A 115,343-nucleotide genomic window follows, 5' to 3' on the forward strand; every position below is an offset into this window, starting at 1 on the left:
GACAACGAAGCCCGTCTCTGGAGTCACAATTTCTTTACACCCCATGATGTCTGTCGTGATTACGGGTGTGCCTACTGCCATTGCTTCCTTAAGGACGAGGGGGCCCGTATCTACATTACCCGTAGAGGCCATACAAAACGGCGCGACTAAGCAATCATAATTTGGCAGAGACTTTTTCACCCAATCGTGAGATTTTGCACCACAAAAGTTTACTCTATCGGATAAATCAAGCCGTTGTGCTTGATGCTTCAGCTCGGCTTCCAACTCTCCGGTACCAACAATATCAAGGAAAATGTTGAGCTTTTCGGCTACCGGAGCCATCGCTTCCAACAAGTGTTGAACACCTTTCTGCTCCACTAGGCGGCCTAAAAAGACAAGTGAGATTTCAGGGCGAGGCAATTTAGGCGAATACGTAAACTGCTCGGTTTTCACTCCACAGTGTAACAGTTTGATATTTTTGCCCGCCATGTCTTTAAAATCATCCAGCATGTCACGACAAACAGCGACTGCGAAGTCACAGGCGGCAAGTTTCTCTCCGACGTCGAAAGGAGACTCATAAACATCGTGTCCATGTGCAACAAAAGAGCTACTTATTCCGAGAAGCTTTGCTGCAACAATGGCGTGTGCCGTGGTGTGCTGGCAAAAGTGAGCGTGAACGTGCTCAACATCAAGTTCTGCGAGTTGAGTTGCTAATTTGGCGCCATAAACGAGCAACGAACGCTTAGGAAGTGAGCTCTGATTACGAACAAACTTCACCGCCGCTAGCAAATTTTTGTACTTAAACTGGACCAGTGCAGACAAACAGAAATTTTCACCGATTTTAATAACATCATAATCAAAAGTTGATTGCGTTTGTTCCAGTTCAAATGCAAACACGCAGACGGGGTGCCCACATGCTCTAATCGAATCTACTTCTGTTTGAATAAAAGTCTCACTCAACACCGGGTATGTAGGCGCAATGAACGCGGTTTTTTTCATTCTTCCGTCCCAAAAGCTAACTATGTCTTTTGTTCTAAGCAAGATACGCACCAAAGGCTTAAAGCTTGTTAAGCAACCATTTATCGCTTAGATAACGCTCTATTCGCATTTCGATAATCAATTTGCCTAATCTGACACTTGTTAGCCAACTGAAAACAATCAATTTGCGACAAATAGTCATAAATACATGTTTTAAAACAATATCGGTCTTGGCATGTATAGTGCTACTTGTCGTATACCGCTGCAGATAAGAGAGCTAAGGATATGGCTAAAATCTCGATCATCATTCCAACCTATAACTGCGTTGAGTACTTACCTAAAGCAGTTGAAAGTGTGTTCTCTCAAACACACCAGGACATTGAAGTTATTGTTGTCGATGACAATAGTACTGACAACACCTCAAGTTACCTTAACAGCATCAGTGATTCTCGAATGCAGATAATTACAACGTCAGGTCTTGGTGCTTCGGGTGCAAGAAACTTGGGAATTAACAGAGCTAGCGGAGACTATATTGCTTTTCTTGATGCTGACGACTATTGGATGCCTAATAAGTTAGAAAGGCAGCTCCACTTTCATCAATGCCACCCTGAGCTTGCAGGTACCTTTACTAACTACCAACACGTTACCGAACAGTACGAAGAGATAATTGATTGCTTTGGTTATTGGAATCAGTTTCAGTCTGACAGTCGTCAATATATCGTGATGAACGATGCCTTGGAGTTTGTCCTTCAAAATAACGTGATTGGTACTTCAACGGTAATGATTAAGGCTGAGATTTTTCGAGACATCGCACCCTTCGATTCTAATTTAGAATATGGAGAAGACCTCGATTTGTGGCTACGCATTTGCGAGCAACACCCATTCGGTGCGGTGAACTCTATTGAAGCAGGCTATGTCATGAGACAAGGTTCAACTACTCAAACAGACGATAATCGGTTGCGCAACTTAAAATCTTTAGAAGCTATCTTGCACAGGTACACATCTGCTCACCTTTATTGGAACATTTCCTCATCTGCTTTAAGAAGTTCAAAAGCACGCATTCTTGAAGGATACGCCGACTACCACCGTTGTCTTAACCAACCTTTATCGGCGATCTTACTTGGCCTACGCTCACTATCCTTGGCTCCAGAAAAACGACGTTTACGCAGTCTACTTGGAGACTGCAAAAGCATTATCCTTCTACCAAGTAGATCGGCATCATGAACTCACTAAAGCAATCCGCTTATTATGCTATCGGCATCTTGATGATGAAAGGGGTATCCCTCGTCATGATTCCCTATATCACGCATAAGTTGTCGCTCGCCGAGTATGGTTCACTTGAAGCTTTAGTGTTACTCGCTGATATCGGCACTATCCTATTCAGTTTTGGCATAGTCGATGCGATGTATCGATATATTGGTACCGCAAAAGGTACAGAGAAGCAGCAGCTTATTTCAAACTGCTTTACCTTAAGTATCATCGTTTGTGTCATTGGCGGTAGCCTCATTGGAATATCCCTCCCCTGGTTGATTCACGCTTTGCCTGTTACCTTCGAAAGCTACCAAATTGTGTTACTGCTCATTCCAACCATGATCGATGGTGCAATATCCATCCCGTTAACATTAATGCGTATGAATGCCATGGCGAAACGCTTCTGCATTCTTAATGTCATAAAAGCGCTTGTTCAAGCGATGATGACCTTTGTTCTTCTCGAAGCAGGGTTTGGTATCGATGGTGTATTAATATCAGCAGCCTGTTCTAGCTTGCTTTTGCTAATGTGCTTGCTCAAGTATCAATGGAGTCAAATGGAGAGTTTTGGTTATTTGGGCTCTTCTCGTCTTATTTTGAGTTTTGGTTTGCCTGTGCTCGTAGGAAGCGCATCAGTCTATATGATTAATGGACTTGATCGTTGGTTCCTTGCGAGTTTTGTTGGTGTGGAACAACTCGCTATCTATGCGGTCAGTGCTAAATTCGCACTAATACTTGGACTTGCTCTCCAACCCTACGCACTGTGGTGGTTTCCAAATCGAGTAGCGATACTAAACGGTGTTAATGGTAAACAAGAGTGTGCTGATAAGGCGGTTCTGGGGGTTAACATTGCAATCTTGCTTGCTACTATAATGATTCTAACCGCACCAAGCTTCGTTACTTTGATACTACCAACCACCTATCAATCCGCAAGCACACTTGTTGTTGCACTTCTTGTCATAGGAGTAATTAAAAACGCCGGAGATTATTTAAATTTGGGCTGTTACAGTGGTAATTCCAGTAAGGCACAAATGTGGATTCAAGGCATCTGTGCCACTATCGCGGTTATTGGGTATTTTGTGTTGGTACCTATTTGGGGATTACTGGGGGTTATTGCAGTGCTTACTATCGCTTATACAGCTCGACTTATTATGCTCTACAAGGCAAGTCAGTTTCTTGAGTTTCTACCTTATTGCCACATGGCTTTGCTCTCTGCCCTTACGATCTCAGCATTGGCAATTTCAACTCACTGGCTATTAACCGAGTCGATGAGTGCAGCTTTTCAATTCGCAGCAGGTATTATTTTCAGCATTCTCACTGTGGCTGGTTTTGCAAAGTTTTCAATAATCCCATTACCTCTCGACGTGCTTCGCAAGTTTAAATTGATTAGGCACTCAACTATTTAGAAAGCAGCAAAAGAAAAGCCAACAAGGTCAAACCTTATTGGCTTCTATATTAGAGATCGCGTTTTATTTATGGCGCTCTTTCAGCTTATTAACCACATCATTCATCGATAGGCCTTGGTCCTGAAGTAGCACCATTAGGTGATAAATTAAGTCAGCTGATTCGCATACTAGCTCCGCCTTGTCACCCGACGTTGCCGCAAGCGCGACTTCAACGCCCTCTTCGCCCACTTTCTGCGAAATACGTTTGGTACCACGGGCATAGAGGCTCGCGGTATAAGAAGATTGCGGATCCGCATCTTTTCGAGCGGCAAGCAATTGCTCAAGCTGATGAAGCCACACCATTTGAGACTCTTCTTGTGGGTCACCATCAAAACACGTAGTCGTACCTGTGTGACACGTTGGTCCAATTGGGTCAACCTTCACGAGTACCGTGTCGTTGTCACAATCTAGAGCGATATTACGAAGTTGGAGTACGTTGCCTGACGTTTCTCCTTTCGTCCACAATCGGGATTTCGTGCGAGAGAAAAAGGTCACTTGCTCAGTTTCCAAGGTCTTTTCCAACGCTTCAGGATTCATATATCCCATCATTAGAACTTGGCTAGACTGAAAGTCCTGAATAATAGCAGGTACAAGACCATCTACTTTTTCCCAGTCGATACGCTCGGTGAGCGCTACTGCTGCTTCACTCATAGTCTGATCTCCACACCTTGTTGTTTTAGATATTGCTTAAGCTCACCGATATTGATGATCTGCTTGTGGAATACGGAAGCGGCCAACGCACCATCAACATTGGTTTTGTTGTACGCCTCTGCAAAGTGCTCCATCGCACCCGCACCGCCAGAAGCAATGAGAGGTACCTTACACACTTCGCGAACCATATTAAGCTGCTCGATGTCATAGCCATTTCGCACCCCATCTTGGTTCATCATATTAAGTACGATTTCCCCTGCACCACGCTTTTGCACTTCTTGAACCCAATCGCGGGTTTCCCATTTAGTGGCTTTAGTACGTGATTCGTCACCGGTGAATTGATACACCTGATACTTACCCGTTTCTTTATCAAAGTAGGAGTCGATACCGACGACAATACACTGAACACCAAATTTGTCGGCAAGCTCGGTAATCAATTCAGGGTTAGCCAAAGCTGGAGAGTTGATTGATACTTTATCAGCACCAAATTCTAAGATACGTGCCGCATCTTCAGCAGACTTAATACCACCAGCGACACAGAATGGAATATCAATCACTTCTGCCACTCGCGCTACCCAGCTTTTATCCACTACACGGCCATCGCTTGAGGCAGTGATATCATAAAAGACTAACTCATCTGCACCTTCTTCTGCATAACGTGCGGCTAACGGAACGATATCACCAATAATCTCGTGGTTTCGAAACTGAACGCCTTTCACCACTTGACCGTCACGGACATCCAAACAAGGAATTATTCGCTTTGCCAACATTGGAATGCCTCCTCTGCGGTAAATTTACCATCTAATAACGCTCGGCCAACAATCACGCCCGATACGCCCGTGCCTTTTAGTGCTTCAATATCGGCAAGGCTACCGATACCACCTGAAGACTGAAACTGCACTTGTGGGTACTGCTTGCACAGGTCTACATAGAGTTCGACATTACTACCTGCTAATGTGCCGTCACGTGAAATATCAGTGCACAGCACATGCTTTAAGCCCACTGTTAGATAATCATTAATTAACGCTTCAATGGTGACGCCAGAGTCTTCTTGCCAACCTGAGATGGCGACTTTGCGTGTACCGGTTTCATCGATGTTAATATCGAGTGCTAGCACAATTTTCTCTGCGCCATATTTTTCCATCCACCCTTTAACCAACTCTGGTTGCTTAACCGCTGTCGAACCAACGACAACACGTTGAGCACCAGCCTCAAGCAGATCAACTACATCTTGCTCAGTACGCACACCACCACCAATCTGGATGTTTGCTGGTGTTCCTGCTAGTAGTTTGGCAATTAAATCAAGCTGGCGCGCTGATGTGTCTTTCGCGCCAGTCAGATCGACAAGGTGTAGCCAATTTGCTCCGGCTTGATGGTAGAGGTTGAACTGCTCAATCGGATCGACCTTATATTCAGTAACCTGACCATAATCGCCTTGATATAGACGAACCACTTGTCCTTCAATTAAATCTAATGCTGGAATAATCACAATCATTTCCTTCAAAGCCTCACGACCGTGTGAAGCCGATAAATTCTATCGATAACTTCTTGTTAGTCAGGAATTACACTAACTCTAGGAAGTTTTGAATCAGTTTTGAGCCTGCTTTGGACGAGCGCTCTGGGTGAAACTGTACGCCGTAGTAGTTGCCACTTTGTATCGCAGCACTAAACGGTTTGCCATACTCGCATTCAGCAATGGTGTAGTCGCCAACGGGCATCCCAAAACTGTGCACGAAATAGAAGTATTCACCCTCTTCAATCCCTTGAAACAGCGGATTGCCAGCCACAGCCTTCACGGTATTCCACCCCATATGAGGAAGAGGTAAGTCTCCTGTTTCAAGACGTTTTACTTCACCTTCACAAAGGCCCAAACATTCAACAAGCTCGTCCGCCTTTTGGCCTTTCTCTTGTGAAAGCTTACCCAACAGCTGCATACCCAAGCAAATACCAAGTACTGGTTTCTCAACCTGCTTGACCAGTTCGATAAGATCGCGCTCTTGAAGGTTTTTCATCGCTTCACTTGCCGTACCTACACCTGGCAGAAACAGCTTGTCAGCACCCAGAACCACTTGAGGCTCCTTAGAAATAACAACATCGTAGCCAAGACGCTGAATAGCAAACTTTACTGACGAGACGTTAGCACAACCGGTATCAATAATGACTACATTCTGTTTGCTGCTGGCCATTACAAGACTCCCTTACTACTTGGTAACTCGTTACCCTCTACCTTAATGGCTTGACGCAGTGTACGGCCGAAGGCCTTAAACAAACTCTCAATGATGTGATGATCATTATCGCCAGAAGAAGATAAGTGAAGTGTACATGCGAGCGTGTCAGTCAAAGATCGGAAGAAGTGAACGACCATTTCTGTAGACAAGTCCCCCACCTGCTCACGAGAGAACTTGGCATCAAATTTAAGATATGGGCGACCAGATAGATCTAAGGCACATTGCGCCAAGCACTCATCCATTGGCAAGCTAAAGCCAAATCGACCGATACCGCGCTTATCACCCAGCGCTTCTTTCAAAGCTTGCCCAAGAGCCAAAGCGGTATCTTCAATAGTGTGGTGGTCATCAATGTGCAGATCGCCATCCACAATGCACTTCATCTGGAAACCGCCATGAGTGGCAATTTGATCAAGCATGTGGTCGAAAAAGCCCATGCCAGTTGAGATTTCATTACCACCCGCTTCATCAAGGTTTACAAATACCTTGATATCCGTTTCTTTGGTAGTACGAATTACTTCCGCTGTACGTGCTTTTACCGTTAAGTCTTTTAAGATTCTTGGCCAACCCATGGTCTCCGGATTGTACTGAATTCCACGAATCGCCATATTTTCAGCTAGCTGAAGATCAGTTTGTCGGTCACCAATCACAGCAGAGGTTTTGAAATCCACTTTGCCACTTTGAAGATACTCTTTAACCAAACCAAGTTTTGGTTTACGGCATGAACAGTTGTCTTCATCAAAGTGCGGGCAAATTAAAACATCATCAAATTTAACGCCTTGAGACTCAAAGATTTCCATCATCATATTATGAGGAGCGTCAAAGTCTTCCTGAGGATAGCTAGCAGTACCTAAACCGTCTTGGTTAGTCACCATCACAAGGCGGTACCCTGCGTCTTGCAGAGCCAATAAACTTGGAATAACAAACGGCTCGAGTTTGAGTTTATCCAAACGGTCAACTTGAAAATCCACTGGAGGCTCAACAATTAACGTACCATCACGGTCTATAAATAATATTTTCTGTTGGTTGCTCACTTTATAAATCCTTTTCTTGATGGCTAGCTTATGCCGCTGTTTGTTCTAGTTGATTGCGAATAAATGACAATGTCTTCTCACATTCGTCACGATTACCAACACTGATTCTTACGCAGTTTTCAATCGGTGAATTTCTAAGAATAATTCCCGTATTCCACGCTGCTTTAAATAGCTCATCGCCATTAGCAAATTCAACGAGTAGATAATTACCCCAACCTTCATATACGGTAACACCTGGTAAGGTCGATAAACCTGCTTGTAGGTAGGCACGATTGGCATTGAGATCCAGCACCTGGAACTTAGCGCGCGCTAACCCTTGTTCCGATAAGGCTTGCACCGCGATTTCCGCGACAGGGATTGGTACCGGATATGGTGCAATCACTTTAAGCAGTACGTTGATTAGCTCTTCATTGGCAAGTGTAAATCCGCAACGAAGACCAGCCAAAGCGAAGGCTTTTGATAATGTACGTAAGATGGCTAAGTTCGGATATTGGGCCAACAAATCAACGGTTGACGCTTCCGGACAAAAGTCGATATACGCTTCATCCATGACAACAATAGCTTTATCTTTGGTCATCTCCAATAAAGCGATAATGTCTTCACGCTTAACCAAGTTACCCGTTGGGTTGTTTGGGCTACAAACGAACAGTACTTTGACGCCATCTAAATTGGCTTCGATTTCCGGCAGATTGAGTTGCCAATCAGAAGTCAAGGGTACCGTTTTACGGTTAACACCAATGGTTTCAGCACTGATAGCGTACATGCCATAGGTCGGCGGACAGAATAAGATGCTATCTTCACCCGGCTCACAAAAAGCACGAATAAGTAATTCAATGCCTTCGTCAGCACCACGAGAAGTCAGTGTTTGTTCTGGTTTGACACCAGCATATGCCGCATAGGCTTCGATTAGCGCTTTAGGCTGACATTCGCTGTAGCGATTAAGACGTGCAAAGTCTGTTTTATATTCATTATTAAATGGTGATTCATTAGCATTGAGCCAAATATCACCGCTACCGCCAATACGTCGTGCTGACATATATGGCGTTAGCTGTTGAACTTGTTTACGAGCGAGCTTTTCCATTAGTTACTCTCCTGCGCAAGCTTCTCGACACGAATGGTCACGGCACGTTTGTGCGCATCCAGCCCTTCTGCCTCGGCCATAGTGACGACCGTCGGAGCCAGATTTTGTAACCCATCGGCAGTTAATTCTTGTACCGTCATTCGCTTCGAAAAGTCAGCTAAGCCCAAGCTTGAATAAGTACGAGTGTAGCCATAAGTCGGCAGTACGTGGTTAGTACCTGAAGCGTAATCGCCCGCAGACTCTGGTGACCAATCGCCCAAGAAGATAGAGCCTGCGTTATCAAGTAGCGGTAACAGTTCACGTGGTGCTTTAGTCTGAACAATCAAGTGCTCAGGGCCATAGTAGTTTGAAATAGACACACACTGAGTGATCGACTCAGCGATAATAATGAGACTTGAGCCTAATGCTTGCTGCGCGATATCAGCACGCGACAGTTGCTTAAGCTGTTTATTCACCGCCTCTGTTACTTGGTCTGCAATCACTGGAGATGGAGTGACAAGCACTACTTGAGAGTCTGGGCCATGTTCAGCTTGGCTTAGTAGATCGGCCGCGACAAAGTCAGCATCCGCTGTTTCGTCGGCAATAACCAACACTTCAGATGGCCCAGCAGGCATATCGATCGATGCTCCACGGAAATCATTACTCACTTGACGCTTGGCTTCGGTAACATAGGCATTGCCCGGACCGAAGATCTTATCTACTTTTGAAACGCTCTCTGTGCCATACGCCATCGCCGCTACGGCTTGACCACCACCAACGTTATATACTTCATCGATTTTACATAGCTTGGCAACATAAAGGATTTCATCCGCAATAGGCGGTGGGGAACATAATACCACCTTACGACAACCAGCAATCTGAGCTGGAACCCCTAGCATAAGCACAGTTGATGGTAATGGTGCGCTACCGCCCGGAATATACAGTCCAACCGTATTTATAGGACGAGTCACTTGTTCACAGACAACGCCTGGTTGAGTTTCTACTCGCAGTAGTTCCGGACGCTGAGCTTTGTGAAACTTAGCGATATTAGAATACGCTTGCTCCAGCGCTTGTTTCATTGTTTCAGAGAGACGCGATGATGCAGCTTCAATCTCTTCGTTAGAGACTCGAATTGAGTCAGGTCGAACTCGATCAAACTTTTCTGTAAGATCTAGCAGCGCTTTATCACCTTCGCTACGTACTTGCTCGATAACCGCCGATACCGCAGAAGTAATATTTGCGCCTTCAGTAATCGCAGGACGCTCAAGAATAGACTCTTGTTGCGACTGACTTAATGATTGCCAAACTACAGTTCTCATAGCCTTACCCCATCATTTTCTCAATCGGAAGCACAAGAATAGAACTCGCTCCAAGTTCTTTCAGCTGTTCCATAGTTTCCCAGAACAAGTTCTCTGTACTAACTAGGTGAACCGCCACACGCTCTTTATCCGAAGATAGAGGTAATACTGTCGGATCTTCTGCACCCGGTAAAAGCGCTTTGATTTGCTCAAGTTTTGCGACTGGTGCGTGCAGCATAATGTATTTAGACTCTTTCGCTTGCTGAACGCCTTGCATACGAGTTAGTAGCTTCTCTATAAGTGCCTCTTTATCGGCATCAAACTCGCCTTTGCGCTGAATCAGCGTTGCTTTAGAACGGAAGATAACTTCTGCTTCTTTTAATCCGTTGGCTTCCAATGTCGCCCCTGTAGAAACAAGGTCGGCAATAGCGTCCGCTAAACCAGCTCGCGGCGCGACCTCGACCGACCCTGTAAGCATACAAGTACTGAAGTCTACACCTTGCTCATCCATATAAGCTTTCAGTAATTGTGGGTAAGTGGTCGCTATTCGTTTGCCTGCTAGATCTTGCGGGCCGTTGTACGTTTCATCTTTGTCGATGGCGATAGATAGACGACAACCACCGAAATCAAGACGGCGAAGCGTTACGAACTCATTTGGTTCACCAAGTGCTTTGCGGTCTAAGCGAACTTCTTCTAGCTCATTCTCACCAATAAAGCCAAGATCGACGACACCATCCATGATCAAACCAGGGATATCGTCATCACGTACCAACAGTAGATCGATTGGCATATTTAACGAGTGAACAACAAGACGCTCACCCATTACGTTGAACTTAACTCCGCATTTTTTTAGTAGGTCTTGGCTTTCTCTGCTAAGACGACCTTTCTTTTGTATTGCGATTCTTAGGCGTTGTGTTTGCATTGCTGTATCCCTGTACAAGATATTGATTTTAAATTATAAAACGAAAAAACCCTCGGGAGCTTTGGTCTCCCGAGGGTTTAATTCTTTAAATCTTAAATCGAACCTCCGAGAGTTTTACCTATCTCTCGGGTATGCGTTCATCTCCCGAAAGATTAAGCTGGGTGATGATGGTGATGATGAATGTTCATATCAAAATTTAGCATACTTATGTTTAGGTCCTTTGTGTCTGTACCTTCACACTAACGAAGCTCATTATGATTTTCAACCACTATTTTACAGATCAGCGAATTTTTTTTCGTACTCGCCAACAAGTATGATTTGTTATTACGAATAACGGCAAAAGTAGGCCAAAAGACATAAAAAAAGGAGCCTTGGTAGGCTCCTTGATATTAAAGCAATTTATTTACGCATTCGCTTCTTTAGCCATTCTTGCTTTAGATAGAGCAGAAAGAATGAAACAGACAAGTATAAACGTCACTGTTGCAGCACCGAATGACAGTGCTACCGACGTTGTCATACCCAATGTAATAAAGCCGATACAAGAAACAAATGCCACTGACAATGCATATGGCAACTGCGTAGACACGTGGTCAATATGGTTGCAGCGTGCACCTGTCGATGACAAGATGGTCGTATCTGAGATTGGTGAACAGTGATCACCAAATACTGAACCCGCTAATACCGCACCAAGCATTGGAAGCATCATTGCGATATCCGTTGCACCCGCCATATCACCTGCGATTGGTAACATAATTCCGAATGTACCCCATGATGTACCGGTCGAAAATGCCATAAGACCAGAAAGCATGAACAGAATAACTGGTAGCCAATGGACATCAATATTACCTTGTACAGTTGACGATAGGTAAGCGCCTGTTTTCATGTCGCCAATGACAGAACCGATAGACCATGCAAAGAACAGAATCAAGATTGCGCCGAACATCGACTTAGCACCAATCCACATGGTTGTTGCAATATCAGCCGCAGAAAGCTTCTGTTTCACGACGGTATAGACCGCTGTTAATAAACCAGCAGAACCACCGTAAATTAAAGAAGTACCAACATCCGTATTCTCAAATGCACCAAGAACATTAAATGCAACGCCATCTGCCGCCAGAGCTTGACCACCAGTAAAGATCATCGCTGCTACCATCGCTCCTATAAGGACAACAATAGGTAGAATCAGATCTGAAACTGAACCAAAGTCGCTTTCTTTAATATCCAACTCTTCATTCAGTTCATGAGCTTCAGCAGAATCGTTCTCTTTATCTTTGTCAAAACCAAGACCTTGTTTTGCACGAAGCTCATGCTTACGCATTGGGCCGACATCTAATTGGAACCAAGCAACAGCGAACACCATTAATAGTGCAAATACTGCGTAAAAGTTCATTGGAATTAGGCGAACATACGCGCCAATCGCTGAGTATTCAGTAATACCATGTGAGATAAGAATACCGCTGACGATAGTCATAATGTATGCACCCCAGCTCGAAGCTGGCATAAGCACACACATAGGAGCAGCCGTTGAATCTAGAATATAAGCAAGCTTAGCGCGCGATACGTAAAAGCGGTCAGTAACAGGACGAGAAATCGCGCCAACTGCTAAGCTATTGAAGTAATCATCAACAAAAATGAACACACCAAGGAATGCAGCAAGAAGCTTTGAGCCACGTTTACTTTTCACGCGTGCTTGTGCCCATTCAGCAAACGCCTTGGTACCACCTGACAACGTTAATAACGCCGTCATCATACCGAGTAGCAATAGGAAGCCAACGATACTCATGTTCCAGGTGTTTAGACCACCATCTTCAATAACAACGCCAGAGACTGTGTCATAGACATAGCCTGCAGCATTCATTACCGAGTAATCGTTGAGTAGAAAAGCGCCTAATACAATACCTACACCTAGGGAAAGCAAAACGCGACGTGTGATAATCGCCAAACTCAAAGCTACGATCGGCGGTAGCAGTGATAATGGTGACGAAGCAAAATCGATTAAATTCATGATCTTCAAAAACCAGTTTTAATTATGGTTAGAGATCTACTGCAGACATGCGTATCTATAAGTTCATACGCAAACGTTGAACTAAGCGAAAGGGAAGTGAACACTTCTCCCAACCCTACAGTAGCGCTCCATAGTTTAACAATATAATAGACTATGGCAGTGTTGTTCGTTTCGGATACAACCCCAGCGAGAGTGCTTGATATTCAACTCTCACTTCGGCGACAGCGCCTTTTTTTGTCGTTCATTGGCATCACCCCAACGACAAGGACTTTTCGCAGTCGCGCCTCTACATCAAAAGAAAAATCATTCACTACTATGCGTTAGCATGTTGAAAGAATGTTCTTACTTTTGCATTAGGTGGACGTCATTGTACTTACCAAAGCATCAATTGCAACATGAATGTTGCTATCACCTTGTAAACAGTGTTGCGGTTTAGTTATAACGCAGGGTTCAAATCACCCATTAACTACTCAGAGATAAACATTTTTTGAACGACCATCACTGACAACTTAGTTTTATAGAAGTTCATTTATATCGAACTCAATCAATTTCGTAATACTTACAAATAAACTATATGTCTAACTAACCACACTTAGTACAATATGCAACAAAATCCACTCAAAGTCCGACTTTTGTGTAGTTCATACTAAGGTTTAGTAATTATTAATGTTCTAATTTCACCTGCTATATACACCACTATGTATTTCTATCGTCGTCTATTATCAGGTTTTTGTAAGAATTATTATATTTCTTCTCTTATCCACTAAGAAAATATTGTCAATTCAATATTTGCTGTTTATTATTAATCCGAACCAAATAATAATCTCATGGGAACTGTCATGTCTGAATTAACCAAAACTCTACTAAATATTCGTAGCCTACGTGCATTTGCTCGTGAGCTAACTTTAGAACAACTAGAAGAAGCACTAGAAAAACTGACGACTGTTGTTGGTGAAAGACAAGAAGCGGAAGCAGAAGAAAGAGCAGCGAAAGAAGCACGCGAAGCTAAATTAAGCGAGTACGCTCAAATGATTGCTCAAGACGGTATTGACGTTGAAGATCTTATCGCTGCGCTATCCGGTGAATCTAAAGGTAAAGCGAAGAGTAAACGTGCTCCTCGTCCAGCAAAATACAAATATGTAGACGCTAGTGGCGCTGAAAAGACTTGGACTGGTCAAGGTCGTACGCCTTCTGCAATCCAAACTGCTCTAGATGCAGGTAAATCTCTAGAAGAATTCGAAATCTAATATCTTTAAGTAATATTAGATTTATAAAAAAAGCGCCTTTCGGCGCTTTTTTATTATCGTTCCCAATATGCCTCTTCAAGGCTATCTTCTTTCTCTGGCAGACCGCGAGAAAGACGTGGAGAATGTTGAACCAGCACTTCATAGCTTGCTCGATTTGAGTATTTACATACTTGTGAGAAAGAAGAGTAAGTAAGGTATGGGTGTTGGTGCTTACTTGAGTTTGGCACATTTTCTTTATGGTATTTATTCGCTGCCATATCGTGCAGTAATGCAGATAAAGCTGCGTCTCCCGCACCATTGGTATTCTTGATTTTTTCTGGCCCACCCATATAAGGAGCAATATGTGAATAAACTTTTGTAGGATTTTCACATGCAGATTTTATAGCAGGTCGGCTAAATTCATATCGGTTAAATTCAGCAATACACCCTGGTAATAATGGCAACGAAGTTTCTCTTTTGGCAGCATCCTCTGTATAACCAGCCATAAATAAACCGATTGGTCCAGCAGTACATAAAACAAGATCAACCCAATCAAGTGCTTTATCCGCAGCAGCCAATGGATCTTTTTCACCTGTTAATGCTTCAGCTTCATCCTCATTCATAGCGACAACCGAAACATGCTGTTTCAAAAAGTCTTGCCAATATTCCGGATCATCTTGAATAACGAAGCGAGTTCCCAATGTTAATACCACAGGTACGTCGTATTTCTTCGCATATTCTATTGCCTGCATGGTTGCTTCCGGCATTGGGTCGCCATCTTTGCAACGAACTAAATAGGCTGTTAATACCAACGCTGAGGCTTTCTTAAAAATTTTCTCAGGAATACTCTCAGCACGAAGTTGATTCATTTGACCTTCGCTAATTGCAAAAGTTCGCTCGCCGTCTTCAGTAATTAACGTAAAGCAACGTCCAATGGCACCATCAACGCCTTGTAAATAGTTTAAGTCCATACGGCTAGAAGTATTACATAGATATCGATAGCCATAACTACCGATTCGGATATCAGCACTCATTACACCTAACAATACCGATTTGTCATCTGCCAACACGGAAAAGTTATGTAATGTATTCCCTATTGTGCCCCCAGCAAATTCATTGGTAATAAGCTCTTGCTCTTTCAATTCGTTATACAGATTTTCAGCTGCTTGGTCATCAATAACCAAAGAGTGCCCTTTGCTCAGTCCAAATTTCTCAATAACACTACTATCCACGCGCGCTTCTATATCAACTAGTGTTTGGTCAATACCGATAATATGGGTTCTCGACATTTTTTTGCTAGTTTGAGATTGGCTGACTAATGGGTCACGAGCGTGAACCGGAAAGTAATGCTTCGATTTTCTTTGGCCGGGGAATTTCATAAGGATATCTTCGTAACAGGAATGTAAGGGCGACAATTCTAACTCTGTATAGTTTACCTCGGCAACATAGGCAACCTTAGCAAACGTTTACGCTACAATTTTTTTTATCACTGACCTTGTTTTTCACTCTATTTGTACAAACATTCATGCTCTTAGAAAGTGTGATTTAGTTCGCGGATCTGTATTGCGCCTTCGGTTTCTGCTAGAATCTGCGTCCAATTGATATAGGTGGTATTTTAACATGTCTGATAACAGCCAAAAGAAAGTGATTGTCGGTATGTCCGGCGGTGTAGACTCCTCTGTTTCTGCCTACCTTCTGAAACAGCAAGGCTACCAAGTAGAAGGCCTGTTCATGAAGAACTGGGAAGAAGATGATAATGAGGAATATTGTACTGCAGCGGAAGATTTAGCCGACGCACAAGCGGTCTGTGATAAGTTAGGTATCCACCTACATACGATCAACTTTGCAGCAGAATACTGGGATAATGTATTCGAGTATTTCTTAGCAGAATACAAAGCAGGTCGTACACCAAACCCAGATATTCTTTGTAACAAAGAAATCAAATTCAAGGCATTTTTAGAATTTGCAGACGAAGTTCTCGATGCGGACTATATTGCTATGGGTCACTACGTTAGCCGTACCTTCCCTGAAAACGGTGAAAAGCCGCAAATGCTTCGCGGTTTAGACAGCAACAAAGACCAGAGTTACTTCCTTTATACATTAAGTCACGACCAGGTGGCTCGTAGCTTGTTCCCTGTAGGTGAGTTAGAAAAACCAGAAGTGCGTCGCATTGCTGAAGAGCAAGGCTTAATTACCGCGAAGAAAAAGGACTCGACAGGTATTTGTTTTATTGGTGAGCGCAAATTTACAGACTTCTTGTCTCGCTATTTGCCAGCACAACCGGGTAAAATTGAAACACCGGAAGGTAAAGTCATTGGTGAACACCAAGGTCTGATGTACCACACATTGGGTCAACGTAAAGGGTTACATATTGGGGGCCAAAAAGGTGGCGGCGGTAATGAAGATCCATGGTATGTTGCTGAAAAAGATCTTGAACGTAATGTATTGATTGCGGTTCAAGGTGCTGATCATCCATTACTTAAATCAAACGGACTGCGTGCATCTCAACTTCATTGGGTGAGTCGCGAAGCGATTAAAGAACCAATGCAATGCACAGTGAAAACGCGCTACCGTCAACAAGATATCCCTTGTACGATTATCCCAATTGACGATGACAACATTAAGGTTATCTTTGATGAACCACAAGTAGCTGTCACTCCGGGACAGTCTGCTGTCTTCTATAGCGACAATGTTTGCTTGGGCGGCGGCATCATCGAAGAGCGTATCTAACATTTATTCGTTTATTATCTTAGGAGAGCTACGTGGCTAATACACTTTATGACCGTACAATAGCATTTGCAGGAATTTGCCAAGCCGTTGCCCTTGTTCAACGAGTTGCTAAAGACGGTTACTGTGATTCAGACGCGTTCGAAAGTTCTATCAAAGCTATTACCAATATGAACCCATCCAGTACGTTAGATGTATTTGGTGTTGAATCCGACCTTAAAGTTGGACTCGAGTGTTTGGTAAAAGGCATTGATAGCACACCAAGCGGAAGTGAGATTACTCGTTACATCATCAGCTTAATGGCACTAGAGCGCAAACTAAATGGGCGTAATGATGCCATGTCTCAACTTGGTGACAGATTACAAATGGTCAGTCGTCAACTTGAGCACTATGAGCTTCTTGACGAGCAGATGATCAGTAATTTAGCTAGCGTGTATTTAGATGTCATTAGTCCGATTGGTCCTAGAATTCAAGTCACAGGCACTCCGGCAGTACTTCAACAAACCGGCACCCAGCAAAAGGTGCGCGCGCTTCTATTGTCAGGTATCCGCAGCGCAGTGCTTTGGCGACAGGTAGGTGGCAAACGACGCCACCTCGTGTTTGGTCGTAAGAAAATGATCGAACAAGCTCAGATTCTACTCGCTAGAATGTAATCATCGACTCGCGACCTTGTCGCGAGTTATTTTTTCCTACCAAAATAAATTTAGCGCAAACGTTTGCGCAATATTCGTGACAAATGCCGCAGTTATTGGTATAAAGCTCACGAAATTTAGAAACCCAATTCAGGAGAACATCATGGAACTGTCAGCATTGACTGCTGTTTCACCAGTAGACGGCCGTTACGGTAGTAAGACAACTGCACTTCGCAGCATCTTTAGTGAGTTTGGCCTACTAAAGTACCGCTCTATCGTTGAAATTCGTTGGTTGCAAAAACTAGCAGCAACGGATGCGATCAAAGAAGTTCCAGCATTCAGTGTCGAAGCTAACCAGTTTCTTGATGAGCTAGCCGCTAACTTTAGCGAAGAAGATGCGGCGCGTATTAAAGAGATCGAGCGTACTACTAACCACGATGTAAAAGCGGTTGAGTACTTCCTAAAAGAGAAAGTCGCTGGCGTTCCTGAACTGCACGCAGTAAACGAGTTCATCCACTTTGCATGTACTTCTGAAGATATCAACAACACGTCTCATGCTCTTATGCTTAAAGAAGCACGCGATACTGTGGTTCTTCCTGAGATCCGCAATATCATCGATGCGATCAGCAAACTAGCTGAAGAGTACCGTGACATTCCTTTGCTTTCACGTACCCATGGCCAACCTGCCTCACCTACTACTATGGGTAAAGAGATGGCAAACGTTGCTTACCGTATGGAGCGCCAATACAAGCAAATCGAAGCTGTAGAGATCCTAGGTAAGATTAATGGTGCGGTTGGTAACTACAACGCTCACCTATCTGCTTACCCAGAGCTAGACTGGCACAAGTTCAGCGAAGAGTTCATCACTGAGTCTCTTGGCGTAACTTGGAACCCATACACAACTCAGATCGAACCGCACGACTACATCGCCGAGCTATTCGATGCGATTGCACGTTTCAACACGATTCTAATCGACTTTGACCGTGACGTATGGGGTTACATCGCTCTAGGTCACTTCAAGCAAAAAACTATCGCTGGTGAAATCGGTTCTTCAACGATGCCACACAAAGTTAACCCAATCGACTTTGAAAACTCAGAAGGTAACCTAGGTTTAGCAAATGCTGTATTTGCTCATCTAGCACAAAAACTACCTATCTCTCGCTGGCAGCGTGACCTAACAGATTCAACGGTTCTTCGTAACCTAGGTGTTGGCTGTGGCTACGCTATCATTGCTTACACTTCAACGCTTAAGGGTATCAGCAAACTAGAAGTGAACCGTGAAGCGCTTCTTGCTGAGCTAGACAAAAACTGGGAAGTACTTGCAGAGCCAGTACAAACCGTTATGCGTCGTTACGGTATCGAAAAGCCTTATGAGAAACTAAAAGAGTTAACTCGTGGTAAACGTGTAGATGGCGAAGCAATGCGCAGCTTCATCGATGGCTTGGAATTGCCAGAAGAAGAGAAAGCACGCTTGAAGTTAATGACGCCAGCTAACTACATCGGTCAAGCAATCGAGCTCACCGATAAGCTGTAATTATTAATCAGTACATAAACTCAAAAAGGCTGCTTATTTTGCAGCCTTTTTTGTGGATATCATCAACGATAAATGTTCTAGATCACCTCCTACTGTTTTTGGAAAAACAGTGTGATCTTTCCTACTTCGATACCAAACTTTCGGATGCTCGTTAGGTTAAAAACGTGTTTATCATCTTGTCGATACAACCAATCATCGAAAGCCACAGTATAGGTTGAGCCATCAACCTTGAGTTCGAAGTCGTACTGCCATTGTAAAGCGTTACCCTCTTCCTTGCCGATTGCCGCGCCAATGATATCGTCGGCCACCCCACGATAAGAACCATCTTGGAGCTTCTCAATGGTCCAAATCCTTTGGTCAATTTCCCCGTCATCAAAAACGAAGTCTTCAACCAGGACAAGCTTGTTGTCCTGAACTGTGCCGACAATAGTGACGTCAAAACGTCGGTTCTGTTTATTGGTATAGTCTTGAACCATTCCCCAAGCTTTTGTCTCTCCTTCAAAGTACCCGAACAAGTCAAATCTAGGTTCACTGTTTTTATAATCTGACAGGTCTGCACTACATGCACCTAACATGAGTACAAGAGGCAGTATAAGCCAACGAAATAACGTCATCTATTCATCCCTATAAGTTGGGCTCTAAGTTTCGGATACTGGCTATTTGGAGCTAGCCAAATACCAAGGAAGCCATCGTTCAACGACTCATCATCAATAGACCCTACGAGCTGCAGCGGCTTCTGATTCGTAAGATAATAGAACTTGCCCGATGTCCCATCACTGACATAAATGAGCTGCTGTCCATCTGATACACTCGGAAAAATATCGTATAACTTGGCAATCCATTGATTTCTTGTCACTTTATCGACACCCATTTTTTGCCATTGGTCAAGAGTCGCATCCAAAAGTTGTTGTCGACTGATGTCTCTTTGATACTGAATTCTTAATGCTATGGGATGGGGAGAAACGTCTTCTGACACTTCGTAAATGCCTTGAGGTGCAAGCAATTGGGAACGATAAACGTCAAAGAACAACCAACTGAGTTGCGCCTCCCCAACGACTTGCCACTGGCCCCACGCTTGATAACTGACGGGGGAATCTTTGGAGGCGACTGCGTTATGAGAACTCAGTAACAAGCTCAGTAAGGTCGCCAAAATTATCCTATGTCTCATGAGTCCACTTTCTCTCGTTTGGTCTTGGATATCGCACGATTAAGTAAACGATTAAGACCCATTCAATAAAAAGGATTCCGAGAGTGACCAACATCGAGTACTGCGTAGTTACAGCTCCAAGCTTAAAACCCGCCAAGTAACTAATCGCTCCACCGAATCCACCAATTATTGATACGAGGAGAATTGGGTAAGACGTCAAAAAAGTTTTCAAATAAAACGCATACCAAGAAAAAATTAACCAAAGCGCCATAAGCCATACCGGCAAAACATGAGTGTCGAACACAAGTAGACTAGCGAACATGTTCAGACTATCAATAACTAGGCCAGCGACAACCAACAGCGACAGTTGCAATAAACGAAGGTTTAGCATTCGATACGAAACCAAAATGGTCACAATACTCAATGTCAACGCTAGCCACTGAAACCTTGTTTGACCAATGACTGACAGTAACCAGATCACCTGAAACCAACTACTGATAATGAGAAGTTTCCACCCTGGTGACATATTGTGACCTCCATTATTTAGCATCAAACGTTTTATTAACGACCACGCTGGAAGGTAATATGAACGGTACTGATACTTTTCGCCCTAAACCCGCCTTCGCAATAACAAAAATAGTAGCGCCACATACGAATAAATCGCTCGTCGTAGCCTAAGGTTCTGACTCTCTCTAAAGATGCTTCAAACCTTAGACGCCAATCCACCAATGTCTTCGCGTAATCCAAACCAATATCAAACAGATCTCTCACGATGAGATCCGTGTGTTTAGTACTGTTAGTGGTAAGCGCTGTGATGGAAGGCAAGAAGCCCCCAGGGAAAATGTACTTCTGTATAAAATCGACATTATCGGCATAGTAATCGTATCGCTGGTCAGCAATAGTAATAGCCTGAATCGCCATCAAACCTTGAGGTTTTAATAAAGACTGGCACTTTTGCAGATAGGAAACTAAGTATTGCTTACCAACTGCTTCAATCATTTCGATGGAAACAAGCTTATCGAATTCTCCCTCAAGTAAGCGATAGTCTTGCTTCAAAAGAGTAATCTTATCTTCGAGTCCTGCTTTTTCGACCTGCTGTTTTGCGTAATCAAACTGCTCATCCGAAATAGTGGTTGTGGTAACGTGACATCCATAATTTTTGGCCATATAAATCGCCATACCGCCCCAACCTGTACCTATTTCTATTACATGATCTTCCGGTACTAACTGCAATTGTTGACAAAGCCGCTCCATTTTATTGAGTTGGGCTTGCTCTAGCGTATCTGTCGGGCTTACATAAATGCCCGAAGAGTAGAGCATTCTCTCATCGAGAAATGTCTCATATAGACTGTTACCCAAGTCATAATGAGCTTGAATATTCTCTTTTGACTTAGTAACCGTATTGCGGTTCACCCAGTGTCCAAGTTTATACATCACTTTCGTGAGCAGACTTGATTGATCTTCAATAGAGTCAAGAGCGGCTAGGTTGACCGCCATCAACTCCATTAACGCGGATAAATCAGGACTATCCCACCAATCATCCATGTACGCTTCACCCGCTGCGATACTGCCTCCTTGAATTAGTCGACGGTAAAACTCTGGGTGTTTCACTTCGATAATCGCTGTCGGTTCCCCTTCTTTGGGTTTACCAAAGCGTTCACCAACATGTTTGCCGACGCTTCCTTCTTCTTGAAAGCTCTCTATGATGGTTAAACAACCAATCTCAAGTTTGTATAAACATTTGAATGCAATACTTTTCGCGGTTTTTTGTAAACCAGTTAGGGCTCTAGGTGCCTCTATTGAGGTCGTATTTAACATGTTGAATTCTCCCTAATTCTTTGAGTTCGTATGCTGCGAAAATTCGTCAGAAGGTGCAGAATGAGCCGAAGCCTTCTTGGGTTTAGAGTGGTCATAGATGGGTGTTCCTTTAAGCCATAACTTTAAGGCGTGCCAATATATCCCCACCACGACTTTCACCGTCATAATTGGTGTTGTGACCAATTGTCGGATTAAATTCTTCGAGGTAAATGCACGCCCTTTCATTGACAAAGTGGCATCAAATACTTTTTCTGACTTGTGACACGCTAAGTACACAAACAAGCGCTGCCCTAACGGCTTCAGACGCCACTGATACTGCTGATCTAAAGGATTAAACGGAGAGACGTGGAATGCCTTGTCATGGCGCCAATTTTGATGATTTACACCTTTGTCTGCCTCTATAGCGTAATAATGTCTTTCATTCCAAGGGGTGTTACTTACTTCTGCCAACAGATAACGCCAGTTATTCTCTTCATCATATAGGTAATAGAAGTTGACCGGACTGAAATACAGACCAAGGTATCTCAGATGGCAAACCGCAACCACTCTACCCTCGATTCTTTCACCAGTGAGCTCCTCAACTTTACCTTGCACCGCTAACTTCAAATCGCCTTCACCTAGATAGTCTTCTCGGCAAAATCGAGCCCAGTGCCACCAACGTTCCCCAAAACCCCAAACTTTTTGCTTTAAAGAGTCAAGCTCATCTAAATCGATAGCAGGCATGAATAATGGATAATCTAAATGGTGTTTGGTAGGCGTATAGCGACGATGCGCTACGTGCCCAACCATAAGTTGGCTGTTGGAAACCATCACGCAGCTCCTCGTACAGAAGCGGAGGCATTGTTAACACTGGCTAAAATACCTTCAACAACATCCAACGCACTCTTCACTCCATCTTCATGGAATCCGTTATACCAATAGGCTCCGCAGAACCACGTGTTATTTTGTCCCCACAGTTTTTCTCTATGTTGCTGTGCTTCAATACTTTGGGTCGTGAACACCGGATGACTATAGTTAAAGGTTCTGAGTATTTTGGAGCGGTCAATCACGTTAGATGAATTGAGCGACACGCAAAATGTCGTATCAGATTCAATATGCTGAAGAATATTCATGTCATAGGTCAATGTCGGCAATCGAGATTGTTCATCTTCCGAGCCATCTAACGCATAGTTCCACGACGCCCATGCTGACTTTCTCACTGGAAGTAGACTTTCATCGCAATGCAACACTACCTCATTTAATTGATACTCCATAGCACCAAGAATTGATAGCTCAGATTGAGTCGGCTCAGCAAGCATCTTTAATGCTTGGTCGCTATGACAGGCAAAAATCACTCTGTCAAAACGCTCTGAGTTGCCATTAGACATCACCGTAACTCCAGCAGAATCTCGAGACACTGAGGTGACAGGAGAGTTCAACCGGATCTTATCGGCAAAGCCCTGCGTAAGCGGACCGATATAGCTGCGTGATCCACCTTCAATCACATACCACTGCGGTCTATTAACAACATCAAGCAAACCATGATTTAGGAAGAAGCGCAGAAAGAATCCAAGCGGGAATGCTCTCATATCGGCTAGAGTCGAAGACCAAATTGCTGCGCCCATTGGTAGGATGTAGTTTTGAGTGAAATAGTCAGAGAAGCGATGATGACTTAAAAAGTCGCCTAGCGTTTGAGTTGCTAGCAGGGATTTGTCTGACTCCGCAGACGATTTAGCAAGCTTATTGAACCTTAAAATTTCAAAGATAAAGCGGTAAAAGGTTGGATTGAGTAGGTTGCGTTTTTGAGCGAACAAGGTTGATAACGTATGACCGTTGTACTCTAAGCCCGTGGCTGCGTTCTTTACACTAAAACTCATTTGTGTAGGAACACCCTTTACTCCAACCTCTTTCATCATTCTCATGAAATTGGGATAAGTTCTATCGTTATAAACGATAAATCCAGTATCGATGGCATAGGACTTTCCCTCTACCTCAACGTCCACTGTGGCGGTATGACCACCGATATAATCATTGGCTTCAAACAGGGTTACATCGTGATGCTTATGTAAATAGTAACCACACGTTAAGCCTGAAATTCCTGTACCGATAATTGCTATTTTCATAGAAAGAAAGTCCTTTATCTATCACGATTGATTTAGCAAGCGTGTTACTAATTTAGTTTGTAAGCCATAAGGCATGATACCGACGAGGCGAAGAATCCATGTGAAGCGCTTGGGGAAATAGATGTAAGCTGCCCGTTTATCTATTCCCGTTTGAATCGCGTTTGAAGCTTCTTCTACCGATACCATCATCGGCATATCAAAATCGTTTTTATCCGTAAGTGGGGTTTTCACAAATCCAGGGAAAACACAGCTGATGGCAACCCCTTTTTTTTTCCAATCGAGCTGTAGAGTGCGCACTAAATAGGTGATAGCGGCTTTCGAAGCACCGTAAGCTTCAGCACGAGGCAGAGCCAACTCACCCGCTATTGAACTGACGACCACAACATGATGTTCCGATGACAATCTTGTCTGCATTTGTTCTAGTACATTCACGGTCCCCATCACATTGACTGTCATCACTCGCTCTATCAACGCTGCGTCAATCACCCCTTCATCGATGTATTCGCAGTCACCAGCATTGACTATCCACAGCGTTGGAACTAGTTCAATCTTGCTAAATGCCTGTGCTACCGCTTCCCTATCGGTTACGTCAAACGAAAGTGGAACGATGTTCTCTCTGCCCGCTTGTAACGAATGAAGTTTCGCCTCTGAACGTCCGCAGGCGTAGACAAGAAAACCTTTTTCAGCATAATCATTAGCCAACTGCCATCCTATGCCAGATGACGCACCGGTAATGAAGACGGATTGATGCGAGTGCGTCATTACTTACCCAACCTCTGTTTAATATTCTTAATAACAAAACCGAGTAGAGGAATGTTCTCGTAAAGCATTTCCCCTAAGTCGAAGTAATCTCGATGAAAGATGACTCGATCTCCGCTGAAACGAATGTGACTAACCCCATTTACTTTTACAGCTTCTCCCCCATTAAGCTTGGGATGCTGTAACTGCATGGTCCAAGTCAGAAAACCTGAATCTTCTACCTGTTGATGATGACGAATGTCAAAATCACATTTGATGACGTTGGTATACAAAGAGTCAAAATAAGCGGACAGTTGATCCCACCCCTCTAAGCGATGAGCAGAGTCCTCAAACACCACATCCTTGTGATAAATCTGTTCAAGAAGATGCAGGTTGTTCTTGTTTAGCTTCTGATACACCTCGCTAACCATTTCTATATTCATAACAACCCTTAATTCGTTTTTTCAAAAGTCTCTAAAGTACAAGCTAGTACAGCCTGAAAGTTATACAAGATCTGGAAAGTACAACTTTTTGTATAAGTGTTACGGTGGGGAGGTTTGAAAGGATCAAAAAAAAAGCTTGGAAATTTTTCCAAGCTTTTTAACAAGTTCTAAGAATTAGTATTACTGATTTCTTAACGCATCAATACGCTTTTCTAGTGGCGGGTGACTCATTAGAAGTTCGGTCATGGATCGCTTACCGTTGATGCCGAATGCCATCATGGAACCTTCAAGATGAGACTCCTGGCTCATTTTCAATCTTTCCAGTGCTGCAATCATCTTTTGCTTGCCAACAAGACTTGCCGCCCCCGCATCCGCATGAAACTCACGATGGCGGCTATACCACATAGTGATAAAGCTCGCTAGGAAGCCAAACACCAGTTCAAGCACCATAGAAACACCGAAGTACACCATCATGTTAGTGCCGCCTTCGCCCTCATCGCTGTTATTGTTTGACGCAACAATATTTGCAATAAAGCGAGACAGGAAGATAACGAACGTATTCACGACACCTTGCATTAGCGTCATAGTAACCATGTCGCCATTCGCGATATGACTAACTTCGTGGGCAAGTACCGCTTCTGCTTCGTCTCGTGTCATATTGTGTAGTAGGCCGCTAGATACAGCCACCAACGAGTCATCTCTCTTTGCACCCGTCGCAAATGCGTTTATATCTGGAGAATCATAAATCGCAACGGTTGGCATACCGATGCCCGCCTGCTGAGATTGTCGACCAACGGTTTCTAGTAACCAATGCTCTGTTTCATTACGAGGGCTTTCGATCACCATTCCACCAACTGAACGTAGCGCCATTTTCTTTGACATCATCAAAGAGATGAATGAACCGCCAAATCCAAATACTGCCGCCATGACTAATAAACCCGACAAACTGCCTGGTTGCATGCCAGTAACTGCATAGACAATGTTAAGAACAACACTTAACACTAGAACCACAGCAAGGTTAGTTGCTAGGAAGAGTAATACTCGCTTCATTCACATTTCTCCAAATTAAGAAGCTTGATTATGACGAAAATGCCATTTTGCTTATAGTTTTAGTCAAAGTTCTACGGCCCAAGTTTGAGATCCGTGTGGCATTTTTCGATTTCACTATATACATATAGTCTTAGATTTAAAAATCAAGGTTAAGCTTTAAATTGAAACAAACAGTTAATATCTTGATTACTTCATAAACTATAAGCCCATGAAATAACAGAAAAGCACATCAACTACCGATGATTGCAATTATACGCATATAAAATATGGAGCTAAGATTTCATTGTGATTGATGAAAAGGTCTTAGACTTTGGTCGTATTGTGAGTGATAAGTGTGCGAGTTAAAGTCCAGTGAGATTGAACACTCCATGTAGAAAAGGAAAATACCATGGTAGAGAACAACAACTTTCAGATGGCAATTGATTTGCTTTGCTGCCACCTCGGTATCAGCGAAGACGAAGCTCGTGAGCAACTAGGTATTCAAGACACTACTGAGCTAGACATTCATCTTATGGAAACTCAGTCTGCACTTATGGGCCTATCGGAAGATAAGTAACTTCCTACATGTTATCCAATTAAAAAGGGCTGTCATAATGACAGCCCTTTGCATTTATATGCTTTCGAGTACATCTAACTTGATATATTTGCCTAAGTCTCGCTTCTTACAGCCAGGAACGTAAGGCACCTCCCCTAACTTGGGTGCATCAATTTTGTTTTCTAGCATCTCTATAATTTCAGCGTAATGCTCCACACCAGGGTTTACGCGGTTAGCTACCCATCCGACTAATTCAAGACCATCCGCTTTAATCGCTTCAGCAGTAAGCATAGCGTGGCTCAAACAGCCCAATTTAATACCTACGACCAAGACAACTGGCAACTTTTCTTGTTGAACCCAAGTCGACAGACAATCGTCTTTCGAAACTGGTACGCGCCAACCACCAGCGCCTTCAACTAACACAAAGTCACTGTTTTCTTTATGCTGGTGTAAGGTTGTAGAGAGCTTGTCGTAACTAATTACTTCATCATCGGCTATCGCAGCAATATGCGGCGACGCAGGTAACGAAAGCGCATAAGGATTGACTAAGTCGTAGTCGATATCTTGATTCGCAGCCGCTTGAAGATGTAACGCATCTGAATTTCTCAGACCGTGTTCTGTAATTTCGCATCCTGCTGCGACAGGCTTATACCCTATCGTTGATTTTCCTTGTGCACTTACAGCACTTAATATCGCTTTTGATACAACGGTTTTCCCAACTTCAGTATCCGTACCGGCAATAAATAGTGCTTTCATCATAATGCAACTGACCCCAAACAAATTTGATAACTAGCAGGTAGCAACCCATCTTGGTTTGCGTATTTTTGATATTCCATTTCAAGTGCCTTGAGAGCCTGTTTACCAGTAAACCCTTTTGAGCGACCTTCTACGTGATTGGCTCCTATGCCTTTCAAGTCCTTCATCAAACCAAGTGCGGTGCGATACCACATAACCATTTCCGGCAAGTCTAGTTGATGGTCACGACATCCAGATTGCGCTAACGCAATTTTTACCTGATTCAACGTCGTAAAGTCGTTTACATGTTGATATGCATCAATTTTACCCCATGACCTCTTGAGTTCTTTAAGAGAGCCATCGACAAGAGATGAGAAGAATACAGCGCCTCCAGTTTTGGTCACGCGTTTCATCTCTCGCAGTGGTATCGACAAATCCGCACACCACTGTAATGCCAAACTGGAGACTACATAGTCAAATTCAGCTGACGTAAAAGGTAGCTGCTCAGCGTCTGCCAATTGATAAGTCACATTTTCGATACCACAACGACGTTGAGCCTCTGCTAGCATCTCAGCAGAGAGATCAGCGCAGACCACGTTAGCGCTTCTGCGCAGTAACTGCTGCGCGCAGTATCCCGTTCCACAGCCAAGATCGAGCACTCGGCATCCAGATAAGTCATTGGGCAGTTTGTCCAGCAAACGGTCCGCCACTTTTCGTTGCAGTTCAGCATGCTGGTCATAATGCTCCGCAGCGCGTCCAAACGCTGCGGAAATTGCATCTTTATTTGGTAATGGAGTATGCAAATGAGCTAACACTTCGGTCATTTATCCTTCCTCCGAAAAACGTGTCAAATGGGTGGCAAGCATTAGCACATCTTGTTGCTGATGCGACGCAGAGAGAGTAATACGCAACCTTGCACTTTCTCTGGGTACCGTTGGAGGACGAATAGCCGTGGTCCACACACCTTTTTCTTTTAAAGAAGAACAAAGCGCTAAAGCGCGAGCTGAGTCACCGACAACCCAAGGCTTAATTGGCGTAGAGGTGGAAACATATTCCGGGCAATCGCTTAACAGCTCCTCAAACATGGTAGACAATTCCATCCATTTTTCTCTGCGCCAATGTTGCGTTTGAATCATTGACAGAGCCTTTAACAGAGCACGGGCATGAGCTGCTGAAAATGCCGTTGAATAAATGTAGTGACGAGCAAATTGGGTTAGATATTGGCCCATTTCTTCTGAGCAAAGTATTGCAGCACCATTAAGACCAAACGCTTTGCCAAACGTCACGACTAATATCTCTGGCTTGAGCTCACTGATCCCACAGGCTCCCAATCCATTGTCGCCAATGACCCCAATGCCATGAGCATCGTCGACCATAGACAACATACCGCGCGTTTGGCAAATTCCGACAAACGCTTCGATATCGGATAGATCGCCATCCATACTAAACACACTTTCGGTGACCGCGAGTGTTGAACGCTCGGCTCTAGCCAATGACTCCAGATGGGCAAGATCGTTATGACGAAAGCGCTTCATATCTGCGCCACAAAGCATACCCGCTTCCATCAGTGAGGCATGATTGAGTCTATCTTGAAGTAACAAATCCCCCTTAGTTAATAGCGTGAGCAGCAGCGCTTGATTGGCAGCATAACCTGACGAAAAAAACAGTGCAGTATCAAAACCCAACCATTCAGTAAGCGCAGATTTCAATGACTCATGCTGTGTGGAATAACCCGTCACTAAAGGAGAGGCTCCACTACCCACTCCAAGCTCTGAGATGGCTTGCTGATAGCTGTCTTTTAACTCAGAACTTGACGCTAGACCTAAGTAGTCATTGGAAGAGAAGTTAAGGAATGACTGACCGTCTTTATGAAAAACAGATTGATTCCCTGACTCCAATGTTTGGACAGAGCGAAGCAAGTTGCTCCGCTCCCTTTCCATTAGAGCATCCGAGATGCGCTGGTTAAACGCTCGCGTCATAGAACAAATCGTCTTTTGTTGGACGCGCAGCAACACGCTCTACTACTCTATCTAGTAACTCGCTTTCTTGGATTTCATCTGGCTTTTGCGATGTCTCTTCGCGATTAATACCCAACTTCTTAAACAATTGAAGATCGGTATCTTCATCTGGATTAGGGGTCGTCAGCAACTTACAACCATAGAACACTGAATTTGCTCCGGCCATGAAACACAGGGCCTGCATTTGCTCATTCATGTTTTCTCGCCCAGCAGACAAGCGCACTGCTGACTTTGGCATCATAATACGGGCAATCGCAATTAGACGGATGAAGTCGAACGGTTCTACATCATCCACTTCTTCTAACGGCGTGCCTTTTACTTTGACCAACATATTGATAGGCACGCTTTCTGGTTGCACTGGTAAGTTGGCTAACTCCATCAGCAGACCGGCGCGGTCATTAGCACTCTCACCCATACCAATAATGCCACCTGAGCAAATCTTCATACCAGCATCACGAACATGGCTAAGAGTGTCTAAGCGGTCTTGGTAAGTTCTTGTGGTAATGATGTTGCCGTAAAATTCAGGTGAGGTATCAAGGTTGTGGTTATAGTAGTCAAGCCCAGCCTCAGCTAAGTGACTTGCTTGCTCTGGCGTTAGCATGCCTAAGGTCATACAGGTTTCTAAACCCATATCTTTTACGCCTTTAATCATATCTGTTAGCAAAGGCATATCGCGCTCTTTGGGGTTTTTCCATGCAGCCCCCATACAGAATCGCGTTGAGCCTGCATTTTTCGCTTTTTTAGCAGCATCTAGTACACGCTCCACTTCCATCAAGCGTTCAGATTCTACGTCTGTTTTATAACGTGCACTTTGGGGACAGTATTTACAGTCCTCTGGGCACGCACCGGTTTTAATCGACAGCAAAGTGCTAACTTGGACGTGATTTGTTTGTTGAAACTGCCTGTGCACCAATTGCGCCTCAAACAGCAGATCCATAAAGGGTTTGTTCATCAACGCTTGCACTTCGGCATGGGTCCAATCGTGTCGTACTTCCACTGGTTTATCCTTTGCTCACTTATAATTAGTCTTGGCTAGTGTACTGACAAGCGGTACACTGTCAACACCGACCACATCAACAAGTTTACACTTGGTTAATTTTCAATCAGAGCTTATTTCATGGATTTAGAGTTTGATAAACAGCATATCTGGCACCCTTACACTTCTACCCTTAACCCTTTAACTTGTTACCCCGTCATCTCTGCTAATGACGTACTTCTTAAACTAGAAAATGGCCTTGAACTCGTAGATGGCATGTCTTCTTGGTGGTCTGCGATACATGGGTATAACCACCCAAAGCTCAATCAAGCGTTGATTCAACAAAGTGAAAAGATGGCTCACGTCATGTTTGGTGGCATTACTCACCAACCGGCAATCGACGTCAGCAAACGGTTGTTAGCACTGGCACCTGATAATCTGGAACACATTTTCTTAGCTGACTCTGGTTCGGTCTCTGTTGAAGTAAGTCTAAAGATGGCTCTGCAATATTGGCATGCAAAGGGAGAGAGCCGACCTAAGTTCCTGACGTTAAGTCACGGTTATCATGGTGACACCTTTGCGGCTATGTCGGTAACCGATCCCAACAACTCGATGCACAGTTTGTATAAAGGGTTTCTTCCGGAGCATATTTTTGCGAAATCGCCAACGATCGGTTTTGACGAAGAGTGGGAAGAGGCTGATATTGCCGACTTTAAAGCAAAGATTGACCTACACCACCGCGAGATCGCTGCAGTAATCCTTGAACCTATTGTCCAAGGCGCTGGTGGGATGCGAATTTACCACCCCAAATTTCTTTCCCGAGTGCGTGAGCTTTGCGACCAATACGGTATTTTGCTGATTTTGGATGAAATCGCTACGGGCTTTGGAAGAACAGGAAAACTGTTTGCTTGCGAGCACGCTAATGTCCAGCCAGACATTATGTGCGTTGGCAAAGCATTAACTGGCGGCTATATGACTTTGTCCGCTACACTCACGTCGAAGCATGTCGCTGATACTGTATGTGGCGGGGAAGCTGGCTGTTTTATGCACGGGCCTACTTTTATGGGGAACCCTTTAGCTTGCGCTGTTGCTTCAGCCAGCTTAGAACTCATTGCCGAGAACCACTGGCAGCAACAAGTCAGCAGTATCGAAGCACTGTTTGCTGAGCAGCTCCCTTCCTTAACTCGCCACCAACAAGTTGAGAACGTGCGTTGGCTTGGCGCAATTGGTGTGGTTGAAACCAAACACCCCGTAAATATGGAAGTGATTCAGAAGCATTTCGTCGAACAAGGGGTTTGGATTCGACCTTTCGGCAAGTTGATCTATATGATGCCACCTTACATAAGCCAGCCGGAACATATTGACGCCTTAGTTAAAGCGATTGATTTAGCGTTGGAAAATGAAGCTTGCTTCGTTGAATCAAGCGCAGGATAACGTGTACTGAAAAGCGGTTTGACGCTTGGTTTCAAACCGCTTTGTATATCGATGATAATTAACGTAGTTGGCTATCTTTACTCGCCCGACGATTAAACAACGCCTGACGTTGAGTTAAGTGCTCTAGCGATTGCTGACATTGAATACAAAATCTCACACCCTTTATCGCTATGCGTCTCGCTTCAGGAATTAACTCCCCACACTCATCACAATAAAGCGCACTTTCTCCGCGACTCGTCGCGCTTCTTACCCGTGAAATCTCATCGTCAATGGTATTTTGAATCTGTTGGCTGACACTATCGTCATTTGCCCACCTTACGGCCATATGCCCTCCTCAGTTAGGTCGAGAAATGAATACTTACCGTGGTAAGGCGGACATTATAACTATTGGGGTTAGGTTAATAATCAGTCGAAATTAGGAAAGACTATTACATTGTTGTAATAGTTAAATCAGACGTCGCATACCTACACAAGGGGAAAGTTGACTTCTAGATATAAAAAAGCCCAGCAATGCTGGGCTTAATAATTAGTAGGTTATCATTAACCGATATGTGTTGCGCCACTCATGTACTTTTGAAGTACAGCTGGAATCGCGATACGACCATCTGCTTCTTGGTTGTTCTCTAGAATAGCAACCATAGTACGGCCAACCGCTAGGCCAGAACCGTTTAGAGTGTGCACCAGCTCAGGCTTCTTTTCACCTTTACGGCGGAAGCGAGCTTGCATGCGACGAGCTTGGAAGTCCCACATGTTTGAGCAAGAAGAGATCTCACGATACGTCTCTTGCGCAGGAACCCAAACTTCAAGATCGTAAGTTTTACGAGCACCAAAGCCCATATCACCAGTACAAAGTACCACTTTACGGTATGGAAGTTCTAGCAACTGAAGTACTTTCTCAGCATGACCTGTTAGCTCTTCAAGCGCGTTCATTGAATCTTCTGGCTTCGTGATTTGTACCAATTCAACTTTATCGAACTGGTGCATACGAATAAGACCACGAGTGTCACGACCATAAGAACCCGCTTCAGAGCGGAAACAAGGCGTGTGCGCCGTCATCTTAAGTGGCAAGTCCGCCTCTTCAGAAATAGTGTCACGAACTAAGTTCGTCACTGGCACTTCTGCTGTTGGAATAAGAGACAGTTTACGTGGCTCTTCATCGCTCGCTTTTTCAGTTAGTGGCTCAGTGTGGAAAAGATCTTTACCAAACTTAGGTAACTGACCAGTACCAAACAGGCTGTCCGCATTCACTAGATAAGGAACATACATTTCTGTATAGCCGTGTTCTTCCGTGTGAAGATCCAGCATAAACTGAGCGATTGCACGGTGAAGGCGAGCGAATTGGCCTTTCATAACGATAAAGCGTGCACCAGTAATCTTCGTTGCGCTAGCAAAGTCTAGACCATCACCCATCTCACCAAGATCAACGTGATCCTTAACTTCAAAGTCGTAAGACTTAGGCTCACCCCAACGTGAGATTTCTACGTTGTCGTTTTCATCTTTACCTTGAGGAACGTCGTCCGCTGGCAAGTTAGGAACAGACAGTGTGATGTCTTCAAGTTGAGCCATTACCGCAGTGAGCTCTTCTTTCTTCGCTTCAAGATCGCTACCTAGTGTACCGATCTGCTTTTTGATCTCTTCAGCGCCTTCTTTGTCGCCTGCAGCCATTTTCTGGCCGATCTGCTTGGAAATGGAGTTACGCGTGGATTGTAAATTCTCAACTTCTACTTGAATGGACTTACGTTGTTCTTCAAGTTTACGGATAGTCTCTACGTCTAGCTTGAAGCCGCGACGTGCTAATTTTTCAGCTGTTTCATCCAGCTCTGTACGAAGTAATTTAGAATCCAGCATTGCCAATCCTATGCTTTTTAGTTGTGAATACCTCTACAACTGATTACTTTCCAACCAGTTGTAGATATTGATTTGTTAACCGGATAAAGATAACTAAAAGCCACTACTTTTCATAGCGCTTTTGTGGGCTTTTTGCGTCTAAATCCGCCAGATAATCTAACTTTTCGCCAATTTTGGTTTCGAGACCACGATTTGTTGGCTGATAATAGCGAGTTCCTTCCATTTCGGGCGGAAGATATCGTTCACCAGCCGCATACGCACCCGGCTCGTCGTGAGCGTACCGATACTCTGCTCCATACCCCATATCTTTCATCAGTGAAGTCGGTGCATTTCTAAGATGATGCGGGACTTCATATTCTGGTAGGTTATGGGCGTCAGTTAAAGCCTGCTTCCACGCGGTATACACGGCGTTACTTTTTGGAGCGCATGCCAAATAGACAATCGCTTGAGCGATGGCCCTCTCACCCTCTGCGGGTCCGACACGAGTGAAACAGTCCCATGCAGAAAGTGCAACTTGCATCGCTCTAGGATCAGCGTTGCCTACATCCTCTGACGCAATGGCTAATAGTCGGCGTGCGATATAGAGAGGGTCACAACCCGCCGCTATCATGCGCGCAGACCAATATAGCGCTGCATCTGGATTTGACCCCCTAATGGACTTATGTACCGCAGAAATCAAGTCGTACCAGATATCGCCTTTATTATCGAAGCGATTGACTTTCTCGCCTGCGACTTCCGCTAATAGAGCTAACGTAATGTCCTTCTCACCCTGTGCATTATCTTCGGCCATATCGTAGAGCAGCTCTAGGTAGTTCAGCGACATACGCGCATCGCCATTAACCAGCTCCGCTAAACGCTCCAGAACGTTGTCATGGAAATTTGCCGCGATAGTTCCCAAGCCTCGCTTTTCATCATCTCTTGCTTGCTCCAGTACCAATAAAATATCGGCTTTGTCCAAAGACGTCAGCTTGTAGACTCGAGCTCGAGACAATAGTGCATTGTTAAGCTCAAATGACGGGTTTTCGGTAGTCGCACCAATAAAGGTTACTGTGCCATCTTCAATATGAGGTAGAAACGCATCTTGCTGGCTTTTATTAAAACGATGGACCTCGTCCACAAACAGAATCGTTCGTTTACCAGCCAGCTTGTTCTCACGAGCTCTTTCGATAGCCGCACGGATATCTTTAACACCTGACGTCACTGCCGAGACTCTTTCTACCTCTGCATCCGCATAATTTGCAGCCACTTCAGCAAGCGTCGTTTTACCTGTACCTGGTGGGCCCCAGAGAATCATTGAGTGCAATTGACCCGCTTCAAGCGCACGTCGAAGCGGTTTTCCCACACCCAGAATGTGCTGCTGACCAATATATTGCTCAACATTTTCTGGGCGCATTCTAGCAGCAAGGGGACGAAAATCTTCGTCCCCTGAAAAGTCAAAACTGAAATTACTCACGCAATCTCCTAGTTCCTTTGGTCGTCCACTTCGACGCCATTAGGAATCACAAAGGTAAATCGATCGGCAGAAGGTTTGCCTACCTTAATGTTGTCAAACGCAAAGGTCCCTTTCTGACCATCTTGCTCAATAACATTAAAGCCATGCACAATACCTTTACTATCGATATTAATCTGGAACTGCCCTTGTGTTGAATCAACAGCAGTAGGAATCAGAGTAAATACATCGCCCTTTTGATTGACGTTGTAATTGTCCCAGTCACTGGCACGATTACGAGTCAATAATACAAACGGGGTTTGCTCGGTCGCTTGCTCTTGATTGTAAATACTGACTTGCTCAATGAATGGGCTGTAGTACCACAAGTTGTTGCCATCTGATACCAAGACATTTTCATCAGGCATGGTTGTCACCCAGCGGAACATGCTAGGACGTGATATTTCAACATTGCCCTCGCCTTCCATCACGACCTCACCTTCAGGGCTAGTGACTTTTTGAGTGAAGGTAGCACTAAATCCGTCGTTTAACTGTAGTCTGTCGCTTAGCTCCTGCTGAGGCGTCGCAGTTGCTAGAGCAGAAAAACCTAGCGTGGAAAAGCTCAAAGCGGCGAGCGTTAACCATTTCTTCATGTAGTCTCCTCAGAGCTTATCAATCATCATTAATCTTTAGGTGGCGGCGGTGCGAGTACCTCGCGATTACCATTATGGCCTGGCGCACTAACAATACCTTGCGCCTCAAGTTGCTCTACGATGCGAGCGGCACGGTTGTAGCCAATCTTAAATCGTCTTTGTACGCCTGATACCGAGCCTCGACGAGACTGAACAACGTGCTCGACTACTTGGTCGAACAGCGGATCCATCTCTTCATCACCTTCCATTTTTTCACCTGGAAGTAGAGTTTCTGGTGATTGTTCACCGCTGGTAATCTCTTCAATGTAGTTAGGTTTACCACGAGCTTTCCAGTTATTCACCACCGCATGCACATCATCATCTGATGCAAATGCGCCGTGAACACGCGTGGTATGACTTGAACCAGGAGGCAAATACAACATGTCACCCATACCTAATAGCGATTCCGCGCCACCTTGATCGAGAATGGTTCGTGAGTCTGTTTTTGTCGATACAGTAAAGGCCACACGTGTTGGGATGTTCGCCTTAATAAGACCAGTGATAACATCAACAGAAGGTCGCTGCGTCGCAAGAATAAGGTGTACACCTGCCGCACGTGCTTTTTGCGCCAAACGAGCAATCAATTCTTCAACCTTCTTGCCAACTACCATCATCAAGTCAGCAAATTCATCGACGATAACGACGATGTAAGGCAGTTTCTCGAGTAATGGCGGCTCAGGGTCCATACTGTCCCCAGCTTGCCACAGTGGATCATGAATTGGATGTCCAGCTTCAGCAGCCATCTTAAGTTTGTCATTAAAACCTTTAATGTTACGCACACCTAATGCCGACATTAACTTGTAGCGACGCTCCATTTCTCCTACACACCAACGTAGTGCATTGGAGGCGTCTTTCATATCCGTTACAACTTCAGATAACAGATGAGGGATACCCTCATAGACCGATAGCTCAAGCATTTTCGGATCGATCATAATAAAGCGAACGTCTTCTGGTGTCGCTTTATATAGCATACTCAGAATCATAACATTCACACCAACCGACTTACCCGAACCGGTTGTACCTGCCACCAGCACGTGAGGCATCTTCGATAAGTCTGCAACGACGGCATCACCTGCGATATCTTGACCAAGCACGACTGTGGTAGGAGATTTCGCTTCAATGAACGCTTGACTGCCCACTACGTCAGAGAAGAAGACAGTTTGACGAGACATGTTCGGCAGCTCTAGTCCAACATATGGTTTACCAGGGATAACCTCAACCACACGAACTGCCATTGCTGACAGTGAACGCGCTAAGTCCATCGACAGACCTGAAATACGACTCACTTTAACGCCCGGAGCAAGATCAAGCTCAAAACGGGTGATCACTGGACCAGGGAAGATATCCACCACTTCAGCTTTTATCTTGTAGTCAGCCAATTTCGATTCAACCAAACGAGCGATGTTTTCTAATGCCTCGCGGTCGATGAAATTCTCACGCTTCTCTGGATGGTAAAGAAGTTCCAAGGTCGGCATTGGCTCTACTGGCTTAGGAAGATTCTGCTCTTGCTGTACTAAGAACGGATTCATCTTAGCCACTTGTGCTTTTTGAGCGTCTGCGACTAAGTTCTGGAACGCAGCGGAATCTGGGTCAACGACTTCAGGTTCAGGCTCATTACTTTCTTGAGGCACTGAAGCGTGCGACGTTTCCTCTTGCTCGAGCGCATCAATATCGAATGTAGGCTCTACATGGGTACGAGACGGTTCAACTTCAAGTTCCTCAAAATTCCCCAACTCGCTACTTGCTTTAGGCACCGGCTCTGATGGAGTAATGTTAGTCGCCTCATCAACAAGATTTGTGTCCACCGATATAGCTTGCGTTGTCGGCTCACTCTCTTCCCATGGCATGGTATCGATATTGACACTCTCAGTCGCAGTTTCAGCCTGAGCGGAGGTAGACGATAGCGCTGCTGCTCCAATGGCCGTAGAGGTTAGTGGTATAGAGGCATCCAATTCCGGCTCATCATTATCTTGTGCAGCAAAGTCATCACTAGAGCGCGCCGCCATCTCGAGTTCTTCGATGGTAGCGCCCAATTGACGAGTTCGTTCAACCTGAGGTTCGTTGCTGGTCTCAGAATGAACCGATGGCTGCTCTTGTACTGGGGCGTCAAATACAGGCGTGACCGGCTCAATAGTCGGTGCTGCATGATGATATTCTGGCTCTGGTTCAACTTCAGACTCAGGGATTGTCATCGTCGGCTCAACACGCTGTGTATCCGTGTCTAGCTGTTGCCAATCCGAAGAGAACAGTGGGTCGAACTCTTCTTCTTTGTTTGATGCAGGTTGAGCCGCGACAGTGTTAACTGGTTCTGGTACATGGATGTTGTATTGTTTCTTCGCAACCGGCGCCGTATCTACATTATCGGTTTCAGACTCATTCGCTTTTGCTGAGAAGTGTGGCATATCGTCAGCCGGTTCTTCTCGCTCAGGCTGCGATAAAACAGGCTCATACACTTCTTCCTTGGTACCACGAGCTTTATTGACGACGTTGGAAGACATAGACAGCACAGAATCGCCAATCCATTCGACAATACTCAGCCATGAGACACCGGTTAGCAGCGTAAACCCAGCACCCCATAGAAATAATAGAACAATGGTTGTGCCAAGTACGTTAAGCGTAGGTAGAGAGAGGCTCGTCAGAACATCACCAATTACGCCGCCCGATGAAAAATACCAGATATCATCGAAGTTGATATCTGCAAGACCGCAACTGGTTAAGATGAGTATCACCAGACCGAGGATACGCGTTCCCCAGATCATCAAGTCAATTTCATCGTCTTCATCGCGATTGCGGAAAAAGACCCAGGCACTAAAAGCCACAATGAATGGTATTGGGTATGCCAAAGAACCAAAGACAAAAAATAAGGTATCCGCCAACCACGCTCCGACAATCCCCCCTGCATTTTGAATGTCTCCTCCCCATGAGGTCTGTGACCATGAAGGATCGGCAGGGTTAAAGGTGAATAGCGCTACAGCGAGTAGAATGGACGTAAGCACAGCCAAGATAAAGCAACACTCTCTCAGCCGTTGAAATCCATTTAGGCGAAGCGCCTCTTGCTCTTCGCTCGTCTTGATAATCGTTTCGACTCTTTTTTTGTCCTGTTTGAACATAACCAACATCTAATTATTGAAAACAGCCCGAGCGGCAAAAGCCGCTCGGTGTATTCATTGATTTAACCACATCAAGGATTAAAACCCAATTTAGGTAGAGAATAAAGCATGGATTTTCATTACTTTAGTCAGCTTCCTGTAAGACTTACTGTAACTACAGTTTAGCGGGTTTTAATCACAAGTTGGTTGGTTTGCTTCACTTCTTCCATTACAACGTAGGTACGAGTGTCATTAACGCCCGGTAGACGAAGTAAGGTATCCCCAAGAAGCTTACGATAAGCACCCATATCCGACACCCTTGTTTTCAAAAGATAGTCGAAATCACCAGAAACTAGGTGACACTCTTGAATGTCATCCAGCTTTTGTACCGCAGTATTGAACTGCTCGAACACATCCGGTGCACCACGGTTCAATGTAATCTCAACGAAAACAAGTAGTGACGCATCTAAATATTGAGGGTTAAGAAGAGCAGTATAGCCCGTAATATATCCCTGTCTCTCAAGTCGACGTACGCGCTCTAAACATGGAGTAGGAGAAAGCCCCACTCGTTTAGAGAGTTCGACGTTTGAGATTCGACCATCTTTCTGCAACTCATTTAGAATGTTGCGGTCAATTCGGTCTAGTTCCTTGGACGGCTTCTTATAGTTGTCTGCCATTTTTTATTCCACCTTGTTACTTCCTTGCAAAAAAATATACTACAACTCTGTAATATTCAGTATCAAATTTTGTTTATTAGCTTCTATACTAGTACGTAATTCGACAATAACACCCTACAAACAGTTAATACAACCACAATATAATGAGGAGTCAGGATGATAATTGGCGTACCTAAGGAAATTAAAAACCACGAATACCGTGTTGGTATGGTTCCAGCAAGCGTTCGAGAACTAATCTCAAACGGCCACGATGTTTACGTTGAAACTAACGCTGGCGTTGGTATCGGTTTTTCAGACGATGATTACATCGCTGTAGGCGCATCCATTCTTCCTACCGCTGCTGACGTTTTCGCGAAAGCAGAGATGATTGTAAAGGTCAAAGAACCTCAAGCTGTCGAGCGTGCTATGTTACGCGAAGGACAAATATTATTCACTTATCTTCACCTAGCACCAGATTTTCCACAAACTGAAGAGCTAATCAAGAGCAAAGCTGTCTGCATTGCTTATGAGACTGTAACAGATAATATGGGTCGCTTGCCACTATTAGCACCAATGTCTGAAGTCGCTGGGCGAATGTCTATACAGGCTGGTGCACAAACACTCGAAAAGTCCAATGGTGGACGTGGTCTACTCCTAGGTGGCGTACCTGGTGTAGAACCAGCGAAGGTCGTCGTCGTTGGCGGTGGCGTAGTGGGTTCTAACGCTGCTCGCATGGCTGTTGGTATGCGTGCAGACGTCACAATCCTCGACCGCAATATTGATACATTACGCGTTTTGGACGAAGAATTCCAGGGTCGCGCAAAAGTCGTTTATTCTACTGAAGATGCTTTAGAGAAGCATGTTCTAGAAGCTGATCTTGTCATTGGCGCTGTTTTAGTACCTGGTGCTGCTGCACCTAAGCTAGTCACCAAAGAACATATCGCTAAGATGAAGCCTGGTGCGGCAGTCGTTGACGTTGCTATCGACCAAGGTGGTTGTTTCGAGACATCGCACGCAACCACTCATGCGGACCCAACTTACATTGTTGATGATGTGGTTCACTACTGTGTCGCAAACATGCCTGGCGCAGTTGCACGCACATCAACCTTCGCACTGAATAACGCAACTCTGCCTTACATCATCAAATTGGCGAACAAAGGCTATCAACAAGCGCTGACTGAAGACAAAGGCTTCCTAGATGGCTTGAACGTTATTCACGGTAAAGTGACTTGTAAAGAAGTAGCAGAGAGCTTCGATCTAGAATACGTAGAACCAGCAACTGCTATTGCGATGTTTAACTAATCGCAAATCTACTTTGAACGTTATGTTCTAAACCTCTAAAAGTTAAAAACGGGCGTCATGCCCGTTTTTTAATGCGCTCTCTTCGCGTGAATCAGAATATTTCTTGGCGTCACACTGGACTCACAAAATGTACTGAGCCCCACATTATACCCCTGCTCTTGTAAATATATGGCTTTGTCCAAAGCTAGCCACACTTCCAATGGTCGCCTGAAAACGCCTTGTACTACGCTTAATGCTTCCATTTGCCAATATCGTCGGTGGCCCATTTGTTCAAAATGGCCAAAATCAACATCAGGTAGGTCGAGTTGCTTATTACGAGCCGCCCATTCGCACAATGCTTTAAAACCACTCGATAGCTGCGATTTTTTTATGCTCGGTATAGGTAAGTAGCCTTCACTTAACTTATGACTCTGGCATAAAGCATCAAAGCCTAAACGAAACACCATCTCTTGTTCACGATGACGACGAACACGCTCTCCTCCTGTCACAGTTTCTTGAAGTGGGATTCGCAACTCATGTTTACTTAGTGACAGTTGTGCGGCCTTCCCCTCTTTGGACAATGGCGAGTAATTCTCTCCTTGGATAAGGTGATAACAACACGGTGATATAGTCAGTGCGGATAAATGATGCTCTACGGCGTGTTTAATAAGAGTAACATGTAGATCGCCACATGCATGAAGCGCAACAGCATGTTGAGTTGGCTTAAAGACCAATTTAGATTGCGGAGAAAAAGCATCGCCTTGAACAAACCGCATGGGTAACGCGCGTTTATCGGCTTCTTCCTGCCCAGCTTTGCAAAGTGCTGATTGAAACTCAAAGCTTGTAACGGACTGCTTCGACTCCGAAGCCAATAACCGCCCTAAAAATCCTTTCCCTGAGCACCACTCTAGCCATTCATTGCCAGCATGGTCATTCAAACACGCCGTTGTCATCTGTTTTATTTGTTCTAGTTTACGGCCAGGAATCCCGGCATCGAGACCTCTTGGCAACACAAACTCCTCCGCCGAATGCATTGAGCGAAGTTCAATTGCGATATGAGCAGTTCGAACATCGGAAATATGCGGTTCTAACGCTTCAATGGCGCACTCAGTCGATGATTTGAGTTTCAGTATCTCTTGCGGGGACAGTGTTTGGAGCCATTCAAACAATTGAGGCGCTGACTCTCGCCATAATACTTGTTCAGAGATCACTTGATGAAAAGGATCATGACGCCAATAGTTTTGATGACGAAGAAGAAATGAAGTGATGTCTGCAAACGACTGATGCATTTGCGTCCCCCTATTCCCGGTGCAATGCGTTAATCGCACCGATTGTAGGAGGAAGTCTTCAACAACGAAAGGAGTTTATGCTATCGAACGGGTAAGTCGATATCTTTAAACATCTCTTCAATCTCCACATTGGACTTAAGAGAGATGGCTTGTTCAACAACTGGGCGAGTCAAATGAGGAGCAAAACGCTCCATGAAATCATACATATACGAACGCAGGAACGTGCCTTTTCTAAAGCCAATACTGGTAGTACTAGCACCAAATATATGGCTTGCATCAATGGCGACAAGATCGGTGTCTTGCGATTCATCCATGGCCATACTAGCAATAACACCTACACCAATCCCCATTCTTACATACGTTTTAATGACATCAGCATCAGTTGCAGTAAAGACTACTTTAGGCGTCAATCCAACCTTGTTAAAAGCAGTATCAAGCTCTGAACGACCCGTAAAGCCAAATACATATGTTACCAATGAATACGCAGCTAAATCTTCAATGGTGATCTGTTGTTTCAGTGCCAAAGGATGGTCTTTTGGTACCACGATAGAGCGATTCCAGTGGTAGCAAGGCAACATGATGGCGTCCTGATAAAGATGCAATGCTTCTGTCGCGATAGCAAAGTTAGCGGTGCCTTTGGCAATCGCCTCTGACATTTGTGACGGTGTACCTTGGTGCATGTGCAGAGACACTTTAGGATAACGAGCCGTAAATCCTTTAATGACTTCAGGAAGCGCATAACGAGCTTGCGTATGGGTAGTCGAGATATTAAGCGTTCCCATTTCAGGGTGAGTATGCTCACCGGCAACCGCTTTAATACTCTCAACTCGAGAAAGGATTTCTTGAGAGATACGAATGATGTCTTCACCAGCCGTAGTGACTTGCGTAAGATGTTTGCCGCTGCGCTCAAAAATCTGAATACCCAACTCGTCTTCTAGTAAGCGAACCTGCTTACTAATACCCGGTTGAGAGGTATAAAGACTCTCTGCCGTGGCAGACACATTCAGGTTATGGTTCACTACTTCGACAATGTATTTTAACTGCTGTAACTTCATCGGTTTCTCATCATCCCTGTTGATATTGCATTGAGCCCATCACAACTCAAAACAAGCATATAATTATTAGTTATAACGAATTACTAGAAAGATTAACAGTTTTTTTGACTACAAAATGCTCATTTGCATTTTTGCTGGATGAAAAGCTATCGAATTCCTTGCTTTATGACCGAATCGACAACTTAGCAGTGTTGATGCTTTTGTCTTTGGTGTATCCTGTTTATCGAATTGTAGGGAAACTCATTGTAGATACAAAACGTTATGAATATTGGTTTAATCATCGCACTGGTTGCACTGTTGCTTGTCCTGATCCTTGGGTACAACATCATGCTGCAGTACAAATTAAAGGCGGAAGCGACACGACGTCAAGAATCCGCTCGCTACGTAGCCTTAATTGATGCTACTGAAGAACTGATAAGCGGTGCTAGTTACCTCCCTTACAGCAAAGAATTGATGCTTTGCCTTCATAATCGCATTCTCGATGCTCTAATGAACATGTATGAGCTCGATCCTAAGAATAAACACCTTGCCCAAAGAGTTGAGTCTGCCAAAGGTCAAGTTCAGCAGATTCAAGACAGTTATGAAGGTAACGACGCTACATCGTTTAAAGTGCCAACGAGCGATAAGCAAGCCATTATCATGCTTAAACTGGTTAAGCGCCTACGAGACACTGTTCGCACTGAACACAATAAAGGCCGGATGGATACCCAGTCGTATATGGTTGAGAATGCTCGACTCGAAACCATTCAGATTCGAATCAATATCGAAAATGTGGTTAAACGCGCTCACGAATCTATCGCAAAAGGTCAACCAGGTACCGCCGCTCAACTGCTTAAAAAAGGCATTGATGCGCTAAGCACAAAAAATGACAACTACTCGATGCAAGCCAAAGAGAAGCTGTCTGAAATGCTAGAGCAACTTCAAAATAGCCGACAAGCTAAAGCCGAAGAAAAACAACAACAAACCAACAGGGAACGTGATGACGACATCAACGCACTGTTTGGTGAAAAGAAAAAATGGTAATCTTTACCGGTTCAAAAAAGGTCGCTTTGGCGGCCTTTTTCAATTAGCTCAACGAAAAATATTATGATTACTTCATCTCAAATAGACGCGATTCTTTCTCCGATTAATCAGTTTCTACAATGTTCAACGCCTAACGAGTGGGTTGAAGAAGCAAAAAAGCCCGACAACCTACCTACCATACTTATCGATCACTTACTGTGTGAGTTGAAAGCTGGTCAGTCAGCAATGTTCCTGATTCGCAAATACGCGGTAGATAAACAAAGCGCCGCTGTGTTGTTTGATTGGTTTAAGCCTTATGAAGAGTTTGCATATCGCCGTATTGGTAATATGGAAACACTGCGTGGTAAGAGCAATATTTCTAAGTCCATTATCGCCAAGTCCGACTCACCTTATAGCCAAGACTTAATTGATAAAATGGTGCTACTGATTAAGGAAGAGCTGCATCACTTTTATCAGGTATTAGAAATCATGGAACAGCGTGGTATCGCTTATGAACCAATACCCGCAAGCAGATATGCGAAAGGATTACTGTCAAAAATGGCAACTTATGAGCCTAATACCCTAGTAGATAAGCTCATTATTGGTGCCTATATCGAAGCTCGATCGTGCGAACGTTTTGCTAAGTTGGCACCTCACATGGATGACGATATCGCAAAATTCTACATATCACTATTGCGTTCGGAAGCACGCCACTACCAAGACTATTTAACGTTGGCAGAGCAGGTAGCCGGCGAGGATATCAGTAAACGAGTAGCTTACTTTGGTAAGATCGAGGCGGAGCTAATTTCATCTCCGGATAATGACTTTAAGTTCCATAGCGGAATACCAGCTTAAGTCTATTTAGCAAGCAACATAAAAAAGAGCCAACATCTTATCGATATTGGCTCTTTTCTTTTTAATGGCTTAGCAATTTGGTTTAACGCAAAGACGCATTTATGTCTGCTAGAACCTGAGCTGGGTTTTCTGCTTGAGTAATTGGGCGACCAATCACAAGATAATCAGAGCCCGCCTGAATCGCCATATCTGGTGTCATGATACGTTTTTGGTCACCAACTGCAGCACCTGCTGGACGAATACCTGGAGTAACGAGTTTAAACTCTTTGCCAAGTTGTGCTTTTAGCATGCTAGACTCTTGAGCAGAACAAACCACCCCATCCAAACCAGCATCTTTGGTTAAGTTAGCCAAACGAAGAACGTGCTCCTGAGGCTCAACATTAATACCGATACCCGCGAGATCTGACTGCTCCATACTCGTCAGTACAGTCACACCAATAAGCAGCGGTCGGTCTTTACCATAAGGTTCTAGAATCTCACGAGATGCCGCCATCATACGCTCACCACCGCCAGCATGGACGTTCACCATCCAAACGCCCAACTCTGCTGCAGCTCGTACTGCTTTCGAGCAAGTATTAGGAATGTCATGAAACTTAAGATCTAGAAATACAGAGAAGCCTCGTTTATGAAGCTCTCGAACGAACTCAGGACCAAATAGTGTGAACATCTCTTTGCCCACTTTTAGTCGGCAAGAGCTTGGGTCAATTCTATCGACAAAAGCTAATGCATCGGCTTGGTTATCATAGTCCAGTGCAACAATCACTTTTTGGTCAATCATTTTCGCTCCTCGTTGAAAGTTGAGTTTTACTCAAAAAAAGCAGCACATAAGTGCTGCATTAAAAATTCTGTGTCGGAGGCTACTCGCCATCCAGTCCTCGTATAGGCTTGATCGTACCCCATCCTTTACATGAAGGACAATGCCAATATAACGAATGCGTTGAAAAGCCACATTTACGGCATCGATAGTGCGGCTTAGTTTTTAGTTGCTCACCCACCAGTGATTGCAAAGTCGTTAAGCTCTCCTTCGCTCGGCCCTCTTCCGCATTCGCAAGATGATAGTCCATCAGGCGGTAGAAACCTTTCATGGTTGGGCTACGAACCAGCTGCCGAGTAAGCAACGCCTGTGCGGCCTCCGTTCCTTCGTGGTTTGCAACTAGCTGCGCTAACATCAACTCAGCAGAAACACCGGCACCTTTTTCAATACTGGCTCTCAGAAATTCAACCAAACCCTGTTCTTGCCCTAAGTGGTGATAACACTCAGCCAAGGTAGGGAGAACTTCACTGATAAAGTCTTTATCTTGTTCTAGCACTGACTCAAGGTAAGACACGGTTTTAGCGTAATCTTCATCTTCCAGATAAAGTTTACCTAATGAAATGCTGGCACGAGCACACCTAGGGTCAACGGCAAGGGCCTTTTTAAAGTTTTGGATCGCCTTATTAGTATTACCATCGGCTTTTTCGATCATAGCCAACTCACACCAAAAATGAGCGATGCTGTTCTTCACTCGCTTCTTGCCCATCTTTTGTAATGCTGTGGCGTACTCAATCGCTTTATGCCACTCACTGGTTTGCTGATAGATTGCCAGTAATTGCGTTAGAGCAGCTTCACGATGTTCAGGTTCATCAACCAATTGAACGAAGATCTTTTCTGCACGATCAAGAAAACCTGACACCATATAGTCTTTGGCAAGCTGTTGTAGAGCGAGGTTTTTCTGATCGATGGTTAACCCAGAACGGGAGATAAGGTTTTGGTGAATTCGAATGGCTCGGTCTACTTCGCCGCGTGAACGAAATAAGTTACCTAAAGCTAGGTGAGTATCAATAGTCTCATTATCGACTTGTAGCAGTTCGATAAAGTGATCAACCGCTTTATCCGATTGATCAGATAGCAATAGGTTAAGGCCCGTCATATATTGACGAGATATTTGATGCGATTGCTCCTGTCGATCATGCTTCACGCTGCGCTGACCCATGTACCAACCATAGGCTGCAGCTATCGGAAGAAGCAGGAATAATAGCTCAAGCATTTAGTAAATAGACCCTAACCCTTTGTGTTTGATTAGCTATTTGAGCTAACCACTTCTTTAGATTCTGATGGTTTTTGTTTCGCTAACTGTTTCTTTAACTTGCGTACCGTCAATTGAGACTTGAGGTGTAAGCTGCCAAAAATAACCCAAGAGATAACAAAACCTACGACAAACACACTACCCAGCAAGGTCGATAGATGGAAATCACCTTGGGCCAGCAAATAGTTAAAAGTCACCACTTCTTGGTTCTGTGAGCCAAGAGCTAAGGTCACTAAAAAAAGTACTATCAGTAAAACTATTTTTATAATCTTCATGCGTTTTTACCACAGTTATTGGATAGCTACGATTATGCAGGAAATTGGATTCACACACCATGCCCTCTAACAATAATCTTGTTAATCGTGGCTAAAATTAGAGTATATAGACTATTCTGTATGCACCTTTGGTGATAATTAAACGACTATGCGCACTCGACCACAAAACAAAACGGCACACTAATAAGTATGCCGTTTTATCGATTAACGAGTATTTATAGACTGTCGTTCACGCGCTCACGTAACTCTTTACCTGGTTTGAAGTGTGGTACGTATTTACCATCAAGTTCCACTTTATCACCAGTTTTAGGGTTGCGACCTACACGAGGTTCACGGTAGTGAAGAGAAAAGCTACCAAAACCGCGGATTTCAATACGGTCACCGCTCTCTAACGTATTGGCCATATGTTCTAGAATATCTTTTACCGCATCTTCAATTTCCTTTGCGGACAAATGAGTTTGCTCCGCGCAGAGTCTTTCTATCAGTTCAGACTTAGTCATAGGTAGGTACCCTCGTTACTCTTTATCTTTAGTATCTTTATATTCAGTGAATAGTGGTCTATTTGTCATTTTACAACAACAGTGCACTAACTGCCTGTATAAATTGATAATAGTCTATATTTTGAAAAGATAAAAACAAAAAAAAGGAGCCTTACGGCTCCTTTTTCACTAATGGCGTAAATTATTCGCCTTTAGCAGCTTTGAATGCATCAGCCATAGCATTACCGAACGCGCCTTCTTCTTGCTTGTTCAGTGAAGCCATTGCTTCTTGCTCTTCAGCTTCATCTTTAGCTTTAACAGATAGGTTGATTACGCGGTTCTTACGGTCAACACCTGTGAACTTCGCTTCAACGCTGTCGCCAACGCTTAGGATTAGAGACGCATCTTCAACGCGGTCACGTGATACTTCAGAAGCACGGATGTAGCCTTCTACACCTTCTTCTAGTTCGATAGTAGCACCTTTAGCGTCAACTGCAGTAACAGTACCGTTTACTAGAGTACCTTTCTTAGTGTCTGCAACGTAAGCATTGAATGGGTCATTTTCCATTTGCTTAACGCCTAGAGAGATACGCTCACGCTCAGCGTCTACTGCTAGAACAACTGCAGAGATCTCGTCACCTTTCTTGTACTCACGAACTGCTTCTTCACCAGCAACATTCCAAGAAATGTCAGATAGGTGAACTAGACCGTCGATGCCGCCTTCTAGACCGATGAAGATACCAAAGTCAGTGATAGACTTGATCTTACCAGTAACTTTGTCGCCCTTAGCTTGCATTTCAGCGAATGACTGCCATGGGTTAGCTTTACACTGTTTCAGACCTAGAGAGATACGACGACGTTCTTCGTCGATATCAAGAACCATAACCTCAACTTCGTCGCCAACATTAACAACTTTAGATGGGTGAATGTTCTTGTTAGTCCAATCCATTTCTGAAACGTGTACTAGACCTTCAACGCCTTCTTCGATTTCAACGAAGCAGCCGTAGTCAGTTAGGTTAGTAACACGACCAGTTAGCTTGTGACCTTCTGGGTAACGCTTAGCGATTGCTACCCATGGATCTTCGCCTAGCTGCTTAAGACCTAGTGATACGCGAGTACGCTCACGGTCGAACTTAAGAACTTTAACTAGGATCTCGTCACCAACGTTAACGATCTCAGATGGGTGCTTAACACGCTTCCACGCCATATCAGTGATGTGTAGAAGACCGTCAACACCGCCAAGGTCAACGAATGCACCGTAGTCAGTAAGGTTCTTAACGATACCTTTAACTTCAGTACCTTCTTGTAGAGTCTCAAGAAGTTCGTCACGCTCAACGCTGTTTTCAGATTCGATAACAGCACGACGAGAAACAACAACGTTGTTACGCTTCTGGTCTAGCTTGATAACTTTGAACTCTAGCTCTTTGTTTTCTAGGTGAGCAGTGTCACGGATTGGACGCACGTCAACAAGAGAACCAGGAAGGAAAGCACGGATACCGTTTAGTTCAACAGTGAAACCGCCTTTAACTTTACCGTTGATGATACCAACAACAGTTTCAGCTTCTTCGTAAGCTTTCTCAAGAACGATCCAAGCTTCGTGACGCTTCGCTTTCTCACGAGAAAGTTGAGTTTCACCGAAACCGTCTTCAACAGCGTCTAGAGCTACGTCTACTTCAGCACCAACTTCAACTTCAAGTTCGCCAGCAGCGTTCTTGAACTGTTCAGCAGGGATAGCAGACTCAGACTTAAGGCCAGCGTCAACAAGAACGAAACCGTTCTCGATAGCTACTACAGTACCTTTAACGATACTACCTTGTTGGAATTCTGTTTCGTTTAGAAACTCTTCAAAGAGTTGAGCAAAAGATTCAGTCATTATTTAATCTTCAATAAGTAAACGTCCATGGGCATCCTACCGCATGGGGTTGATAATTTAGTCGGTCATCATCCTTGCGACCAACGGCTCAAAGCTCACCAAGTCTATGCCTAATAGAGGCTACTTCGTGAGTTTAGATTCGATATATTGTAGCGCTTTTTCCAACACTTGCTCGATGTTTAGCGAAGTAGAATCTAGCACTAGAGCGTCATCTGCAGGACGAAGAGGTGCAACCGCACGGTTACGATCTCGATAGTCTCGTTCTTCGATCTCGCTCAAAAGGTCGTCAAATCTAACATCTAAACCCTTTAGTTGCAACTGCTTAAAACGCCTTTGCGCTCTTTCTTCTGCACTTGCATCTAGAAAGATTTTTACTGGTGCTTCAGGGAAAACAACAGTTCCCATATCACGACCATCGGCCACCAAACCAGGCTCGACATTAAATGCTCTCTGACGACGTAGCAGAGCTTCTCTTACGCGAGGCAGCGCTGCGATTTTTGATGCCGCATTGCCAGTTTCTTCTTTACGAAGTTCACCTGACACATCTTCACCTTCAAGGATCACTTTAACCAGTTCTCCTTCAGCGACAAACTGCACATCTAGGTGCATCGCCAATGGGACTAGCGCGTCTTCAGACTCAAGATCCACGCCATGATGAATTGCAGCTAACGCTAAAACGCGGTAAATCGCCCCAGAATCCAGTAAGTGATAGCCTAATTTCTCAGCTAGCAACATACACAGTGTGCCTTTGCCAGCACCACTTGGTCCATCCACAGTAATCACTGGTGTGTTTGAGGACATGTTTTACTCCACGTTGTTTTTTCATAAGCTCGACTTTGAAGGTCCAACTCATTTTTGTTCTTAATTTTACGGCGCAGAATTATATACCCAATAGCCTCAAGATGCCATTTTCTTTACCTTCAAACATAAAAAAGCGCCAACAAATAACCTTGTTGGCGCTCTATTCATTAAATGTATTTATACTATTGGTTTTTGGCCGCGGCTAATCAGTTTTAGTAGCACGTTATCGGCAGCCTCGCCCGCTACACCTGCCAGTTTATCGGTGATCTTCTTCTTTTGAACATAGTGGATAGACAACACGGTTTTGTCCTTACACGCTTCGATAACAATATCATCCGATGCTTTAATTTCATCCACCAGCCCTAGCTCTTTGGCTTGAGTACCAAACCAGTGCTCACCCGTCGCAACTTTATCCAAGTCGAGAGCCGGACGATGTTCGCGAATAAAGTCTTTAAACAGACCGTGCGTTTCTTCTAGTTCTTGTTTGAACTTGTCACGAGCTTTATCCGTGTTTTCGCCAAACATTGTCAGCGTGCGCTTGTACTCACCCGCTGTAAGCTGTTCAAATTCGATATCATTTTTCTTCAATAACTTATTGAAGTTCGGCAATTGTGCAATCACGCCAATAGAACCAACAACAGCAAATGGCGCTGAGACAATCTTGTCAGCAATACACGCCATCATATAACCACCACTTGCTGCCACCTTGTCTACAGCGATAGTCAAAGGTAATTTCGCCGCTTTAATACGGTCAAGCTGTGAAGATGCCAAACCATACGCATGAACCATACCGCCACCGGATTCAAGGCGTACTAGTACTTCGTCGCCATCACGCGCTACAGCCAGAATCGCGCTCACTTCTTCACGTAGCGATGCCACTTCTTTCGCATCAATGCTGCCATTAAAGTCGAGAACAAATAGGTGTGGTTCGCGTTTGCTATCAAGCTCACCATCTTTTGACGCTTTTTTAATCTCTTTCTCGCGCTGCTTGGTTTTCTCTTTTTCCGCTTTCTTTTCTGCTTTATCACGAGCTTTGATGAACGCGTCATCGTGTAAGTGGTGTTCTAATTGCTCTACTGTTTGTTTACGTTGTTCAGTTAAGTTAGTGATTTCAAGTTCGCCTTTTGCGCCACCAGAGCGTCCACCAACTGACTTAGCAATAACCAACAACGCGACAATCGCTACGACAACAGTCACGATCTTGGCTAAAAATAATCCGTAGTCTAATAAAAATTCCAATGTGTTAATCCCCTGTACGACGAATTAGTGTATTGTAACCATCTTGTCACGATTACCAAGAATTATTCAAAACTAAGGAAGTGTTCAGTGGAATATTCAACCGCTCCTGAGGCGCTAAAAGGTAAAGTTATTCTAGTCACAGGCGCTGGTGCCGGCATTGGTCGCCAAGCTGCTTTGAGTTATGCCGAACATGGCGCAACAGTCATTTTATTGGGTCGTAATGTTAAGAATTTAGAGTACCTCTACGACGAAATTGAGAATGCAGGCTACCCACAACCCGCTATCATCCCGTTAGATCTAAAGGGTGCAACTAAGCAGAATTACATCGATATGGCGGAAACGATTGAAGGACAATTTGGAAAACTCGATGGCATTCTCCACAACGCCAGCGTCTTGGGCACATTAAGCCCTTTCGATCAAATTGACGAAGAGACCTTCGACGACGTGATGAAAATTAACGTCAAGTCTGAGTTTCTGATGACGCAAGCCTTGCTGCCTGCACTGAAAAAAGCAGAGGCAGGACGAGTAATCTTCACTTCCTCTACCGTTGGCCATTCAGGTCGTGCTTTCTGGGGCACTTATGCGATTTCTAAGTTTGCAACAGAAGGCATGATGCAAATTTTAGCGGATGAACTTAGTGATACTGAAATTCGAGTCAATGCAATCAATCCTGGTGCTACACGTACTCGTATGCGTGAAAAAGCGTATCCAGGAGAAGACGCCAATACGCTCAAAACACCGAAAGATATTATGCCATTGTATCTACACCTGATGGACCCTAGTGTCACCGACGTTAATGGTCAGTGCATTGACGCTCAGCCAAAGCGAGTGGTTAGCTAATATTTTTCCATGAATCCGTCATTCTCAGTAGATCTAAGAATGACGGGTATTCACCATTTGCATCAACGACTCACATTATGATGCTCTGACAGAAACTCCCCTGCCATTGCAAAACCGTGCTCATAATCTTCCATTATTTGGTCTTTCTGGCTCAGCAACCCTTTTGACGATAATTCATGTTTCGGTTGAATGTGCCATAGGTTTACATCCTCCGGTGGTGATAACAGAAACTGCTCCACTTCCGCATGATTAGCATAGTGAGACACCAACATATCCAAATGACTTGTACCGCTGCGACTGAAAGGTACACGCTTGTTTTGAATGTCGATCAGTCGGCTAAGCTTTTCTTTGTCTTGGATCCAATTAGATAACTTAAGTTTATCGGCCGCTTTGAGTTTGTTCTGCTCTCGGTATGATTCCAAGCGTGGTCCTGTTAAGCGTTGATAATCCGCTTTAATGCTCTCTAACTTCTCAGAAAAGTTCTTATGGAATTCTGACAACTTTTCCTTAGTGCCAGAGATTTTTAAGTGGTTAATGTGAGTATCCAACCCTGCTTCAAGTTCTTTCTTCCACTTATCTAGTGAATCTTTTACTGACGCAGTCACCGCATGTTGCTGTTTCGGCTGCGGAATGGTACTGATGACCACCATGTTGTTTATCCCTCGACGGTAAGACTCTTCTACTGGGATAGTCGCTGAGACACCACCATCGACCCATTTTTTACCATCAAATTCAATGTCATGATAATAGAGCATTGGAATGGCACAGGTTGCTCTTAGTACATCAAACCAATTCTCCGCAAAAATCGGATAGTAGTAATCTTTAAGCTCTTCAACATCGGTAATACAAGCGAGTGCGATTCTATCCTCACCAAGGTACTGCTCACCCTTAGCAAGATCCAAAGGAAATTCACCACTGTTTACAAACTCAAACGCCCAGTCCAAATCCATTGGCTGCTGTTTTTGTAGGAACTTATTGAAGTCGAAAAATCGGTCTCGGGTGGTGTAATTCATAATGAAATCTAGCCCTAGACCACGTTGCTTAGTAACAAAAGAAGAGACATTCAATGCCCCTGCCGATGTGCCAATATAGAGTGAGAATGGGTCAAAATTCACATCGATAAATTTATCAAGTACACCCGCAGCAAACGCCCCTTTTTGGCCGCCTCCTTGTACAATCAACGAGTATTTTTCATTTTGTTTGAACACGACCACTTCTCCTATCCGAACCGACGATGGTGCAATCTTCCTTTGAGATTAAAATATTTGCTCTAGTCTGAACACTGCTTTTTTCGTGTTTTTTGTTACCACTAAATTCGGCTAACGCTTTGTTTATGTTAACTGTCTCCTAATATTCGTGTACCTCCCGATAATACAAGGCTTGCAGCCGTTAAGAATTATTATATACTGTACGTATATACAGGTATTTATTATGCATGAATTGATTAGCGAATTACAAAGTAAACAATTGATTTGGAAAGGGGCAAGAGCCGAGTCTTTCATTGAGTGTCATTCAACAGGGTTTGCTGAACTAGATAGTCGTTTAGGTGGAGGCTTCCCAACTTCTGGTGTTATTGATATTCAATCACCCCTTGGTATCGGTGAACTGAGACTATTGATGCCCTACGCACAAGCACAAACAACAGAACGACTTCTGGTGTTCATCAACCCGCCTGGTTATCTATGTGCGGAATACCTATACGCTCAAGGAATTGATCCTGCCAAGATCTTGCTGATTTATCCTGAATCTGGGAAACACGCACTCTGGGCAGCAGAGCAATGCTTAAAGAGTGGCGCATGTTGTGGTGTCTGTTTATGGCAAGATGGGCTCGAAATCCATCAAGCAAAGCGCTTACAAGTAGCTAGTGAAGTCGGACACTGCTTACAGTTCTTATTTAAGCCAGCCTTATCCGGAAGCACATCACAAGTATTCTCACTACCCGTCTCCTTGAGTTTGAATTTGACTCCTCATGAGACAGGGCTTTCCATCTCTATCACTAAACGTAAAGGCGGCTTTGTTCGAGACAGTTTTGTTATTGATATGAGCACTTATTGGCCTGAGTTAACACTTTCTACAAAACCTCATACTTCTACCGTGATTCCTTTCCCAATGCAGCAACAAGGATAAGTGGAACAACGATGTTACTGTGGTTATATTTGCATTTCCCGACTCTGCAACTCGACACTCTATTTCATAATAAAGACAGCAACCATGATGCTGATGTCGCTGTTGCTATCGTCGATGGTCGCCGCCATGAAGTCATTCAAGCCAACCAGTATGCCCTTGAACAAGGTGTTAAATTAGGAATGGGGCTTGGCAGTGCAGCCGCACTTTGCCAGGATCTTCAAGTACACCCATACGACCCAGAAATGGAAGCCAATCGGTTGAGTGATATCGCTCAATGGTTGTATATGATCACCTCTGATATTTGCCTATTTCCGCCTAATGGATTGTTAATCAAAGTAACTAATATGCTTTCACTCTATGATGGCATCGACAATTATTGGTCGACTCTATACGCACACCTTAGCCATCTTGAGGTTCAAACGTTTTACTCTACAGGCCAGTCACCTTTCAGTGCGATGTTAATGGCAAAACAAGGTAAAAACTGGATTGAGCCACAGCTCACTCATCTGAAACAAGCCATCCTGAGCTACCCCTTAACATGTACTGAGCTACCGAATAAACAAGTAGAGAAATTACAACGAGTCGGCATTCAGACCATCGACGATTTACTAATACTACCTTTACCCGAAGTAGCAAAACGTTTTGATATCGACCTCGTCAACTATGTAGGAAGACTGACTGGCCAATTTAAGCATCCTGTGGAGTTTTACCACCCTGAAGAGCACTTTAGCCAATATCTGGAGTTGCTGTTTGATATTGAAAATATCGACTGGCTGCAAAAACCATTGACGCGGTTATTCAAGCAATTAGAGGTATTTTTGAAGCTTCGTGACAAGGTCGCGTTTGAATTACAGCTCACGTTACATCAACGAGATCATGGCGATAAGCCTGTGACTTTTCATTCCGCTCAAGGCGATTACCTGGCCACGAAATGGCAAGCACTTTCTAGGTTAACTTTGGAGAGTATCCAGCTTGATGGTCCCGTAAATGGCTTAACGCTTTCTATCGTTCGAGCTGAAGAAACTCAGGTGAATGAACACGATCTCTTTGATGGTGTGAAAGGAAGTCAAACTAGCCTTGAGCTCATATCGACCTTACAAGCCAAGCTTGGCTTACAAGCGGTCACATCCCTCAAGCTCACTGACGATCCAAGACCTGAATTTGCCACCCAACCTATGACGCCAACAGCCAATGATAAAGCCGAGGTAAATACCTACTTACTCAAAAAGCTCCGCCCTAGCTTGCTCTACCCTAAGCCAGTTCTATTAGAGCAGCGTGTTTCTGTCATTTTAGGGCCAGAGAGAATCATCAGCGGTTGGTGGGATGGTAATGACATTAAGCGTGATTACTACGTTGCTCGTAACGAACAAGGACAATGGTTGTGGTTGTTTCGAACCGAAGATAAGCAGTGGTTTATTCATGGGTTATTCAGTTAGTCCGGAAAAGTAAAACAGATATGAAATACGCCGAATTATTTTGCCAAAGCAACTTTTCGTTTTTAACCGGTGCTTCTCACGCCGAAGAACTAGTATTGCAAGCAGAGTTCTTACAGTATTCCGCTATTGCTATTACGGATGAATGCTCCATCGCAGGTGCAGTGCGGGCTCATACCGCCATTAAGCAGCATGGTCTATCGCTAAAACAAATCGTCGGTAGCATGTTTTGGCTCAATGATGAGTGTCAGTTCATTTTACTTAGTCCAACACGGGAAGCCTACGCTGAACTCTGCCGTATTATCACGAATGCTAGACGGCGCTGCGAGAAAGGTGATTACCAACTATCAGAGTGGGACATCATGTCATTGCGTCATTGTCTTATTCTATGGCTACCGACAGGCAGAGAGTCTGATGTGAGATGGGGTCGCTGGTTGGTACAGTATCACCACCAACGTCTTTGGATTGGCTTACAACGTCACCTAACCTCCAATGAACACCGCTATATACAACATTGCGAGACACTGTCTGTTGATTTGCAGCTCCCCATTACCGCTTGTGGTGGCGTTCTGATGCACACCGCAACTCGGCTTCCGCTGCAACACACATTAACCGCGATAAAACTCAATACCTCTATCGAAAAAGTATGCAGTCACTTACTGGTTAATACCGAGCGAAGCTTAAGACCCAAAACTAAATTGGAGAAACTGTACCGCTCTGAGTGGTTAAACGAGAGTGTATATATTGCAAGCTTATGTGAGTTTAAGCTCAGCAAACTTCGTTACGAATATCCTAGTGAGCTTATCCCTAACGGAAAAACACCAATGGGGTATCTCAGAGAGTTAGTCGAGCGTGGTAAAGCACAGCGATTCCCCGAAGGACTTCCTTCACATGTGGAACAAACCATTAATAAAGAATTAGCCTTGATTGAGGAACTGGATTATCCGTTTTTCTTTCTCACTATTCATGACATCGTCATGTTTGCCAAACAACAAGGCATCCTTTACCAAGGACGAGGTTCAGCGGCGAACTCTATCGTCTGTTACTGCTTAGAAATAACCGCCGTTGATCCAAGACAAATCTCTGTCCTGTTTGAGCGTTTCATTAGTAAAGAACGTAATGAGCCACCCGATATCGACGTTGATTTTGAACATGAGCGTCGCGAGGAAGTAATACAGTACATCTATCAAAAGTATGGACGAGAGCGTGCTGCCCTTGCAGCGACCGTGATCTCTTATCGTTTTAAAAGTGCTGTGCGTGATGTAGGTAAAGCCTTAGGGGTTAGCGACACTCAACTCGATTATTTCATCAAGAACATCAACCGCCGTGATCGCTCACAAGGTTGGCAAGCTCAACTTGTCGAGCTAGGGCTGAAGCCTGATTCTCTGAAAGGCCAGCAGTTTATTGAGCTCGTCAATGAGATCACAGGTTTTCCACGGCACCTCTCGCAACATGTGGGTGGATTTGTCATTTCATCAGGGCCACTTTATGAATTGGTTCCAGTAGAAAATGCTGCTATGGCTGAACGTACTGTCATTCAATGGGATAAGGATGATCTTGAGAGTCTTGGTCTACTCAAAGTCGATGTCCTTGCCTTGGGAATGCTAACCGCAATCCGCAAATGTTTTCAGTTGATCAATAAACACTACGGTCGAACACTGACCATTGCAGACATCACCCGTCGACAAGATGATCCTAATGTGTATGCCATGATTCAACGCGCCGACACTATTGGCGTATTCCAAATCGAATCACGAGCACAAATGAGCATGTTGCCACGTTTAAAGCCCGCTACGTATTACGATTTGGTCATTCAGATTGCCATTGTGAGGCCCGGGCCGATACAAGGGGATATGGTTCATCCCTTTTTGAAACGTAGAAACGGAGAAGAAGCCATTTCTTACCCTTCCAAAGAAGTCGAATCTGTCCTTTCTCGCACTCTAGGGGTGCCTATTTTTCAAGAACAGGTCATCAAGCTTGCGATGGTTGCAGCAGGGTTCACTGGCGGTGAAGCGGATCAACTACGCAGAGCCATGGCAGCTTGGAAGAAAAATGGCGATTTATTTAAGTTTCGCTCTAAATTGATTCAAGGTATGCAGGCCAAAGGCTATGAGACCGAATTTGCCGAGCGACTATTTGAGCAAATATGTGGATTCGGTGAGTATGGCTTTCCGGAAAGTCACTCGGCCTCTTTTGCCGTGCTTGCTTATTGTAGCGCTTGGCTTAAACACTATTACCCAGATGCTTTTTATACCGCGTTACTCAATAGTCTGCCTATGGGCTTTTACAGCTCATCACAACTGCTCCAAGACGCTAAACGGCATCATGTTTCTATTGCCCCGGTGTGCGTCAATTACTCGCAATACCATCACTATTTAAGATCGACACCACAAGGCTTAGTACTACAACTTGGCTTTAGACAAGTTAACGGGCTCAGTGAATCGAGTATGCAACGCCTGCTACAACATAGGCCTCGCGAGGGCTTCACGACAGCGACGCAAATTAAACAGCTTGGACTGAATCGTCGTGAGTTAGAAATACTCGCCTCAGCTAATGCCCTGAAAGCCATATCAGGGCATCGTTACGCTACACGATGGGCGATGATGGATAATTTACAGGATTTACCCTTGTTTAAAGCGGAGAAGAGTGATGATTCGTCACTCCCCCACCAGCCATCGCCAATTGAAGATATGTTAGAGGATTTCTCTGCAATGAACGTGTCCCTCAATCAACATCCCATCACCCTCTTGGACCAAGCTGGCAAGTTAGGACGCTTTACTCGTATGCGGGACCTTACTTTGAAGCCACACAAGTCTTTGGTCACCGTAGTGGGTACTGTCACTGGAAAACAGTCACCAGGCACCGCAGCAGGCGTGACCTTTTTTACACTCGAAGATGATACCGGCAATATTAATGTTGTTGTTTGGCAAGCCACCGCAAGAGCTCAGAAAAAACAGTACCTCACCGCTAAAATCCTTAAGGTGAAAGGGATTTTAGAACGTGAGGGGCAAGTCATCCACGTAATAGCTGGACGCTTGATCGATATGACCGAGCAACTTTCTGATCTTAAGATACAGTCAAGAGAGTTCCACTGATTGCAAATCATAAAACGAAAAAACGGGAGCTATTGCTCCCGTTTTAAATCATATTGAATCATAGATCCGCTTCGACTGCCGCTTCCGTACGTCTTTTCTTCCATTCCTTGAAAATGAGTAAACTTAACGTCATTAAGACCTTAGAAGTTAACCAAATCATTCTGATGGAACAACCTTTAGCTGGTAGTTAAAATTTATTTATGACTCTTATGGCTTTTGACCATAATACAACCAAATTATAGCTTATTTTTAACGTACAGCGTAATTTATTTTGCGATGCGAAACAATTACAATGTCTCTCGCATACGGTCTTGCACAACTTCAACCAGTAAATCAGGTTGAAACTTAGAAATAAAACGGTCACAACCGACTTTCTCTACCATCGCATCATTAAAGCTACCACTGAGCGAGGTATTCAAAGTAATAAACAAATCTCGCATTCTAGGATCACTTCTAACTTCATGCGTTAGTTTGTAGCCGTCCATTTCCGGCATTTCTGCATCTGTAATCATCATCAACAGTTCATTACATACATCAATCCCCTCATCACACCATTGCTTGAGAAGGTTGAAAGCCATCGCGCCATCGAAGCACTCAATGATCTCGACGCCAAGCTGATCCAATGTGCCTTTCACTTGATTACGAGCCGTGGAAGAGTCATCAACGATAAGAATTTTTTTACCTGACAAGTGAGGTAATAAGCTGCGGTCAAGGGTATGCTCAGAAATCGACACATCGTAGTCGATGATCTCTGCTAGTACTTTTTCAACATCAATGATTTCAACTAGATTGACTTGCTGATTCTCTTCAACCTTAGTGATCGCAGTTAAGTAGTTTGCACGACCGACTGTACGAGGCGGAGGTTGAATCTCTGTCCAAGCAGTATTAACAATATTCTTCACTTCACCAACTAAAAAGCCCTGAACAGATCGATTGTACTCAGTGATAATCAGGTTTTGGTCACCATCGTCTTTAGCTGGTGGAAAACCGATAGCGCGACGTAAATCAATCACCGGAACGGACTCACCACGCAGAGAAGCCACACCGCGAATACTAGAATGAGAGCCTGGAAGTTGAGTTAATGCAGGAAGCTTTAGCACTTCCTTTACTTTGAATACGTTGATAGCGAAAGTTTGACGGCTGTTAAGCGTAAACATTAACAGCTCTAATCTATTTTCTCCCACTAACTGGGTACGCTGATCTACTGAACTTAAAACGCTCGACATGAGGCTTCCTTGGCAAAACACGAACTAAAACTCTTATCTCATGTAATCGGCAGGAAGCACAAGAAGTTTACTGACTTTGTATAGAAAAGTATGACCGTCTACAAAAATGGTGAAAAGCCTTATCCTTCAATCACTTTCATCAGCAGCAAGCCATCATATAGTGCTTGTTTCACCAAAGCGGCTCCCGGCATTGTTGCTTGTTTATAAAAACGAGACTCCACAAGTTGTAGATCTTGAGTATAAACAGGGAGGCTTTGCTCTGCGATACAACGCTCAATGGCGGGATATAAAATCGATTTCGCTTGATTGATAACGCCACCAATCAATACCTTTTCAGGATTGAAAAGGTTGATGACAATAGCAATTGCAGAACCTAAATGTTCACCTAGTTTCTCTATCACCCCGATCGCTAGAGCGTCACCATTCGCCGCCGCTTCACAAATAGCTTCGACTGTAATGTCTTCGCATTCAGAAAGAACCGACGCTTCGCCTTTCGCTAATCTCTTAGAGACTTCATCCCTGATAGCTTGTGAACTAGCAACAGTTTCAAGGCAGCCTCTGTTGCCACAGTGACAAGGTGCGCCGTTGCGATCGATCTGGATATGCCCTAACTCACCGATATTACCGTGACGACCTTGTAATACACGACCATCTAATATGATTCCGGCACCTAGCCCGTGGTGAATTGAGATTAACACTGAGTTATCGCAATCTTGAGAGTGCCCAAAGAGGTTTTCCGCCAATGCCCACGCCCGAGTATCATTCGCTACGAAAACAGGCAATCCTGTTGCTTTAAAAATTTCCTCACCAATGTTTAAGTTCTTTACATTGTAATGGGGCATTTGCAACACAATGCCTTGATCGGAATTCACCAAACCGGGCAACGTCAACGCAATACTGGTAACACGATCGAGTTGCTCATTGTAACTTTCAAAGAAGTCATCAATTTCATAAAGCAGTCTCGCAAGTACATCTTCCTGATCCACTTCATGAATTTCTATTTTGGTATCGATAAGAACGTCGCCGCCAAGCTCGTGCAACGCAATAGATAGGTAGCCTCGCCCCAACCGCATGGAAAGGAACTGCCAACCTTGATTGTTGGTTTGCAATCCAACAGCTGGACGACCTCGACTGGTCGCCTCCTGAACGGTGGTTTCGTGTATTAGGTGTGCATCAATAAGTTCACGAGTGATTTTAGTAATACTAGCCGGAGCCAAACTACTGAGTTTTGATAAATCGATTCGCGAAATAGGCCCAAATTGGTCTATCAGTTTATACACACGACCAGCATTGATCTGCTTGATATGATCAATGTGCCCGGGTTGAGCCATGTACATTTTGCACTCCAAAAAACAACAACCTATTAATTTTTTTACTTTGCGAAGTAATTGTGAAGCAGTTTAATGGATTGCCGTGACAAATATCACGCATATAGATGAATCTTTGGGGCTCAAATCACCATACGACATTGATTGGCAAAGGCATCAATAAAATCTGACGTATAAAAAACAATCAATAGATGATTAAAGAGCTGTTAACAATATCAGCGCTTTTTTCACGACGAACAATAACTAACCTGTTTGAGATGGCAGCCAAAGGTCAGACGTTTCTGAAGCGTTTACTTGAGTGATACTTGCAAGATTATAACGCTCGACAAAACGGAATCCAGCATCAAGCCCAAGTTGATAGTCATGTAGAATATCCTCAGGATCACTCATTAAAGAAGCGGTTTTTAAAGCAACTTCTGGAGCAATTTGTAGTACGAAGCAGTCATCAGGAGGGGTTTTCAAGAACTCTTGAGTTAACGCATATGTTTGGTAATGCACCATGAGCATATCGGCTAACCCAGAATCAAACTTTTCTCCGAATAAATGACTGAGACGGTAAATATCTGCAGCGCCGAACAGCCATCGACCACCGTTAATTAGGTTGAGATGTTGTGCATGCTTACTTTCCTGAGCTTTTAATATTTGGTTATCAAAGAAGCCATTCCAATCATTAGACCAACTTTGTATTTTTTCTTGCCACTGTAGCTGTAAGCCGTTAAGTGACTCCCTGAACCAAGTTGGTGGTTCGGTGGCAACGGGTTGATCATCCACCACTGGAGTATCTTCACCTCCACACTCTTCTGTTCGAATTACGACGATCGTGCGGTTCTCTTGTCGCCACGCTTCTTGAACGGGTATTGACGCAGACACCCCTCCATCGATGAATGCTTGTTGATTCAATGTTACCGAACCCTCAAATAAATTGGGAATCGCACTTGTGGCCATCAGCACTTGATACCAATTATCTTGCAACATTGGGAAATAGTGATCTTTGAGAGTCGAAACATCGGTGACCGCTGCGAATGCTCTTCGCTGACCAATGACCCTTCGCCCCATGTCGATATCTAACTTATACGGATACTCACAAATTCTGTCGAGCGCCCATTCTAAGTTGAGATACTGTTTGCGACGAATAAAGCTAAACAGATTAAAAAACTGTGGATCAGTGGTGAGGTCGAGAATAAAAGACTTGCCGAGGCCGGCTTGTCTAGAAAGGTAAGCGCAAATGTTCAAAGCGCCAGCTGAAGTCCCATAAAACTCATCAAATGGGTCAAAATTAGACAACAAAAAGGCGTCTAGCACACCAGATGTGAAGATACCTCGCTGGCCTCCTCCCTGTGCAACTAACGCCGTTTTACCGCCAATATATTTTTGTAACTGAGCATCATCTATGACGGTTCGGGTATTGGTAATTAACCCAAGATTCGCCATATAAATCTTATGCAGTTAGGATCGCGATAAGTCCAAACGTAACAATGGTGCTGAACGCAACCGTCGTGATCGTCAGAGCTAGTTTAAGATCGTATTCCATAACACCTCCAGTTGTAACATTTTAATTACTATTGTGACATACAATTACAATATACAGGTAACCACTTCAAATTTATGACGTTAATGTCACACTATAATTAAAACTAGTACATCCCAGACGTGAATTGTAGCCAATCAGTTCTTATTTATAGGAATGCAAAAATGACATACAGGTTCTTACTGCTCCCCCTTGCCACAACACTCTTAAGCTTTTCCAGTTGTGCCAATGTCATTGTGACACCGTTTATTGGCTACTCGATGGGAGGTGCTGCCGAAAACGGCAATGGTGAGAGTTATGATATTTCTCCATCGGCAAATGCAGCATTAGCAATTGAGTTTCCGTTTCGCAATGGACGAATGGGCGTATTTTACTCTCAACAAGACTCTTCATTAGATACCTTGAACTTGGACTCTCGAATTCAATACCTCCAGTTTCAAAGTAGCGCCGAATATCGAGTTAACGATCAAACCTCTACATACATAGGAGCAGGACTTGGTGCCTCTCATACTTCTGGGGAGTGGACTAAGTCACACACCGGATTTGCGGCAAGTATATTTGGTGGAATGGAGTACCATCTAACCAAAAACCTCGCTTTAAACGGGCAGATTCGCTGGCAAGGCACCGTAGTGAGCAACGAAACTATATCTATTTGTAACTTGCCGACAGAAGATCAAAGCTGTCTTATCGGCTTTAAAACCAATTGGATGAATCAGTTTCAAACCAACTTTGGCATCAGTTTCAGATTTTAACTCATTTATTAACACCCTTGATACATTATGTGAACTATTATGCTACATCGCGATATATAGCTAGATAAAATCACAGGAAATTTTTAAGAATATTTCACTAAATTTTATTGAAGTAAAAAGAAGTAGAGAGAGTGACATCTCCAACACCTCAACATATAAAGCCAGCAAAAAAATATATATCAGCATTAATCACTAATAGACCAATCAACCCCGCACAGTGAAATCTATTGCGATCAAGCAATAACGACGTTACTCTAATTTTAATTTGTAGCTAAATGTTTCAATAAAAAACATTGAAAAGCACAAAAACCAGTCGCTTCATCTATTTCAATCAACGTTTGTAGAATAATATTCAAAATAACAACCGATTTATAAAATATATTATTTGAACATTTATCAATAAGCAGAAACTTACATTCCAGAATAATATTTGGATTTGAGTATAGATGATGCCATGTAGAAGATTCACTAAAAGGAGTTAATTATGAAACGTGAACAGTGGGGATCTCGAGCGGGATTCATACTTGCAGCGGTAGGTTCAGCCATTGGGCTTGGTAATATCTGGCGTTTCCCTTATATGGCTTATGAAAATGGCGGTGGCGCGTTCTTTATTCCCTATTTGTTCGCCATGATTACCGCCGGTATCCCCTTTATGATCTTAGAGTTCAGTATGGGTCAAAAGTATCGCGGCTCTGCGCCAGCAACCTTGGCTAAAATCAACAGCAAGTTTGAATGGCTAGGTTGGTTTCAGGTGGGTGTCGCCGCGACCATCGCCGTTTACTATGTGGCGGTTATTGGATGGGCTATTTCATACTTCGGTATGTCTTTCACGCAGAGTTGGGGAACCGATACCAATGCATTTTTCTTCAGTGAATACTTGCAGCTTGGTGACAACTCTCCGAGTAACCTTGGTGATATTCAATGGAAAATAGCAGGGTCGATGCTTATCGCTTGGGCCATTACATATGCGGCAATTGCAGGAGGCGTTAAATCTGGTATTGAGCGCGCAGCGAAAATCATGATGCCAGTACTGTTTGTCATGGTATTACTGCTGATTGGTCGTATGATTTTCCTTCCAGGCGCACTGGATGGCGTCAACTATATGTTTGAACCTGACTTCAGCAAGATTTGGGATGTAAAAGTTTGGGCAGCCGCCTATGGGCAGATCTTCTTCACGTTGAGCATTGGCTTTGCCATCATGCTCGCCTACTCCAGTTACTTACCCGAGAAGTCAGATATCACCAATAATGCGTTTATGACCGTCCTTATTAACTGCGGCTTCTCAATCCTAGCAGGTATCATGATTTTCTCTGTTTTAGGCTATATGGCGCAAGAACAAGGTAAACCTTTGACTGAAGTCGTTACCGCAGGGGTTGGTCTTGCATTTGTAACTTTACCAGCAGCGATTAACTTACTACCAGCTCCATATATCCTAGGGCCACTTTTCTTCTTTGCACTTGTCATTGCAGGTTTAAGCTCACACATTTCTATTATGGAAGCAGTGACATCTGCCGTCATCGACAAGCTAAAGTGGCGTAGAAATAAAGCGGCAAGCGTTATCTGTGGTGCAGGCTTAGTTATCTCTATGGCCTTCGCCACTAATGGAGGTCTACTACTGCTTGACCTTGTCGACCATTTCGCAAATAACGTTGGTATCGTAGCAAGCTGCCTAATCGAAATTATCCTTATGGCTTGGTTGCTGAAAATTGCTGATGTACGAGACTATGTCAATCAAATATCTGACTTCACTATTGGTACTTGGTTCGACGTATGTCTTCGATTCATTACTCCTGTCATCCTAGCAATTATCGTCGCCACGAAGTTTAAGACTCTCTTTACCGAAGGCTACGGTGGTTACGACCAATCGGATCTGCTTTTGTTAGGATGGGGACTTATGGGGCTACTCGTTGTGGTCGGAATTGTGATTAATTTAACCAGTAAGAAAGAGGCTTAGTATGACAGTCAGCGCAATCTTTATGATGGTTTTAGGGCTTGGTATCACATGGGGTGGTGCATCCTACTGCATTAAGAAAGCCATGGATAAATAACCCAAAATTTCTTTTTAAACAAAAATGCCAGCATCTAAATGCTGGCATTTTTTTATGTTCAATTTAGAAGCTGTATCTAACACCGATACCCGCCCCAATACCTAACTTCAAATCACTATTATCAAACATCAGATTTGGAGTTAATTGAGCGTAAGCGTCCCAACTCCGTGCAAAAGGGAGCTCTACGCCAAGTGCCACGCGCGGTCCAAACTTATCAGAACGTTGAATTTGACCACCGACGCCAGCAAACCAGCTAAAAGGTACGTCTCCACCAAATTGTCCACGACTAAAGATATAGTCAGCAGCAACGCCATCGTTACCTACGGCAAAGTTAACGGTATTATTGATTTGACCAACAATACTTAATCCTTGGTCAAACCCCATCCCAATTTTGAAGCCCGAGTTCCCGCCGCTACTGCGAGATGAGCTTCTAGGCTGGTTAGATTTTTGACTGCTTTGTGCAGGCTTACTTGCCGCAGGAGCCGCAGTTTGGTTTTCTTCAACAATTTGCCATTGCTCTTCGCCGCCAGCAGTGTTGCTTGCAAATGTTGCGAATGACGAAATGGTAGCCATGGCGAATACCACTACCAAAGGAAATTTAATTTTCATAGGTTTGCTCTCTGATTGATCATGCCTGCTCTTCTGTTTAACTGAGAGCTTGTGTCTTCTGGCATGTAAGTTGGAATAACGGCATTCTAGAGAGGCAAGTTGTCCGAATGTCATGACGAGGAAAACAGAGAGCAAGAATTTCCACTCCATACGATCAAAAAAAAAGGGAAGCAAATGCTTCCCTTTTCAATTGTTATTGAACGTGTTGATTAGCCGTGGTTACGAATCCACTCGTCCATATCTGTTTTCAGGTTATCTGACTTAGTACCGAAGATAGCTTGAACACCACCAGATACTACAACCACACCTGCTGCACCAAGTTGCTTAAGCTTGTCTTGGTCGACGATTTCAGTGTCAGCTACCGCTACACGTAGACGAGTAATACATGCGTCTAAGCCTGTGATGTTAGCTTTACCACCGAATGCCGCAACTAGTTCACCAGCCATTTCGTTACCAGAAACTGCTGCAGTTGCATCTTCAGACTCGTCTTCACGACCTGGAGTCTTAAGGTCCATTGCAGTGATAACGGTACGGAATACAAAGTAGTAGATTGCCGCGTAAACTAGACCAACACCAATCATCAGACCCATCTTCTGAGCGTGGCCAGAAAGAACTAGGAAGTCGATTAGACCGTGTGAGAATGAAGTACCATGCACAAAGCCTAGAGTGTTAGCAACAACGTATGCAGAGCCAGCTAGTAGAGCGTGGATTGCATATAGTACTGGAGCAACGAATAGGAATGAGAATTCGATTGGCTCAGTAATACCTGTTAGGAACGATGTTAGTGCTGCAGAAGCCATGATACCCATAACTTTTGCGCGGTTCTCAGGTTTAGCACAGTGTGCAATAGCGATTGCAGCAGCTGGTAGACCGAACATCTTGAACATGTAACCACCCGCTAGCTGACCGAAGCCATTACCAGCAGCACGAGATGCTTCGTCTGCAACTAGGTAACAAGTTAGTACGCCGTTTTGAGTTTCGCCCGCTGCGTTTACACAAGTACCTGCTTCGAAGAAGAATGGTACGTTCCAAACGTGGTGTAGACCGAATGGAATTAGAGAACGCTCAACAACACCGTAGATACCAAATGCTAGTTGTGGGTTTTGCTCAGCAGCCCAGTGAGAGAATGCACCGATTGCAGAACCGATTGGTGGCCATACGATAGACAGTACGATACCTAGTGCAATTGCAGTGAAACCAGTGATGATTGGCACAGCACGCTTACCAGCGAAGAAGCCAAGGTATTCTGGAAGCTGAATTTTGAAGAAACGGTTGAATGCCCAAGCAGCCACACCACCGACAAGGATACCACCTAGTACACCTGTATCGATTTTTTCAACACCCATTACGCCAGCCATAACGCTTAACGTAGCAGTCATGATGCCGTAACCAACGATTGCAGCAAGACCTGCAACACCATCGTTATTAGTGAAGCCTAATGCAACACCCACAGCGAATAGAAGAGCCATTTGGCCGAATACTGAACCACCAGCTTGTTCCATTAGATTAGAAACAACATCTGGGATGAAGCCAAGGTTGGCAGCACCTACCCCAAGTAGAATACCTGCAACTGGTAGTACTGACACTGGTAGCATCAGAGACTTACCAACTTTTTGCAGGTTAGCAAAAAGGTTCTTAAACATGTTTATGCTCCTGATAAAGTTATTAGTTTATGGGCTCTAACGGCACACCCCCGTAGCCTTAAATGTTAGCACCCATAGAAAATGTAACCACGAATTGAATTATATTTTCTGCCTCTAAATATATATTGATGCTCCTCATGGTTTCTACACACTTACGAAATTTAGTTTCAAAACTACGTTTGGATCACAGTTCATCGGCCAAAATGTAATGCTTTACAATTAAAATAAGTCATTGTTTTTATTAATATTAATATTGTCATCAATTAATTTTACGCAGTGAATAAAATACACTCCTAAGTTATTTTACGTAACATAATTACAGTTTGTGCAGCCTCACTACTTTTTCCTCAACAGATTTGGTGAACATTAACTTTTTTTGACTTTTTCAATTTTAGAAAACAAAAAAGACGCAATGTGCGCCTTTTTTAATCATTCTTAGTGGTAAACTTATTTTTTATCGCAAAAATAGATTGTGGTAGTTTTGGGTTGTTTTTTCACCGACTTCTTTAAGTGAAACCCCTTTTAACTGTGCTATGTATGCTGCAACTTCAACTACATAAGCCGGATGATTCTCTTTCCCTCGATGAGGAACTGGAGCTAGGTAAGGCGAATCCGTTTCAATAAGTAATCGCTCTAAAGGTAGCTGTTTTACCACCTCTTTAAGCTCTTTGGCTTGTCTAAAAGTGACAATTCCAGAGATAGAGATGTAGAAGCCTAACTCCATCGCTGCTTGAGCAAATGGCAAATCTTCTGTAAAACAATGTATGACACCACCACACTTGTCAGCTGAACCATTTTTCAGAATAGCTAAAGTGTCTTCACGTGCGTTTCTAGTATGAATAATCAGAGGCTTATTAACCTCAACCGCTACCTCGACCTGTTGCTCAAATCGGGTTTTCTGAAGGGCGGCTGTTTCCGGTTGATAGTGGTAATCCAGCCCTGTTTCACCAATAGCCACCACTCGGTTATGTGAGGCATATTGCTTAAACAGCTCAAGAGAAAAGTCACTCTCAACGTCTAATGGATGGACGCCACATGACGCCATAACCTCTGAATACGGTTCGATTAACTCCAACATCTTTGGAAAGGAACCTAATGTCACACCAACTGATAACAACTTCTCGACATTCGCTGCTTTCGCTTTCTGAATAACATCTTGAATGTCCAAATGGACATCGTTATAGTCGAGTTTGTCTAGGTGGCAGTGGGAATCTACAAACATAATTTTCTAACTTAAATTTGATAATGATTAACAAGCTTTCGCATTAGCCAACGCCGTTCAAAGTAATATAACGCAATGACCAATTCTAGACTTAGTTCAACCCATAAAGCCAATCAGCCACGAGTAATTCAATGTTAAGGCCAGGGAAGGAACGTAATTGCTCACTCAGCGCCTGCAGCGACTGAGCATGCGTATATAGGCTTTCGTAACTGTACACTTCAGCAATTTGACTCGCTTCAGGTAAAGAGGTCTGAATATCAATACCTAAGGAAGATTTTTGAGCACAGCTAAGAAGTAACCATAACCAATTGAGCTGGGTAGAAAGCTCGCTACTATTCTTCGTTAACGTTGTAATAAATTCATTCGTATCTAAACCATCACTACGAATAAAACCGATGAAGGCTCCAATTAACGCTTGATACTCTTTGTCTTGTCCCGACTCTACAAACTGACGCGTCGAAATAGGTTCAAAATGGCAAAGTAGTGCCGAATGACGAGGAACGGACTTTCCTATCTCTTGGCTAACCCAGTCAATACACATTTGTTCGGAAGGCGATGAAACATGCCAAACTTCACAACGACTTCTGATCGTTGGCAGCAATAACTTGGTGTTCTCAGTCGACAAAATAAATAAACATTGCGCCGGAGGCTCTTCGAGTGTTTTTAACAGCGCATTAGCGGCCGAGGCATTCATACGATCGGCTTGAGGAATAACAATAACTCGATAGTGACCAAACTGAGAAGACTCTAATGCCCACTTGTTTGCTTGTCGTATCTGCTCAACGGATAATGATTTCTTATCTTTCTCGGGAAGCACATAGTGAACATCAGGATGTCCACTAGCCTTAAGTAGATCGCAACAATGACAGAAACCGCAAGGTTCAGACTTGTCGTTTTGACACATCAACCCTGCAACGTATCGTTCAATCATTGACTCCGGAGCTAAGCCTACCTTAGCTTGAATCAACATCGCTCCGGGCACGTGCTGTCGTTCAAGGTTATCCTTAAGCTTCGACCAAGTTGGTACTAACCATGGATAGACTTGCATAGATTACCCTTTTTGCTTTGCTAACCAAGTACGCACAGCTTGCTGGATCGAATGCTGTACGTCTTCAATCTTCTGGCTTGCGTCAATAATGGCAACTGACTCATCATTATTCGCCATTTCAAGATAGCGCTCACGGGTACGCTCAAAGAAACTAATGTCCATTTTTTCGATTCGGTCGAGTTCACCTCGTCCACGTGCACGCTCAAGACCTAGACGTGGGTCGATGTCCAGATACAAAGTAAAATCGGGCTTGAATTCACCAATGGCAATATGCTTTAGGGAAGTCATCACAGCCTGGTCAATTTCACGACCACCGCCTTGGTATGCTTGTGAAGACATGTCATGTCTATCACCAATTACCCAAGCACCTTTTGCTAACGCCGGCTTGATCACTGTCTCAACCAACTGAATACGTGATGCATACATCAACAGTAACTCAGCGCGGTCTTGCAACGGCTCGCCTTCGTGTTCTTCTTTGACCAAGGCTCGCATTTTTTCTGCTAGGACAGTCCCTCCAGGTTCGCGTGTATTAACGATGTCCTGAATGCCAGCTGCATCCAACTCAGCTCGCAACGTACTGATCGCAGTGCTTTTCCCTGCACCTTCTAGTCCTTCAATAACGATAAATTTTGCTTGGCTCATTTTTTACTTCTTAATTGTCTTAAGTATTGTTGGACCGCTCTATTGTGGTCTCGTAGATTTTTAGAAAATACATGTCCACCTGTACCGCTCGCAACAAAGTACAAGTAATTACTATCTTCTGGATTTACTGCAGCTAAGATAGACGCTTTGCCTGGCATAGCAATTGGCGTAGGTGGCAAGCCATTGATGACGTAAGTGTTATATGGCGTTGCTTCTCGGAGGTCTTTCTTTCTAATATTGCCATCATAACGATCGCCCATTCCGTAAATAACGGTAGGATCGGTTTGAAGTCGCATACGCTTATTGAGTCGATTCACGAAGACGGACGCCACTCGCTCTCTTTCTGATGGTACCGACGTTTCTTTTTCAATGATTGAAGCGAGTATTAGCGCCTCATAGCTATTCTTTAGGGGTAATTTTTCTTGTCGAGCGTCCCAACTCTGCTCTAGGATAACACTCAGCTTTCGATGAGCACGCTTCAAGATGTCTAAATCGCTATCACCAACAGAATAATGATAGGTCTCAGCGAGAAAAAGCCCTTCTAGCTTTTCACGTTCAATACCCAATTGCTGCGCAATTTCAGCTTCTGTTAACGTATCAGTCTTATGCTCAAGATATTCTGCTTGTTTGAACTGCTCTCGCCACTCTTTGAAAGTAGACCCTTCGATAAAAGTGATAGCGAGTTGATATTCTTTGCCATCAATGATCGCGTTGAGTGCTTGCTCAAAAGTCATCCCAGGTAGGACTTCGAAGGTACCCACTTTTATTTGAGTCAAGTTCGGGTGAAAACGACGAACAAGAGATGCAAACTGAGTAGGCTTAATCCACTGGTCGTCTACAAATGTTGAGATGACCGTATTGAGATTATTACCACGCTCCACGGTAACAAGATGTGGTTGTTCAATATTCAACGGCTGAGCAATAAATTCGTTTACACTCTGTTTAATATATAAAAAGCCACCTAAAGCAATTGCTCCTAACACAACCACTGCAAACAAAAACTTCTTTATCACTGACCTAACTTCTCCTGAATACGTCTTGTCATATTTCCAATAGGGAATTGAGCATCCTGAATTTTGGTTACGGGTGCAACCCCTAAAATACAATTGCTAACGAATATCTCATCTGCGGACATCAATGTGTTGAGCTTAAACGAGTCGATTAAGATTGGTAGCTCGTCTTGATTTGCAACTCGTAAAACTTCTTCACGCATAACACCTTCTACTCCGGCCATATCAAGACTTGGCGTGTGAAGCACACCATCCCTAAACCAAAAGATATTCGCCATCGTGGTTTCGATTACGTTACCGTTAATATCCAATACGATTCCGTCGAGACGGCCACTACGTTCAACTTCTTCCTTTGCAAGGATTTGCTCCAGACGATTGTTATGCTTTAATCCCGCCAGCAACGGGTTTAACCCCAATACGATATCGCAAAGTGACAGTTCAAGACCGACCTGACGTAATTCGCTATAACCAACAGGGAAATCGAACTGACTTAGAGTAATCAAGGGGCCTCGATTTACACTAGGGCTATAACCTCGCCCTCCTTCACCACGGCTTACATGTATTTTGATGCCGGCCAGTGCTTTGCGTGACACAACTCGCTCAAGTTCAACCTTCATCTGCTGCCAATCTACGGGTGCCATCTTCAGACGCAGTAGAGCCCGTTCCATTCGCTTCACATGCTGATCCCACAACTGCAGTTTGCCTGACTTAGTCAGAATCGTTGTAAAGCAACCGTCACCATATTGAAAACTTCTGTCCGTAACTGAAACATGGTCGACTTGATTTCCATCACGCCAAAACATAGTTCGTCCTTTAAAAACAAAACGGCTTAATGCTAAGCATCAAGCCGTTTGAATACAAGTGTCTTGTACGATTACCGCGGGTTACATCTTTTTGAAAATCAATGAACCGTTAGTACCGCCAAATCCAAATGAGTTACAAAGTGCATATTCCATGTCAACTTTGCGTGCAGTATGTGGAACTAGGTCTACATCGCACTCAGGGTCTGGATTATCTAGGTTAATCGTTGGTGGGACAATTTGATCTACCAAAGACATTATAGTGATGATCGCTTCCGCTGAACCAGCTGCGCCTAGCAAGTGGCCTGTCATCGATTTTGTCGATGATACTAGCACTTTTTTCGCACCTTCTTCGCCAAGAGCACGTTTAATGCCTTTGATCTCAGCAACGTCACCAGCTGGTGTTGAGGTACCGTGAGCGTTCACATAACCGATTTGTTCACCAGTAATGCCTGCATCACGAAGTGCAGCTTCCATAGCCAAAGCGCCACCAGAACCATCTTCACTTGGTGAAGTCATATGGTAAGCGTCGCCACTCATACCAAAACCAACAAGCTCGGCATAAATTTTCGCACCACGTGCTTTAGCATGCTCATACTCTTCAAGAACGATCATGCCTGCACCGTCACCCAATACGAAGCCATCGCGGTCAACATCCCAAGGACGTGACGCTTTTTGTGGTTCATCGTTACGAGTAGATAGCGCTTTAGCTGCACCAAAGCCTGCCATACCAAGTGGAGTTGAAGCTTTTTCTGCACCACCAGCTACCATTGCTTCAGCGTCACCATATGCAATCATACGTGCAGCATGACCGATATTGTGAAGGCCAGTCGTACATGCAGTAGAGATTGCGATGTTAGGACCACGAAGACCAGCAAGAATAGAAAGTTGGCCAGCAACCATGTTTACGATAGTCGAAGGTACAAAGAAAGGGCTTACACGACGAGGGCCTTTAGTTACCAACGCTTGATGTCCCGCTTCGATTAGGTCAAGACCACCAATACCAGAACCAATAGCTACACCGACACGGTGTTGGTTTTCTGGTGTGACTTCTAGACCAGAGTCTTTGAGAGCGTGCATGCCTGCTACGATGCCGTATTGGATAAACAAATCCATTTTCTTAGCATCTTTTTTAGACACGTATTCACTACCATCAAAGTCTTTTACTAAGCCAGCGAAACGAGTTGAAAAATCGGTTGTATCGAAATGTTCAATATTTACGATACCACTCTTACCCTCCAAAAGGGCTTTCCATGAAGATTCTACGGTGTTGCCTACCGGTGACAACATACCCATGCCAGTGACAACAACACGACGCTTGGACACGATTTTATTCTCCGGGATATTTGTGATTCTATTTGAAAGGATAGAAGACGTTTAAAAAAACACAGGCGGCCAGAAGGCCGCCTGGAAAGAGATATTACTGAGCGCTGTTTACGTAGTCGATAGCAGCTTGAACAGTAGTGATCTTCTCAGCTTCTTCATCAGGAATCTCAGTGTCGAATTCCTCTTCTAGAGCCATTACTAGCTCAACTGTATCTAGAGAATCTGCACCTAGATCGTCAACGAAAGAAGCTTCGTTTTTAACTTCTGCTTCGTCTACACCTAGCTGTTCAACAATGATTTTCTTTACGCGTTCTTCGATGTTGCTCATTTTTCTTTTCCTTTACAGATTTCGCTTTATGCGATGTTTCCGTAGTTTATTCGAACTATTGAAAGTTGCAAGGGGGTCCTTGCTGGTCAAACCACAATTTTAGCGAATTTAACCGAAATTCAGCACATTTTTGACTTAAATCATGCACAAATGTTGCACAGATCAAACCATGTACATGCCACCATTTACGTGAAGTGTCTCACCTGTGATGTATGCCGCTTCTGGCGATGCAAGGAATGCAACAGCAGATGCAATTTCACGAGGGTCACCTAAACGACCAGCAGGTACGTTGGCTAGTGTAGCAGCTCGTTGCTCATCATTCAGTGCTTTTGTCATATCTGTTTCGATAAAACCTGGTGCAACTGTGTTCACGGTCACACCGCGAGATGCAACTTCACGTGCCATTGACTTAGTAAAACCAATTACGCCTGCTTTCGCTGCCGCGTAGTTCGTTTGACCTGCGTTACCCATAGTACCAACAACAGAACCTACGTTGATGATGCGACCTTGACGCTTCTTCATCATACCGCGTAGTACTGCTTTAGACAGACGGAAGATAGACGTTAGGTTAGTGTCCATGATATCTGTCCACTCGTCGTCCTTCATACGCATAAGAAGGTTGTCGCGTGTGATACCAGCGTTGTTTACAAGAATGTCGATCGCACCAAAATCAGCGTTGATCTGCTTTAGTACTGCTTCGATTGAGTCGGTATCTGTCACGTTTAGTGCCAAACCTTTACCATTCTCACCTAAATACTCGCTGATCGCCGCAGCACCACTTTCAGATGTTGCTGTACCGATTACTGTTGCACCGCGCTCTACCAATAGCTCAGCAATTGAGCGACCGATACCACGGCTAGCACCTGTTACTAAGGCAATTTTGCCTTCAAGGTTCATCATTATCGCGTTCCTTTTATTTTACCGCTTCAAGTGACGCAGCATCGTTAACTGCTGCAGCACTCAATGTCTTAACGATTCGCTTCGTTAGACCTGTTAGTACTTTACCAGGACCAAGTTCCAGCAATTTCTCTACGCCTTGTTCGCTCATTTTCTCAACACCTTCAGTCCAACGAACTGGGCTGTAAAGTTGACGAACTAATGCATCTTTGATTTTCGCAGGGTCAGTTTCAGCGGCAACATCAACATTGTTAATCACTGATATTTCTGGCGTATTAAATTCAAGCGCGTCTAGAGCAACTGCGAGTTTATCGGCAGCAGGCTTCATCAGTGCGCAGTGAGATGGTACTGACACAGGTAAAGGCAGAGCACGCTTTGCACCTGCTTCTTTACAAAGTGCACCAGCACGTTCTACTGCCGCTTTATTACCGGCGATAACTACTTGACCTGGAGAATTAAAGTTAACTGGAGAAACAACTTCACCTTGAGCAGCTTCTTCGCAAGCCTTCGCAATAGACTCATCATCAAGACCGATGATTGCATACATTGCACCAACACCTGCTGGTACTGCTTCTTGCATTAATTGACCACGAAGCTCAACCAATTTGATCGCTTCTTTAAAATCGATTACACCAGCACAAACTAATGCAGAGTACTCACCAAGACTGTGACCTGCCAAAAGAGCTGGCTGTTCTAGTCCTTGCTCCTGCCATACACGCCAAATAGCAACTGAAGAGGCTAACAATGCTGGCTGTGTACGGTGAGTTTGGTTTAGATCTTCAGCAGGGCCATTCTGAACAAGTGCCCATAAGTCATAACCTAGCGCTTCGGATGCTTCAGCAAATGTTGCTTTAACCACATTATATTGCTCGCCCAGTTCTGCAAGCATTCCAACTGTTTGTGAACCCTGACCAGGGAACACGATTGCAAAATTACTCATCGTTATTTCCTTAAACAACGCAATCTAAATTAGTATTGGTTTGGATTTTGCTGGGATTAGAAGCGAACAAGCGCCGATCCCCAAGTAAATCCACCACCAAAGGCTTCTAGCAACAGGTTTTGTCCACGTTTAATGCGACCATCGCGTACTGCTTCATCTAGTGCAGTAGGAACTGTTGCCGCAGAAGTATTACCGTGACGATCAAGGGTAACCACCACTTGATCCATCGACATACCAAGCTTTTTAGCTGTTGCTGAAATAATTCGATAGTTCGCTTGATGTGGAACTAGCCAGTCTAGTTCTGACTTATCCATATCATTTGCCGCTAATGTGTCTTTGACCAGTTTTGACAATTGTGTCACCGCAACCTTAAAGACTTCATTGCCTGACATATTTAGCCATTTATCAAGTTCACCACCGCGTACTGGCATCTCAAGACTTAACAAGTCTCCAAATCGACCATCAGCGTATAGGTGAGTAGAAATAATGCCAGGTTCTTCGCTAGCACCCAGTACGACTGCGCCTGCAGCGTCGCCGAACAGAATAATAGTAGAACGATCAATATCTTCAACTGTCTTCGATAAGCAATCAGAACCGATAACTAAAACATTTTTAGCCATACCAGAACGAATATGCTGATCGGCGACTGACAGTGCATAAACGAAACCAGTACATGCTGCCGCCATATCAAATGCGGGACAACCTTTAATACCAAGTTTTGCTTGAACTTGACATGCGGATGATGGGAAAGCATGGCTACTGCTGGTCGTTGCTACGATAATGAGATCAATGTCATCTTTATCGATACCAGCCATTTCGATAGCTTTTACCGAAGCTTCGTAGCCCATATCTGCAACAGTTTCGTCTTCTGCGGCAATTCGTCGCTCTTTGATACCTGTGCGAGTTACGATCCATTCATCTGTCGTATCTACCATTTTCTCTAGATCCGCGTTAGTACGAACCTGAGATGGCAGGTAGCTGCCTGTACCTAAAATTTTGCTATACATGAAGACTAATACTGCCTCTCGAGTAACACTGCTTCTAGACGATCGCTGATTTGGTTCGGGACTTGGCGTTTAACCTCGTGAACCGCTTCGCCTATTGCATGAACAAGTGCTGAAATATCAGCACTTCCGTGGCTTTTTATGACAATGCCGCGCAATCCTAACAAACTTGCCCCGTTATACTGGTCGGGGTTCAGTGTTTTCACCTCAGTTATGAGATCGGAAAACAATATTCTTGCTATCCATCCTTTCCATGTAGAGGCGGTTAGTTTTGCTTTTAGTTTATCTAAAATGAGTTGAGCCGTTCCTTCGCACGCTTTCAATGCTGTGTTTCCAACAAATCCATCGCAAACAACAACATCGGCAGCGTCGTGTAACAACTCGTTACCTTCGACGAAACCAATATAGTTTATAGATTGCGTTTGGGTAAGCATTTCAGCGCAACGTTTCACAAGATCGTTGCCTTTTATTTCTTCAGCGCCAATGTTTAGAATGGCAACTTTTGGTTTTCTGCCCAAATGCTGTTCTGCTAGTGCACTGCCCATGACCGCAAACTGAAAGAGAGAATCTGCATCGACCGATGCATTGGCACCTAAGTCGAGCATCCATGTTTTGCTGCCCGATACAGTCGGTAACGCAGTGACTAAAGCAGGCCTATCAATACCTGGTAATAGTTTCAGTCTGAAGCGAGATAACGCCATTAATGCGCCAGTATTACCACTGCTTACGCAAGCATCAGCGTTTTCTGACTCAACGAGATCAATCGCAATACGCATTGAGGTATCGTGACTGTTTCTAAGCGCAAAGGAAGGCTTTTCTGAATTCGAGATGACTCGGTCACTATGCATTACCTCTAAACGGGTACTGCGTTGGTAACCTAGTTGATTGAGTTGTGTATTTATCGACGGTTCGTCGCCGACAAGAACCACTTTTAGCTCTGGGAAAAGCGACAGTGCCTGCACGGCGGCAGGCACTGTTACGGAAGGACCGAAATCCCCGCCCATTGCATCAAGTGCAACGGTTATATTATGCAAAGGTCAACCTTACTTGTTGATAACCTTTTTGCCACGGTAGTAACCGTCAGCAGTCACATTGTGACGTAGGTGAGTTTCACCTGAAGTTGCGTCTACAGATAGTGCAGCTGAAGTTAGCGCATCATGTGAACGACGCATGCCACGCATAGAACGTGACTTCTTGCTTTTTTGTACGGCCATGGACCCTACTCCTATGTTAGTAATTTAAACGTCAGTAACTGTGTTACTCACGCTTTAAGCTCTTTAAAACATCAAATGGATTTGGCTTATCTTCTGGAACCTCTTCCGGAATATCTCCAAAAACCATGTTGTTTGAGTCAACGCTACAATCTGCTATATCGTGCATTGCAACTTGAGGCAGGTTTAAGATGAACTCGTCTTCAACTAATTGTATGAGATCGACCTCACCGTACTCATTAAGATCTACCAAATCGTAATCTTCCGGTGCATCCTCTTCACTTTTCTCACTATAGTAAGGAGTGTAAGTGAATTGGACTTCACACAGGTGTGTGAAAATCTCATTACAACGCTGACATTCCAAATCAACTTCGATGTTAGCTTTACCAGAGATAACAACGAGTCGCTGTTCATCATGCCCAAAGGACAATGTCACTTCAGCATCGCGTTTTACGCTACTAACTGACTCGCTCAGACGCTTAAAAAGACTTACTTGGATGATGCCATCAAAGTCCAATCTTTTCTGTGCTGTCTTACCCGGGTCAACAGTTCGCGGTATTTTTACCTTTTGCATAGGGCGCGAATATTATCTTCCAAAACGGATTTAGTCAAAGAAAAAGGCTAAAAAGTTGTACTTTTTTTGCCTACAGATTAAGAATCTAACATTATGTCTAGAATCTGCAATTATGATAAGAAAAACTGTCCCAAAATGAAAACAATTCGACTCATTTTAGCCTCAACGTCTCCGTACCGTGCGGAGCTTCTATCCAAATTAAGTATCGACTTTGAAGCCATTGCCCCAAACGTTGAAGAAACTGCACAAGAGGACGAAACGGCAACAGAGCTTGTTCAGCGGCTTGCATTGGAAAAAGCGAGTGCGTTAAAGAACGAAAAAGACGCCGTCATTATCGGCAGCGATCAAGTTTGCGTCATCGATGGCAATATCATCGGCAAACCGTTGACTCGCAGCAATGCGATACACCAGCTCCAACAGCAAAGTGGAAAAACTGTTCGATTCTATACTGGACTGGCAGTCTACAACACCAAGACTCAGCAATCGGAGTCCGTTGTTGATACCTTTGATGTGACGTTTCGAAAGTTAACGACCATCCAAATCGAGCGTTATGTCGATATGGAACAACCACTATACTGTGCCGGAAGTTTTAAGAGCGAAGGGCTCGGTATCACGTTATTTAGTCAACTCAATGGTAAAGATCCAAATACTTTAGTCGGACTACCTCTCATTGACCTTGTCACTCTATTAGCGAAACAAGGCATTTCTCCTCTAGCTTAAAGACAAAAACGGAGTGTATCTGGATCGAAGCACTCCGTTTTAGTTACAGCTGTCAAGCTACACGCCTGCTTTTAGTTTTTTAATCGCTTGCTGCAACTTTGGTTCCATCTCAGCATGTATTTCCATTTTTTCATCATTCGCTGGGTGCGTGAAGACAATGTTTGCAGCATGCAGGAACAAACGGTCTAGACCCACTTTCGCTGTATAAGCATCAAATCGGCGATCACCATAGCGATCATCCCATGCTATCGGATGGCCCGAGTACTGTGTATGGACTCGAATTTGATGAGTACGCCCAGTAATTGGGCTTGCTTGAATCAGCGTTGCCTGCTCAAACGACTCCAGTACCTTGAAGCGAGTTTCTGAAGGTTTGCCATTAGGGTTAACCCTAACAATACTATTGACTTCATTCTTTAGCAGCGGCGCTTTTACTACTCGACAACTAGGCTTCCATTTCCCCATTACCAGGGCAAAGTAATACTTCTGTACCGTTTTCTCACGAAACTGAGCTTGCAAATGACGCAAAGCAGATCGCTTCTTCGCAACTAAAAGAATACCTGAAGTATCGCGATCTATACGGTGAACTAATTCTAAGAAGCGTGCTTGTGGCCGTAATGCTCTTAGAGCTTCAATCGCACCAAACTTCAAACCACTACCACCATGAACCGCTATCCCAGATGGCTTGTTTAAGATGAGCATGTGGTCGTCTTCATAGATAATTTGTGACTCAAGCTCTGCCACTTTATTCAATTTTGTGCTGATTGGTGCTTCTTCTTGCTTCTCTTCTATTGTAACAGGAGGTATACGTACGCTATCCCCTGCTTGAAGCTTGTATTCCGCTTTGACACGCTTTTTGTTTACACGTACCTCACCCTTGCGCACGATTCGGTACACAACACTCTTAGGAATGTTTTTCAATTGGTTGCGCAAAAAGTTATCGATGCGCTGACCAGCCATATCGTCGTCAATATCGACAAATTGGACTTTAGTTCTAATTTCACTCATTTCGCTATTATAACATTCAAAGCTGCAAGAAAATAACGCTTTCTATTGGTAATTTTGTCGATGAGATAGTGGAAAAACCATCAACAACACGCTCTTAGCCATTGTCTGAACAAGCTGTGGATAGAAATCAACCAGTTTGAACCAGCTTTTACGCGCCCTGAGATATTATTGCTTAAAATCAGCACATTAAACGTACATTGCCTAGGCATAATCAGAATTTTTTCTGTGGTTTATACTAAAGCTGATTGCTGATAATTCGCTGCGCTGCTATAGTTCACAGCTGCAATAGGTAATTAAAATCGATTTATGATTTGTCGATATTATCTTTGAGCAATTTTAACTATGAGTAGAACGCTTAGTTTTGAGACGCAGCAACTGGCATAAGACGTTGATCGCTAAGACTTCCTTGTCACCTACTCACGTAATCGTGTTGAGTATCACCGCCACATATGCGGAGCACACAGCGAAAGTTCTGTGTGAAGACTGTAGTGCCCAAGAGCATCCCTTCCAGCCGGGAGGCTGCATTTTACAAAGCCATGGGATCCGGCACCACGACTTACGAAAACTGTGACAAGAGCAATGATGAAAACAAAGAAAATACAACGAGAATTTCTGTAATGAAAAGAATGTTAATCAACGCAACTCAAAAAGAAGAGTTGCGTGTCGCTTTGGTCGATGGCCAGCGACTATTCGATCTTGATATCGAAAGTCCAGGTCACGAATCTAAAAAAGCGAATATCTACAAAGGACGTATCACTCGAGTTGAGCCTAGCCTAGAGGCCGCTTTTGTTGACTACGGTGCCGAACGCCACGGTTTCCTCCCTCTCAAAGAAATTGCACGCGAATACTTCCCTGAAGGCTACACCTACCAAGGTCGCCCAAGCATCAAAGATGTCTTGAGCGAAGGCCAAGAAGTGATCGTGCAAGTTGAGAAAGAAGAACGCGGTAGCAAAGGTGCTGCATTGACAACCTTCATTTCTCTAGCAGGTAGCTACTTAGTACTAATGCCTAACAACCCTCGCGCTGGCGGTATTTCTCGCCGCATTGAAGGTGAAGAGCGTACAGAACTAAAAGCCGCGCTGAGCACTCTAGAACTACCACAAGGTATGGGCCTAATCGTTCGTACTGCGGGCGTAGGCAAAAGTGCCGAAGAGCTTGAGTGGGATTTGCGTTTCCTCCTAAACAACTGGGAAAACATTAAGGGTGCAGCAGACCAAAACCCTGCTCCGTTCTTAATCCATCAAGAAAGTAACGTTATCGTTCGTGCACTTCGTGACTACCTACGTCGCGATATCGGCGAGATCTTGATTGATAGCAACACCATCTACGAGCGTGCTCGCCAGCACATTCAATTGGTTCGCCCAGACTTTGTGAACCGAGTGAAGAAATACGAAGGTGAAGTACCGCTATTTAGTCACTATCAGATTGAAAGCCAGATCGAGTCAGCGTTCCAGCGAGAAGTGAGGCTTCCATCTGGTGGATCTATCGTTATTGACCCAACTGAAGCACTTACTTCTATCGATATCAACTCTGCCCGCGCTACCAAAGGCAGCGATATCGAAGAAACTGCACTGAATACTAACCTTGAAGCAGCAGATGAAATTGCTCGTCAGCTGCGTCTTCGCGACCTAGGTGGCTTAGTTGTTATCGACTTTATTGATATGACTCCTGTACGTCACCAACGTGAGGTTGAGAACCGTCTGCGCGAGGCAGTACGAATTGATCGTGCCCGTGTCCAAATAGGTCGTATTTCTCGTTTTGGTCTACTAGAAATGTCTCGTCAACGCTTGAGCCCATCTTTGGCTGAAGCAAGTCATCACATTTGCCCGCGTTGTACTGGTACTGGTGTGGTGCGTGATAACGAGTCATTAGCGCTATCAGTACTTCGTCTCATCGAAGAAGAAGCCTTAAAAGACAACACGTCTCAAGCTCTTGCCATCGTGCCAGTGCCAATTGCTTCTTACCTACTAAACGAAAAGCGTCGCTCCATTAACCACATTGAGCGCGTACAAGAAGTTAAGATCACTATTGTTCCTGATTCTGATATGGAAACGCCTCATTTTGAGGTAATTCGTGTTCGTGAAGGTGAGGAACAAGACCTGTTGTCATACTTGCTACCTAAAAAGCTAGAAGCACTCAAAGAGGCTGAAGCTAAGGAAGCCGAAGTCGAAGCTAAGCCGCGTAAGATTGAGCAACCTGCACTGCAAGGTTTTGCGACACCTACTCAAAACGCCCCGACTCCAGCGCCTAAGCCTAGTAAGCCTGCCAAGGTAGAAGTGAAAAAAGAAGAGAAGCAGCCTAGTCTGATTTCTCGCATCCTTTCTGCTATTGGTTCACTTTTCTCTTCAAATGAAGAGCCTAAGAAAGAACCAGAGAAGAAAGAAGAAGCACCTAAGAATCGCAACGGAAGACAGCGTCGTAATCGAAACAACGACCAACGTCGCCGTAATAGTAAAGATTCTCGCGATAATGATCGTAACAAGAATCGCCGTAACAAACCTGCTCGTGACGAAGAGAAAGAGTCTAAAGACAATACTCAAGAATCGCGCAAACAGCAGAATCGTCGCGGTAAGCAGCAAGACCGTCGTAATAAAAAACGCGATGAAGAAAGCGGCAAATCAAAAGTAGAAGAGCAAGGTCAACAAATCGCAGCTGATGTTCAAGCTGAGAAAAAAGCACCTCGTTCTGAAGAAAAAGCGGCGAAAGTTAAAGAGCGCCGTCAGCGTCGTAAGCTTTCTAAGCAAGTACGCGTAAAAGATCAAAAAGCACAACAAGAAGAGCAAGCGACTCAGGTTGCGTCTGTTGAGACAGCTCAAACTGCGGTAGAAAAGCCTCACGCACCTGAAGCGGCAACAGAAGCTCCAGCGAAAGAGGAAGGCAAACAACGTCGTAACCGTCGTTCTCCTCGTCACTTACGTGCAAGTGGTCAACGTCGTCGTCGTGGTCGCGATCGTCGCCCTAACCCATTCCGCCTACGCAAGGGTGGTGTAGCTTCTCCTGAAATGGCAATGGGTAAAGTAATGCCGAGCTATGGCATTGTGAAACCTAAGGCGAAAGCGAAACCTGAAGCGGAAGTTAAAGAGCTAGTCACAACCACAGGTGTTGCTATGCCGGAGATGGCAATGGGTAAGGTTATCGTAATGCGTAAGCCAGAAGCTATTGAAGCACCTGTTGTAACAGAACCAAAGGTTGAGCAAACGGTCGTTGAAGCTGTAGTTGAGCCAGTTCAAGTTGTTGCAGAACCAGTTGCAGAAGTTGCAACAGCAATCGTTGAGCCAGCTACAGAAGCCGTTGTTGAAACCGAGCCTATGGTTGAAATCTCAGTAGCTGAAAATGCAGTGGTTGAAGAGCAACCTACTATCGTGGAACCTACCCCAGTAACCCCTGTTGTAGAGAAAGCGGTTGTTAGCTTCAAAGGCCACGCGAGTGCACCAATGGCTAAAGCTGAGGGCAAGCAAGAACTTGGTGAAATTATCATCAACGCTGCGCCTGTTAAAGCTGAGCGCTACCAACAGAAAGGTGCGGGCAGCCAAGTTGCCACTAACTCTGCGTCAGCAGTAATGACCAAACCTAACTACTAATACGTAGAAAGGAAAACTTTAAAAGGCTGCGAATATCGCAGCCTTTTTGATTATTAGGGAATCGTTGGCGAAAATCGTAGGCATAAAGATGCCACTTAGTATCGAAACACTTTCTTTCAATATTGAAGTTTTGTTCACATTTCGGTAGCATGCCGAGCTTTGATTATTTCATCAACAATGCGCCATATCTATGTCATATAGAAAATGGATAATGACGACGAATCATTTTCACCTATGCTATTCATATAGTAATTCTACACTTTGAACGTCTCAATTTGCGCTGGATGAAATCCATATAAATCCAACAACATAAGTAAGCAAAATTACATGTTTGAATTTCCACAGTTTTCCAAGCACTCGGTAAAAAACGATGTTCTATCCGGCCTTACAGTTGCATTGGCATTAGTGCCTGAAGCGGTTGCTTTTGCGTTCGTTGCCGGTGTTGACCCAATGGTTGGCCTATACGCCGCCTTTATCGTCGGTTTAGTCACTTCTATCTTCGGTGGCCGTCCGGGCATGATCTCTGGCGCTACAGGCGCAATGGCTGTAGTAATGGTCAGCCTGGTAGCGACTCACGGAGTACAATATCTCTTTGCCGCTATTATGCTTGCAGGCCTGTTACAAATCAGTGCAGGTTTATTTAAATTGGGGAAATTCATTCGCATGGTACCCCACCCTGTTATGATCGGCTTCGTTAACGGCCTTGCGATCGTTATCTTCTTAGCACAGCTTGGACAATTTAAAGCCCCTGACCTTTCAGGTGCCTTAACTTGGCTACCCCAAGATCAAATGATGCTGATGCTTGGATTAGTTGCGTTGACTATGGGTATTATTCACTTTCTACCTAAACTAACTACCGCTGTTCCATCATCGTTAGTTGCTATCGTGACTGTTACCTTATTGGTTCAGGGTCTTGGTTTGGATACACGCACTGTTGTCGATTTTCTGCGCTCTATGTCAGGTGATATGAACGCAACGTTGGCGGGCTCTCTACCAGAGTTCTCCATCCCAGCGGTTCCATTGACGCTTGAAACCCTACAGATCATTCTGCCATACGCTATTATTTTGGCGGCAATCGGCTTAATCGAGTCACTATTAACACTGACCGTACTTGATGAAATGACCAATACACGTGGTCAATCTAACCGTGAATGTGTAGGTCAAGGTCTAGCAAACGTAACCTGTTCGGTGTTTGGCGCGATGGGTGGCTGTGCCATGATCGGCCAGTCAATGATCAACGTGAACTCTGGTGGTCGTGGCCGCTTGTCAGGTATCGTTGCAGCCGTTGCACTACTAATGTTTATTCTTTTTGCAGCAGCACTTATCGAAATGATTCCGTTAGCCGCACTAGTAGGCGTAATGTTTATGGTTGTGATTGGGACGTTCGAATGGGCGACCTTTAAGCTTGCACGCCGTGTACCTAAACAAGATTTCTTTGTCATTGTGCTGGTTACGGTAGTTACCGTTCTTACTGACCTTGCTGTAGCGGTTGCTGTGGGTGTTGTAGTCTCTGCGCTTATGTTCGCTTGGGAACACGCGAAACACATCTACGCAAGTAGCAGCGTTAATGCTGAAGGCTCTAAAGAGTACCAAGTTAACGGACCTATCTTCTTCGGCTCTGCTGCGAACTTCCTAGAGTTGTTTGATGCTAAGAACGACCCAGCCGATGTCATCGTTGATTTTGCCAACTCGCGCGTTACAGACCACTCAGCTATAGAAGCTATCGAGACGTTAGCGGAACGTTATGCAGCAGTGGGTAAAACGCTTCACTTGAGACACTTAAGTCCTGACTGCCGCGCACTGTTACAAAAGGCGGGCAGCTTAGTCGAAATCAATGTGAAAGAAGATCCGAGCTACAAAGTTGCAACTGACGTACTTGCTGGATAACAGAAAGCAAAATAAAAAGGGGCTCATCGCCCCTTTTTATTCGTTGCTCACTTTAACTCTCATTATGTCTTGCTGTTCTCCACTGAACTGTTTTTTTAGCTCTGCTTTGCTTTTGAAGCTAATTTCACCCCCTGCGGCGACCGACATATGCTGAGGGTCTACGTTATGCTTCGATTGATAAAGCATTACCGCTTGCATACAAGAGTCTCTCTGATCTTGAGATAATCTACTACCTTCTGGCCAGCGACCAGTTTCAGTGGCATACAGAAGTCTCTCATAAACATCCGGAGTCATGGCTTCTAAGAGTTGTTCTACGTCCATAATGAACCTTCTTTTTGCTTGAACTTTCAGACCTGCTAAATTTCGGTTCTGAGAGGTTAATTCGTTACTCGAACCATAACGTGATGATACACTGAGTCAAGTTGAGTGCGACAAATCAGTGTAATTGATCACAAGTAGTAGAATGAAATTACCTTATCTCCTATCCGCCTTAGTAGCCACTTCACTTTTATCCGGCTGTTTTGAAACTCGCAAGAACACAGATCAGCTCTGCGAAAGCGAGCCCAGTTTGAACTGTTCTTCATTAAACATAAACGATGGTCAATGCCGAATCGCGAGAACAGACCTTATTTGGCATCGCTATGAGATGCTTGACGACCCTAGTGAAAAGAATCAAGTCAAAGACTATCACCTGCTCAAGGAATATCGAAAGTGTCTAGAGTTAGCATCGCAAATTCAGCCAATTGAACAGGCCGACCTCAAAACAAAAAGATTTAATGCTCTAATGTATTCGATAGAAGAACAAGAACGAATCACTCGAGATTTAGCGAGCTCTACTTCGCCAGAAACGCTCTATTTTCTATGGAGCGAAACGGGAAGCCAAGCAGCAAAACGTCGCTTTTTAGCCATGGAAAATACCGGCGTACTTGACACCTCTTCCATGCAATATGCTCTCGCCACCTATTATATTTCACGGGATAAGCAAAAAACCTATCAACTATTAAATCGGTCTCTAGAGCTTTCGGCAGGTGGAAAATACGTCAACAAAGAAGTGATTAAGTCTTTAGCAAGCGTGACTCAAAACCTAGACCTCCCAAAGCAATCCTATCTTTGGGCGATGGTTGGCAAAGAGTTTGACGTCCCCATCGCTTCAGACAACGAACTTAGATTGCTTTTTGGGTTAGCAGAAGAAGACTATCGCTCTCTCAACGAGCAAGCAAAAACTGTCGCGAAAGCCATTGATAACGGAAGCTATACGAGAGACTTGGTGCTTCAATAGTTTACTAAATTATTGAAAATAAAAACGGGCTCCACAAAGGCGCCCGTTTTTATCTCTACAAAATGAAAGAATGGTACATAGAATCAGTCAGATACATCACTACTTTCACTTTTGTTGAAAATTAACGACACAGAATTGACACAATACCTTTGCCCCGTTGTTTTAGGACCATCTTCAAAAACATGGCCTAAATGGCTATCACATGCCTTACATCTAATCTCTATTCGCTGCATACCATGACTTAGATCTTCTAAAAATCGAATGGCTTCTTGATCGACCGGTGCATCAAAACTAGGCCATCCACAGCCTGAATCATACTTGCTTTCAGAATGAAAAAGTGGCGCTGCACAGCAAGTACATTGGTATAAGCCAGTATCACGGTTGTGTAGTAGAGTACCACTAAAAGGCGCTTCAGTACCCTGCTGTCGGCACACACGGTACTGTTCATCATTTAGGGTCTCACGCCAGTAATCATCGGGCTTCATCGCGTTTTTATTTTCACCACTCACGACCTTTACACTCCCTTTTTTATTGTCTACATTTTATACACGCTATATATCATACGTATAGCAAACTTGGTTGTAGCACATTGTTGTCAATTTCCAACCAAGCTGTATCAATTATGTTAACTTACCTTGCTTACAAGGTTAAATACATAACTAAAACTATTACAGAGTCTCTGTCAAAGTTCAAAAAAACGTCATTTAATACCGAATGTTAAGAAAAGCGACACTTTTTTTTGACTTTAAACAAATTAATTCCGATTATCTATTGAAGTTAGTGACTGGATTCTGTAATTTTACTACCAGTTATCTTTAAACAGAAATTAAGTTGTGGAGCAACTATAATGACTATCAAAGTAGGTATTAACGGTTTTGGCCGTATCGGTCGTTTCGTATTTCGTGCAGCGCAAGAGCGCAACGATATCGAAGTAGTAGGTATCAACGATCTAATCGACGTTGAGTACATGGCATACATGCTTAAGTACGATTCAACTCACGGCCGTTTCAACGGTACTGTTGAAGTTGAAGGCGGTAACCTAATCGTTAACGGCAAAACTGTACGTGTAACTGCAGAGCGCAACCCAGAAGATCTAAAATGGGATGCTATCGATGTTGACGTAGTAGCAGAAGCAACTGGTCTTTTCCTAACTGACGAGACTGCACGTAAGCACATCACTGCTGGCGCGAAGAAAGTTGTTCTAACTGGTCCTTCTAAAGACGCTACTCCAATGTTCGTAATGGGCGTTAACCAAGACACTTACGCTGGTCAAGATATCGTTTCTAACGCTTCTTGTACTACTAACTGTCTAGCGCCTATCGCTAAAGTTCTTAACGACGAGTTCGGTATCGAATCTGGTCTTATGACTACAGTTCACGCTACTACAGCTACTCAAAAAACTGTAGACGGTCCTTCTGCTAAAGACTGGCGCGGTGGTCGTGGTGCTTCTCAGAACATCATCCCATCTTCAACTGGTGCTGCTAAAGCTGTAGGCGTTGTTCTTCCAGAACTAAACGGCAAACTAACTGGTATGGCTTTCCGCGTACCAACTGCTAACGTTTCTGTAGTTGACCTAACTGTTAACCTTAAGAACGGTGCATCTTACGAAGCTATCTGTGCAGCTATGAAAGCAGCATCTGAAGGCGCTCTTAAAGGTGTTCTAGGTTACACTGAAGACCAAGTTGTTTCTCAAGACTTCATCGGTGAAGTTCAAACTTCAGTATTCGATGCTAAAGCTGGTATCGCTCTAACTGACAACTTCGTTAAAGTTGTATCTTGGTACGACAACGAAATCGGTTACTCAAACAAAGTTCTAGACCTAATCGCTCACATCTCTAAGTAATGTAAGCTTTTAGCTGAATATTTGTATTAAGGCGACTCATTGGGTCGCCTTTTTTGTATCTGTTTCTGGGTTCAATATCACCTGGGAATGTCAAACATTACCCTCCCCTAGGAACCAGAAACTCTCACCTAGGAGTTACAATCTATGGACTTGTCTACGCTACCAGCTTTAACTGTACTCTCTGACTACATAACGACTGCTAAGCTAGGCGACAATACGATCGTTCGCATCAACCACCCTAAAGCAAATGCTGCGATTTCCCTTCATGGCGGTCATATCATCTCGTTTAAGCCCTCCAATCAAGAAGAGTTGATTTGGATGAGCAAAGACGCAGTCTACGATAACAAAGCTGCACTGCGAGGTGGTATACCTATTTGCTGGCCCTGGTTTGGCCGTGTTGCCACCCCTGCTCATGGCTTTGCGCGCAACAGCGCTTGGACGCTAATCGAGCACCGAGAAAACGACGCTGGTGTTATTGTTAGCTTGGGACTATCTGACAACGACCAAACACGAGAAATTTGGCCACACCGCTTCCAACTCGTTTTAAACGTAGAAGTATCTGAAACACTCACTGCTACTCTCAATGTTACCAACACCGACTCGGCTGCATGGAAGTTCTCAGGTGCACTGCATACTTACCTAAACATCGGTGACATTCATAACATGGAAGTCACTGGGATGGGTCCAACTTATATTGACGGCCTACAAGAAGGTAAAGTGTGTCAGGGTGGCGAAATCCTGTCTCTAACCGACACTATCGATCGTGTTTACACCGAGCCAAACAAAGAAATTGTGCTTCACGATAATGCATTCAATCGACAACTCTCCATCGTTAATGACGGTGACAATTCTGCAGTCCTTTGGAATCCTTGGGAAGCAGGTGCGAAGTCGATGGGCGACATGAACGATGATGGCTACTTAACTATGTTCTGTATAGAGTCCACATTACACGCTAATACACTAGAAGCAGGACAGGAACTTAACCCTGGTGACACTTATCAGCTCGCAACCACTCTTTCGGTAAAGTAAATCGCCCGAGCTAATTGCTTCCAACCCATGATATGGTTAGACTTACGAAAATTTTCGTCGAGTCTAACCTATGTCCTATCAATGCCCGCTCTGTCATCAATCGTTGTCCCTCAATGAGCGTAGTTTTCGCTGTGAAAACAACCACCAGTTCGACTTGGCAAAAGAAGGTTATGTCAATCTCATGCCTGTGCAACACAAACGCTCAAAAGATCCTGGCGACAATAAAGAAATGATGCAGGCACGACGTACTTTTCTAGAGCACGACCTATACGCACCTATGCGTCAACAAGTTGCGGAGACTCTAGCCAATCTCTTAAACCAAGGCACGGTTCTCGATATCGGCTGTGGAGAAGGTTATTACACTAGCTTTTTTCAGCAATACCTAGCAGAAAGGAACAAAAAGTTAGATTTTCATGGACTGGATATTTCCAAAGTGGCGGTTCGATACGGCGCAAAACGCTATCCAAACGTCAACTTTTGTGTTGCCTCAAGTCATAAGCTGCCCTTCTCTGAAAACAGTCTAGCTGCGGTGGTTCGAATTTACGCACCTTGTAAACACGATGAGTTACTTCGATGTATTGAAGATCAAGGTATCATGCTGACCGTAACGCCAGGTAGTCACCATCTATATGAACTTAGGGCGTTGATCTATCAATATGTTCGTTTACATGATGAAACGGCCGAGCAAATTGAAGGCTTCGAACTTTTGTCTGAATCTAAACTAGACTATGAAATGAACCTTAGTGGACAACAAGCGTATGACTTGTTGCAAATGACACCATTTGCTTGGAAAGCGACAGACGAAGTAAGGTCGAACCTCAAGTCACAACAAGAGTTTCAATGTAACGCCGACTTCTTGATTCGAGCCTACCGTAAAATGTAATGAGATTTATTTTCAATTAGATTGAGTCCACGTTCAATCTCTATTACCATTACGGTTCCAAGATAGCCTTCCGATGAAGGCTATTTTTATAGAGAGAACAGACTATGAAAGCATTACCCATTCTCATATCACTCGCCCTTCTATCGGGTTGCACCACGACAAAAAACTCACCTGAATACCCAGCTACAAAACCGGAAAGTATCACTTCATTTTACGATTACCAATTGGCCAGCCCTACTGGTGAATCAATCAGCCTGAGCGCTTTACCGGAGGCGATATTGGATGCCAATGTTATCCTAGTCGGGGAATGGCATACCCATGCGGGCATTCACCGATTTCAAACCGATCTTCTGAAAGAACTCATCAACAACAATCCGGACACCGCACTTTCTATGGAACAGTTTACCCGTGACAAACAGCCTGTGGTTGATGACTATCTCGCTTCACAAATTGGTGAGCAGATCTTAATTAAACAAGGAGGAGCTTGGCCAAATTACGAAAGCGACTACCGCCCACTCGTTGAATTAGCCAAGGATTCAGATATCGACATCATTGCCAGCAACGCACCAAAATCAATCGTCCGCTGTATTGGGCGTCAAGGGGTTGGCTACTTAGATAAACTGGATGAACAAGAACGTTCTCTAGTCGCAGCAACGATAGACACGTCAAGTTCACCATACAAAGAAAAATTCATGTCCTCTATGCATCACGGTGACATTGAACAAACGAAGAAACAATATGCTGCTCAACTCGCCTGGGATGCGACTATGGCAGAAAGTATTGTTAACTATATGGCAGCACATCCTAACTCTCAGGTCATGCACATCGCAGGTAAATTTCATACCGAGCAAGCATTAGGAACCGCTGCGCAGATCCAGCAATTGAACCCTGACTTGAGTATCGTCGTGATTACGCCAGTGAATGACATTGCTAGTGCGAGCGATGACTACCAATTGGAAGTACTACCACCACCAGAACGTTACGTTAAAAACGAGAACCGAATGAAGGCGTATAAGAGCTTAAAAATACGTAACGACTCACTGGTTTGTAAATAACTCATCAACACAAGTTATGATTGGCACACAAATTGCTTAGTCCATGTTAATAGCATCGATCAATCTCTCATTTATAGAAGCTTTTATAAAGTTTTTGCCACATTTGACGATGTATTGATTGATAGCGCTAATGGAGATAGTTATGCAAAGCGTCAATTCAAACCTAATGAGCCAGACAAACGCACCTGTTGCGACAGCCGCTAAGACAGTAGCAGAAGGTGCCACTGCTAACGGCAACACTTTGCCTATAGGCAACGGAGATAGTGTATCCATCTCACCTCAAGCTAAAGCAATGCTTGAAAAGGAAGTGAGCGAAGGCGCTACTAAAGAGAATATCTCAAAAGGCGATGACGATAGCGTAGGTAAGTCGGTCACCTCCTTTGCTCACGGTGCGTTAGGTATGGACCATCCAGATGACTTAGAGAAACAAGAAGATAGTTCCTACTCTGCCGGTCAGTATGTCTCCGCAGCTGTGACCATTGGTGCTTTGATATTGGCTTTGGCTTAACATCATTTATCCTAACGACAAATAATCCTGTTTGAGGTGGAAACCACATTCACTTGATAATCGATCATCTTTAACTGCATGATCACAATTTATGAATCGACACTTCAAGCTGATTGATAAGCCAACTTTCTTTGGCGCAATCACATTGCTCCTGAGCGTTATCATTCCCCTGATAATGTTCCCTGAACAAGGTGCAAAAATCATCGGGCAAGCTAAGCTCATTATGACCGATAAGTTTGGCTTCCTGTATCTAGCCCTTGGCCTCGCTGCCCTCTTTTTTATGATATTCATCATTTTTAGCGATATCGGCCAAATTAAACTAGGCGAACCTGACGAGGCACCAGAATTTGCAACGTCTTCTTGGGCTGCCATGCTGTTTTGCGGCGGTATCGGTGCCAGTATTCTCTACTGGGGCTGCATTGAATGGGCTTATTATTATCAAGCGCCACCATTTCAACTAGAAGCGGGAAGTGAAGAAGCGGTTCGCTGGGCGGCAACATATGGTATTTTCCACTGGGGACCTATTGCATGGGCCATCTATCTGATCCCTGCGCTACCGATCGCTTATTTTTTCTATGTACGTAAGCAACCTGCACTGAAAGTATCCAGCGCATTGATTCCTGTCATCGGCGAGAAACACACCAATGGTGCACTCGGTAAACTGATTGATGTGCTTTTCATCTTTGGCCTATTAGGTGGGGCGGCGACGACATTAGGACTTGCAGCCCCGCTTATCAGCGAGGGCTTGAGTGTCTTATTCGGGCTACCGCAAAACACCTATTCACAAATCGGCGTATTAGCTATCTGTACCGCAATTTTCGCCTACTCTTCGTTTGCGGGGATGGAAAAAGGCATTAAGATCCTCAGTAACATCAACTTCTGGGGTGCAATGCTGCTTCTTGCTCTAGTGTTGGTTTTGGGTCCAACTATCTTTATTCTTGAGACGGGTCTAGATTCCATCGGTCGAATGATGTCTAACTTCTTTGTGATGGCGACATGGGCGGAACCATTTGGTGGCTACGGTACATTTGACAACACTCACTTCCCACAAGATTGGACTATTTTCTACTGGGCATGGTGGTTAGTGTTCGCGCCAAGTATGGGCTTGTTTGTTGCACGCATTTCCCGCGGTCGCACAATTAAACAGATGGTCGCAGGTTCATTGTTCTTTGGTTCATGTGGTTGCTTCCTGTTTTTTATCATCTTAGGAAACTACGGTCTATCACTACAACTATCTGGGCAGCTTGATATTGTCGCAATTTTGAACGAGTTTGGTGCAACAAAAGCCATCTTCTCTATGCTGTCAGAGCTACCATTTGCTTGGTTTATCATTCTTTTGTTTACACTGCTGTGTATCATCTTTACAGCAACAACATTCGACTCAATTTCCTACATCTTGGCGTCTGTGGTTCAAAAAGACGTAACGCAGGAGCCAATGCGCTGGAACCGCTTATTTTGGGCCTTCACTTTGAGCTTTATGCCTGCTGTTCTCATGTTCTTAGGTGGTTTGAGCACACTACAAACTGCAGCAATCGTTGGCGGCCTACCTCTACTCGGTATCGCAGTTATGTTGATGATCTCAGCGGTAAAAGCCACCACGTTGGATATTCGTCACCAAGAAGATTATGTAGAGCCAACCATTAACATTGAAGAACTGCCAGAGTTTGATCCTTGGTCAAATGAAGGGGTTGCACTAGCTAATTTTGAAAAGTGTCGTGACGCTGCGCAAATTGCCGCAGATGAAGAGCGAACTGCGCTGCATGCTCTGTTCAAAGTTAAGAAAAAGATTCGCGCTTATGCGTTAGAGCATGCCGATGACACCAGTAAAGCGATCCCACAAGAGTTGTTGGATGATTTAGAGGCAAAGCTTCAATTACTCACAGATGCTCAGAATGCGAAAGAGCAGTCCTCACAAGCTGCACAAGATGCGAGAATGAGGTTTACTGAGGTTTGTTCCGCAAGCTAATAACAACAAAAAAGCAGGCTCTAAGCCTGCTTTTTTGTTAACGATTCGGATGGTTGATAATGTGGTCTTCCCAATCCACCACATCAATTTCATACACAACTTTATTGCGAACACTTTCCCCTGCAGCGTGCATAGCGGACTTAGAGCCCGTGATCAATGGATGCCATTCTGGAAGGGGTTTACCCTCTGATAGAACACGGTATGAGCACGTTTCTGGGAGCCAATTAAACTCGTGGATTTTTTCACGGGTTAGCTTTAAACATTCTTCACCCGATTGGAATCGATTTGGATAATCCTTACACGAACAAGTTTTGCTGTTCAGCCAACTACAAGCCACATTGGTGTAATAAACCTCATCCGAGTCCTCATCCATAAGTTTGTGTAGGCAACATTTACCACAACCATCACACAATGATTCCCATTGCTGTTCACTCATTTGCTCTAATGGTGTTGTTTCCCAAAATGGACTGGTCATGTGGCATTACCTTCTAAATCTGTGGAGGCGTTTTATACCGCTAGTCGATACAAACTGCAAGTACTCTGTTCTTTCTGGATGCTGTAGCTGTGATTCAATTATGTACAACACCTTTATTTTTGGTAAACTCAGCGCCCTTCAATTTTAAGGCCGCAAAAGATGGATTGTCGATTAGGTTGTGGGGCATGTTGTATCGCCCCAAGTATTTCTTCCCCTATTCCTGGAATGCCAAACGGCAAACCCAGCGGCGTTCGCTGCATACAGCTTGATGAGCGCAATCTTTGTAAGTTGTTTGGTCAGCCCGAGCGACCAAAAGTGTGCCATGCATTTAAAGCCTGTCCAGACGTGTGTGGCGATACTAATGCTAAAGCACTGGCAAACATCCTAGAGCTTGAACGAATTACCTAACATCTAACGCTAAACTGGCAGTATCAAACCAATAAGCTATGTTGTTAAGACGCACAACTTTAAGAATGGTGTTTCTTATGAACAGATATTTGGCTGAGGTATTTGGTACATTCTGGCTAGTACTCGGAGGTTGCGGTTCCGCTGTGTTAGCAGCAGCATTTCCAGATGTAGGTATTGGCTTATTAGGTGTGGCGTTTGCCTTTGGTTTTACTGTGCTCACAATGGCATTTGCTATTGGCCACATTTCTGGGTGCCATTTAAATCCAGCCGTTAGTATCGGCCTTTGGGTCGGTGGTCGCTTCGACGCCAAAGAGCTACTTCCCTATATTGTTGCTCAAGTCATCGGTGGCTTACTTGCTGGTGGCGTGCTCTATATTATAGCCTCCGGACAAGCCGGGTTTGACGCCGCCGCGTCTGGCTTTGCCTCTAATGGTTATGGAGAACACTCCCCTGGGAAGTACTCGTTAACCGCGGCCTTGGTCTGCGAAGTCGTCATGACAGCAATGTTTTTACTGGTCATCATGGGAGCCACTGACAAAAGAGCACCTCAAGGCTTCGCTCCTATAGCGATCGGCTTGTGTTTGACTTTGATTCACCTAATCAGTATTCCAGTAACCAACACGTCAGTAAATCCAGCACGCAGCACAGGGGTCGCGCTTTACGTTGGCGATTGGGCTGTCGCACAATTGTGGTTGTTCTGGTTGGCACCTATTGTTGGCGCAATCATTGGGGCTTGGGTGTATCGCTCATTGCTAAGTAGTGATAGCGACTAAAACTAATTTTTGAACATAAAAAAAGGCGCTAAATGCGCCTTTTCACTATCAATCTTATTTAGCAGTCTACTTTAGATTTTTTGTCTGCCCAACAGAGAGTGAGACAACGTCGTTCCATCGACCAGTTCTAACTCTCCGCCCACCGGAACGCCATGAGCGATACGACTTGCTGATACCTTGTGCTCATGACACAGTTCAGCAATGTAGTGCGCGGTTGCTTCACCTTCCACTGTTGGGTTAGTCGCTAAAATGACTTCACCGATGTCGCCTTGGCGCAGTCTATAATCGAGAACATCCAATCCAATATCGCTAGGACCGATGCCATCTAATGGCGACAAGTGTCCCATTAGCACAAAATAACGACCCGAGAATTGCCCTGTAGCTTCTACAGCAGCAATATCAGCAGGACTCTCTACCACACAAAGTTGGCCATTCTCTTTACGCTTAGGATTGCTACAGATATGACAAACTTCTTCTTCGGTAAAGGTACGGCATTCCTGACAGTGACCAATTTCGGTCATCGCACTTGAAAGTGCATCCGCCAGCTGAAGGCCGCCTTTTCTATCGCGCTGTAACAAATGAAAGGCCATGCGTTGTGCTGACTTGGGGCCAACCCCAGGTAGACATCGCAAGGCCTCCATCAAATGCTCCAGCATATGGCTAGTACGCATTAATTGTTCTCTAATCCTTCAATTAGAAAGGCATTTTCATGCCTGGTGGTAGCTGCATTCCACCAGTTACTGACGCCATTTTCTCTTTTTGAGTTTCCTCTACACGACGAGCCGCGTCATTGAACGCCGCTGCAATCAAGTCTTCTAGCATCTCTTTGTCGTCTTCCATAAGGCTTTCATCGATTTCAACACGACGAGTGCTGTGGCTACCTGTGATGGTTACTTTAACAAGGCCAGCACCAGACTCACCTGTTACTTCCATGTTAGCGATTTCTTCTTGAAGCTTTTGCATCTGCTCTTGCATTTGCTGGGCTTGCTTCATCAGGTTGCCCATACCACCTTTACCAAACATAGGGTTCTCTCGGTTTATTCATGTTTCAACTAATAACATGGGGACGCATTCATAGATTGCAACCCCGCTTCCTAGCTGTTTACCTCGAGCAAACAACCGGGAAAGTAACTTTATAAAGGTCGAATACTCTCTTCGTCTAACTCTGCCGCAAACCTTGTAACAATAAACTGAATGTTAGGATCCGCTTGCAAGCTCTTGGCCGCATCAGAAAGCTTGCCTTGATATAACTGCTCACGAAGTTCGAGTGGTGTCGTCCCCTCCTCAGAGAGCTCTACCGACAAATGACACTCTTCTCCCAATAAGACATTAAGCCCTGCAAGTAGTTCTGACTGATTTTTGTCAGAATTTAGATGCGCATGTGTAGCACGCAGTCCCAATTGAATGGATGAACCATCTTTTTTGAAGACTGAATTAAGCGCTAATTGTTGCACCAGTTTGCCAATATCAAGACGTTCAATCAGTTCAGCCCAAGTGTCTTGCTGAGCAGCTTCTTGCGTCAGTCGCTGCGCCATTTCTGGCGTTTTGATATGTTCAAGAGCCTTTTTAAGCGTAGACGGTTTGACGACTGGCTTCACTTCTTGAGCGACAACATTACCTGTTGGCCGCCATCGATAAGGCTCGTTATCTTTAACCTGCTCGGTATTTGATTTGGCGGCATCTAAACCATTTGACGCACTTGGCGTGCGGCCTTGGGTTCTCTGAGCAACGCGCTCTAATACAGAGGCAGATTCAGATGACGCTTTAGGCTTTTTTACAGGAGAGTTTCCTGAATTCGCTTGGTCTTGAGAAGCCGATTGTCGTTTCGAACGCAATTGATGACGTAAACCACCCGCAGGTCTTGCTGGCTCGCTGGCAGGAACTGAGCGCTGTGCCTCACCGCGAACGACATCATTAGATCCGCTATTTGGAACGGGCTGAATTTGCGAAGGCGGTGTTTGCGAATACTGCTCTTGATTTGATGGAGGTGCTTGCCATTCACTTTGCGCACTTGGGCGATGTTCGGCCTGTGCTGGTTGGTTACCCATCGGTATAGCAGAGGTATCAATATACGGTTCACGCGTACTATCAAATTGTGGCGTCGGCGTGGCATAAGTTTGAGCATTAGTATCACTCGATACCTGCTGTGTTGCCATGCTTTGTGACGATGACAACGCAGGCTTAGCCACTGCACTTTGATTCGCGACAGTGATTTCATTAGCGCTGAGCTGAGTGCTTGGTCTAAATGCCAACATACGCAGTAGCGTCATCTCAACGGCGACACGTTGCGATGGAGCGAAGGGCAGATCTTGTCGGCCTTTCAGAGCAATTTGATAGTACAGCTGTACATCCGTTGCTTGTAGTGTACGCGCAAGGTGCTGGATTTTTTCGCTGTCGGCAATTGCGGCATCGATACTAGATGGTAATGCTTGAGTCATCGCTATTCTATGTAACTGCAATGCGAGCTCAGAAAGCAATGTATCCCAATCCACACCATTTTCCGCCAAGTGCTCAAGCTTGGTCATAACTTGATGTGCATCACCCGTAGTCAATGATTCCAGTATTTGAATCGCTTGAGCCGTATCTAGCGTACCCAACATCTGACTGACGACTGGTGTCGATACATTGCCATTTCCAAGCGCGATCGCTTGATCGGTCAAGCTCAATGCATCACGCATACTGCCGTCAGCAGCATGAGCAAGCAGAGCAAGCGCTCGGCTTTCAGACTGAACTTGTTCCTTCTCAAGAATATGATCTAGCTGTTGCTGGATATTCTCAACAGTGATCGGCTTGAGGTGGAACTGCAAGCAGCGCGACAGAATGGTCATCGGCAGCTTTTGAGGATCCGTCGTCGCCAGTAAGAACTTCACATACTCTGGTGGCTCTTCAAGCGTTTTAAGCAACGCATTGAAGCTATGACGCGAGAGCATATGTACTTCATCGATCAGGTAAACCTTAAAGCGGTTTCTCGCTGGCTTATATTGAACGTTATCTAGAAGCTCGCGAGTATCTTCAACCTTTGTACGAGACGCCGCATCAATCTCAAGTAAGTCAACGCTTCGGCCTTCATCAATCTCTATACAAGTCGAACATGTACCACAAGGTGTCGAGGTGATGCCTGTTTCACAGTTTAAACCTTTTGCGAACAAGCGACCGATGGACGTCTTACCCACACCACGTGTTCCACTGAACAAATAAGCATGATGCAATCTGTTCTGGTCTAGTGCATTCTCAAGTGCAGTTAGAACATGGGTTTGTCCAACTACCTCTGAAAATTTTCTTGGTCGCCATTTCCTAGCTAACGCGAGATAACTCATAAAGGTGTCCTAATTAGTGACCTTCAAATTCACACAAGCTATATACTTCAATACCTAGTGCTTCTAAGCGCTTATCTCCACCAATTTCTGGCAGATTGATTACAAATGCAGCGTGAGATACTTCACCACCTAGTTGGCGAATAAGTTTCGTTGTAGCTTCAATCGTACCACCAGTTGCTAACAGGTCATCAACCATCAGTACTTTATCACCTTCCACAATAGCGTCTGTGTGGATTTCTAGAGTATCAGTGCCATATTCAAGTTCATATGATTGTGCGACAGTTTCACGTGGCAGCTTACCTGGCTTACGAACTGGAACAAATCCCAGACCTAGCTCAAGTGCTAGAGGTGCACCAAACAAAAAGCCACGAGCTTCAGTACCAACAATTTTAGTGAAGCCCTGATCTTTGTATTTGTCTACAAGCATCTCTATCGTTGCTTTGTAAGCTGCTGCGTCTTCCATAAGACTCGTTACATCACGAAATAGAATGCCTGGCTTTGGGTAATCTGGAATGCTTTTGATGCTTGCTTTGATCTGGGAGATTTTATCGATTGTCATAGTATTGGTCTCTGGAAAGGTCTTTATACGCCTGACGATCAGAGTACGCTGTCGCGAATAGTCACGAGTACGTTCATTCTGTAGGTATAAATTAAAACGCCCACATTAAGCGTGGGCACACAACCTTCACATGTTAGTGATTTTCATCGTGGTCGGCAACGGGCTGTTTCACAGGAATTCGCAAAAAGAAGGTAAAAACGCCGATAAACAGAGTAAATAGCACAACTTTTAACCATACTGGTTGGACAATCAATATGGAGATGGCAAAACTCAAAACAATGAAGATTGCGCCTTTGGTTCTGACCGAACGTTTAATGCAGCGATCGTTTTCCCAGTCAGAGATGATGGGACCAAGTTTACGATGAGAAAGTAACCAATCATGAAATTGAGGGCTACCACGAAAAAAACTTGCACTAGCAAGGAGTAGGAAAGGTGTGGTGGGTAGAAGCGGAAGTACGATGCCTACCACACCCAATATTACTGAAACAACGCCTAACGTATTCCAAAAGAGACGTTTAACTGGACTTATTGTATTGGTCAAAAACCCGCATATCCGTTCATAACTCTAATCCACGTCAGAGTAGCGGGAAGCGTTGGAATTAGCAATGCGGCAATGAAGCCTAAAAAGTAAAAAATGTTGTATGGTTCTTTGAATTCTGTATCAGACATGACTTTGCTCTTGGGTATAGTTGTTTTAGACATCAAAATGGGAAGCTTTCGCCTCCCATTTTTGTTAACACTTTGACTATATCTCAATTACATTCAATCAAAAACAGACTAACTGTGTGGTTTTTTATGAAAAGCGCTTCCGCTACGCTGTTTTAGCTCGGCAGAGCAAGTTTTACCTCCCAGCTGAAGCTACTTGAACCGACTCGACTTAGGGACAACTTCCCCCCTTCTAAAACAGCAAGGTCTTTAGTCATAAAATTACTTAAACAGTTCTCACCCAAACGATTTGACCCAGAGATGTTGAAATGAGCTTGAGAATTCTCCCAGCGACAATCCAATCCCGCCGGCAAGACAGATATGGTCCCCTCCGATAAGTCAATCACTCCAAACACAGCCTCGACAGGATATGCAGCGCACGAGCATTGCATACCTTTTTCTATATTTCTCGCAAGATCTTTAAGGTCGACACTGTTGTGATGCAAACGGCGTACATAATCATCAAACAGTGTCCGTACCAACAACGTACTAGCCACGCCACCATGGTCACTTGATGAAGCATCGACCAGATAAAATGCCATCTGACCGCTCATAAGCCATGTGTAATCGAACACGAGAGGTAATGTGTTGGCCGATTGCAAAAGCCGGTAACTACTTCTCCACGCCCCTAACGCAGAATCTTTTTCAGGTAACAGTGCCGTGAGTAACTCTCTCGCTGCGTTAGGATTTTGCTGAAGATATTGTAGGTGCCAATGCAATTCTTGTTCTTCTTGCGAACCGTCTTCTTCTGACTCTTCAATACGAAACCATCGACTAACAAAGTCAGATTGTTCACAACTGCTTGAACTCTCTTCTAAGACGACATTAATAGATTCCGTAAGATGTTTATAATCACCAATAGGTTTGGTTAAGAAGTCTTTCACTCCCATACGTAACGCTTTAGCAACGTCCGCCATGTCACCCGTCGCCGAAATTACAATAACCGGTAGTGACGGGTACTCTACGCGCACCTCTTCGGTAAACTCCATGCCAGTAAGAAGTGGCATAGCTAAATCACAAAGCACTAAGTCAGGCTCTTTGATACTAAGCAGTTTTAAAGCCTCTAATCCATCCCCAGCTTCTGTTACTTGGTGGCCCGTTGCCTCAAGAAAGTTTCGGGTAACGGTTCGAAATACGGGATCATCATCAACAACCATAATCCGCGCACTGTGTTGCTGATGAGGTATAGCCACAGCAGCCTGACTGTCGGTATTAGACATAAAATTACGCCTCACAAAATTTATTGAGCTTGTTGTTATTATTTTTTGGTTTACATTAAACCTCGTACCGTAGGACACGTTACAATAATGCATTTATATGTATATGCAGGCAGCAGAACAAACTGCTCCTGAGTATTTTAACTGTAGGCAGAAATTCGTTTTTATACAAATGTACCCTTGGGAGAGTTTTTTTAATACAATAGCTAAAGTTGAAAAAATCAAACAACCCTTTGATATCAAGTTAGTTTGCTTGAGAGCACTTGTGTTATTTAGCAAAAACGCTTGAAATTAACCACGCCAGCTTGACAAGGTGTAAGCTATACTAAAAGCCAATTAATACAAATAGTTGAATATATGAAACTTGACGATTTAAATCTGTTCCGACTTGTTGTGGAAAATGGGAGTTATACAGCAACTTCTCGTAAGACAATGATCCCTGTTGCAACAATTACTCGACGTATACAGGCTCTAGAGGATTCTTTGAATCTTCGTTTACTGAATCGTCACGCGCGAAAACTGTCTTTAACTGAAGCGGGTGAACGCTTCTATAATGAGTGCTCTCCTCTTCTCCAGCGTCTTACTAGCACTACCGAAGATATCGCAGATGAATGCAAAGGTGCGTCTGGTAAACTAAAAATATCGTCACCTTCTAATTTGACTAAGCGCATGATGATGCCGATGTTCAACGACTTTATGTCTAAATACCCTGACATCAGCCTTGAGCTGACGATGAGCAATCATGCCGATCAACTAGACCCAACGGAATGGGACGTTATTTTCCGCGTCGGTCCTCAACGCGATTCAAGTTTAATCGCTCGTAAGATCAGTACAGTCAAAGATATCCTTGTTGCGCATCCTGACTATCTGTCATTAAACGGCGAGCCTAAGCATGCTGAAGAATTATCAACACACCGCCTATTAAAAGGCGCACCGTTAATTAAATGGCAACTGAAAAATACCAGTGGCGAGTCCATTATTAACAACACGAAAGGCCGTTTCGAAGCCAATAGCTTAAATGTGGTTCGCAGAGCATGTTCTGCGGGTTTGGGTATTACCTTGATGCCCGATGTCATGCTAAAAGAGTACATAAACAACGGCGAACTAGTTCGAGTGCTACCAGAGTGGAGTGCCAACCCTCGCGATATTTATATGCTTTATAACCATAAAGATCATCTTCCTGAAAAAGTCCGTCTGTTCATCGACTTTGTTATCGATTACTCACTTCATTGATCGTTCAGTAGCAACGGCTTCAAAATTTAGACACAAAAAAACCAGAGCTTGCTCTGGTTTTTTCTTTTCATCGTTCGCTTATTCGTTATGCAGTTCTAGATTTGCTAGATCCGCTTGGATATCACGTTGCGTCTTTGCATCATCGCTACGTAGCGAGTCAAGGAAGTCAAGATACGTTTGGTCAATATCGCCAGTTACATATTCACCGTTGAATACAGACGCCTCAAACAATTTCACATCTGGGTTTCCAAGACCAACAGCTTCAATTAGGTCAGGAATGGTTTGATAAATCAGTGCGTCCGCACCAATTTGCTTACAGATAGCATCGTTGTCACGGCCGTGAGCAATCAGCTCATTGGCACTAGGCATATCAATACCATAAACGTTAGGGAAGCGGACTTCCGGTGCAGCAGAAACCATGAATACTTTGTTAGCACCCGAGTCACGTGCCATCTCAATGATTTGCTCTGACGTTGTACCGCGAACAATAGAGTCATCCACCAACAGAACGTTCTTACCTTTAAATTCTGAGCGAATGGCATTAAGTTTACGGCGAACCGACTTCTTACGCTGCTGCTGCCCAGGCATAATGAAGGTACGACCTACATAACGGTTTTTAACAAAACCTTGGCGGTATGGCTTATCGATAGCCTGAGCGATTTGCAAAGCGATATCACATGATGTTTCAGGGATTGGGATAACCACATCAATGTCTAGATCCGAGTATTCTTGCTGAATGCGCTCACCCAACTTCTTACCCATTTCAACACGTGCGCTGTAAACAGAAATCTTGTCAATGAATGAATCAGGACGAGCAAAGTAGACAAACTCAAAAATACATGGGTTTAGGCTTGGATTGTCAGCACATTGACGAGTGAAGAGCTCACCGTCAAACGTTACATAAATCGCTTCACCAGGAGCAACATCGCGAACAAAGTCAAAGCCTACTGCATCAAGAGCTACTGACTCAGAAGCCACCATGTACTCGGTTTTGCCTTCAACATCACGTTTGCCTAAACATAGCGGTCGGATACCGTTTGGGTCACGAAATGCAATCATACCGTGCCCGATGATCATAGCAGCTACTGCGTAAGCCCCTTTGATAGTGCGATGCACATTAGTAACAGCTCTGAAGACATCATCAGATGTCACATTGCCTTTTACGGTATCAATTTCATGAGCTAGAACATTCAGCAATACTTCAGAATCGGACGTAGTGTTCACATGACGGCGGTCTTTTTCAAACAGCTTCTCACGAACTTCGTGAGCATTAGTCAAGTTACCATTGTGAGCCAGTGTGATTCCGAACGGTGAGTTTACGTAGAAAGGTTGAGCTTCTGAAGCGCTTGAGCTACCTGCTGTAGGGTAACGAACATGTCCAATACCAACACAACCTTGGAGGCGTTGCATATGCTTCGCTTCAAATACGTCTTTTACTAGACCATTCGCCTTACGCAGACGAAAACGATTGCTTTCTATGGTAACAATACCAGCGGCATCTTGGCCACGGTGCTGTAAAACGGTCAAAGCGTCATAGATAGACTGATTCACAGGCGTTGAGCCAACGATTCCAACAATACCACACATGTCCTAATCCTCGATTTGCGACATTAGCTGGCGCCATTAGGCGCCAGACAGGAAACTAGAAGTTGCTTCGATGTGTTCAAAAAACGGCTGTATCACAAGTTTAAATTGCGGAACAAGTTGGGAAGACTCCCACCATTCACTGCTATTTAGTGTCGTGAAGGTATCAACAAAGAACAATACCGCAGAAACAATTAACACACCTCTAAGCGCGCCAAATACGATACCTAATACTCTGTCAGTACCCGATAGACCCGTTTTTTGTACTAACTGCCCTAAAACATAATTAATTAACGCCCCAACAATCAGTGTGGCAACAAATAGGGCAGCAATTGCGGCGCCATTTCGGAACATCTCATCTTCGATATTGGTAAAGTACACCGCAAGTTTTGCGTAGTACTGGCTGGCAATAAAAAATGCGCCGAACCATATCACTAAAGACATTGCCTCTTTGGCAAATCCGCGAACTAAACTGATTAAAGCTGAAAGCCCAATCACACCTAAAATGACAAAATCTAACCAATTCATGAATTCTTCATCTCAAGTTGGCGCGCATTTTAACAGAAAAATCCGCGACGCAAACGTTTTCTTATGGATTTAGTGGTTTAAATTTGAGCAATTGACCTTTTGAACCGGTAATTTTCTCCAATTCTAGCAATTGCTTCTCAAGTTTACTTTTTGAAACATCTGGACCTATGATGACACGCGTAAAGGTGGCTTCTTGTTTTACATGTGCTTGATAGCCACGTTTTTGTAGGTCGGCAACAAGACCGCGAGCATTATCTGCATTCTTAAGAGCCATAAGCTGAATAATCCATGCACTATCAGCATACTCATTACGCTCAGGCACTTCTTTCACTGCAACATCCACAACATCACGCTTATCTTGTTCGGCCTGCTGTTCAGGTGTTGCTGCCAGTTCTTCCCCTACTGTTGCTTGAACAGGCGAGTCAGGTAACACCGATGTGTCTTCTTCTGGCTCTAGTACCTCAAAGCTTTCTACTTGAGCGCTGATTTCAGGCTTAAGCGGAATACTGGCAAACTCTTCTTTGTAATGAAGCTTTTTACCATCAAGTAGGTCAGGCAAAATGATGACACCAACTGCGACCAATACTATGGTACCCACCAAGCGGCTTTGAAATTTACTCGCCATTGATACTCCTTAATTACTTTATTGCTCTTGAGCGTCTAACTTCTCACAATGCTCAAGAACTTCGCCAACGGTATGGAAGGATCCTACGACCAAAATCATATCGTCTGACTTTGCTTCACTTTTCGCGGCTTGATATGCACTTACTGGGTTGTCATATCGCTTTAGAGCATTGCCAGACATTAAATGCTGGCACAGTTCGTCTGCACTCGCCGCTCTTGGCCCTGATAATGACGCCGGATACCAATCTTCAATTAATGGGTTTAACACTCGAATGGTCTCTTCGATATCCTTATCATGCAACATGCCAATCACGACTTTAAATCCGCGATTTGGGTAATGCTTAGAAAGCTGTGCAACCAGATACTCTGCTGAATGAGGGTTATGAGCTACATCGAGAATGGTTACTGGCGATCCGGTAAGCATCTGCATACGACCCGGAAGACGCGCTTGCTTAAGTCCATTCACGATATTAACGTCGGAAATGTCCAATTCTGCCGCCCCTAAAGCCATCAACGCAGTGTTGGCGTTCATTAGTGGCAAGACTGGTACGGGCAAGTCCTCAAGCATGAATGTGCCATGTTGCCATGCCCATGTGTGTTCAGACGTCAGTTTGTAGTCAAATTGAATACCCGTTTGGTAGAAATTCGCCTTAATATCATCAGCATGCGCAGGCACAGTTGCAGGTGGTTTTGGTTGGCCACATATTGCTGGCTTCCCAGATCTAAAGATTCCTGCTTTCTCGAACCCAATGACATTGATATCGTCACCCAGCCAATCAACATGATCTACTGCAAGGCTAGTAATGACTGAAACATCGTGATCAACCACGTTAGTTGCGTCAAGACGCCCACCTAGGCCCACTTCCAGTAAAACCACTTCCACTTTGTTTTCCTGAAACTGTCGCAATGCGGCAAGCGTGGCGTACTCGAAAAAGCTAAGGCTGACTTCGCCACGTAGCTTTTCGATATAGTCAAACGCACGAGTGTGTGATTCATCAGGAAGATCGCTACCATTAACGCGAACACGCTCGTTGTAACGAATAAGGTGTGGGGAACTATAAACACCGACTGAATAACCTGCATCTAGCAAGATTGCTTCCATAAGCGCGCAGGTAGAGCCTTTACCGTTAGTGCCAGCGACGGTAATGACTGTTGGGGCAGGTTTGGTCAATTGACCTTTTTGGGCGACTACCGAAACTCGATCTAAACCTAGGTCGATAGCACTAGTATGAATACTATTTAAGTAATCAAGCCACACCTGTAAAGAAGATGTGGCTTGTGGAATGGATTGTGAACTCATTTAGCCGTCAATATCTTAACGTTTGATAACTTAGTGAGTACTTTACCCTTTTTCGTCCGCTTCTGGTACTTCATATGTAGGTTCTTCTGGAGAATCTTCAACAGAGACCACTAAAGGAGACGCTTTATTTGTCATTTTAGCAAGTAGGCTACCTACGCGTTGACGCATTTCACGGCGGTCAACAATCATATCAATCGCACCGTGCTCAAGTAAGAACTCACTACGTTGGAAACCTTCTGGTAAGTCTTCACGAACCGTTTGCTCGATAACACGACGACCAGCAAAACCGATCAATGCTTTTGGTTCACCGATATTGATATCACCCAGCATTGCTAAACTCGCCGATACACCACCCATAGTTGGGTCGGTCATAACAGAAACGAACGGTAGACCTTTTTGAGATAGGCGCTCAAGTGCAGCACTGGTTTTCGCCATTTGCATTAGAGACATTAGTGCCTCTTGCATACGTGCACCGCCACTGGCAGAGAAACACACTAAACCACAGTTGTTTTCTATAGCGGCTTCTACTGCACGAACAAAACGAGCACCAACCACAGAGCCCATAGAGCCCCCCATGAAGGAGAACTCAAATGCACATGCGATGACTGGGTTACCTAGTAGTTCACCTTGCATGACAACGAGTGCATCTTTCTCACCACTGTTTTTTTGAGCAGCAGAGATGCGCTCTTTATAGCGCTTTGAATCTTTAAACTTCAGCTTGTCCTGTGGCTCAAGCTCTGTACCAAGTTCAACACGATTGCCTTCATCTAGGAATGTTTCTAGACGACGACGCGCTTTCATTCGCATGTGGTGGTCACACTTAGGACACACCTCTAGATTACGCTCTAATTCAGCATGATAAAGTACTTGCTCACAGGAAGTACATTTAGTCCAGATACCTTCTGGGATAGACGCTTTGCGCGAGCTAACGATGTTGCTTTTTTCTAAAATTTTTTCAAGCCAACTCATGGAAGACCTTTTCTCTTGTGACCCCCGCCTAATGGCGAGAGATTGAAATTCTAATTAATGCCGTTGGATTAAACCATATTACAGGCTAACTGTAGATAAAAAACTGGTTGTACCTATCCTTGTGACATTGCCATAAATATTTGTAACGCCGAAAGTCTCTACTAATTTTCGAGTACAATTACCAACCAGAGTTCAAATCATTCGGCAAAAATAGTGGACCAATTGGTGCTTCTGGGAGCTGGTACTCACTTGGGTAATCCACATCTACCAAATACAGGCCTTCGGCTTTAGCCGTTGCGCCAGCTAGCTTGCGATCTTTCTGCTGCAATAGCCATTCAATCCACTCTGGTGGCTGCTCACCTTTACCCACCACAATCAGGCTGCCAGTGATATTACGCACCATATGATGAACAAAGGCATTCGCTTTGATATCAATCACAACATACGGTCCATGACGAGAAACATTGAGGTGCATGATGTTACGCCATGGGCTTCGAGACTGACAGTGAACCGCTCTAAATGAGGTAAAGTCGTTTTCGCCCAGCAAATATTGACCTGCCTGGTGCATTTTTTCTGCATCAAGTTCGCCATGATAATGACTAATACCAGAAGACAAAATGCCAGGTCGCAACGCGTGGTTAAAGATCACATAACGATAGCGTCGAGCGGTCGCTGAAAAACGAGCATGAAACTCTTCAGGGACTTCTTTTGCCCAACGCACAGCGATATCCTTAGGAAGATTCGCATTCACGCCCATGGTCCAGGCAGCTGGCTTACGAATGACAGAAGACTCAAAATGAACCACTTGCCCAGTGCCATGTACACCAGCATCTGTTCGACCAGCACACTGTACTTCTACCGGTTGATTTGCAACGATCGATAGCGCTTTCTCCAGTTCTTCTTGCACACTGGAGACGTCTCTTTGTCTTTGCCAACCGTAGTAGTTTGCACCGTTATATTCGATACCTAATGCAACTTTCATCGTTTTCTCTGTCTATCTGTCAATTTTCAAAGGGGGCAAAGTATATACCCAACTCATAAAGGTATAAACCCACGTGTGGTGAATCCTTTGTCATTAAAGCTTAAAAGCAAAAACGGCGGTCATTCAACCGCCGTTTTACATCACTTTTACTTACTGGTATTCGGAAAGCTTAGCCAGCAAGGCCTTTGCTTCTGATTGAATATTGCCACTACCTTCTAGTAGCGCTTTCTCAAGTAATTTCACCGCACCTTCAAAATCGTTCATTTCGATATAGATCTTAGCAAGGTCAAGGTTACCTGCGGCTTCGGAATCCGAATCAACATCGACTTCAGTAATAGGACCAATGACATCAGGGAACTCATCCAATCCCACATCTAATTTCAACTCTTCTTCCTCATCAGCGGAAGCATTGTCGTCGACCTGTGCCATCAGCTCGTCAATCGTCATAAATTGATCTGCGCTGTCCTCAAAGTCGGCAACAGGGTCTTGGGAAGCCCAGTCCTCTTCACTGGCATCAACTAAAGATCCAGCATGAGTATTGTTCCAAATTACCTGTTCTTCATCTGGGATTTGGTGATCGATCGATGCTCGCTGCTCATCAGTCAATGAGAAACCATTCCAGTCTTCTCCACCTTCTTGGTCTGGAGAGTCTTGCAGCATCACACCTAAATCCATCCCAGCACTATCCGCCGTGGTTTGGTCAACAGGGCTAATATTTGAGAACGCTTGCTCGCCCTCTTGCAGCAGCTCCCCAAGCTGGCCTTCTTGCTCTATAGCTGACATGTCTACCATAGAAAAAGCATCTGCTAGAGCATCAATTTCTGAGTGATCTAATGTTTCACCTACCATGTCTTGCTCAACTGCAAAACTCGGCTCGCGTTCAGAAGCGGACGACTCCATATCCGCCGCAGCTTGTGACTCATCGTATTCCGGTAGATCCTCTAACGAAATAGCGCCATCGGTGATCTCATCCTGAACCGAAGGCTCATGAACAAGCTCAGGCTCTGCTTGCTCACTATCCGCATACGCGTCCTCTTCGGTGTAATCAGGAAAATCAAACTCTTCGATCGGTTCTCGTTCCGGCACCGTTTGAGTAGCATCTGATTGAGAGGCAGTTTCAATGTCACTCTCTGTGTTGTGGGCAACTTCTACCTTTTCTGGCAGTTCAATGTCATGAAGTACAGCTTCAATCTCCGCTTCGCTAACATCGCTAGACTCAGACGCCTCTTGCTCTATTGGTTGTCCTGCCAACACATCAGCAAGCGCATCTTCTTCGCTATACTCAGGCAGTTCATCATCGGCCATGGCAAAGTCGGCAGCCAATTCCGAATCCGGCTGTAATGTATCCTCAGCGTCACCCTCTGCATCGGCGAAGGCATTTTCTTCGTTGTATTCACTTTGCAAAGCTTTGGCTAAAAAGTCATCTTCTGACTCTTCTTGAGATGATTCCACCAATTCAGTTTCTAGCTCAGTTGACGGAGTATTTTCATCATCTATCAACCAATCATCATCTTGAGGAATTCCAAACTCATTCGCCATCAAAGCTTCAAGTTCTTTCTGTTCTTGCGAATCATCACGCGGCGTTGTGTCAGACTCTCCTACCCCTTCAATTTCAGGAGAGAAATCGAACTCATCTTCAAATGCAGTACTAACATTGTCACTGACTGAAGTTTGTTGCTGATGCGCCTCGTGATGTCGCTCGTTCTCTTGCGAAGCTTCGCTTTCAAAACTTGACGTTAACGGCGCTTCAGCAATACCTAGTTCATCTGGAGTAGAATCAACGTCAGGAACATTATTATTTAAGTCATCTATTTTTGATGGCTCTTCCACTTGAGACTGCACATCGACGGCGGGAGCTTGCGAAGATGAAGACACATCCATCGGATCTGGCTCTTCGATATTGACTTGCTCAGCCTCAGCAGTAGCTGGTAGCAACTCTGCATCTAATGCCAGATCGAGGTCATCCTCTAAGCGCTGCTCTTCAGTTACATTTTGCGCTGCGGCAGCCGTGCTCTCTTCGACCAACTTATCTACATCTGCACGTTCTTCTACATCAGTACTTTCTGCCACAGCCATTACGTCGTCATTCTCAGGCTGTTGTGCTAGTGGAGATTCGTCTTCTACTGTTGAAGGCTCAAGGTTTGATGGCTCAAGGTCAGAGAGTTCAAGTTCGCTATCTTCGATCTCACTATTTAAATCAATATCTGCGCCGATTAGGTCGTCAGAGGCAAACGGGTCAAGATCAACAGCTTGTTTCTCATCAGAGGTTGAATCGCCTAACGTACTTTCAAACAGTAATTCATCAAGTAAGTCGGTATTGTTTTCATCAAGCTCTAAGTCTTCATCTGCCAGTAAAGTGACATCATCTAGGTCTAAATTCTCGGAAGATTCAAACTCCTTGTCAGTGGCTTCTTTCTCATCAGCATCGACTATTTCATCGAGCATTAGATCAGAATCATCCAAATCAGACAGCTCAAAATCCTCGTCCAGCATATCGTCTAGAAGTGTGATTTCTTCGTCTTGTGCCAGTTCAGAGGTATTAGACTGTGGCTCTTCAGGCGTTGCGTCTATTTGTGAGAACTGGGCAAAAAGGTCATCAATATCGGCATTGTCAACAGGTTCATCTGCTTGCTCTGGCGTCATCTCTGATGCGGTTTTATTATCCGTCTCAATATCAAGATCATCCAGATTGAAGTCACCATCACTTTCTAGATCAAAGCTATCACCCGCAAGTAACTCGTCCATGTCCGCTTGATTTAGTGAGTTTTCAGGTTCCTCCGAATCAAGGTCAGCCATTTCAGTACTAGACGTGCCGTTAAAATCAGCGAATAGATCGTCGAGCTCTTGTTGAGAAACAGGCTCTGAATCTGTATCAGACAAGTTTAAATCGAGGTCATCTTCTGCATCTGGAACAGCAACATCGTTGAGTGCACGCTCCATTTCTTCAAGACCTAATGCTTTTTCACCATCTTTAACGCTGATACCGTTATTACTCGCGTCAAGATCAACAAAACCGATATCCAGTTCACCATCTTCATCGATACTGGCAAACGGGTCTTCTTCATCATCGTCTAAATTGAAATCAAGATCGCTATCATTCAAATCGGCGAAGATATCATCTTCTGGCTGTTGCTCTACCTCTAATTGGCTACTGTCATCATCTTCCTCAATCCCGGCAAGCAGGTCATCCGAGAACGGGTTATCATCATCCAGAGCATCAACCGCAACAGCTGCAGTAGCAACACCAGCAGTCGCTGCTGCAACATCAGACGACGGGTTTGAGGTATTGGCTTCTTGATTACTAGCAATCTGCGTCTTTTGCTTACGAGATCGTAAAACCATCATTACCAACAAGCCGATCAGCAATGCAGGAACAAATGCTAATAAGGCAACAAACCAAGGCTTAGCTAACCAAGTATCCAACTTGCTCGGCGCAAGCCTTGCCATCTCTGCTTGCTTGCGTTTCTCTTCACTGAGCTGTCGCTCAACCTCTGTACGAATACGCTCTTCGTTGCTAACTTCAGTTTTTAGAACTTCCACTTCATTTTGGACTTCTGACAACATCAACCTCAATTGATGATTACGCTCTTCTAGGGAAAGCAATTCACTTTCTGAACGCGTCAACTCTTCTTGAAGCTTTTGAGTTAGCTCTTGTGCTGGCGGCTTAATCTCACCCGACTCAATTAAGCCTTTCGCCGCTGGGATAACTTGCTCTAAACCTTTCTGAGGTTTGATGTCCGAAACTTTTTCTTTCGTGACTTGCGAAGGAACCGATTTGGTTGTCGCCGAAGTTTCAACCGTTGGTTTCACATCAGCCGGTTTTACCTCAGGTTTTGATTCAGCAACCACCTTGGCCTGTCTCTGTGTCGCTGCTGAATTGAGTTTATTTTGATGGGCAGCAAGTACGGCTAAGGCTTCTTGTAAATCGACACGATTGATTTGAGCGTCAGATGGGATGCGTAGCTCGCTGTTAGGTACCAGCTTATGAATATTATTTTGCTCAAATACAGCAGGGTTGAGTTGATAAAAGGCGTAAATCGTTTGTTGTACGGTAGCGTCTGCCGGTTTAAATCGACTTGCAATCGACCAAAGAGTTTCGTTGACTTTAGTGGGCCCATAATAGCGAGCAGGCGTGTCAGAATCTGGAGTAACTTGATTACGAATTGGCTGTGAAAACTGTGGCGCAGCCAGAGCTTCACCGTTAGGACCAGTTAATCGAATAGTATCAGCGCTGATAGAAAAAGAAGTCGTCGCTCCTGCTAGTGCAAGTGTCACCAGCAAAGGCTTTAAAAAATGATGCATGGAAGGCTCAGCTGTCTGCGATAAAAAATACAAATCTAATCTTGGTACTATATCGGATAATCACTGCAAAACTATAGCTCAGCCTTGAAAAAACATGATTCAAGCATGATATTCGTACCAATTTTGTCACACTATACAGAACAAAGGCCTCTAACAAGAGGCCTTTAATTATCAACTTAAATCGAACGTAACGCGTTTAGAAGTAATCACGAATTAACACTTCTGCAATTTGCACCGCATTCGTCGCTGCGCCTTTACGCACGTTGTCTGCCACTACCCATAGGTTTATACCACTGTGGTGACTGATGTCATTGCGAATACGACCAACCATAACGTGGTCTTTGCCACCCGCATCACGAACTTGAGTTGGCATATCTTCACCATAGAATACTTCAATACCGTCCGTTTGCTCTAACAGTTGCGTCACTTCTTCCGCTGAAATTGGTGCACGAGTTTCTAGGTGTACCGCCTCAGCATGTCCGTAGAATACTGGAACTCGAACACACGTTGGGTTCACCATGATGCTCGCATCATTGAAAATCTTCTGAGTTTCCCACACCATTTTCATTTCTTCTTTGGTATAGCCGTTGTCCATAAACTGGTCAATCTGTGGAATACAGTTAAATGCGATTTGCTGGCTAAATGCTTTATTTTCAACTGGTTTGCCATTTAGTAGCATTGCCGTTTGACCCGCTAGCTCATCAATACCTGTTTTACCCGCGCCAGACACTGACTGATACGTCGTGACATTAATACGGTCAATGCCTACTGCGTCATGAATAGGCTTCAATGCAACCAACATTTGAATAGTTGAACAGTTTGGGTTAGCGATAATGTTACGGTTACGGAACTCAGCAATCGCTTCTGGATTAACTTCCGGAACAACCAAAGGAACATCATACTCATAGCGGAAGTTTGAGGAGTTATCGATAACGACTACACCCTCATCAGCTGCAATTGGTGCCCACTTAGCTGATTGCTCACCACCAGCAGAGAACAGTGCAATGTGAACCTGAGACCAGTCAAAGTTTTCTACATTCTCTACTCGAACGGTTTTACCATTAATGCGATAAGTTTTACCTTCACTACGCTCG

General features: G+C 44.2%; 108 protein-coding genes, 1 riboswitch and 1 other annotated feature (2 of these 110 cut by a window edge). Of the genes, 31 read left to right on the plus strand and 77 right to left on the minus strand.

Annotation, left to right across the window (positions count from 1 at the left end; all coding sequences use genetic code 11):
* On the minus strand, positions 1 to 978 hold the 5' portion of the coding sequence (locus tag L2W36_RS15210) for a glycosyltransferase (RefSeq protein WP_236110477.1). The gene continues 168 nt to the left of window position 1, outside the view; only the first 978 of its 1,146 coding nucleotides appear in the window; the start codon lies at positions 976 to 978; its stop codon lies off the left edge, out of view.
* Between the two features lie 264 nt (positions 979 to 1,242).
* On the opposite strand from L2W36_RS15210, the gene L2W36_RS15215 reads away from it, so the two are divergent.
* Both L2W36_RS15215 and L2W36_RS15220 read left to right on the plus strand, forming a co-directional pair.
* Positions 1,243 to 2,181 (plus strand): glycosyltransferase family 2 protein, encoded by a 939-nt coding sequence (locus tag L2W36_RS15215; RefSeq protein WP_062460304.1) that lies wholly within the window; start codon positions 1,243 to 1,245, stop codon positions 2,179 to 2,181.
* A complete protein-coding gene (locus tag L2W36_RS15220; RefSeq protein ID WP_236110479.1) occupies positions 2,178 to 3,611 on the plus strand; it encodes a lipopolysaccharide biosynthesis protein in 1,434 nt (477 codons plus the stop codon). The genes L2W36_RS15215 and L2W36_RS15220 overlap by 4 nt, the downstream gene beginning before the upstream one ends.
* 63 nt (positions 3,612 to 3,674) lie before the next feature.
* Here L2W36_RS15220 and hisIE read toward each other — a convergent pair whose 3' ends face one another.
* From hisIE to L2W36_RS15265, 9 genes are all read right to left on the minus strand, one after another.
* Positions 3,675 to 4,301: a bifunctional phosphoribosyl-AMP cyclohydrolase/phosphoribosyl-ATP diphosphatase HisIE gene (gene hisIE / locus L2W36_RS15225; protein ID WP_006074118.1), complete on the minus strand. Its 627-nt coding sequence runs from the start codon at positions 4,299 to 4,301 to the stop codon at positions 3,675 to 3,677.
* A complete protein-coding gene (hisF, locus tag L2W36_RS15230) occupies positions 4,298 to 5,071 on the minus strand; it encodes an imidazole glycerol phosphate synthase subunit HisF (protein WP_006074116.1) in 774 nt (257 codons plus the stop codon). Before hisF ends, hisIE begins: the two co-directional genes overlap by 4 nt.
* A complete protein-coding gene (gene hisA / locus L2W36_RS15235; RefSeq protein WP_006074114.1) occupies positions 5,053 to 5,790 on the minus strand; it encodes a 1-(5-phosphoribosyl)-5-[(5-phosphoribosylamino)methylideneamino]imidazole-4-carboxamide isomerase in 738 nt (245 codons plus the stop codon). The genes hisF and hisA overlap by 19 nt, the downstream gene beginning before the upstream one ends.
* A 73-nt stretch (positions 5,791 to 5,863) precedes the next feature.
* Positions 5,864 to 6,487: an imidazole glycerol phosphate synthase subunit HisH gene (hisH, locus tag L2W36_RS15240; protein WP_006074112.1), complete on the minus strand. Its 624-nt coding sequence runs from the start codon at positions 6,485 to 6,487 to the stop codon at positions 5,864 to 5,866.
* Entirely contained in the window at positions 6,487 to 7,560 is a 1,074-nt protein-coding gene (hisB, locus tag L2W36_RS15245; protein ID WP_006074110.1) for a bifunctional histidinol-phosphatase/imidazoleglycerol-phosphate dehydratase HisB, read from the minus strand. Before hisB ends, hisH begins: the two co-directional genes overlap by 1 nt.
* Before the next feature lie 28 nt (positions 7,561 to 7,588).
* On the minus strand, positions 7,589 to 8,641 hold the full coding sequence (gene hisC, locus L2W36_RS15250) for a histidinol-phosphate transaminase (RefSeq protein ID WP_006074108.1): 1,053 nt from the start codon (positions 8,639 to 8,641) through the stop codon (positions 7,589 to 7,591).
* The gene (gene hisD / locus L2W36_RS15255) at positions 8,641 to 9,939 is read right to left on the minus strand and encodes a histidinol dehydrogenase (RefSeq protein ID WP_236110481.1); all 1,299 of its coding nucleotides are present in this window, start codon (positions 9,937 to 9,939) and stop codon (positions 8,641 to 8,643) included. Before hisD ends, hisC begins: the two co-directional genes overlap by 1 nt.
* A gap of 4 nt (positions 9,940 to 9,943) precedes the next feature.
* The gene (gene hisG, locus L2W36_RS15260; protein WP_006074105.1) at positions 9,944 to 10,840 is read right to left on the minus strand and encodes an ATP phosphoribosyltransferase; all 897 of its coding nucleotides are present in this window, start codon (positions 10,838 to 10,840) and stop codon (positions 9,944 to 9,946) included.
* 40 nt (positions 10,841 to 10,880) lie between these two features.
* Positions 10,881 to 11,017 (minus strand) — a sequence feature (His leader region).
* Between the two features lie 226 nt (positions 11,018 to 11,243).
* Positions 11,244 to 12,845 carry a Na+/H+ antiporter NhaC family protein gene (locus L2W36_RS15265; protein ID WP_006074104.1) on the minus strand — a complete coding sequence of 534 codons (1,602 nt, stop codon included), beginning with the start codon at positions 12,843 to 12,845 and terminating at the stop codon, positions 11,244 to 11,246.
* A gap of 113 nt (positions 12,846 to 12,958) precedes the next feature.
* Positions 12,959 to 13,142: riboswitch (Lysine riboswitch) on the minus strand.
* 542 nt (positions 13,143 to 13,684) lie between these two features.
* On the opposite strand from L2W36_RS15265, the gene L2W36_RS15270 reads away from it, so the two are divergent.
* Complete coding sequence (locus L2W36_RS15270; RefSeq protein WP_038222895.1) at positions 13,685 to 14,092, plus strand: H-NS family histone-like protein; 408 nt, start codon at positions 13,685 to 13,687, stop codon at positions 14,090 to 14,092.
* Positions 14,093 to 14,145: 53 nt separating this feature from the next.
* Here the strand turns inward: L2W36_RS15270 and L2W36_RS15275 are convergent, their stop codons facing one another.
* The gene (locus L2W36_RS15275; protein ID WP_006074101.1) at positions 14,146 to 15,450 is read right to left on the minus strand and encodes an inosine/guanosine kinase; all 1,305 of its coding nucleotides are present in this window, start codon (positions 15,448 to 15,450) and stop codon (positions 14,146 to 14,148) included.
* Positions 15,451 to 15,691: 241 nt separating this feature from the next.
* On the opposite strand from L2W36_RS15275, the gene mnmA reads away from it, so the two are divergent.
* From mnmA to purB, 3 genes are all read left to right on the plus strand, one after another.
* Positions 15,692 to 16,801, plus strand: coding sequence for a tRNA 2-thiouridine(34) synthase MnmA (gene mnmA / locus L2W36_RS15280; protein WP_038230055.1), 1,110 nt, complete (start codon positions 15,692 to 15,694; stop codon positions 16,799 to 16,801).
* Positions 16,802 to 16,833: 32 nt separating this feature from the next.
* Entirely contained in the window at positions 16,834 to 17,451 is a 618-nt protein-coding gene (gene hflD / locus L2W36_RS15285) for a high frequency lysogenization protein HflD (RefSeq protein WP_236110483.1), read from the plus strand.
* Positions 17,452 to 17,593: 142 nt separating this feature from the next.
* Positions 17,594 to 18,964, plus strand: a complete 1,371-nt coding sequence (gene purB / locus L2W36_RS15290) for an adenylosuccinate lyase (RefSeq protein WP_236110484.1) — start codon at positions 17,594 to 17,596, stop codon at positions 18,962 to 18,964.
* A gap of 89 nt (positions 18,965 to 19,053) precedes the next feature.
* Here purB and L2W36_RS15295 read toward each other — a convergent pair whose 3' ends face one another.
* From L2W36_RS15295 to htpX, 9 genes are all read right to left on the minus strand, one after another.
* On the minus strand, positions 19,054 to 19,578 hold the full coding sequence (locus L2W36_RS15295; RefSeq protein WP_236110486.1) for a DUF3833 domain-containing protein: 525 nt from the start codon (positions 19,576 to 19,578) through the stop codon (positions 19,054 to 19,056).
* Positions 19,575 to 20,132, minus strand: coding sequence for a chalcone isomerase family protein (locus tag L2W36_RS15300; protein ID WP_006074091.1), 558 nt, complete (start codon positions 20,130 to 20,132; stop codon positions 19,575 to 19,577). The genes L2W36_RS15295 and L2W36_RS15300 overlap by 4 nt, the downstream gene beginning before the upstream one ends.
* Positions 20,122 to 20,637 (minus strand): DUF2878 domain-containing protein, encoded by a 516-nt coding sequence (locus L2W36_RS15305; protein WP_006074088.1) that lies wholly within the window; start codon positions 20,635 to 20,637, stop codon positions 20,122 to 20,124. The genes L2W36_RS15300 and L2W36_RS15305 overlap by 11 nt, the downstream gene beginning before the upstream one ends.
* Before the next feature lie 35 nt (positions 20,638 to 20,672).
* Positions 20,673 to 21,929: an SAM-dependent methyltransferase gene (locus L2W36_RS15310; RefSeq protein ID WP_236110488.1), complete on the minus strand. Its 1,257-nt coding sequence runs from the start codon at positions 21,927 to 21,929 to the stop codon at positions 20,673 to 20,675.
* A 12-nt stretch (positions 21,930 to 21,941) separates the two neighbouring features.
* On the minus strand, positions 21,942 to 22,739 hold the full coding sequence (locus L2W36_RS15315; protein ID WP_236110489.1) for a DUF1365 domain-containing protein: 798 nt from the start codon (positions 22,737 to 22,739) through the stop codon (positions 21,942 to 21,944).
* Positions 22,739 to 24,031 carry an NAD(P)/FAD-dependent oxidoreductase gene (locus L2W36_RS15320; protein ID WP_236110490.1) on the minus strand — a complete coding sequence of 431 codons (1,293 nt, stop codon included), beginning with the start codon at positions 24,029 to 24,031 and terminating at the stop codon, positions 22,739 to 22,741. The genes L2W36_RS15315 and L2W36_RS15320 overlap by 1 nt, the downstream gene beginning before the upstream one ends.
* Before the next feature lie 21 nt (positions 24,032 to 24,052).
* Positions 24,053 to 24,793, minus strand: a complete 741-nt coding sequence (locus L2W36_RS15325) for an SDR family NAD(P)-dependent oxidoreductase (RefSeq protein WP_236110492.1) — start codon at positions 24,791 to 24,793, stop codon at positions 24,053 to 24,055.
* Positions 24,793 to 25,212: a nuclear transport factor 2 family protein gene (locus tag L2W36_RS15330; protein WP_006074077.1), complete on the minus strand. Its 420-nt coding sequence runs from the start codon at positions 25,210 to 25,212 to the stop codon at positions 24,793 to 24,795. The genes L2W36_RS15325 and L2W36_RS15330 overlap by 1 nt, the downstream gene beginning before the upstream one ends.
* 180 nt (positions 25,213 to 25,392) lie before the next feature.
* Positions 25,393 to 26,262, minus strand: coding sequence for a protease HtpX (htpX, locus tag L2W36_RS15335; protein WP_006074075.1), 870 nt, complete (start codon positions 26,260 to 26,262; stop codon positions 25,393 to 25,395).
* 388 nt (positions 26,263 to 26,650) lie between these two features.
* On the opposite strand from htpX, the gene L2W36_RS15340 reads away from it, so the two are divergent.
* On the plus strand, positions 26,651 to 26,818 hold the full coding sequence (locus tag L2W36_RS15340; protein WP_006074074.1) for a hypothetical protein: 168 nt from the start codon (positions 26,651 to 26,653) through the stop codon (positions 26,816 to 26,818).
* Positions 26,819 to 26,872: 54 nt separating this feature from the next.
* Here the strand turns inward: L2W36_RS15340 and bioD are convergent, their stop codons facing one another.
* Genes bioD through bioB form a run of 4 tightly spaced genes read right to left on the minus strand, consistent with a single transcriptional unit; the run spans position 26,873 to position 30,547 of the window.
* Positions 26,873 to 27,556 (minus strand): dethiobiotin synthase, encoded by a 684-nt coding sequence (bioD, locus tag L2W36_RS15345; RefSeq protein ID WP_236110494.1) that lies wholly within the window; start codon positions 27,554 to 27,556, stop codon positions 26,873 to 26,875.
* Positions 27,553 to 28,356 (minus strand): malonyl-ACP O-methyltransferase BioC, encoded by an 804-nt coding sequence (bioC, locus tag L2W36_RS15350; protein ID WP_236110496.1) that lies wholly within the window; start codon positions 28,354 to 28,356, stop codon positions 27,553 to 27,555. Before bioC ends, bioD begins: the two co-directional genes overlap by 4 nt.
* Positions 28,357 to 29,511: an 8-amino-7-oxononanoate synthase gene (locus tag L2W36_RS15355; RefSeq protein ID WP_096441470.1), complete on the minus strand. Its 1,155-nt coding sequence runs from the start codon at positions 29,509 to 29,511 to the stop codon at positions 28,357 to 28,359. It abuts the gene before it with no gap.
* Complete coding sequence (gene bioB / locus L2W36_RS15360) at positions 29,495 to 30,547, minus strand: biotin synthase BioB (RefSeq protein ID WP_236110498.1); 1,053 nt, start codon at positions 30,545 to 30,547, stop codon at positions 29,495 to 29,497. The genes L2W36_RS15355 and bioB overlap by 17 nt, the downstream gene beginning before the upstream one ends.
* Before the next feature lie 120 nt (positions 30,548 to 30,667).
* On the opposite strand from bioB, the gene bioA reads away from it, so the two are divergent.
* Complete coding sequence (gene bioA, locus L2W36_RS15365; protein WP_236110501.1) at positions 30,668 to 31,960, plus strand: adenosylmethionine--8-amino-7-oxononanoate transaminase; 1,293 nt, start codon at positions 30,668 to 30,670, stop codon at positions 31,958 to 31,960.
* 58 nt (positions 31,961 to 32,018) lie between these two features.
* Here the strand turns inward: bioA and L2W36_RS15370 are convergent, their stop codons facing one another.
* The 6 genes from L2W36_RS15370 to lrp form a co-directional block, all read right to left on the minus strand.
* A complete protein-coding gene (locus tag L2W36_RS15370; RefSeq protein ID WP_236110504.1) occupies positions 32,019 to 32,285 on the minus strand; it encodes a DksA/TraR family C4-type zinc finger protein in 267 nt (88 codons plus the stop codon).
* Positions 32,286 to 32,500: 215 nt separating this feature from the next.
* Entirely contained in the window at positions 32,501 to 33,808 is a 1,308-nt protein-coding gene (serS, locus tag L2W36_RS15375; protein ID WP_006074062.1) for a serine--tRNA ligase, read from the minus strand.
* 103 nt (positions 33,809 to 33,911) lie between these two features.
* Positions 33,912 to 35,201, minus strand: a complete 1,290-nt coding sequence (locus L2W36_RS15380; RefSeq protein ID WP_216613685.1) for a replication-associated recombination protein A — start codon at positions 35,199 to 35,201, stop codon at positions 33,912 to 33,914.
* A gap of 68 nt (positions 35,202 to 35,269) precedes the next feature.
* Complete coding sequence (gene lolA / locus L2W36_RS15385) at positions 35,270 to 35,887, minus strand: outer membrane lipoprotein chaperone LolA (protein WP_006074059.1); 618 nt, start codon at positions 35,885 to 35,887, stop codon at positions 35,270 to 35,272.
* 29 nt (positions 35,888 to 35,916) lie between these two features.
* Positions 35,917 to 39,036, minus strand: a complete 3,120-nt coding sequence (locus tag L2W36_RS15390) for a DNA translocase FtsK 4TM domain-containing protein (protein ID WP_236110506.1) — start codon at positions 39,034 to 39,036, stop codon at positions 35,917 to 35,919.
* A 161-nt stretch (positions 39,037 to 39,197) separates the two neighbouring features.
* Positions 39,198 to 39,692: a leucine-responsive transcriptional regulator Lrp gene (gene lrp / locus L2W36_RS15395; protein WP_004734558.1), complete on the minus strand. Its 495-nt coding sequence runs from the start codon at positions 39,690 to 39,692 to the stop codon at positions 39,198 to 39,200.
* 156 nt (positions 39,693 to 39,848) lie between these two features.
* Here lrp and ald point away from each other — a divergent pair, with 156 nt between their 5' ends.
* Positions 39,849 to 40,973 (plus strand): alanine dehydrogenase, encoded by a 1,125-nt coding sequence (gene ald / locus L2W36_RS15400; RefSeq protein ID WP_006075567.1) that lies wholly within the window; start codon positions 39,849 to 39,851, stop codon positions 40,971 to 40,973.
* Positions 40,974 to 41,041: 68 nt separating this feature from the next.
* Here ald and L2W36_RS15405 read toward each other — a convergent pair whose 3' ends face one another.
* Both L2W36_RS15405 and cysB read right to left on the minus strand, forming a co-directional pair.
* A complete protein-coding gene (locus tag L2W36_RS15405) occupies positions 41,042 to 42,241 on the minus strand; it encodes a methyltransferase (protein ID WP_236110507.1) in 1,200 nt (399 codons plus the stop codon).
* Between the two features lie 80 nt (positions 42,242 to 42,321).
* Positions 42,322 to 43,296: an HTH-type transcriptional regulator CysB gene (gene cysB / locus L2W36_RS15410; RefSeq protein WP_031496747.1), complete on the minus strand. Its 975-nt coding sequence runs from the start codon at positions 43,294 to 43,296 to the stop codon at positions 42,322 to 42,324.
* 261 nt (positions 43,297 to 43,557) lie between these two features.
* On the opposite strand from cysB, the gene L2W36_RS15415 reads away from it, so the two are divergent.
* Together L2W36_RS15415 and miaE are read left to right on the plus strand one after the other, a co-directional pair.
* On the plus strand, positions 43,558 to 44,319 hold the full coding sequence (locus tag L2W36_RS15415) for a hypothetical protein (RefSeq protein WP_006075564.1): 762 nt from the start codon (positions 43,558 to 43,560) through the stop codon (positions 44,317 to 44,319).
* A gap of 63 nt (positions 44,320 to 44,382) precedes the next feature.
* Entirely contained in the window at positions 44,383 to 45,153 is a 771-nt protein-coding gene (miaE, locus tag L2W36_RS15420) for a tRNA isopentenyl-2-thiomethyl-A-37 hydroxylase MiaE (RefSeq protein WP_236110508.1), read from the plus strand.
* An 82-nt stretch (positions 45,154 to 45,235) separates the two neighbouring features.
* Here the strand turns inward: miaE and pyrF are convergent, their stop codons facing one another.
* The 7 genes from pyrF to sohB form a co-directional block, all read right to left on the minus strand.
* Positions 45,236 to 45,931: an orotidine-5'-phosphate decarboxylase gene (gene pyrF / locus L2W36_RS15425; RefSeq protein ID WP_006075561.1), complete on the minus strand. Its 696-nt coding sequence runs from the start codon at positions 45,929 to 45,931 to the stop codon at positions 45,236 to 45,238.
* A 79-nt stretch (positions 45,932 to 46,010) separates the two neighbouring features.
* A complete protein-coding gene (gene lapB / locus L2W36_RS15430) occupies positions 46,011 to 47,180 on the minus strand; it encodes a lipopolysaccharide assembly protein LapB (protein ID WP_006075560.1) in 1,170 nt (389 codons plus the stop codon).
* Between the two features lie 32 nt (positions 47,181 to 47,212).
* A complete protein-coding gene (locus L2W36_RS15435) occupies positions 47,213 to 47,494 on the minus strand; it encodes a LapA family protein (RefSeq protein ID WP_038230012.1) in 282 nt (93 codons plus the stop codon).
* Between the two features lie 215 nt (positions 47,495 to 47,709).
* Positions 47,710 to 47,994, minus strand: coding sequence for an integration host factor subunit beta (gene ihfB, locus L2W36_RS15440; protein ID WP_088876954.1), 285 nt, complete (start codon positions 47,992 to 47,994; stop codon positions 47,710 to 47,712).
* A gap of 181 nt (positions 47,995 to 48,175) precedes the next feature.
* Entirely contained in the window at positions 48,176 to 49,846 is a 1,671-nt protein-coding gene (gene rpsA, locus L2W36_RS15445; protein WP_038230008.1) for a 30S ribosomal protein S1, read from the minus strand.
* A 120-nt stretch (positions 49,847 to 49,966) separates the two neighbouring features.
* Positions 49,967 to 50,647, minus strand: a complete 681-nt coding sequence (gene cmk, locus L2W36_RS15450; protein WP_031496510.1) for a (d)CMP kinase — start codon at positions 50,645 to 50,647, stop codon at positions 49,967 to 49,969.
* 177 nt (positions 50,648 to 50,824) lie between these two features.
* Positions 50,825 to 51,886 carry a protease SohB gene (sohB, locus tag L2W36_RS15455; protein WP_038230006.1) on the minus strand — a complete coding sequence of 354 codons (1,062 nt, stop codon included), beginning with the start codon at positions 51,884 to 51,886 and terminating at the stop codon, positions 50,825 to 50,827.
* A gap of 87 nt (positions 51,887 to 51,973) precedes the next feature.
* Here sohB and L2W36_RS15460 point away from each other — a divergent pair, with 87 nt between their 5' ends.
* On the plus strand, positions 51,974 to 52,726 hold the full coding sequence (locus tag L2W36_RS15460) for a YciK family oxidoreductase (RefSeq protein WP_006075070.1): 753 nt from the start codon (positions 51,974 to 51,976) through the stop codon (positions 52,724 to 52,726).
* Between the two features lie 62 nt (positions 52,727 to 52,788).
* Here L2W36_RS15460 and L2W36_RS15465 read toward each other — a convergent pair whose 3' ends face one another.
* Complete coding sequence (locus L2W36_RS15465) at positions 52,789 to 53,934, minus strand: patatin-like phospholipase family protein (protein ID WP_006075071.1); 1,146 nt, start codon at positions 53,932 to 53,934, stop codon at positions 52,789 to 52,791.
* A gap of 223 nt (positions 53,935 to 54,157) precedes the next feature.
* On the opposite strand from L2W36_RS15465, the gene imuA reads away from it, so the two are divergent.
* The 3 genes from imuA to L2W36_RS15480 are packed head-to-tail and all read left to right on the plus strand — an operon-like array spanning position 54,158 to position 59,381.
* Positions 54,158 to 54,853: a translesion DNA synthesis-associated protein ImuA gene (imuA, locus tag L2W36_RS15470; protein ID WP_236110509.1), complete on the plus strand. Its 696-nt coding sequence runs from the start codon at positions 54,158 to 54,160 to the stop codon at positions 54,851 to 54,853.
* Positions 54,854 to 54,864: 11 nt separating this feature from the next.
* Positions 54,865 to 56,289 carry a Y-family DNA polymerase gene (locus L2W36_RS15475; protein WP_236110510.1) on the plus strand — a complete coding sequence of 475 codons (1,425 nt, stop codon included), beginning with the start codon at positions 54,865 to 54,867 and terminating at the stop codon, positions 56,287 to 56,289.
* 20 nt (positions 56,290 to 56,309) lie between these two features.
* Positions 56,310 to 59,381: an error-prone DNA polymerase gene (locus L2W36_RS15480; protein WP_006075074.1), complete on the plus strand. Its 3,072-nt coding sequence runs from the start codon at positions 56,310 to 56,312 to the stop codon at positions 59,379 to 59,381.
* 287 nt (positions 59,382 to 59,668) lie between these two features.
* On the opposite strand, the gene L2W36_RS15485 is transcribed toward L2W36_RS15480, so the two are convergent.
* From L2W36_RS15485 to cydH, 4 genes are all read right to left on the minus strand, one after another.
* Positions 59,669 to 60,607, minus strand: coding sequence for a chemotaxis protein CheV (locus L2W36_RS15485; RefSeq protein WP_006075075.1), 939 nt, complete (start codon positions 60,605 to 60,607; stop codon positions 59,669 to 59,671).
* Between the two features lie 119 nt (positions 60,608 to 60,726).
* Complete coding sequence (mlc, locus tag L2W36_RS15490) at positions 60,727 to 61,944, minus strand: sugar metabolism global transcriptional regulator Mlc (RefSeq protein WP_006075076.1); 1,218 nt, start codon at positions 61,942 to 61,944, stop codon at positions 60,727 to 60,729.
* A gap of 234 nt (positions 61,945 to 62,178) precedes the next feature.
* A complete protein-coding gene (locus L2W36_RS15495) occupies positions 62,179 to 63,366 on the minus strand; it encodes a patatin-like phospholipase family protein (protein ID WP_062460370.1) in 1,188 nt (395 codons plus the stop codon).
* Positions 63,367 to 63,373: 7 nt separating this feature from the next.
* On the minus strand, positions 63,374 to 63,466 hold the full coding sequence (gene cydH / locus L2W36_RS15500; RefSeq protein ID WP_236110511.1) for a cytochrome bd-I oxidase subunit CydH: 93 nt from the start codon (positions 63,464 to 63,466) through the stop codon (positions 63,374 to 63,376).
* A 161-nt stretch (positions 63,467 to 63,627) separates the two neighbouring features.
* Here cydH and L2W36_RS15505 point away from each other — a divergent pair, with 161 nt between their 5' ends.
* The 3 genes from L2W36_RS15505 to L2W36_RS15515 all read left to right on the plus strand — a co-directional run bounded on the left by L2W36_RS15505 (position 63,628) and on the right by L2W36_RS15515 (position 66,263).
* The gene (locus tag L2W36_RS15505) at positions 63,628 to 64,215 is read left to right on the plus strand and encodes an outer membrane protein (RefSeq protein WP_062460372.1); all 588 of its coding nucleotides are present in this window, start codon (positions 63,628 to 63,630) and stop codon (positions 64,213 to 64,215) included.
* A 484-nt stretch (positions 64,216 to 64,699) separates the two neighbouring features.
* Entirely contained in the window at positions 64,700 to 66,169 is a 1,470-nt protein-coding gene (locus tag L2W36_RS15510; protein ID WP_062460373.1) for a sodium-dependent transporter, read from the plus strand.
* A 1-nt stretch (position 66,170) separates the two neighbouring features.
* Positions 66,171 to 66,263, plus strand: coding sequence for a MetS family NSS transporter small subunit (locus tag L2W36_RS15515; RefSeq protein ID WP_006075081.1), 93 nt, complete (start codon positions 66,171 to 66,173; stop codon positions 66,261 to 66,263).
* 63 nt (positions 66,264 to 66,326) lie between these two features.
* On the opposite strand, the gene L2W36_RS15520 is transcribed toward L2W36_RS15515, so the two are convergent.
* From L2W36_RS15520 to yceD, 15 genes are all read right to left on the minus strand, one after another.
* Positions 66,327 to 66,872, minus strand: a complete 546-nt coding sequence (locus tag L2W36_RS15520) for a hypothetical protein (protein ID WP_051868304.1) — start codon at positions 66,870 to 66,872, stop codon at positions 66,327 to 66,329.
* Positions 66,873 to 67,081: 209 nt separating this feature from the next.
* Positions 67,082 to 68,515, minus strand: a complete 1,434-nt coding sequence (ptsG, locus tag L2W36_RS15525) for a PTS glucose transporter subunit IIBC (protein WP_062460377.1) — start codon at positions 68,513 to 68,515, stop codon at positions 67,082 to 67,084.
* 454 nt (positions 68,516 to 68,969) lie between these two features.
* Positions 68,970 to 69,737: a TatD family hydrolase gene (locus tag L2W36_RS15530; protein WP_236110512.1), complete on the minus strand. Its 768-nt coding sequence runs from the start codon at positions 69,735 to 69,737 to the stop codon at positions 68,970 to 68,972.
* Between the two features lie 91 nt (positions 69,738 to 69,828).
* A complete protein-coding gene (gene holB / locus L2W36_RS15535; RefSeq protein WP_096441506.1) occupies positions 69,829 to 70,785 on the minus strand; it encodes a DNA polymerase III subunit delta' in 957 nt (318 codons plus the stop codon).
* Positions 70,786 to 70,788: 3 nt separating this feature from the next.
* Positions 70,789 to 71,427, minus strand: a complete 639-nt coding sequence (gene tmk, locus L2W36_RS15540; protein ID WP_006075087.1) for a dTMP kinase — start codon at positions 71,425 to 71,427, stop codon at positions 70,789 to 70,791.
* Complete coding sequence (gene mltG / locus L2W36_RS15545; protein ID WP_198557553.1) at positions 71,424 to 72,440, minus strand: endolytic transglycosylase MltG; 1,017 nt, start codon at positions 72,438 to 72,440, stop codon at positions 71,424 to 71,426. Before mltG ends, tmk begins: the two co-directional genes overlap by 4 nt.
* Positions 72,437 to 73,240, minus strand: a complete 804-nt coding sequence (pabC, locus tag L2W36_RS15550; protein WP_124940874.1) for an aminodeoxychorismate lyase — start codon at positions 73,238 to 73,240, stop codon at positions 72,437 to 72,439. The genes mltG and pabC overlap by 4 nt, the downstream gene beginning before the upstream one ends.
* 81 nt (positions 73,241 to 73,321) lie before the next feature.
* Positions 73,322 to 74,563 (minus strand): beta-ketoacyl-ACP synthase II, encoded by a 1,242-nt coding sequence (fabF, locus tag L2W36_RS15555; protein WP_006075090.1) that lies wholly within the window; start codon positions 74,561 to 74,563, stop codon positions 73,322 to 73,324.
* A gap of 94 nt (positions 74,564 to 74,657) precedes the next feature.
* Positions 74,658 to 74,891 (minus strand): acyl carrier protein, encoded by a 234-nt coding sequence (acpP, locus tag L2W36_RS15560; protein WP_004406112.1) that lies wholly within the window; start codon positions 74,889 to 74,891, stop codon positions 74,658 to 74,660.
* 162 nt (positions 74,892 to 75,053) lie between these two features.
* On the minus strand, positions 75,054 to 75,788 hold the full coding sequence (gene fabG, locus L2W36_RS15565) for a 3-oxoacyl-ACP reductase FabG (protein WP_038230175.1): 735 nt from the start codon (positions 75,786 to 75,788) through the stop codon (positions 75,054 to 75,056).
* Positions 75,789 to 75,804: 16 nt separating this feature from the next.
* Positions 75,805 to 76,728, minus strand: a complete 924-nt coding sequence (gene fabD / locus L2W36_RS15570; RefSeq protein ID WP_124940872.1) for an ACP S-malonyltransferase — start codon at positions 76,726 to 76,728, stop codon at positions 75,805 to 75,807.
* A 56-nt stretch (positions 76,729 to 76,784) separates the two neighbouring features.
* On the minus strand, positions 76,785 to 77,735 hold the full coding sequence (locus L2W36_RS15575; RefSeq protein ID WP_124940871.1) for a beta-ketoacyl-ACP synthase III: 951 nt from the start codon (positions 77,733 to 77,735) through the stop codon (positions 76,785 to 76,787).
* Positions 77,736 to 77,740: 5 nt separating this feature from the next.
* Positions 77,741 to 78,766, minus strand: coding sequence for a phosphate acyltransferase PlsX (plsX, locus tag L2W36_RS15580; RefSeq protein ID WP_031493498.1), 1,026 nt, complete (start codon positions 78,764 to 78,766; stop codon positions 77,741 to 77,743).
* A gap of 9 nt (positions 78,767 to 78,775) precedes the next feature.
* Positions 78,776 to 78,946 carry a 50S ribosomal protein L32 gene (gene rpmF / locus L2W36_RS15585; protein ID WP_031493499.1) on the minus strand — a complete coding sequence of 57 codons (171 nt, stop codon included), beginning with the start codon at positions 78,944 to 78,946 and terminating at the stop codon, positions 78,776 to 78,778.
* A 43-nt stretch (positions 78,947 to 78,989) separates the two neighbouring features.
* Entirely contained in the window at positions 78,990 to 79,517 is a 528-nt protein-coding gene (gene yceD, locus L2W36_RS15590) for a 23S rRNA accumulation protein YceD (protein ID WP_031493500.1), read from the minus strand.
* A gap of 135 nt (positions 79,518 to 79,652) precedes the next feature.
* Here yceD and L2W36_RS15595 point away from each other — a divergent pair, with 135 nt between their 5' ends.
* A complete protein-coding gene (locus L2W36_RS15595) occupies positions 79,653 to 80,237 on the plus strand; it encodes a Maf family protein (RefSeq protein ID WP_236110513.1) in 585 nt (194 codons plus the stop codon).
* A 57-nt stretch (positions 80,238 to 80,294) separates the two neighbouring features.
* On the opposite strand, the gene rluC is transcribed toward L2W36_RS15595, so the two are convergent.
* Positions 80,295 to 81,242, minus strand: coding sequence for a 23S rRNA pseudouridine(955/2504/2580) synthase RluC (rluC, locus tag L2W36_RS15600; RefSeq protein ID WP_236110514.1), 948 nt, complete (start codon positions 81,240 to 81,242; stop codon positions 80,295 to 80,297).
* Between the two features lie 617 nt (positions 81,243 to 81,859).
* On the opposite strand from rluC, the gene rne reads away from it, so the two are divergent.
* Together rne and L2W36_RS15610 are read left to right on the plus strand one after the other, a co-directional pair.
* On the plus strand, positions 81,860 to 84,823 hold the full coding sequence (gene rne, locus L2W36_RS15605) for a ribonuclease E (RefSeq protein ID WP_236110516.1): 2,964 nt from the start codon (positions 81,860 to 81,862) through the stop codon (positions 84,821 to 84,823).
* 327 nt (positions 84,824 to 85,150) lie between these two features.
* Positions 85,151 to 86,710 carry a SulP family inorganic anion transporter gene (locus L2W36_RS15610; protein WP_006075502.1) on the plus strand — a complete coding sequence of 520 codons (1,560 nt, stop codon included), beginning with the start codon at positions 85,151 to 85,153 and terminating at the stop codon, positions 86,708 to 86,710.
* A 36-nt stretch (positions 86,711 to 86,746) separates the two neighbouring features.
* On the opposite strand, the gene L2W36_RS15615 is transcribed toward L2W36_RS15610, so the two are convergent.
* Positions 86,747 to 87,031 (minus strand): YeaC family protein, encoded by a 285-nt coding sequence (locus L2W36_RS15615; protein WP_006075503.1) that lies wholly within the window; start codon positions 87,029 to 87,031, stop codon positions 86,747 to 86,749.
* A gap of 142 nt (positions 87,032 to 87,173) precedes the next feature.
* Between L2W36_RS15615 and L2W36_RS15620 the strand changes: the two genes are divergently transcribed.
* Complete coding sequence (locus L2W36_RS15620) at positions 87,174 to 87,989, plus strand: DUF2989 domain-containing protein (RefSeq protein WP_124940867.1); 816 nt, start codon at positions 87,174 to 87,176, stop codon at positions 87,987 to 87,989.
* 83 nt (positions 87,990 to 88,072) lie between these two features.
* Here the strand turns inward: L2W36_RS15620 and msrB are convergent, their stop codons facing one another.
* Positions 88,073 to 88,474 (minus strand): peptide-methionine (R)-S-oxide reductase MsrB, encoded by a 402-nt coding sequence (msrB, locus tag L2W36_RS15625; RefSeq protein ID WP_268980757.1) that lies wholly within the window; start codon positions 88,472 to 88,474, stop codon positions 88,073 to 88,075.
* A 362-nt stretch (positions 88,475 to 88,836) separates the two neighbouring features.
* Here msrB and gap point away from each other — a divergent pair, with 362 nt between their 5' ends.
* The 6 genes from gap (at position 88,837) to L2W36_RS15655 (ending at position 95,273) form a co-directional block, all read left to right on the plus strand.
* Complete coding sequence (gene gap / locus L2W36_RS15630; protein ID WP_004748683.1) at positions 88,837 to 89,832, plus strand: type I glyceraldehyde-3-phosphate dehydrogenase; 996 nt, start codon at positions 88,837 to 88,839, stop codon at positions 89,830 to 89,832.
* 144 nt (positions 89,833 to 89,976) lie between these two features.
* A complete protein-coding gene (locus L2W36_RS15635) occupies positions 89,977 to 90,861 on the plus strand; it encodes a D-hexose-6-phosphate mutarotase (RefSeq protein WP_236110519.1) in 885 nt (294 codons plus the stop codon).
* Between the two features lie 70 nt (positions 90,862 to 90,931).
* Positions 90,932 to 91,744 carry a 23S rRNA (guanine(745)-N(1))-methyltransferase gene (rlmA, locus tag L2W36_RS15640; protein ID WP_236110521.1) on the plus strand — a complete coding sequence of 271 codons (813 nt, stop codon included), beginning with the start codon at positions 90,932 to 90,934 and terminating at the stop codon, positions 91,742 to 91,744.
* 104 nt (positions 91,745 to 91,848) lie between these two features.
* Positions 91,849 to 92,799: a ChaN family lipoprotein gene (locus tag L2W36_RS15645; protein WP_062460388.1), complete on the plus strand. Its 951-nt coding sequence runs from the start codon at positions 91,849 to 91,851 to the stop codon at positions 92,797 to 92,799.
* A gap of 142 nt (positions 92,800 to 92,941) precedes the next feature.
* On the plus strand, positions 92,942 to 93,307 hold the full coding sequence (locus tag L2W36_RS15650) for a hypothetical protein (protein ID WP_236110522.1): 366 nt from the start codon (positions 92,942 to 92,944) through the stop codon (positions 93,305 to 93,307).
* A gap of 91 nt (positions 93,308 to 93,398) precedes the next feature.
* Positions 93,399 to 95,273 (plus strand): BCCT family transporter, encoded by a 1,875-nt coding sequence (locus tag L2W36_RS15655; protein WP_038229960.1) that lies wholly within the window; start codon positions 93,399 to 93,401, stop codon positions 95,271 to 95,273.
* Positions 95,274 to 95,310: 37 nt separating this feature from the next.
* Here L2W36_RS15655 and L2W36_RS15660 read toward each other — a convergent pair whose 3' ends face one another.
* Entirely contained in the window at positions 95,311 to 95,748 is a 438-nt protein-coding gene (locus tag L2W36_RS15660) for a YcgN family cysteine cluster protein (protein ID WP_006071312.1), read from the minus strand.
* 159 nt (positions 95,749 to 95,907) lie between these two features.
* Here L2W36_RS15660 and L2W36_RS15665 point away from each other — a divergent pair, with 159 nt between their 5' ends.
* On the plus strand, positions 95,908 to 96,156 hold the full coding sequence (locus L2W36_RS15665; protein WP_031493115.1) for a YkgJ family cysteine cluster protein: 249 nt from the start codon (positions 95,908 to 95,910) through the stop codon (positions 96,154 to 96,156).
* 77 nt (positions 96,157 to 96,233) lie between these two features.
* Positions 96,234 to 96,929 (plus strand): aquaporin Z, encoded by a 696-nt coding sequence (aqpZ, locus tag L2W36_RS15670; protein ID WP_236110523.1) that lies wholly within the window; start codon positions 96,234 to 96,236, stop codon positions 96,927 to 96,929.
* Positions 96,930 to 97,000: 71 nt separating this feature from the next.
* On the opposite strand, the gene recR is transcribed toward aqpZ, so the two are convergent.
* The 6 genes from recR to L2W36_RS15700 all read right to left on the minus strand — a co-directional run bounded on the left by recR (position 97,001) and on the right by L2W36_RS15700 (position 102,730).
* Positions 97,001 to 97,600, minus strand: a complete 600-nt coding sequence (recR, locus tag L2W36_RS15675; protein WP_038229955.1) for a recombination mediator RecR — start codon at positions 97,598 to 97,600, stop codon at positions 97,001 to 97,003.
* Positions 97,601 to 97,622: 22 nt separating this feature from the next.
* Positions 97,623 to 97,952, minus strand: coding sequence for a YbaB/EbfC family nucleoid-associated protein (locus L2W36_RS15680; RefSeq protein ID WP_006071316.1), 330 nt, complete (start codon positions 97,950 to 97,952; stop codon positions 97,623 to 97,625).
* Between the two features lie 110 nt (positions 97,953 to 98,062).
* Complete coding sequence (gene dnaX, locus L2W36_RS15685) at positions 98,063 to 100,246, minus strand: DNA polymerase III subunit gamma/tau (RefSeq protein ID WP_236110524.1); 2,184 nt, start codon at positions 100,244 to 100,246, stop codon at positions 98,063 to 98,065.
* A 13-nt stretch (positions 100,247 to 100,259) separates the two neighbouring features.
* Positions 100,260 to 100,805, minus strand: coding sequence for an adenine phosphoribosyltransferase (apt, locus tag L2W36_RS15690; RefSeq protein ID WP_006071318.1), 546 nt, complete (start codon positions 100,803 to 100,805; stop codon positions 100,260 to 100,262).
* A gap of 133 nt (positions 100,806 to 100,938) precedes the next feature.
* A complete protein-coding gene (locus L2W36_RS15695) occupies positions 100,939 to 101,346 on the minus strand; it encodes a YbaN family protein (RefSeq protein WP_236110525.1) in 408 nt (135 codons plus the stop codon).
* Between the two features lie 280 nt (positions 101,347 to 101,626).
* Positions 101,627 to 102,730 (minus strand): response regulator, encoded by a 1,104-nt coding sequence (locus L2W36_RS15700; RefSeq protein ID WP_236110526.1) that lies wholly within the window; start codon positions 102,728 to 102,730, stop codon positions 101,627 to 101,629.
* A gap of 354 nt (positions 102,731 to 103,084) precedes the next feature.
* Between L2W36_RS15700 and L2W36_RS15705 the strand changes: the two genes are divergently transcribed.
* A complete protein-coding gene (locus L2W36_RS15705) occupies positions 103,085 to 103,960 on the plus strand; it encodes a LysR family transcriptional regulator (protein WP_006071322.1) in 876 nt (291 codons plus the stop codon).
* 78 nt (positions 103,961 to 104,038) lie between these two features.
* On the opposite strand, the gene purF is transcribed toward L2W36_RS15705, so the two are convergent.
* The 8 genes from purF to L2W36_RS15745 form a co-directional block, all read right to left on the minus strand.
* Positions 104,039 to 105,547, minus strand: coding sequence for an amidophosphoribosyltransferase (gene purF, locus L2W36_RS15710; protein ID WP_006071323.1), 1,509 nt, complete (start codon positions 105,545 to 105,547; stop codon positions 104,039 to 104,041).
* 36 nt (positions 105,548 to 105,583) lie between these two features.
* Positions 105,584 to 106,072: a CvpA family protein gene (locus L2W36_RS15715; protein ID WP_006071324.1), complete on the minus strand. Its 489-nt coding sequence runs from the start codon at positions 106,070 to 106,072 to the stop codon at positions 105,584 to 105,586.
* A gap of 61 nt (positions 106,073 to 106,133) precedes the next feature.
* On the minus strand, positions 106,134 to 106,697 hold the full coding sequence (locus L2W36_RS15720; RefSeq protein WP_038229946.1) for an SPOR domain-containing protein: 564 nt from the start codon (positions 106,695 to 106,697) through the stop codon (positions 106,134 to 106,136).
* Between the two features lie 18 nt (positions 106,698 to 106,715).
* Positions 106,716 to 107,996 carry a bifunctional tetrahydrofolate synthase/dihydrofolate synthase gene (folC, locus tag L2W36_RS15725; RefSeq protein WP_236110527.1) on the minus strand — a complete coding sequence of 427 codons (1,281 nt, stop codon included), beginning with the start codon at positions 107,994 to 107,996 and terminating at the stop codon, positions 106,716 to 106,718.
* Between the two features lie 42 nt (positions 107,997 to 108,038).
* Positions 108,039 to 108,965 carry an acetyl-CoA carboxylase, carboxyltransferase subunit beta gene (gene accD / locus L2W36_RS15730; protein WP_006071327.1) on the minus strand — a complete coding sequence of 309 codons (927 nt, stop codon included), beginning with the start codon at positions 108,963 to 108,965 and terminating at the stop codon, positions 108,039 to 108,041.
* A 178-nt stretch (positions 108,966 to 109,143) separates the two neighbouring features.
* Entirely contained in the window at positions 109,144 to 109,947 is an 804-nt protein-coding gene (gene truA, locus L2W36_RS15735) for a tRNA pseudouridine(38-40) synthase TruA (protein ID WP_038229944.1), read from the minus strand.
* 150 nt (positions 109,948 to 110,097) lie between these two features.
* A complete protein-coding gene (locus tag L2W36_RS15740) occupies positions 110,098 to 114,249 on the minus strand; it encodes a FimV/HubP family polar landmark protein (protein WP_236110529.1) in 4,152 nt (1,383 codons plus the stop codon).
* A gap of 196 nt (positions 114,250 to 114,445) precedes the next feature.
* Positions 114,446 to 115,343, minus strand: the 3' portion of a protein-coding gene (locus L2W36_RS15745) for an aspartate-semialdehyde dehydrogenase (protein ID WP_236110530.1). The gene runs 116 nt beyond the window's last position; only the last 898 of its 1,014 coding nucleotides appear in the window; its start codon lies beyond the right edge, outside the window — the gene reads right to left on this strand; its stop codon occupies positions 114,446 to 114,448.

Source organism: Vibrio sp. McD22-P3 (assembly GCF_021568915.1).
Lineage (GTDB): Bacteria > Pseudomonadota > Gammaproteobacteria > Enterobacterales > Vibrionaceae > Vibrio > Vibrio mediterranei.

What these genes read in the sequence shown, in the direction of transcription:
- L2W36_RS15325 (WP_236110492.1), bottom strand. Translation starts at nt 24,793, where the DNA reads ATGACGCACTCGCATCAATCCGTCTTCATTACCGGTGCGTCATCTGGC.
- L2W36_RS15320 (WP_236110490.1), bottom strand. Translation starts at nt 24,031, where the DNA reads ATGAAAATAGCAATTATCGGTACAGGAATTTCAGGCTTAACGTGTGGT.
- lapB (WP_006075560.1), bottom strand. Translation starts at nt 47,180, where the DNA reads ATGCTTGAGCTATTATTCCTGCTTCTTCCGATAGCTGCAGCCTATGGT.
- miaE (WP_236110508.1), top strand. Translation starts at nt 44,383, where the DNA reads ATGATTACTTCATCTCAAATAGACGCGATTCTTTCTCCGATTAATCAG.
- L2W36_RS15665 (WP_031493115.1), top strand. Translation starts at nt 95,908, where the DNA reads ATGGATTGTCGATTAGGTTGTGGGGCATGTTGTATCGCCCCAAGTATT.
- L2W36_RS15720 (WP_038229946.1), bottom strand. Translation starts at nt 106,697, where the DNA reads ATGGCGAGTAAATTTCAAAGCCGCTTGGTGGGTACCATAGTATTGGTC.
- L2W36_RS15370 (WP_236110504.1), bottom strand. Translation starts at nt 32,285, where the DNA reads ATGGCCGTAAGGTGGGCAAATGACGATAGTGTCAGCCAACAGATTCAA.
- tmk (WP_006075087.1), bottom strand. Translation starts at nt 71,427, where the DNA reads ATGAGCCAAGCAAAATTTATCGTTATTGAAGGACTAGAAGGTGCAGGG.
- rpmF (WP_031493499.1), bottom strand. Translation starts at nt 78,946, where the DNA reads ATGGCCGTACAAAAAAGCAAGAAGTCACGTTCTATGCGTGGCATGCGT.
- L2W36_RS15405 (WP_236110507.1), bottom strand. Translation starts at nt 42,241, where the DNA reads ATGCATCAGTCGTTTGCAGACATCACTTCATTTCTTCTTCGTCATCAA.
- L2W36_RS15615 (WP_006075503.1), bottom strand. Translation starts at nt 87,031, where the DNA reads ATGGACGTAGAACAACTCTTAGAAGCCATGACTCCGGATGTTTATGAG.
- L2W36_RS15485 (WP_006075075.1), bottom strand. Translation starts at nt 60,607, where the DNA reads ATGTCGAGCGTTTTAAGTTCAGTAGATCAGCGTACCCAGTTAGTGGGA.
- purF (WP_006071323.1), bottom strand. Translation starts at nt 105,547, where the DNA reads ATGTGTGGTATTGTTGGAATCGTTGGCTCAACGCCTGTGAATCAGTCT.
- L2W36_RS15700 (WP_236110526.1), bottom strand. Translation starts at nt 102,730, where the DNA reads ATGTCTAATACCGACAGTCAGGCTGCTGTGGCTATACCTCATCAGCAA.
- L2W36_RS15295 (WP_236110486.1), bottom strand. Translation starts at nt 19,578, where the DNA reads ATGACGTTATTTCGTTGGCTTATACTGCCTCTTGTACTCATGTTAGGT.
- L2W36_RS15715 (WP_006071324.1), bottom strand. Translation starts at nt 106,072, where the DNA reads ATGAATTGGTTAGATTTTGTCATTTTAGGTGTGATTGGGCTTTCAGCT.
- L2W36_RS15680 (WP_006071316.1), bottom strand. Translation starts at nt 97,952, where the DNA reads ATGTTTGGTAAAGGTGGTATGGGCAACCTGATGAAGCAAGCCCAGCAA.
- bioA (WP_236110501.1), top strand. Translation starts at nt 30,668, where the DNA reads ATGGATTTAGAGTTTGATAAACAGCATATCTGGCACCCTTACACTTCT.
- L2W36_RS15660 (WP_006071312.1), bottom strand. Translation starts at nt 95,748, where the DNA reads ATGACCAGTCCATTTTGGGAAACAACACCATTAGAGCAAATGAGTGAA.
- L2W36_RS15310 (WP_236110488.1), bottom strand. Translation starts at nt 21,929, where the DNA reads ATGTTAAATACGACCTCAATAGAGGCACCTAGAGCCCTAACTGGTTTA.
- mnmA (WP_038230055.1), top strand. Translation starts at nt 15,692, where the DNA reads ATGTCTGATAACAGCCAAAAGAAAGTGATTGTCGGTATGTCCGGCGGT.
- ihfB (WP_088876954.1), bottom strand. Translation starts at nt 47,994, where the DNA reads ATGACTAAGTCTGAACTGATAGAAAGACTCTGCGCGGAGCAAACTCAT.
- L2W36_RS15265 (WP_006074104.1), bottom strand. Translation starts at nt 12,845, where the DNA reads ATGAATTTAATCGATTTTGCTTCGTCACCATTATCACTGCTACCGCCG.
- L2W36_RS15380 (WP_216613685.1), bottom strand. Translation starts at nt 35,201, where the DNA reads ATGCGCCCAGAAAATGTTGAGCAATATATTGGTCAGCAGCACATTCTG.
- gap (WP_004748683.1), top strand. Translation starts at nt 88,837, where the DNA reads ATGACTATCAAAGTAGGTATTAACGGTTTTGGCCGTATCGGTCGTTTC.
- acpP (WP_004406112.1), bottom strand. Translation starts at nt 74,891, where the DNA reads ATGAGCAACATCGAAGAACGCGTAAAGAAAATCATTGTTGAACAGCTA.
- L2W36_RS15480 (WP_006075074.1), top strand. Translation starts at nt 56,310, where the DNA reads ATGAAATACGCCGAATTATTTTGCCAAAGCAACTTTTCGTTTTTAACC.
- L2W36_RS15315 (WP_236110489.1), bottom strand. Translation starts at nt 22,739, where the DNA reads ATGGTTTCCAACAGCCAACTTATGGTTGGGCACGTAGCGCATCGTCGC.
- cmk (WP_031496510.1), bottom strand. Translation starts at nt 50,647, where the DNA reads ATGTCCTCAAACACACCAGTGATTACTGTGGATGGACCAAGTGGTGCT.
- yceD (WP_031493500.1), bottom strand. Translation starts at nt 79,517, where the DNA reads ATGCAAAAGGTAAAAATACCGCGAACTGTTGACCCGGGTAAGACAGCA.
- L2W36_RS15635 (WP_236110519.1), top strand. Translation starts at nt 89,977, where the DNA reads ATGGACTTGTCTACGCTACCAGCTTTAACTGTACTCTCTGACTACATA.
- L2W36_RS15655 (WP_038229960.1), top strand. Translation starts at nt 93,399, where the DNA reads ATGAATCGACACTTCAAGCTGATTGATAAGCCAACTTTCTTTGGCGCA.
- aqpZ (WP_236110523.1), top strand. Translation starts at nt 96,234, where the DNA reads ATGAACAGATATTTGGCTGAGGTATTTGGTACATTCTGGCTAGTACTC.
- fabD (WP_124940872.1), bottom strand. Translation starts at nt 76,728, where the DNA reads ATGAGTAATTTTGCAATCGTGTTCCCTGGTCAGGGTTCACAAACAGTT.
- cysB (WP_031496747.1), bottom strand. Translation starts at nt 43,296, where the DNA reads ATGAAGTTACAGCAGTTAAAATACATTGTCGAAGTAGTGAACCATAAC.
- L2W36_RS15515 (WP_006075081.1), top strand. Translation starts at nt 66,171, where the DNA reads ATGACAGTCAGCGCAATCTTTATGATGGTTTTAGGGCTTGGTATCACA.
- lrp (WP_004734558.1), bottom strand. Translation starts at nt 39,692, where the DNA reads ATGGCAGACAACTATAAGAAGCCGTCCAAGGAACTAGACCGAATTGAC.
- L2W36_RS15220 (WP_236110479.1), top strand. Translation starts at nt 2,178, where the DNA reads ATGAACTCACTAAAGCAATCCGCTTATTATGCTATCGGCATCTTGATG.
- L2W36_RS15510 (WP_062460373.1), top strand. Translation starts at nt 64,700, where the DNA reads ATGAAACGTGAACAGTGGGGATCTCGAGCGGGATTCATACTTGCAGCG.
- L2W36_RS15355 (WP_096441470.1), bottom strand. Translation starts at nt 29,511, where the DNA reads ATGACGCGAGCGTTTAACCAGCGCATCTCGGATGCTCTAATGGAAAGG.
- mlc (WP_006075076.1), bottom strand. Translation starts at nt 61,944, where the DNA reads ATGTACATGGCTCAACCCGGGCACATTGATCATATCAAGCAGATCAAT.
- cydH (WP_236110511.1), bottom strand. Translation starts at nt 63,466, where the DNA reads ATGGAATACGATCTTAAACTAGCTCTGACGATCACGACGGTTGCGTTC.
- L2W36_RS15435 (WP_038230012.1), bottom strand. Translation starts at nt 47,494, where the DNA reads ATGAAGATTATAAAAATAGTTTTACTGATAGTACTTTTTTTAGTGACC.
- hisH (WP_006074112.1), bottom strand. Translation starts at nt 6,487, where the DNA reads ATGGCCAGCAGCAAACAGAATGTAGTCATTATTGATACCGGTTGTGCT.
- holB (WP_096441506.1), bottom strand. Translation starts at nt 70,785, where the DNA reads ATGCAAGTCTATCCATGGTTAGTACCAACTTGGTCGAAGCTTAAGGAT.
- pabC (WP_124940874.1), bottom strand. Translation starts at nt 73,240, where the DNA reads ATGTTTTGGCGTGATGGAAATCAAGTCGACCATGTTTCAGTTACGGAC.
- accD (WP_006071327.1), bottom strand. Translation starts at nt 108,965, where the DNA reads ATGAGTTGGCTTGAAAAAATTTTAGAAAAAAGCAACATCGTTAGCTCG.
- ald (WP_006075567.1), top strand. Translation starts at nt 39,849, where the DNA reads ATGATAATTGGCGTACCTAAGGAAATTAAAAACCACGAATACCGTGTT.
- L2W36_RS15415 (WP_006075564.1), top strand. Translation starts at nt 43,558, where the DNA reads ATGAATATTGGTTTAATCATCGCACTGGTTGCACTGTTGCTTGTCCTG.
- ptsG (WP_062460377.1), bottom strand. Translation starts at nt 68,515, where the DNA reads ATGTTTAAGAACCTTTTTGCTAACCTGCAAAAAGTTGGTAAGTCTCTG.
- dnaX (WP_236110524.1), bottom strand. Translation starts at nt 100,246, where the DNA reads ATGAGTTATCTCGCGTTAGCTAGGAAATGGCGACCAAGAAAATTTTCA.
- truA (WP_038229944.1), bottom strand. Translation starts at nt 109,947, where the DNA reads ATGAAAGTTGCATTAGGTATCGAATATAACGGTGCAAACTACTACGGT.
- pyrF (WP_006075561.1), bottom strand. Translation starts at nt 45,931, where the DNA reads ATGATTGACCAAAAAGTGATTGTTGCACTGGACTATGATAACCAAGCC.
- L2W36_RS15340 (WP_006074074.1), top strand. Translation starts at nt 26,651, where the DNA reads ATGGTAGAGAACAACAACTTTCAGATGGCAATTGATTTGCTTTGCTGC.
- L2W36_RS15610 (WP_006075502.1), top strand. Translation starts at nt 85,151, where the DNA reads ATGTTTGAATTTCCACAGTTTTCCAAGCACTCGGTAAAAAACGATGTT.
- lolA (WP_006074059.1), bottom strand. Translation starts at nt 35,887, where the DNA reads ATGAAGAAATGGTTAACGCTCGCCGCTTTGAGCTTTTCCACGCTAGGT.
- fabG (WP_038230175.1), bottom strand. Translation starts at nt 75,788, where the DNA reads ATGAACCTTGAAGGCAAAATTGCCTTAGTAACAGGTGCTAGCCGTGGT.
- recR (WP_038229955.1), bottom strand. Translation starts at nt 97,600, where the DNA reads ATGCGTACTAGCCATATGCTGGAGCATTTGATGGAGGCCTTGCGATGT.
- serS (WP_006074062.1), bottom strand. Translation starts at nt 33,808, where the DNA reads ATGCTGGATTCTAAATTACTTCGTACAGAGCTGGATGAAACAGCTGAA.
- htpX (WP_006074075.1), bottom strand. Translation starts at nt 26,262, where the DNA reads ATGAAGCGAGTATTACTCTTCCTAGCAACTAACCTTGCTGTGGTTCTA.
- L2W36_RS15595 (WP_236110513.1), top strand. Translation starts at nt 79,653, where the DNA reads ATGAAAACAATTCGACTCATTTTAGCCTCAACGTCTCCGTACCGTGCG.
- rluC (WP_236110514.1), bottom strand. Translation starts at nt 81,242, where the DNA reads ATGAGTGAAATTAGAACTAAAGTCCAATTTGTCGATATTGACGACGAT.
- folC (WP_236110527.1), bottom strand. Translation starts at nt 107,996, where the DNA reads ATGAGTTCACAATCCATTCCACAAGCCACATCTTCTTTACAGGTGTGG.
- L2W36_RS15520 (WP_051868304.1), bottom strand. Translation starts at nt 66,872, where the DNA reads ATGAAAATTAAATTTCCTTTGGTAGTGGTATTCGCCATGGCTACCATT.
- L2W36_RS15275 (WP_006074101.1), bottom strand. Translation starts at nt 15,450, where the DNA reads ATGAAATTCCCCGGCCAAAGAAAATCGAAGCATTACTTTCCGGTTCAC.
- L2W36_RS15270 (WP_038222895.1), top strand. Translation starts at nt 13,685, where the DNA reads ATGTCTGAATTAACCAAAACTCTACTAAATATTCGTAGCCTACGTGCA.
- rne (WP_236110516.1), top strand. Translation starts at nt 81,860, where the DNA reads ATGAAAAGAATGTTAATCAACGCAACTCAAAAAGAAGAGTTGCGTGTC.
- apt (WP_006071318.1), bottom strand. Translation starts at nt 100,805, where the DNA reads ATGACAATCGATAAAATCTCCCAGATCAAAGCAAGCATCAAAAGCATT.
- hisG (WP_006074105.1), bottom strand. Translation starts at nt 10,840, where the DNA reads ATGCAAACACAACGCCTAAGAATCGCAATACAAAAGAAAGGTCGTCTT.
- imuA (WP_236110509.1), top strand. Translation starts at nt 54,158, where the DNA reads ATGCATGAATTGATTAGCGAATTACAAAGTAAACAATTGATTTGGAAA.
- hisD (WP_236110481.1), bottom strand. Translation starts at nt 9,939, where the DNA reads ATGAGAACTGTAGTTTGGCAATCATTAAGTCAGTCGCAACAAGAGTCT.
- purB (WP_236110484.1), top strand. Translation starts at nt 17,594, where the DNA reads ATGGAACTGTCAGCATTGACTGCTGTTTCACCAGTAGACGGCCGTTAC.
- rpsA (WP_038230008.1), bottom strand. Translation starts at nt 49,846, where the DNA reads ATGACTGAATCTTTTGCTCAACTCTTTGAAGAGTTTCTAAACGAAACA.
- bioD (WP_236110494.1), bottom strand. Translation starts at nt 27,556, where the DNA reads ATGATGAAAGCACTATTTATTGCCGGTACGGATACTGAAGTTGGGAAA.
- L2W36_RS15575 (WP_124940871.1), bottom strand. Translation starts at nt 77,735, where the DNA reads ATGTATAGCAAAATTTTAGGTACAGGCAGCTACCTGCCATCTCAGGTT.
- L2W36_RS15215 (WP_062460304.1), top strand. Translation starts at nt 1,243, where the DNA reads ATGGCTAAAATCTCGATCATCATTCCAACCTATAACTGCGTTGAGTAC.
- L2W36_RS15330 (WP_006074077.1), bottom strand. Translation starts at nt 25,212, where the DNA reads ATGAATATAGAAATGGTTAGCGAGGTGTATCAGAAGCTAAACAAGAAC.
- L2W36_RS15740 (WP_236110529.1), bottom strand. Translation starts at nt 114,249, where the DNA reads ATGCATCATTTTTTAAAGCCTTTGCTGGTGACACTTGCACTAGCAGGA.
- hisC (WP_006074108.1), bottom strand. Translation starts at nt 8,641, where the DNA reads ATGGAAAAGCTCGCTCGTAAACAAGTTCAACAGCTAACGCCATATATG.
- hisIE (WP_006074118.1), bottom strand. Translation starts at nt 4,301, where the DNA reads ATGAGTGAAGCAGCAGTAGCGCTCACCGAGCGTATCGACTGGGAAAAA.
- L2W36_RS15620 (WP_124940867.1), top strand. Translation starts at nt 87,174, where the DNA reads ATGAAATTACCTTATCTCCTATCCGCCTTAGTAGCCACTTCACTTTTA.
- rlmA (WP_236110521.1), top strand. Translation starts at nt 90,932, where the DNA reads ATGTCCTATCAATGCCCGCTCTGTCATCAATCGTTGTCCCTCAATGAG.
- L2W36_RS15505 (WP_062460372.1), top strand. Translation starts at nt 63,628, where the DNA reads ATGACATACAGGTTCTTACTGCTCCCCCTTGCCACAACACTCTTAAGC.
- L2W36_RS15475 (WP_236110510.1), top strand. Translation starts at nt 54,865, where the DNA reads ATGTTACTGTGGTTATATTTGCATTTCCCGACTCTGCAACTCGACACT.
- L2W36_RS15305 (WP_006074088.1), bottom strand. Translation starts at nt 20,637, where the DNA reads ATGTCACCAGGGTGGAAACTTCTCATTATCAGTAGTTGGTTTCAGGTG.
- L2W36_RS15645 (WP_062460388.1), top strand. Translation starts at nt 91,849, where the DNA reads ATGAAAGCATTACCCATTCTCATATCACTCGCCCTTCTATCGGGTTGC.
- msrB (WP_268980757.1), bottom strand. Translation starts at nt 88,474, where the DNA reads ATGAAGCCCGATGATTACTGGCGTGAGACCCTAAATGATGAACAGTAC.
- L2W36_RS15530 (WP_236110512.1), bottom strand. Translation starts at nt 69,737, where the DNA reads ATGTTTGTAGATTCCCACTGCCACCTAGACAAACTCGACTATAACGAT.
- L2W36_RS15705 (WP_006071322.1), top strand. Translation starts at nt 103,085, where the DNA reads ATGAAACTTGACGATTTAAATCTGTTCCGACTTGTTGTGGAAAATGGG.
- L2W36_RS15300 (WP_006074091.1), bottom strand. Translation starts at nt 20,132, where the DNA reads ATGAGACATAGGATAATTTTGGCGACCTTACTGAGCTTGTTACTGAGT.
- L2W36_RS15390 (WP_236110506.1), bottom strand. Translation starts at nt 39,036, where the DNA reads ATGTTCAAACAGGACAAAAAAAGAGTCGAAACGATTATCAAGACGAGC.
- L2W36_RS15650 (WP_236110522.1), top strand. Translation starts at nt 92,942, where the DNA reads ATGCAAAGCGTCAATTCAAACCTAATGAGCCAGACAAACGCACCTGTT.
- hisF (WP_006074116.1), bottom strand. Translation starts at nt 5,071, where the DNA reads ATGTTGGCAAAGCGAATAATTCCTTGTTTGGATGTCCGTGACGGTCAA.
- L2W36_RS15495 (WP_062460370.1), bottom strand. Translation starts at nt 63,366, where the DNA reads ATGGCGAATCTTGGGTTAATTACCAATACCCGAACCGTCATAGATGAT.
- bioC (WP_236110496.1), bottom strand. Translation starts at nt 28,356, where the DNA reads ATGACCGAAGTGTTAGCTCATTTGCATACTCCATTACCAAATAAAGAT.